General features: G+C 35.7%; 116 protein-coding genes, 1 rRNA gene, 6 riboswitches and 1 other annotated feature (1 of these 124 running past the window's edge). Of the genes, 41 read left to right on the forward strand and 76 right to left on the reverse strand.

Features of this window, described 5'->3' with window-relative positions:
- Nucleotides 1–91: ribosomal RNA gene (locus C7437_RS13230) — 16S ribosomal RNA — on the reverse strand; the annotation flags it as partial.
- Nucleotides 92–457: 366 nt separating this feature from the next.
- Nucleotides 458–1,324, reverse strand: a complete 867-nt coding sequence (locus tag C7437_RS13235) for a nucleotidyltransferase-like protein (RefSeq protein ID WP_111440215.1) — start codon at nt 1,322–1,324, stop codon at nt 458–460.
- Between the two features lie 130 nt (nt 1,325–1,454).
- On the opposite strand from C7437_RS13235, the gene C7437_RS13240 reads away from it, so the two are divergent.
- The 3 genes from C7437_RS13240 (at nt 1,455) to C7437_RS13250 (ending at nt 4,354) form a co-directional block, all read left to right on the forward strand.
- Nucleotides 1,455–1,799 (forward strand): YgzB family protein, encoded by a 345-nt coding sequence (locus C7437_RS13240; protein ID WP_111440216.1) that lies wholly within the window; start codon nt 1,455–1,457, stop codon nt 1,797–1,799.
- A gap of 81 nt (nt 1,800–1,880) precedes the next feature.
- Complete coding sequence (locus C7437_RS13245; RefSeq protein ID WP_111440217.1) at nt 1,881–3,641, forward strand: LytS/YhcK type 5TM receptor domain-containing protein; 1,761 nt, start codon at nt 1,881–1,883, stop codon at nt 3,639–3,641.
- Nucleotides 3,638–4,354 carry a LytR/AlgR family response regulator transcription factor gene (locus tag C7437_RS13250; RefSeq protein WP_111440218.1) on the forward strand — a complete coding sequence of 239 codons (717 nt, stop codon included), beginning with the start codon at nt 3,638–3,640 and terminating at the stop codon, nt 4,352–4,354. Before C7437_RS13245 ends, C7437_RS13250 begins: the two co-directional genes overlap by 4 nt.
- An 89-nt stretch (nt 4,355–4,443) precedes the next feature.
- Here C7437_RS13250 and perR read toward each other — a convergent pair whose 3' ends face one another.
- The 3 genes from perR to bcp all read right to left on the reverse strand — a co-directional run bounded on the left by perR (nt 4,444) and on the right by bcp (nt 6,419).
- Nucleotides 4,444–4,887 (reverse strand): peroxide-responsive transcriptional repressor PerR, encoded by a 444-nt coding sequence (gene perR / locus C7437_RS13255; RefSeq protein ID WP_111440219.1) that lies wholly within the window; start codon nt 4,885–4,887, stop codon nt 4,444–4,446.
- Nucleotides 4,888–4,988: 101 nt separating this feature from the next.
- Complete coding sequence (locus C7437_RS13260; RefSeq protein ID WP_111440220.1) at nt 4,989–5,933, reverse strand: D-2-hydroxyacid dehydrogenase; 945 nt, start codon at nt 5,931–5,933, stop codon at nt 4,989–4,991.
- 3 nt (nt 5,934–5,936) lie between these two features.
- Nucleotides 5,937–6,419, reverse strand: coding sequence for a thioredoxin-dependent thiol peroxidase (gene bcp / locus C7437_RS13265; RefSeq protein ID WP_111440221.1), 483 nt, complete (start codon nt 6,417–6,419; stop codon nt 5,937–5,939).
- 122 nt (nt 6,420–6,541) lie between these two features.
- Between bcp and C7437_RS13270 the strand changes: the two genes are divergently transcribed.
- Both C7437_RS13270 and C7437_RS13275 read left to right on the forward strand, forming a co-directional pair.
- A complete protein-coding gene (locus C7437_RS13270; RefSeq protein WP_111440222.1) occupies nt 6,542–7,837 on the forward strand; it encodes a glutamate-1-semialdehyde 2,1-aminomutase in 1,296 nt (431 codons plus the stop codon).
- A 30-nt stretch (nt 7,838–7,867) separates the two neighbouring features.
- The gene (locus C7437_RS13275) at nt 7,868–8,950 is read left to right on the forward strand and encodes an FUSC family protein (protein ID WP_111440223.1); all 1,083 of its coding nucleotides are present in this window, start codon (nt 7,868–7,870) and stop codon (nt 8,948–8,950) included.
- Between the two features lie 326 nt (nt 8,951–9,276).
- Here the strand turns inward: C7437_RS13275 and C7437_RS13280 are convergent, their stop codons facing one another.
- The 4 genes from C7437_RS13280 to mutY form a co-directional block, all read right to left on the reverse strand.
- Complete coding sequence (locus C7437_RS13280) at nt 9,277–11,028, reverse strand: ABC transporter ATP-binding protein (protein WP_111440224.1); 1,752 nt, start codon at nt 11,026–11,028, stop codon at nt 9,277–9,279.
- Between the two features lie 58 nt (nt 11,029–11,086).
- Nucleotides 11,087–11,626, reverse strand: coding sequence for a nucleoside tri-diphosphate phosphatase (gene ntdP / locus C7437_RS13285; protein ID WP_111440225.1), 540 nt, complete (start codon nt 11,624–11,626; stop codon nt 11,087–11,089).
- A 323-nt stretch (nt 11,627–11,949) separates the two neighbouring features.
- The gene (locus C7437_RS13290; RefSeq protein ID WP_111440226.1) at nt 11,950–12,105 is read right to left on the reverse strand and encodes a gamma-type small acid-soluble spore protein; all 156 of its coding nucleotides are present in this window, start codon (nt 12,103–12,105) and stop codon (nt 11,950–11,952) included.
- A 119-nt stretch (nt 12,106–12,224) separates the two neighbouring features.
- A complete protein-coding gene (gene mutY, locus C7437_RS13295) occupies nt 12,225–13,286 on the reverse strand; it encodes an A/G-specific adenine glycosylase (RefSeq protein ID WP_111440227.1) in 1,062 nt (353 codons plus the stop codon).
- Between the two features lie 126 nt (nt 13,287–13,412).
- Between mutY and C7437_RS13300 the strand changes: the two genes are divergently transcribed.
- Nucleotides 13,413–14,393 carry a metal-dependent hydrolase gene (locus tag C7437_RS13300; protein ID WP_111440228.1) on the forward strand — a complete coding sequence of 327 codons (981 nt, stop codon included), beginning with the start codon at nt 13,413–13,415 and terminating at the stop codon, nt 14,391–14,393.
- Nucleotides 14,394–14,486: 93 nt separating this feature from the next.
- Here the strand turns inward: C7437_RS13300 and C7437_RS13305 are convergent, their stop codons facing one another.
- From C7437_RS13305 to recX, 3 genes are read right to left on the reverse strand one after another with little or no spacing between them, the layout of a single operon-like run.
- Complete coding sequence (locus C7437_RS13305; protein ID WP_111440229.1) at nt 14,487–14,753, reverse strand: YfhJ family protein; 267 nt, start codon at nt 14,751–14,753, stop codon at nt 14,487–14,489.
- A 1-nt stretch (nt 14,754) separates the two neighbouring features.
- Nucleotides 14,755–15,084, reverse strand: coding sequence for a YfhH family protein (locus tag C7437_RS13310; RefSeq protein WP_111440230.1), 330 nt, complete (start codon nt 15,082–15,084; stop codon nt 14,755–14,757).
- Nucleotides 15,077–15,889 (reverse strand): recombination regulator RecX, encoded by an 813-nt coding sequence (gene recX / locus C7437_RS13315; RefSeq protein WP_111440231.1) that lies wholly within the window; start codon nt 15,887–15,889, stop codon nt 15,077–15,079. Before recX ends, C7437_RS13310 begins: the two co-directional genes overlap by 8 nt.
- A gap of 99 nt (nt 15,890–15,988) precedes the next feature.
- Here recX and C7437_RS13320 point away from each other — a divergent pair, with 99 nt between their 5' ends.
- Genes C7437_RS13320 through rlmD (C7437_RS13330) form a run of 3 tightly spaced genes read left to right on the forward strand, consistent with a single transcriptional unit; the run spans nt 15,989 to nt 19,169 of the window.
- Nucleotides 15,989–16,885 (forward strand): TIGR01777 family oxidoreductase, encoded by an 897-nt coding sequence (locus C7437_RS13320; protein ID WP_111440395.1) that lies wholly within the window; start codon nt 15,989–15,991, stop codon nt 16,883–16,885.
- Nucleotides 16,886–16,936: 51 nt separating this feature from the next.
- Complete coding sequence (locus tag C7437_RS13325) at nt 16,937–17,743, forward strand: polysaccharide deacetylase family protein (RefSeq protein WP_111440232.1); 807 nt, start codon at nt 16,937–16,939, stop codon at nt 17,741–17,743.
- A 52-nt stretch (nt 17,744–17,795) separates the two neighbouring features.
- The gene (gene rlmD / locus C7437_RS13330; RefSeq protein WP_111440233.1) at nt 17,796–19,169 is read left to right on the forward strand and encodes a 23S rRNA (uracil(1939)-C(5))-methyltransferase RlmD; all 1,374 of its coding nucleotides are present in this window, start codon (nt 17,796–17,798) and stop codon (nt 19,167–19,169) included.
- A gap of 273 nt (nt 19,170–19,442) precedes the next feature.
- Here rlmD (C7437_RS13330) and C7437_RS13340 read toward each other — a convergent pair whose 3' ends face one another.
- Complete coding sequence (locus C7437_RS13340) at nt 19,443–20,807, reverse strand: dihydrolipoyl dehydrogenase family protein (protein WP_111440235.1); 1,365 nt, start codon at nt 20,805–20,807, stop codon at nt 19,443–19,445.
- Nucleotides 20,808–21,244: 437 nt separating this feature from the next.
- Between C7437_RS13340 and C7437_RS13345 the strand changes: the two genes are divergently transcribed.
- Complete coding sequence (locus C7437_RS13345; protein ID WP_111440236.1) at nt 21,245–21,430, forward strand: SE1561 family protein; 186 nt, start codon at nt 21,245–21,247, stop codon at nt 21,428–21,430.
- Nucleotides 21,431–21,667: 237 nt separating this feature from the next.
- A complete protein-coding gene (locus C7437_RS13350; protein ID WP_111440237.1) occupies nt 21,668–23,572 on the forward strand; it encodes a heavy metal translocating P-type ATPase in 1,905 nt (634 codons plus the stop codon).
- A 32-nt stretch (nt 23,573–23,604) separates the two neighbouring features.
- On the opposite strand, the gene C7437_RS13355 is transcribed toward C7437_RS13350, so the two are convergent.
- The gene (locus tag C7437_RS13355; RefSeq protein ID WP_245909292.1) at nt 23,605–24,552 is read right to left on the reverse strand and encodes a YihY/virulence factor BrkB family protein; all 948 of its coding nucleotides are present in this window, start codon (nt 24,550–24,552) and stop codon (nt 23,605–23,607) included.
- A 26-nt stretch (nt 24,553–24,578) separates the two neighbouring features.
- On the reverse strand, nt 24,579–24,962 hold the full coding sequence (locus C7437_RS13360) for a YtxH domain-containing protein (protein ID WP_111440238.1): 384 nt from the start codon (nt 24,960–24,962) through the stop codon (nt 24,579–24,581).
- Nucleotides 24,963–25,163: 201 nt separating this feature from the next.
- Here C7437_RS13360 and C7437_RS13365 point away from each other — a divergent pair, with 201 nt between their 5' ends.
- The gene (locus tag C7437_RS13365) at nt 25,164–26,531 is read left to right on the forward strand and encodes an alanine/glycine:cation symporter family protein (RefSeq protein WP_111440239.1); all 1,368 of its coding nucleotides are present in this window, start codon (nt 25,164–25,166) and stop codon (nt 26,529–26,531) included.
- A gap of 66 nt (nt 26,532–26,597) precedes the next feature.
- On the forward strand, nt 26,598–26,819 hold the full coding sequence (locus tag C7437_RS13370) for a DUF1128 domain-containing protein (RefSeq protein ID WP_111440240.1): 222 nt from the start codon (nt 26,598–26,600) through the stop codon (nt 26,817–26,819).
- Between the two features lie 296 nt (nt 26,820–27,115).
- On the opposite strand, the gene C7437_RS13375 is transcribed toward C7437_RS13370, so the two are convergent.
- The 4 genes from C7437_RS13375 to C7437_RS13400 form a co-directional block, all read right to left on the reverse strand.
- Nucleotides 27,116–27,577, reverse strand: coding sequence for a DUF2691 family protein (locus C7437_RS13375; protein WP_111440241.1), 462 nt, complete (start codon nt 27,575–27,577; stop codon nt 27,116–27,118).
- A gap of 192 nt (nt 27,578–27,769) precedes the next feature.
- A complete protein-coding gene (locus tag C7437_RS13380; protein WP_111440242.1) occupies nt 27,770–28,483 on the reverse strand; it encodes a ZinT family metal-binding protein in 714 nt (237 codons plus the stop codon).
- Between the two features lie 883 nt (nt 28,484–29,366).
- The gene (locus C7437_RS13395) at nt 29,367–29,855 is read right to left on the reverse strand and encodes a hypothetical protein (RefSeq protein ID WP_146249630.1); all 489 of its coding nucleotides are present in this window, start codon (nt 29,853–29,855) and stop codon (nt 29,367–29,369) included.
- Nucleotides 29,856–30,163: 308 nt separating this feature from the next.
- Nucleotides 30,164–30,565, reverse strand: coding sequence for a hypothetical protein (locus tag C7437_RS13400; protein WP_245909293.1), 402 nt, complete (start codon nt 30,563–30,565; stop codon nt 30,164–30,166).
- A gap of 429 nt (nt 30,566–30,994) precedes the next feature.
- Between C7437_RS13400 and C7437_RS13405 the strand changes: the two genes are divergently transcribed.
- Nucleotides 30,995–31,612: an NAD(P)-dependent oxidoreductase gene (locus C7437_RS13405; protein WP_111440245.1), complete on the forward strand. Its 618-nt coding sequence runs from the start codon at nt 30,995–30,997 to the stop codon at nt 31,610–31,612.
- A gap of 128 nt (nt 31,613–31,740) precedes the next feature.
- On the opposite strand, the gene C7437_RS13410 is transcribed toward C7437_RS13405, so the two are convergent.
- The 4 genes from C7437_RS13410 to motA all read right to left on the reverse strand — a co-directional run bounded on the left by C7437_RS13410 (nt 31,741) and on the right by motA (nt 35,415).
- Nucleotides 31,741–32,652 (reverse strand): pseudouridine-5'-phosphate glycosidase, encoded by a 912-nt coding sequence (locus C7437_RS13410; protein WP_111440246.1) that lies wholly within the window; start codon nt 32,650–32,652, stop codon nt 31,741–31,743.
- On the reverse strand, nt 32,649–33,752 hold the full coding sequence (locus C7437_RS13415; RefSeq protein ID WP_245909294.1) for a PfkB family carbohydrate kinase: 1,104 nt from the start codon (nt 33,750–33,752) through the stop codon (nt 32,649–32,651). Before C7437_RS13415 ends, C7437_RS13410 begins: the two co-directional genes overlap by 4 nt.
- 108 nt (nt 33,753–33,860) lie before the next feature.
- On the reverse strand, nt 33,861–34,628 hold the full coding sequence (gene motB / locus C7437_RS13420) for a flagellar motor protein MotB (RefSeq protein ID WP_111440247.1): 768 nt from the start codon (nt 34,626–34,628) through the stop codon (nt 33,861–33,863).
- Complete coding sequence (gene motA, locus C7437_RS13425; protein ID WP_111440248.1) at nt 34,621–35,415, reverse strand: flagellar motor stator protein MotA; 795 nt, start codon at nt 35,413–35,415, stop codon at nt 34,621–34,623. Before motA ends, motB begins: the two co-directional genes overlap by 8 nt.
- A gap of 187 nt (nt 35,416–35,602) precedes the next feature.
- On the opposite strand from motA, the gene C7437_RS13430 reads away from it, so the two are divergent.
- The 4 genes from C7437_RS13430 (at nt 35,603) to C7437_RS13440 (ending at nt 39,072) form a co-directional block, all read left to right on the forward strand.
- The gene (locus C7437_RS13430) at nt 35,603–36,835 is read left to right on the forward strand and encodes an aminopeptidase (protein ID WP_111440403.1); all 1,233 of its coding nucleotides are present in this window, start codon (nt 35,603–35,605) and stop codon (nt 36,833–36,835) included.
- A gap of 94 nt (nt 36,836–36,929) precedes the next feature.
- Nucleotides 36,930–37,070: a hypothetical protein gene (locus C7437_RS17005; protein ID WP_170122380.1), complete on the forward strand. Its 141-nt coding sequence runs from the start codon at nt 36,930–36,932 to the stop codon at nt 37,068–37,070.
- A 265-nt stretch (nt 37,071–37,335) separates the two neighbouring features.
- Nucleotides 37,336–38,343, forward strand: a complete 1,008-nt coding sequence (gene mreBH / locus C7437_RS13435; RefSeq protein ID WP_111440249.1) for a rod-share determining protein MreBH — start codon at nt 37,336–37,338, stop codon at nt 38,341–38,343.
- Nucleotides 38,344–38,508: 165 nt separating this feature from the next.
- A complete protein-coding gene (locus C7437_RS13440) occupies nt 38,509–39,072 on the forward strand; it encodes a beta-class carbonic anhydrase (RefSeq protein WP_111440250.1) in 564 nt (187 codons plus the stop codon).
- Nucleotides 39,073–39,207: 135 nt separating this feature from the next.
- Here the strand turns inward: C7437_RS13440 and C7437_RS13445 are convergent, their stop codons facing one another.
- Nucleotides 39,208–39,753: a GNAT family N-acetyltransferase gene (locus C7437_RS13445; RefSeq protein WP_111440251.1), complete on the reverse strand. Its 546-nt coding sequence runs from the start codon at nt 39,751–39,753 to the stop codon at nt 39,208–39,210.
- 461 nt (nt 39,754–40,214) lie between these two features.
- Between C7437_RS13445 and C7437_RS13450 the strand changes: the two genes are divergently transcribed.
- A complete protein-coding gene (locus C7437_RS13450) occupies nt 40,215–40,943 on the forward strand; it encodes a tryptophan-rich sensory protein (RefSeq protein WP_111440253.1) in 729 nt (242 codons plus the stop codon).
- Between the two features lie 39 nt (nt 40,944–40,982).
- Here the strand turns inward: C7437_RS13450 and map are convergent, their stop codons facing one another.
- Nucleotides 40,983–41,732: a type I methionyl aminopeptidase gene (gene map, locus C7437_RS13455; protein WP_111440255.1), complete on the reverse strand. Its 750-nt coding sequence runs from the start codon at nt 41,730–41,732 to the stop codon at nt 40,983–40,985.
- A 48-nt stretch (nt 41,733–41,780) separates the two neighbouring features.
- On the reverse strand, nt 41,781–42,362 hold the full coding sequence (thiT, locus tag C7437_RS13460) for an energy-coupled thiamine transporter ThiT (protein WP_111440405.1): 582 nt from the start codon (nt 42,360–42,362) through the stop codon (nt 41,781–41,783).
- Between the two features lie 61 nt (nt 42,363–42,423).
- Nucleotides 42,424–42,515, reverse strand: a riboswitch (TPP riboswitch).
- A 202-nt stretch (nt 42,516–42,717) separates the two neighbouring features.
- On the opposite strand from thiT, the gene C7437_RS13465 reads away from it, so the two are divergent.
- Nucleotides 42,718–43,068 carry a magnetosome magnetite crystal formation protein family gene (locus C7437_RS13465; protein WP_111440256.1) on the forward strand — a complete coding sequence of 117 codons (351 nt, stop codon included), beginning with the start codon at nt 42,718–42,720 and terminating at the stop codon, nt 43,066–43,068.
- A 221-nt stretch (nt 43,069–43,289) separates the two neighbouring features.
- Here C7437_RS13465 and C7437_RS13470 read toward each other — a convergent pair whose 3' ends face one another.
- The 6 genes from C7437_RS13470 to C7437_RS13495 all read right to left on the reverse strand — a co-directional run bounded on the left by C7437_RS13470 (nt 43,290) and on the right by C7437_RS13495 (nt 48,233).
- On the reverse strand, nt 43,290–44,159 hold the full coding sequence (locus tag C7437_RS13470; protein ID WP_170122381.1) for an SGNH/GDSL hydrolase family protein: 870 nt from the start codon (nt 44,157–44,159) through the stop codon (nt 43,290–43,292).
- A 14-nt stretch (nt 44,160–44,173) separates the two neighbouring features.
- Nucleotides 44,174–45,403 (reverse strand): aminopeptidase, encoded by a 1,230-nt coding sequence (locus tag C7437_RS13475; RefSeq protein WP_111440260.1) that lies wholly within the window; start codon nt 45,401–45,403, stop codon nt 44,174–44,176.
- 3 nt (nt 45,404–45,406) lie between these two features.
- The gene (locus C7437_RS13480) at nt 45,407–46,558 is read right to left on the reverse strand and encodes a DEAD/DEAH box helicase (RefSeq protein WP_111440262.1); all 1,152 of its coding nucleotides are present in this window, start codon (nt 46,556–46,558) and stop codon (nt 45,407–45,409) included.
- A gap of 153 nt (nt 46,559–46,711) precedes the next feature.
- Nucleotides 46,712–46,864 (reverse strand): Fur-regulated basic protein FbpA, encoded by a 153-nt coding sequence (locus C7437_RS13485; RefSeq protein ID WP_111440263.1) that lies wholly within the window; start codon nt 46,862–46,864, stop codon nt 46,712–46,714.
- Nucleotides 46,865–46,919: 55 nt separating this feature from the next.
- The gene (locus tag C7437_RS13490) at nt 46,920–47,501 is read right to left on the reverse strand and encodes a VanZ family protein (protein ID WP_111440265.1); all 582 of its coding nucleotides are present in this window, start codon (nt 47,499–47,501) and stop codon (nt 46,920–46,922) included.
- The gene (locus C7437_RS13495; RefSeq protein WP_111440267.1) at nt 47,502–48,233 is read right to left on the reverse strand and encodes an AAA family ATPase; all 732 of its coding nucleotides are present in this window, start codon (nt 48,231–48,233) and stop codon (nt 47,502–47,504) included.
- Between the two features lie 54 nt (nt 48,234–48,287).
- Here C7437_RS13495 and C7437_RS13500 point away from each other — a divergent pair, with 54 nt between their 5' ends.
- The 3 genes from C7437_RS13500 (at nt 48,288) to C7437_RS13510 (ending at nt 50,601) form a co-directional block, all read left to right on the forward strand.
- Nucleotides 48,288–48,896: a DUF3298 and DUF4163 domain-containing protein gene (locus C7437_RS13500; protein ID WP_111440268.1), complete on the forward strand. Its 609-nt coding sequence runs from the start codon at nt 48,288–48,290 to the stop codon at nt 48,894–48,896.
- A gap of 50 nt (nt 48,897–48,946) precedes the next feature.
- Nucleotides 48,947–49,747 (forward strand): DUF2935 domain-containing protein, encoded by an 801-nt coding sequence (locus C7437_RS13505; protein ID WP_281269971.1) that lies wholly within the window; start codon nt 48,947–48,949, stop codon nt 49,745–49,747.
- 74 nt (nt 49,748–49,821) lie between these two features.
- A complete protein-coding gene (locus C7437_RS13510) occupies nt 49,822–50,601 on the forward strand; it encodes an HAD family hydrolase (protein ID WP_111440272.1) in 780 nt (259 codons plus the stop codon).
- Nucleotides 50,602–51,128: 527 nt separating this feature from the next.
- Here the strand turns inward: C7437_RS13510 and serA are convergent.
- Complete coding sequence (serA, locus tag C7437_RS13515; protein WP_111440273.1) at nt 51,129–52,715, reverse strand: phosphoglycerate dehydrogenase; 1,587 nt, start codon at nt 52,713–52,715, stop codon at nt 51,129–51,131.
- A 146-nt stretch (nt 52,716–52,861) separates the two neighbouring features.
- Nucleotides 52,862–53,092, reverse strand: a binding site (T-box leader).
- A gap of 378 nt (nt 53,093–53,470) precedes the next feature.
- On the opposite strand from serA, the gene C7437_RS13520 reads away from it, so the two are divergent.
- Nucleotides 53,471–54,835 (forward strand): aspartate kinase, encoded by a 1,365-nt coding sequence (locus tag C7437_RS13520; protein ID WP_111440274.1) that lies wholly within the window; start codon nt 53,471–53,473, stop codon nt 54,833–54,835.
- Nucleotides 54,836–55,774: 939 nt separating this feature from the next.
- Here C7437_RS13520 and C7437_RS13525 read toward each other — a convergent pair.
- The 4 genes from C7437_RS13525 to C7437_RS13540 all read right to left on the reverse strand — a co-directional run bounded on the left by C7437_RS13525 (nt 55,775) and on the right by C7437_RS13540 (nt 59,374).
- Nucleotides 55,775–57,043, reverse strand: a complete 1,269-nt coding sequence (locus C7437_RS13525; protein WP_111440276.1) for a nucleobase:cation symporter-2 family protein — start codon at nt 57,041–57,043, stop codon at nt 55,775–55,777.
- A complete protein-coding gene (locus tag C7437_RS13530) occupies nt 57,040–57,627 on the reverse strand; it encodes a xanthine phosphoribosyltransferase (protein WP_111440277.1) in 588 nt (195 codons plus the stop codon). The genes C7437_RS13525 and C7437_RS13530 overlap by 4 nt, the downstream gene beginning before the upstream one ends.
- A 148-nt stretch (nt 57,628–57,775) precedes the next feature.
- Nucleotides 57,776–57,877, reverse strand: a riboswitch (purine riboswitch).
- A 47-nt stretch (nt 57,878–57,924) separates the two neighbouring features.
- Complete coding sequence (locus C7437_RS13535; RefSeq protein ID WP_111440279.1) at nt 57,925–58,224, reverse strand: hypothetical protein; 300 nt, start codon at nt 58,222–58,224, stop codon at nt 57,925–57,927.
- A 61-nt stretch (nt 58,225–58,285) separates the two neighbouring features.
- On the reverse strand, nt 58,286–59,374 hold the full coding sequence (locus C7437_RS13540; protein ID WP_111440281.1) for an NAD(P)/FAD-dependent oxidoreductase: 1,089 nt from the start codon (nt 59,372–59,374) through the stop codon (nt 58,286–58,288).
- Between the two features lie 194 nt (nt 59,375–59,568).
- Between C7437_RS13540 and ypfJ the strand changes: the two genes are divergently transcribed.
- The 3 genes from ypfJ (at nt 59,569) to C7437_RS13555 (ending at nt 62,281) form a co-directional block, all read left to right on the forward strand.
- Nucleotides 59,569–60,420 (forward strand): KPN_02809 family neutral zinc metallopeptidase, encoded by an 852-nt coding sequence (gene ypfJ, locus C7437_RS13545; protein WP_111440282.1) that lies wholly within the window; start codon nt 59,569–59,571, stop codon nt 60,418–60,420.
- Between the two features lie 124 nt (nt 60,421–60,544).
- Complete coding sequence (gene dapF / locus C7437_RS13550) at nt 60,545–61,390, forward strand: diaminopimelate epimerase (protein ID WP_111440283.1); 846 nt, start codon at nt 60,545–60,547, stop codon at nt 61,388–61,390.
- 339 nt (nt 61,391–61,729) lie between these two features.
- Entirely contained in the window at nt 61,730–62,281 is a 552-nt protein-coding gene (locus C7437_RS13555) for a 3D domain-containing protein (protein WP_281269972.1), read from the forward strand.
- Between the two features lie 49 nt (nt 62,282–62,330).
- Here the strand turns inward: C7437_RS13555 and C7437_RS13560 are convergent, their stop codons facing one another.
- The 6 genes from C7437_RS13560 to C7437_RS13590 all read right to left on the reverse strand — a co-directional run bounded on the left by C7437_RS13560 (nt 62,331) and on the right by C7437_RS13590 (nt 67,930).
- Nucleotides 62,331–63,341 carry an LLM class flavin-dependent oxidoreductase gene (locus C7437_RS13560; protein ID WP_111440284.1) on the reverse strand — a complete coding sequence of 337 codons (1,011 nt, stop codon included), beginning with the start codon at nt 63,339–63,341 and terminating at the stop codon, nt 62,331–62,333.
- Nucleotides 63,342–63,379: 38 nt separating this feature from the next.
- A complete protein-coding gene (locus C7437_RS13565; RefSeq protein WP_111440285.1) occupies nt 63,380–63,628 on the reverse strand; it encodes a DUF3006 domain-containing protein in 249 nt (82 codons plus the stop codon).
- The gene (locus tag C7437_RS13570) at nt 63,615–64,922 is read right to left on the reverse strand and encodes an MBL fold metallo-hydrolase (protein ID WP_245909296.1); all 1,308 of its coding nucleotides are present in this window, start codon (nt 64,920–64,922) and stop codon (nt 63,615–63,617) included. Before C7437_RS13570 ends, C7437_RS13565 begins: the two co-directional genes overlap by 14 nt.
- An 80-nt stretch (nt 64,923–65,002) precedes the next feature.
- On the reverse strand, nt 65,003–65,980 hold the full coding sequence (locus C7437_RS13580) for a ring-cleaving dioxygenase (RefSeq protein WP_111440290.1): 978 nt from the start codon (nt 65,978–65,980) through the stop codon (nt 65,003–65,005).
- Nucleotides 65,981–66,115: 135 nt separating this feature from the next.
- Entirely contained in the window at nt 66,116–67,000 is an 885-nt protein-coding gene (locus C7437_RS13585; RefSeq protein ID WP_111440292.1) for a DMT family transporter, read from the reverse strand.
- Nucleotides 67,001–67,120: 120 nt separating this feature from the next.
- A complete protein-coding gene (locus C7437_RS13590; RefSeq protein ID WP_111440293.1) occupies nt 67,121–67,930 on the reverse strand; it encodes an alpha/beta hydrolase family protein in 810 nt (269 codons plus the stop codon).
- 169 nt (nt 67,931–68,099) lie between these two features.
- A riboswitch (PreQ1 riboswitch) is annotated at nt 68,100–68,144 on the forward strand.
- Nucleotides 68,145–68,151: 7 nt separating this feature from the next.
- On the opposite strand from C7437_RS13590, the gene C7437_RS13595 reads away from it, so the two are divergent.
- The gene (locus tag C7437_RS13595; protein WP_111440295.1) at nt 68,152–68,634 is read left to right on the forward strand and encodes a QueT transporter family protein; all 483 of its coding nucleotides are present in this window, start codon (nt 68,152–68,154) and stop codon (nt 68,632–68,634) included.
- Between the two features lie 49 nt (nt 68,635–68,683).
- Here C7437_RS13595 and C7437_RS13600 read toward each other — a convergent pair whose 3' ends face one another.
- Nucleotides 68,684–70,279 (reverse strand): long-chain-fatty-acid--CoA ligase, encoded by a 1,596-nt coding sequence (locus tag C7437_RS13600; RefSeq protein WP_111440296.1) that lies wholly within the window; start codon nt 70,277–70,279, stop codon nt 68,684–68,686.
- Between the two features lie 32 nt (nt 70,280–70,311).
- Nucleotides 70,312–71,520 carry a CaiB/BaiF CoA transferase family protein gene (locus C7437_RS13605; protein ID WP_111440298.1) on the reverse strand — a complete coding sequence of 403 codons (1,209 nt, stop codon included), beginning with the start codon at nt 71,518–71,520 and terminating at the stop codon, nt 70,312–70,314.
- Nucleotides 71,521–71,756: 236 nt separating this feature from the next.
- Here C7437_RS13605 and C7437_RS13610 point away from each other — a divergent pair, with 236 nt between their 5' ends.
- A complete protein-coding gene (locus tag C7437_RS13610) occupies nt 71,757–73,211 on the forward strand; it encodes a phospholipase D family protein (RefSeq protein WP_111440299.1) in 1,455 nt (484 codons plus the stop codon).
- 249 nt (nt 73,212–73,460) lie between these two features.
- Here the strand turns inward: C7437_RS13610 and C7437_RS13615 are convergent, their stop codons facing one another.
- Nucleotides 73,461–73,616, reverse strand: coding sequence for a DUF1540 domain-containing protein (locus tag C7437_RS13615; RefSeq protein ID WP_111440300.1), 156 nt, complete (start codon nt 73,614–73,616; stop codon nt 73,461–73,463).
- Between the two features lie 226 nt (nt 73,617–73,842).
- Here C7437_RS13615 and C7437_RS13620 point away from each other — a divergent pair, with 226 nt between their 5' ends.
- Nucleotides 73,843–75,156, forward strand: a complete 1,314-nt coding sequence (locus C7437_RS13620) for an anaerobic C4-dicarboxylate transporter family protein (RefSeq protein WP_111440302.1) — start codon at nt 73,843–73,845, stop codon at nt 75,154–75,156.
- A 404-nt stretch (nt 75,157–75,560) separates the two neighbouring features.
- Here the strand turns inward: C7437_RS13620 and C7437_RS13630 are convergent, their stop codons facing one another.
- The 8 genes from C7437_RS13630 to C7437_RS13665 form a co-directional block, all read right to left on the reverse strand.
- Nucleotides 75,561–76,064: a GNAT family N-acetyltransferase gene (locus C7437_RS13630; RefSeq protein WP_111440304.1), complete on the reverse strand. Its 504-nt coding sequence runs from the start codon at nt 76,062–76,064 to the stop codon at nt 75,561–75,563.
- A 39-nt stretch (nt 76,065–76,103) separates the two neighbouring features.
- A complete protein-coding gene (locus C7437_RS13635) occupies nt 76,104–77,102 on the reverse strand; it encodes a glutathione S-transferase family protein (RefSeq protein WP_111440305.1) in 999 nt (332 codons plus the stop codon).
- Between the two features lie 36 nt (nt 77,103–77,138).
- Nucleotides 77,139–78,152 carry a glutathione S-transferase family protein gene (locus C7437_RS13640; protein WP_111440307.1) on the reverse strand — a complete coding sequence of 338 codons (1,014 nt, stop codon included), beginning with the start codon at nt 78,150–78,152 and terminating at the stop codon, nt 77,139–77,141.
- Between the two features lie 862 nt (nt 78,153–79,014).
- A complete protein-coding gene (gene thiW / locus C7437_RS13645) occupies nt 79,015–79,530 on the reverse strand; it encodes an energy coupling factor transporter S component ThiW (RefSeq protein ID WP_111440308.1) in 516 nt (171 codons plus the stop codon).
- A 21-nt stretch (nt 79,531–79,551) separates the two neighbouring features.
- The gene (locus C7437_RS13650; protein ID WP_111440310.1) at nt 79,552–80,553 is read right to left on the reverse strand and encodes an ABC transporter substrate-binding protein; all 1,002 of its coding nucleotides are present in this window, start codon (nt 80,551–80,553) and stop codon (nt 79,552–79,554) included.
- Between the two features lie 14 nt (nt 80,554–80,567).
- Complete coding sequence (locus tag C7437_RS13655) at nt 80,568–81,338, reverse strand: ABC transporter permease (RefSeq protein WP_111440312.1); 771 nt, start codon at nt 81,336–81,338, stop codon at nt 80,568–80,570.
- Complete coding sequence (locus C7437_RS13660) at nt 81,325–82,062, reverse strand: ABC transporter ATP-binding protein (RefSeq protein ID WP_111440409.1); 738 nt, start codon at nt 82,060–82,062, stop codon at nt 81,325–81,327. The genes C7437_RS13655 and C7437_RS13660 overlap by 14 nt, the downstream gene beginning before the upstream one ends.
- 106 nt (nt 82,063–82,168) lie before the next feature.
- Nucleotides 82,169–82,258, reverse strand: a riboswitch (TPP riboswitch).
- A 69-nt stretch (nt 82,259–82,327) separates the two neighbouring features.
- Nucleotides 82,328–82,434, reverse strand: a riboswitch (TPP riboswitch).
- Nucleotides 82,435–82,595: 161 nt separating this feature from the next.
- Nucleotides 82,596–82,982 (reverse strand): hypothetical protein, encoded by a 387-nt coding sequence (locus tag C7437_RS13665; protein ID WP_111440313.1) that lies wholly within the window; start codon nt 82,980–82,982, stop codon nt 82,596–82,598.
- Nucleotides 82,983–83,365: 383 nt separating this feature from the next.
- Here C7437_RS13665 and C7437_RS13670 point away from each other — a divergent pair, with 383 nt between their 5' ends.
- The 3 genes from C7437_RS13670 to C7437_RS13680 all read left to right on the forward strand — a co-directional run bounded on the left by C7437_RS13670 (nt 83,366) and on the right by C7437_RS13680 (nt 85,672).
- Entirely contained in the window at nt 83,366–84,157 is a 792-nt protein-coding gene (locus C7437_RS13670; RefSeq protein ID WP_111440315.1) for an amino acid ABC transporter substrate-binding protein, read from the forward strand.
- 94 nt (nt 84,158–84,251) lie between these two features.
- The gene (locus C7437_RS13675; protein ID WP_111440316.1) at nt 84,252–84,911 is read left to right on the forward strand and encodes an amino acid ABC transporter permease; all 660 of its coding nucleotides are present in this window, start codon (nt 84,252–84,254) and stop codon (nt 84,909–84,911) included.
- A 14-nt stretch (nt 84,912–84,925) separates the two neighbouring features.
- Nucleotides 84,926–85,672 (forward strand): amino acid ABC transporter ATP-binding protein, encoded by a 747-nt coding sequence (locus C7437_RS13680; RefSeq protein ID WP_111440318.1) that lies wholly within the window; start codon nt 84,926–84,928, stop codon nt 85,670–85,672.
- 454 nt (nt 85,673–86,126) lie between these two features.
- On the opposite strand, the gene C7437_RS13685 is transcribed toward C7437_RS13680, so the two are convergent.
- Nucleotides 86,127–86,510, reverse strand: coding sequence for an iron chaperone (locus C7437_RS13685; RefSeq protein WP_111440320.1), 384 nt, complete (start codon nt 86,508–86,510; stop codon nt 86,127–86,129).
- 25 nt (nt 86,511–86,535) lie between these two features.
- The gene (locus tag C7437_RS13690) at nt 86,536–87,051 is read right to left on the reverse strand and encodes a hypothetical protein (RefSeq protein ID WP_111440322.1); all 516 of its coding nucleotides are present in this window, start codon (nt 87,049–87,051) and stop codon (nt 86,536–86,538) included.
- A 124-nt stretch (nt 87,052–87,175) separates the two neighbouring features.
- Here C7437_RS13690 and C7437_RS13695 point away from each other — a divergent pair, with 124 nt between their 5' ends.
- A complete protein-coding gene (locus C7437_RS13695; RefSeq protein ID WP_111440411.1) occupies nt 87,176–87,670 on the forward strand; it encodes a L,D-transpeptidase family protein in 495 nt (164 codons plus the stop codon).
- 91 nt (nt 87,671–87,761) lie between these two features.
- Here the strand turns inward: C7437_RS13695 and C7437_RS13700 are convergent, their stop codons facing one another.
- Nucleotides 87,762–90,131 (reverse strand): polyprenyl synthetase family protein, encoded by a 2,370-nt coding sequence (locus C7437_RS13700; RefSeq protein ID WP_111440323.1) that lies wholly within the window; start codon nt 90,129–90,131, stop codon nt 87,762–87,764.
- A 261-nt stretch (nt 90,132–90,392) separates the two neighbouring features.
- Entirely contained in the window at nt 90,393–91,451 is a 1,059-nt protein-coding gene (locus tag C7437_RS13705; RefSeq protein ID WP_111440324.1) for an LLM class flavin-dependent oxidoreductase, read from the reverse strand.
- A 306-nt stretch (nt 91,452–91,757) separates the two neighbouring features.
- Nucleotides 91,758–91,937: riboswitch (Lysine riboswitch) on the forward strand.
- A gap of 122 nt (nt 91,938–92,059) precedes the next feature.
- Between C7437_RS13705 and dapA the strand changes: the two genes are divergently transcribed.
- On the forward strand, nt 92,060–92,944 hold the full coding sequence (dapA, locus tag C7437_RS13710) for a 4-hydroxy-tetrahydrodipicolinate synthase (protein WP_111440413.1): 885 nt from the start codon (nt 92,060–92,062) through the stop codon (nt 92,942–92,944).
- A 56-nt stretch (nt 92,945–93,000) separates the two neighbouring features.
- On the opposite strand, the gene C7437_RS13715 is transcribed toward dapA, so the two are convergent.
- The 3 genes from C7437_RS13715 to C7437_RS17220 form a co-directional block, all read right to left on the reverse strand.
- A complete protein-coding gene (locus C7437_RS13715) occupies nt 93,001–93,522 on the reverse strand; it encodes a YehS family protein (protein ID WP_111440325.1) in 522 nt (173 codons plus the stop codon).
- 227 nt (nt 93,523–93,749) lie between these two features.
- Nucleotides 93,750–93,890: a hypothetical protein gene (locus tag C7437_RS17215; protein ID WP_245909299.1), complete on the reverse strand. Its 141-nt coding sequence runs from the start codon at nt 93,888–93,890 to the stop codon at nt 93,750–93,752.
- 44 nt (nt 93,891–93,934) lie between these two features.
- On the reverse strand, nt 93,935–94,108 hold the full coding sequence (locus C7437_RS17220) for a PAS domain-containing protein (RefSeq protein ID WP_245909297.1): 174 nt from the start codon (nt 94,106–94,108) through the stop codon (nt 93,935–93,937).
- A gap of 173 nt (nt 94,109–94,281) precedes the next feature.
- Between C7437_RS17220 and C7437_RS13725 the strand changes: the two genes are divergently transcribed.
- Complete coding sequence (locus C7437_RS13725) at nt 94,282–94,962, forward strand: phosphoribosylaminoimidazolesuccinocarboxamide synthase (protein WP_111440327.1); 681 nt, start codon at nt 94,282–94,284, stop codon at nt 94,960–94,962.
- A 68-nt stretch (nt 94,963–95,030) separates the two neighbouring features.
- On the opposite strand, the gene C7437_RS13730 is transcribed toward C7437_RS13725, so the two are convergent.
- From C7437_RS13730 to C7437_RS13740, 3 genes are all read right to left on the reverse strand, one after another.
- Entirely contained in the window at nt 95,031–95,993 is a 963-nt protein-coding gene (locus C7437_RS13730) for a tRNA dihydrouridine synthase (RefSeq protein WP_111440415.1), read from the reverse strand.
- A gap of 327 nt (nt 95,994–96,320) precedes the next feature.
- Nucleotides 96,321–96,830: a YfiT family bacillithiol transferase gene (locus C7437_RS13735; RefSeq protein WP_111440329.1), complete on the reverse strand. Its 510-nt coding sequence runs from the start codon at nt 96,828–96,830 to the stop codon at nt 96,321–96,323.
- Nucleotides 96,831–96,884: 54 nt separating this feature from the next.
- Nucleotides 96,885–97,736: a DegV family protein gene (locus C7437_RS13740; RefSeq protein ID WP_111440330.1), complete on the reverse strand. Its 852-nt coding sequence runs from the start codon at nt 97,734–97,736 to the stop codon at nt 96,885–96,887.
- Between the two features lie 277 nt (nt 97,737–98,013).
- On the opposite strand from C7437_RS13740, the gene C7437_RS13745 reads away from it, so the two are divergent.
- Nucleotides 98,014–98,355 carry a hypothetical protein gene (locus C7437_RS13745; protein WP_111440332.1) on the forward strand — a complete coding sequence of 114 codons (342 nt, stop codon included), beginning with the start codon at nt 98,014–98,016 and terminating at the stop codon, nt 98,353–98,355.
- On the opposite strand, the gene C7437_RS13750 is transcribed toward C7437_RS13745, so the two are convergent.
- The gene (locus C7437_RS13750; protein ID WP_111440333.1) at nt 98,348–98,683 is read right to left on the reverse strand and encodes a MerR family transcriptional regulator; all 336 of its coding nucleotides are present in this window, start codon (nt 98,681–98,683) and stop codon (nt 98,348–98,350) included. The genes C7437_RS13745 and C7437_RS13750 overlap by 8 nt on opposite strands.
- Before the next feature lie 74 nt (nt 98,684–98,757).
- On the opposite strand from C7437_RS13750, the gene C7437_RS13755 reads away from it, so the two are divergent.
- Nucleotides 98,758–99,444: a type 1 glutamine amidotransferase domain-containing protein gene (locus tag C7437_RS13755; protein WP_111440334.1), complete on the forward strand. Its 687-nt coding sequence runs from the start codon at nt 98,758–98,760 to the stop codon at nt 99,442–99,444.
- 253 nt (nt 99,445–99,697) lie between these two features.
- Here C7437_RS13755 and rlmD (C7437_RS13760) read toward each other — a convergent pair whose 3' ends face one another.
- From rlmD (C7437_RS13760) to C7437_RS13785, 6 genes are all read right to left on the reverse strand, one after another.
- On the reverse strand, nt 99,698–101,062 hold the full coding sequence (rlmD, locus tag C7437_RS13760; RefSeq protein WP_111440336.1) for a 23S rRNA (uracil(1939)-C(5))-methyltransferase RlmD: 1,365 nt from the start codon (nt 101,060–101,062) through the stop codon (nt 99,698–99,700).
- A 119-nt stretch (nt 101,063–101,181) separates the two neighbouring features.
- On the reverse strand, nt 101,182–101,286 hold the full coding sequence (cydS, locus tag C7437_RS17480; protein WP_425450570.1) for a cytochrome bd oxidase small subunit CydS family protein: 105 nt from the start codon (nt 101,284–101,286) through the stop codon (nt 101,182–101,184).
- Nucleotides 101,287–101,298: 12 nt separating this feature from the next.
- Nucleotides 101,299–102,324, reverse strand: coding sequence for a cytochrome d ubiquinol oxidase subunit II (locus C7437_RS13765; protein WP_111440337.1), 1,026 nt, complete (start codon nt 102,322–102,324; stop codon nt 101,299–101,301).
- Nucleotides 102,321–103,667 (reverse strand): cytochrome ubiquinol oxidase subunit I, encoded by a 1,347-nt coding sequence (locus tag C7437_RS13770; protein WP_111440339.1) that lies wholly within the window; start codon nt 103,665–103,667, stop codon nt 102,321–102,323. Before C7437_RS13770 ends, C7437_RS13765 begins: the two co-directional genes overlap by 4 nt.
- 227 nt (nt 103,668–103,894) lie before the next feature.
- Complete coding sequence (locus C7437_RS13780) at nt 103,895–104,806, reverse strand: diacylglycerol kinase (RefSeq protein WP_111440342.1); 912 nt, start codon at nt 104,804–104,806, stop codon at nt 103,895–103,897.
- 87 nt (nt 104,807–104,893) lie between these two features.
- Complete coding sequence (locus C7437_RS13785) at nt 104,894–105,457, reverse strand: thioredoxin family protein (RefSeq protein WP_111440344.1); 564 nt, start codon at nt 105,455–105,457, stop codon at nt 104,894–104,896.
- 318 nt (nt 105,458–105,775) lie between these two features.
- Here C7437_RS13785 and C7437_RS13790 point away from each other — a divergent pair, with 318 nt between their 5' ends.
- From C7437_RS13790 to C7437_RS13800, 3 genes are all read left to right on the forward strand, one after another.
- A complete protein-coding gene (locus C7437_RS13790; protein ID WP_111440345.1) occupies nt 105,776–107,422 on the forward strand; it encodes a sensor domain-containing protein in 1,647 nt (548 codons plus the stop codon).
- 1 nt (nt 107,423) lies between these two features.
- Entirely contained in the window at nt 107,424–108,725 is a 1,302-nt protein-coding gene (locus tag C7437_RS13795; protein WP_111440346.1) for a globin-coupled sensor protein, read from the forward strand.
- A gap of 336 nt (nt 108,726–109,061) precedes the next feature.
- The gene (locus C7437_RS13800; RefSeq protein ID WP_111440348.1) at nt 109,062–110,390 is read left to right on the forward strand and encodes a TrkH family potassium uptake protein; all 1,329 of its coding nucleotides are present in this window, start codon (nt 109,062–109,064) and stop codon (nt 110,388–110,390) included.
- Nucleotides 110,391–110,439: 49 nt separating this feature from the next.
- Here C7437_RS13800 and gatB read toward each other — a convergent pair whose 3' ends face one another.
- From gatB to ligA, 5 genes are all read right to left on the reverse strand, one after another.
- A complete protein-coding gene (gene gatB / locus C7437_RS13805; RefSeq protein ID WP_111440349.1) occupies nt 110,440–111,867 on the reverse strand; it encodes an Asp-tRNA(Asn)/Glu-tRNA(Gln) amidotransferase subunit GatB in 1,428 nt (475 codons plus the stop codon).
- A gap of 1 nt (nt 111,868) precedes the next feature.
- On the reverse strand, nt 111,869–113,332 hold the full coding sequence (gatA, locus tag C7437_RS13810) for an Asp-tRNA(Asn)/Glu-tRNA(Gln) amidotransferase subunit GatA (RefSeq protein WP_111440351.1): 1,464 nt from the start codon (nt 113,330–113,332) through the stop codon (nt 111,869–111,871).
- Nucleotides 113,333–113,350: 18 nt separating this feature from the next.
- A complete protein-coding gene (gene gatC / locus C7437_RS13815) occupies nt 113,351–113,641 on the reverse strand; it encodes an Asp-tRNA(Asn)/Glu-tRNA(Gln) amidotransferase subunit GatC (RefSeq protein ID WP_111440353.1) in 291 nt (96 codons plus the stop codon).
- Nucleotides 113,642–113,723: 82 nt separating this feature from the next.
- Nucleotides 113,724–114,860 carry a CamS family sex pheromone protein gene (locus C7437_RS13820; protein ID WP_111440355.1) on the reverse strand — a complete coding sequence of 379 codons (1,137 nt, stop codon included), beginning with the start codon at nt 114,858–114,860 and terminating at the stop codon, nt 113,724–113,726.
- A 13-nt stretch (nt 114,861–114,873) separates the two neighbouring features.
- Nucleotides 114,874–115,343, reverse strand: the 3' portion of a protein-coding gene (ligA, locus tag C7437_RS13825) for an NAD-dependent DNA ligase LigA (protein ID WP_111440357.1). Its footprint extends 1,531 nt past the window's final position; only the last 470 of its 2,001 coding nucleotides appear in the window; its start codon lies beyond the right edge, outside the window — the gene reads right to left on this strand; it ends in the stop codon at nt 114,874–114,876.

Raw genomic sequence — 115,343 nt, forward strand, 5'->3', positions numbered from 1 at the left:
AAGAAGCAAGCTTCTTCATCATTCGCTCGACTTGCATGTATTAGGCATGCCGCCAGCGTTCGTCCTGAGCCAGGATCAAACTCTCCATAATAGTTGAGTATAAAACTCAACAAATTAGAACTAGTTTAAAAGCTCATTTTGTTTTGCTGGCATCATCATTAAATGATGTCAAAAATGTTTTGCTATCGAGCTAACCGAAGTCAGTCAATAAGCTGTATTTCTTAACGTTTTGCATGTTCAGTTTTCAATGTTCATTTTGTTTTTTTACTAAGTCGTTTTTTGCGACTTCTCTAATTTATCACCTTGTTGGTGAAGAGTCAAGAAGTTTTTTAAAATACTTTTTTAGCATTTATTTTTCGTGTCGTTCTTGACGACGTTTATTATTATAAAACAGTTTCAGTATAAATGTCAACAATAAAAACGAACTTTTTAAAAGTTCGTTTTTATTATTGATCTATTATCGCTCTACTTTATAGTATCTATGCATGATTTCATTACTTTTCGTATGTTTTTTTTCAATAAGAATTAAACCTCTTTCAACAAGAAATTCAATGAAGACTTCTAAATCCACGGAGTAATTTTTAAGCTCTTCTTGCTCATGGATCTCTTGTATCGTCCAAAACTCTTTTGTCGAAAGTACTTCTACAATATGTTGAGCGCCCTCTTTTATTCTCGAATGAATAAGAAATTCACTAGCTAAAAACAAAAGCTCTAATCGTTTCTCCAATGTTTCTTCACTCGAAACAATCTCATCATACAGTTTATATATAGAAGGATCTACTTGTTTTACTTGTTTCCAAACCATTACCTCTGGATGCATTCCATTTTGCAATACCGCCAGTCGCGCTAAATGGTGCAAAGATTCTACAACATGGCTATAAGCGTCTAGATAATTCAATTGTTCAAAAAACAACTTGCCTTCTAAATATCTACGAGTTAGCTTTGAAAATTCAATTCCCATTCTTATTTTTCTTCCATTGACAGGAAAGTCATCCAATTCCTTTTTTAGTTGCTCAATAAATTCATTTCGATCAAATACTACTCTTCCATTTATTAACCAATCTACTAATTTAGGATTCGTACCTAACGTTAACCATTTTCTAAGTTGCTTCTCCGTAATGATATGTAATGCAGCTTTCTTATCATGAAAAGTATAATGTTTTGTAAATACCGGTTGTTCAGCTTCTTTAGTCAGAATAAACAAGATGGAATCAAATGTATCTGTACTTGGGCTTACTTCTGCTCTTTTTTCTACTAATATGATTCCAAGTGTATTTGGTTGACTAGCTCTTTCTTGATAAATAGGTCTCAACAATGCTTCCAAAATTGCGCCTCCTTTACTTCCTCACTATAGACTTTCGACAACTTATTAGTTTTTCCTTCTATAACTATATAAAAATATTACTTCCATTTGAAATATGATATAGTGGATTTAGAAATTAGGAGGTAAAGTAATGAAACCCTATAAAAACAAAATAAATAGAATACGTTCCTTTGCATTAGGACTCATATTCTTCGGATTCATCATTATGTATGGTGCTATCTTCTTTAGAGAAAACGCAATTTTAGTAACTATTTTCATGACACTTGGACTACTATCTATTTTGGCGAGTACTGGTGTATACCTTTGGATTGGTTTACTTTCTACTAAAGCTGTACAAGTTGTTTGTCCGAATTGTGGGAAGCACACAAAAGTATTAGGACGAGTTGATATGTGTATGTATTGTAAAGAACCTTTAACGCTTGATCCTTCACTTGAAGGGCAAGAGTTTGATCAATCATTAAATAGAAAGAGATAACCGGACACCTTGCTTTTAGCAAGGTGTTTTAATTTGTTAAATATTATATACTAGAAAGAAAAATTAGAGGAGGTCGCTTTTGTGTTAATAGTGTCTTTAATAGAGCGACTAGCAATTATTACTACAATCGCCTTTATATTGACTCGCTTTAAGTTTTTTCGTAAACTATTCGACTATCATACAAAGATGTCTACAAAACAGCGAATCACTCTAACTTTAGTTTTTGGATTATTTGGAATTGTGGGGACCTATACAGGTATAGTCATCAATCCACTAGAAGGTTCGGAAGAGAGATGGTCTAGTAGTTTAACTCATGATGAAGCACTTGCAAACTCCAGGGTACTAGGAATTGTAGTTGGCGGATTACTTGGCGGCTTTAGAATTGGATTCGGTGCTGGATTAATCGCAGGTGTTCATCGTTTTTTCCTTGGAGGATTTACCGCTGTAGCTTGTGGATTTGCAACATTAGTTGCTGGATTTATTGCTGGAATAATCGGACACAAACTTCGTAAGCAAACATTTATCTCCCCGTGGATAGCACTAATTGTAGGTATTGTTACAGAGTCTATTCAAATGGGGCTCATCTTACTAATAGCAGATCCATATTCACAATCCTCGGCACTTGTTCAAAATATTATGCTCCCGATGGTAGTGACAAATGGTGTAGGTTCCGCTTTATTTATACTAATTATAAGAAGTGTGCTAAAAGACGATGATCAAACAGAAGCAAATGGTGCCCAAAAAGCATTAAAAATTGCTGAATCGACTTTAGATCATTTGAGAGGCGGACTTTCTTATACATCCGCGCAAAATGTATGCGAAATTATCTATTCAAAAACTTCTACCCTTGCAGTTTCAATGACCAATAAAGACACGATACTTGCACATATTGGAGCTGAAAGTAATCACCATAAAGCTGGCAGTCCTATCCAAACTGAGTCTACAAAGAAAGTTATAAATTCCGGAAAAATGCTAACAATCGGAAAAGAAGAGATATTATGTAGTGAAACGAACTGCTCTCTTGGTGCAGCTATTATGGCACCAATCAAAATCCAAAATGAGACAGTTGCAACTTTAAAGATATATGTACAGAATGAAAATCTAGTGACACCGGCTTTAGTGGAATTAGTACAGGGATTGAGCGGGTTATTTAGTCATCAGTTAGAGTTATCTGAACTTGAACAATTACAAGAACTTGCAAAAGAAGCGGAAATTAAAGCACTTCAAGCACAAGTTAATCCCCACTTCTTATTTAATGCAATGAATACAATTGTTTCCTTAATTAGAACAAACCCTGACCGAGCACGAACGTTACTAGTTTCGCTAGCTAAATTTATTCGTCAAAATGTAGAAAACTCTTCGGATAGCTTAGTACCACTTCATAAGGAAGTAGAACTTATTCGTTATTATTTATTAATAGAAGAAGCGAGATTTGGCGATCGTATTCAAGTAAAATATTCCATTGATCCAAACACGTTAGATATTTCAATCCCGCCTATGGGAATTCTGACATTAGTACAAAATTCATTTAAACATGGCTTGCAAAAAGTAAAAGAGAATGGCGTTATTGAAATTTCTATTAAAGATGAAGGTCATTTCATTACTATTTCTGTACTAGACAATGGGATAGGAATAGATGCTTCAAGAAAGTCATCCCTCCTCCACGATAAAGTCGAATCTGAAGACGGTACTGGTATCGGTCTATATAATTTACATGAAAGACTAAAAAAAATGATTCATCATTCGGATGGTCTTCATATTGAAAGTGATAAAAATGGAACAGTAATTTCTTTCATTATTCCAAAAACAATACATAAATTAGAGGTGAAAGAGTTCTCATGACATACAAAACAATCATTATAGATGACGAACGATATAGCCGGGAAGAGCTAGCCTTTTTACTTTCAAGTTATAAAGAAATAGAAATCATCGGTGAGGCAGATTCAGCAGAAACGGGACTGAAGATTGTAGCGAAAGATGAACCTGATATTGTATTTGTTGATATAGAAATGACTGGGTTAAACGGAATTGAGTTTGCGAAAATTACAAGTCAAATGAAAAAACCGCCGATCATCATCTTTGCAACTGCTTTTCCAAATTATGCACTAGATGCTTTTAATGCAAATGCAACAGATTATTTATTGAAACCATTTGAAGAAAAGCGCTTGAAAGAAACCATTGATCGTATTAAATCACTAACTAAACAACCAATTCAACCGCAAACGACACTGAGGTTAGCCGTTCACGTGGACGAACGAATTATTTATATTGAACCGAGCTCTATTTTATATGTATCGCGGAATGATCGCGATACTGTAATTCGAACATTAAAAGGAGAGTTCATTTCTAAACATACATTAAAAGAATTAGAAGAAAAGTTAACAGGCCATCATTTTTTCCGAACACATAAAAGTTTTTTAGTAAATACACACCAAATTATCGAGGTATCTACATGGAGCTCAAGCATCTATCATGTACGTTTAAATGGTATATCTGAACAAATCCCTTTAAGTCGAAACTATGTAAAAGAGCTTCGAGACATACTAGAAATGTAAGCTAAAAAAAATCGTACACCCTGTTTCAAAGTTGATTAAAATAAAAGTCAATATAAAAAAACCGAGCGTATTCACTACGCTCGGTTTTCTTATTGAACTTTTGTTGCTTGCTCTTTACAAGTTGGGCAAGTCCCGTAAATTTCCATACGGTGTGAAGTAACATCATATCCTGTTAGATGAGAAGCTAAATGCTCTACTTCATCTAGTCCCGGATAGTGGAAATCTACTATTTTACCGCATGCGTTACAGATCATATGATAATGATCATTCGTGATGAAATCGAATCGGCTTGATTTATCGCCATAATTTAGTTCTTTTACAAGACCTGCTTCTCTAAACACACGTAAATTATTATAAACAGTTGCTACACTCATGCTCGGGAATTTACTTTCAAGCGCTTTATATATATCGTCAGCAGTTGGATGTGACATAGTTTGAATAATAAATTCCAATATCGCATGGCGTTGCGGTGTAATTCGGACACCTGTAGACTTTAATGTATCTAAAGCATCTCTTAAATGTACTTCCGTCATCGCAATGCACCTCTTCTCATACTTATTCTTTATTTGTAATTAGTATAAGTAAGAATTGAGCCGACTGTCAAATTTTTAAAGCTTATTTCATTATAAATCCTTTAATAGCCTTTTTCTAAAACGATTATGTTGTCTAATTCTTTATTTCCATTCAACCACAAGGCTAAGTTATTCGAGAAAATTTCAAGAGCTCTTACTAAGTATTGTGAAGAGTGACTGGATATATGAGGTGAAATAATTACATTGTCCATTTCCCAAAATGGGTGATCCTGACCTAATGGTTCATTTTCAAACACATCTAATACTGCATAGGCAATATATTCTTTTTGCATCGCTTGAAGAATATCTGTTTCTTTCACGACATCTCCTCTACCATAATTCATAAAGATAGCGCTTGGTTTCATAGACTTGAAGTGTTCATATGTTAGTAGCCCTTTTGTTTCTTCTGTACTTGGTAGAATAGAGATGACGATATCCGCTAACGGAAGTACATCCGCAATTTGCTCAAAAGATGTCATTTCATCCATATATGGTGCTGCATGGCCACTTCGATTGCAACCAATAGTTTTAACACCAAAAGCCTGCAATATTCTTCCCACTTCTCCGCCAATTGCTCCAGGTCCTATAATTAATGCTGTTGACCCATGTAACTCAAAAGATTGTACTCTTCTAAACCAAACTTTTTGCTTTTGATTTTCTGCTACTAGTGGAAGGCATTTTTTTATGGAAAGAATATGCGCTATTATTGACTCCGCCATTGGTATTTTGTGAATCCCTCGTACATTGGTAACGACAATATCTCTTGCCGCTATTTCTTTTAACGGCATTTTCTCTAGTCCAGCTGATGCCACCATAATCCATTTTAACAGCTTGACTGTTTCAAGATGAGACAATTCGATGTCTTCACCATATGTAACGAAGATATCCGCCGACTTTAACTCGTTCTCGTCTAGTCCTTTATGAAATATAAATTCAACTTCTGGAAACTCTTCTAGTAAATTAGCTTGTTGTTCCGGTTTAGGTAAAAAAGAAAATAATATTTTCATTAGTTAATCCTCATGGTTCGTTAATTTTTTCAATGTTTCAATTGCTTCATCAACATGTCCATCAACTTTCACTTTTCTCCATTCTTTCACAACTGTCCCTGTAGGATCGATTAAGAAAGTAGAACGTTCAATCCCCATATACTCTTTTCCAAACATCTTTTTAAGCTTCCAAACACCGTATTTTTCAGAAACTTCATGCGTTTCATCTACTAATAGTGAAAAAGGCAATCCATGTTTTGTGATAAATTTTGTATGCATTTTTTCATCATCGCCACTTACCCCTAATATCACCGCATTTAACTCATTAAAAGTATCATGGTTATCTCGGAAATCACATGCTTCTGTTGTACATCCTGGAGTGGAATCCTTTGGATAGAAATATAAAACAACATATTTCTTCCCAGCAAAATCTTCTAGTGAAACTAATTCTCCCAATTCGTTTTTTAATGAAAACTTAGGTGCAATCATACCTTCTAGTGTATTCATAAATTACCTCCTCCTTGTATATCTCTATCGTACCGAATAGATACAATAGATACAATTTCTTTCGCCTTTTTATCTTTTTATGTCTACAATAGATATAGATTACACAAGTGGAGGGTTTATAAATGTTACATACAATATCAGAGGAAATACAAAAAGAAGCAATCGAACATATAGTAGGTGGGGTAAACAGTCCATCTCGTTCTTATAAAGCGGTTGGTGGAGGAGCTCCAACAGTTATGGACAGAGCAGAAGGTGCTTACTTTTATGATGTCGACGGAAATAAATACATCGATTACCTAGCAGCTTATGGCCCGATTATTACAGGTCATGCACATCCACATATTACAGAAGCCATTACAAAAGCAGCTCAATCAGGGTTACTATATGGTACTCCAACAAGACATGAAGTAACATTTGCAAAAATGTTAAAAGATGCAATTCCTTCTATGGATAAAGTTCGTTTTGTAAACTCGGGGACAGAAGCTGTTATGACAACAGTTCGTGTTGCTCGTGCCTATACAGGCCGAACAAAAATCATGAAGTTTGCGGGATGTTATCATGGACACTTCGATACAGTATTAGTCGCTGCTGGATCAGGACCCGCTACACTTGGAACACCCGATTCTGCTGGTGTACCTAAAACAATTGCCGAAGAAGTTATTACAATTCCATTCAACAACCCAAAAGCATATGAAGATGCAATGGAAAAATGGGGAGAAGAATTAGCATGTATATTAGTTGAGCCAATCGTAGGTAACTTTGGAATGGTTGAACCAAACGAAGGATTCTTGTCACTTGTTCACAAAATTGCAAAAGACAAAGGTGCTTTAATTATTTACGATGAAGTCATCACAGCATTCCGCTTCCATTATGGTGCTGCATCTACTATGTTAGACCAAACTCCTGACTTAACTGCACTAGGTAAAATTATTGGTGGTGGACTTCCTATTGGAGCATATGGTGGTAAAAAAGAAATCATGGAACAAGTGGCTCCACTAGGTCCTGCATATCAAGCGGGAACCATGGCAGGTAATCCAGCGTCAATGCAAGCAGGGATTGCTTGTTTAGAAGTACTACAACAACCTGGAGTTTATGAAGAACTCGACCGACTAGGAAAAATTCTAGAAGCCGGTATTTTAGAAGCCGCTAAAAGACATAGTATTACAATCACGATAAATCGTATTAAAGGTGCCCTTTCCGTTTATTTCACGGATGTCAAAGTAGAAAACTACGAACAAGCTGAGGCTACGGACGGAGTATTATTCGGTAAATTCTTCAAACTCATGTTAGATCAAGGTATCAATCTTGCTCCCTCTAAGTACGAAGCTTGGTTTATTACCATTGCACATACAGAGCAAGATATACAAGATACACTTACTGTTGTGGATAATGTTTTTGCTCAGTTATATAATGAATAAATTAAAATGCGATGAAAGGACGAAGGTTAATTGAAATTAGGTGCTCGTATTATCAAAACAGGAGTAGCAATCGTTTTCGCACTCTTCATCGCAGATATACTTAGTCTACCGTCTCCAGTGTTTGCTGGAATCGCTGCAATATTTGCAATCCAACCATCTATTTATAGATCTTATTTGACCGTAGTCGAACAAATACAATCCAACATAATTGGAGCGATAATTGCCGTTGCCTTTTCTTTAGTTTTCGGCAACCACTATATTGCTGTAGGTTTTGCAGCAATTGTTGCTATTACTATTATGTTGAAGTTTAAATTGGAAAAAACGATTTCTTTAGCACTTGTAACAGTTATTGCAATCATGGAAGTTCAAGGTGATGAATTTATCACTTTTGCGCTCATCCGATTTGCGACTGTTCTAGTTGGTGTCATTGCTGCATTTGTTGTGAATTTAGTTTTTGTTCCACCAAAATATGAAGCGAAATTATTCAATGCCATTCACTTTACGCAGGATGAAATCATTCGCTGGATACGTATTGCCGTAAGAAATGCCTCTGACCATGGTTCAACTAAGCATGCTATTGATCAAATGAAAGATCGACTTATTCGAATTGATCAATTATATTTGTTCTTTAATGAAGAACGTGGATACACCAAAAAAGCGATTCATATTAAAGGAAGAAAACTTGTTGTATATCGTGAGCTTATATCTGCATCCTATAAAAGTTTAGATACTTTAAAAAGGCTTCATCTTCACGAGAATGAGTTTATACAACTTCCTGATCATTTTAAAATGATGATTAAAGAACGTTTAGATGCTCTCTTAACCTATCATGAACAGCTACATTTAAAGTTCATTGGTAAATTAAAACCCGAGCATACGGAATGGAATGAAAATGAAGCTTTAGTACAGAGACAAGAAGTAATGGATATATTCGTTCATCAAATCACAATCACAAAAGAAGAAGAAGAATTTTCATCTTACCATCTGCTCCACTTATTATCTTCTATTTTAGAGTATGAGGAGCAGCTAGAGCATTTAGAAATGCTAATTACTTCTTATCAAACTTTCCACGGCCAAGAATTAACCGTGGAAATAGAAGAAACACCATTTTGAGAAAAGCGCCTTTTTTCTATATGAACTTTACGGGCCGCTTTGGACAAAATTTATTTTAATAGAATGAACGAGAGGAGCTATGTCACGTAGCTCCTCTCGTTTTCGGTCATCCTATAACGATTGTTTGTCTGTTGCTCCCCTAAAACATTGAAGGAAAAAGGGCAAAAACTTTTGGGAATAAAAGAGGAGTCCCTTTTCTATCTAATGACCAGAAGAGGACAGTACTGAGTTCCACGCAAACCCTCCCAGTTCCACACAAATCCTCTAAAATCACTAAAAAACGTGCCTACCTAAATTTCTAGGTGGCACGTTTTTAAATTACTTTATTATGATCCTAATTGTTGAATTTGAAATAAGTTATAATACGTACCATCTTTTTGCTGCATTAGTTCATGATGTGTTCCCATTTCCTTCAACTTACCATGGTCGATTACAAAGATTTTATCTGCATGTGTAATCGTAGAAAGTCTATGAGCCACTATAATAGTTGTTCGATTTGATGCTAATTTTTCCAGTGAATCTTGTATCAATGATTCACTCTCCAAATCTAATGCTGAAGTTGCTTCATCTAGAACTAAAATTGTAGGGTTCTTTAAAAATACACGTGCAATCGCCACACGCTGCTTTTGACCTCCAGAAAGTTTTACTCCTCTTTCGCCAACTTTTGTATCATACCCTTCAGGTAGTTCCATGATAAATTCATGTGCATTTGCAGCTTTTGCAGCAGCGAATACCTCTTCATCAGTAGCATCAGGATTCCCCATTAATATATTCGATTTCACTGAATCACTAAACAAAATATTATCCTGTAGCACTAAACCAACTTGTTTGCGTAAAGATTCTATTGTTACATCTCTAACATCTTGTCCATCAACTAGAACACTTCCGCCTGTAACATCATAAAACCTTGGAATTAGACTGATGATAGTGGATTTCCCACCACCACTCATCCCTACAAATGCAACGGTCTCTCCTGCATTAATATGGAGGTTCACATTATTTAATATAGTATTCCCATCTTTATCATATTGGAATGAGACATTTGAAAACGTAACATCGCCTTTAGAATTCTCTAATTTCGTAGCCCCTTCTTTATCTACTATGTCATATTCCTCATCCATCAATTCAAATACACGGTCCATAGATGCAAATGACTGTGTAAGTGTCGTAGAAGAGTTCACAAGACGACGCAGTGGACTATACAAACGTTCAATATACGCTACAAATGCAGCCATTGTCCCAACAGATAATCTTCCGTTTATCGCCTCATAACCAGCATATGCAATAACAAGCAATGGAGCAATATCTGTAATTGTATTGACCACTGCAAAAGCTTTCGCATTCCAAATAGTTTGGTCTACCGCTTTATCTAAAAATTCCCCATTTGCTTTATCAAATAATTTCTGTTCATGCTTTTCTAAAGTAAATGTCTTAATAATACTCATACCTTGAACGCGTTCATGTAAATAGCTTTGGACTCCTGCAAGTGCTTGCGATCTTTTTCTTGTTAAATCACGAAGTCTTCCAAAAAAGTACTTCACACTAAATGCATAGAAAGGAAACGCTATGAGCGCTACAATTGTTAGTTTCACATTCAACATTAGCATAATACCAATAGCGATTAAAATAGTCGCTAAATCTAGCCAAACGTTCATAAGCCCAATCATCACGAAGTTTTTCGTTTGTTCCACATCATTGATAACTCGGGAAATTACTTCTCCAGCACGGGAATTCGAATAATACTTTAAACCTAGCTTTTGAAGGTGACTATACATTTTTTGGCGTATGTCAAACAAGATTTTATTGCTCACTAATTGAGCTAAATACTGCCTATAGTACTCAATAGGTGGACGAATAATTAAAAAGACTATTACAGTTCCTCCAAGCCAATAAAATAATTGCTCTATCTTTTGTTCATTTGTTAATGCATCCGCTCCAATAATATCGTCTATAACAATTTTGATCAGTAGCGGGATGAATAACGGGATAGCAAATTTGACAACACCTATAATAATCGTTAAAAATATTTGGAAATTATAAGGCTTTACAAATTGCATATAGCGCTTCATCGAACTCATATAAAAACTTCCTTTCTACAACTGGAAAAACCTGTTGCATATTCAACAGGTTTTCCCTCTACTCATTTAACTGTTTATGAAAATGATACCTGCTTGTCCATGCTTCGATAAAGTCTGGAGCAAATGGACCTCTTCTTTGTTTGATCCAAGAGAGAAGCTTTTCTAAATTATTATTTAGAATAATATCTATTTCATTCGGATAATTCATTTCTTTTTTATGTTGTTCATATTCATCTTCATCTAAAATAGTGTAAGTCATGTCTGGAAAAACCTTCACATCAAGATCATAATCAATATATTTTAGTCTTTGTTTATTATAGAGAAATGGTGAACTCATGTTAATGTAATAATATACACCATCTTCACGAAGCATACAAATAATATTAAACCAATGTTCAGCGTGAAAGTAACAAATAGAAGGTTCTCTTGTAACCCAAGTTCTACCATCAGATTCAGTAACAAGTGTACGTTCATTTGCAGCAATTACAATGTTTTTGGTGCCTTTCAATACCGTTGTTTCTTGCCAGACACGGTGGATTCGGCCATTATGCTTATAACTATGAATTTGAATTATTTCTCCTTCTGTTGGAATCGCCATGATTTAGCCACCTTTTCATCAAGCGTAAAAGTTATATTTTATACTTATTTTATCATTATAACAATTCATGAGAAAAAGTTGTAGTAAAAGAGAACATACGCATGAAAATTTTTTCATGCATCACAGCTTTTCACTCTTTTTTTTACATAGATGTCGTTGGTTGGCTTTAGACAAAACTTATTATAATAGTATAAACGAAAATGGCTGAGAAAGTGTTAGCGTAAGCACTGTCCAAAGCAATCAATAAAATTCTTATGTTTTTTTATTTTGGAAAAAAAAAGCGAAGGCAAAATGCGCCCTCGCTTTTTTTTGGTGAATCCATGTTATTTTGTTTCATTAAAAGAACGATTTGCTTTTGCACCGTTAGCTTGTTGTTTTTTCAACTCTACTTGACGATTTTGTTCTTTTACTTGTTGAATATCAGTTTCTGAAGCAAATTCTTGATTCTTGTTCAGTGGTTTACTGTTATTCTTTTTCATGGATTTCACCCCCGCACATATATATCATGTGCAATTGATACTATTTTATACATTTGCATTACAAAAAAGAAACAGTCTTAATGTCATCCCTTACTAAGGCTTTTTCGTTTGAAGTCATCTTATACTTTTTCTTTCCAAGTATTCCATATTTTCAGCACGGGAACTGGCATAGGTTGTAGTTCTATTTCTTCTTTTGTAAACCATTTGCAATTAGCAGCTAAATTCTTTTCTTCTATTAATAATGCCCCGTAACTTTCCATTTCCCATGTTAAGTGTGAAAAAATATGCTTGAAAGCAATAATTTCTTCTCTTTTACTAATACTAATTCCATAATCAAGTTCGATGATTTCTTCTACTGAATGTTTAAGTGTCGGTAATTCAACCATAGGAAATTGCCACATATTCGCAAGTAATCCTTTAGAAGGTCGCTTCTCAAGTAAAATTTTCCCGTCATTAGCTTGTATGACTACTGATTTAACTTTATGCACTTTTGTTTTTTTAGTAATTGTTTTGATTGGCAAGCCTTCTTGCATTCCTTCAAAAAATGCTGTGCAGTATTCTCTCACCGGACATAGTAAGCATTTTGGCTTTGTTGGTGTACATATGACAGCACCTAACTCCATTAACCCTTGATTGAACGCTGATGGATTGTCCTCATCAATCAGTTCCATCACAGCTTCTTCAAATATCTTTTTCGTTTTCGGTTTGGCTATATCTTCTTTTATCAATAAAAGGCGAGAAAGCACTCGCATTACATTGCCATCTACTGCATGTTCTGGAACTCCATATGCGATACTTAGTACTGCACCAGCTGTATATGGTCCGACACCTTTTAACTTAGAAATCTCATGTCTTGTAGAAGGGACAATACTTTGATATTCTTCTACTACCTCTTTTACTCCAGCTTGTAAGTTTCTTGCACGAGAATAATACCCTAAACCTTCCCATTGTTTCAGTAATTCTTCTTCTGGTGCAGTTGCAAGAGACTCAAGGGAAGGATATTTTGAGATAAATCTTTCATAATAAGGAATAACCGTATCTACTTTTGTTTGTTGTAACATTACTTCTGAAACCCAAATTTTATATGGATCTGTTGTTTTTCTCCAAGGCAAATCTCTTTTTTCTTCTTGAAACCAAGTGACTAAAGCATTTCTAACTTGTTTTTTATATAATTCGTTCAAAGTAAAATCCTTCCTTGCGATTATTGACATAAAAAATGGGTATATAATATAAGTAAGTACTTTGTTATTTCCCGATTTTAACTTATGATAAAGTTAACTAGTTATCCAAAAAGGAGCAGATGTAGCATGGATACAGGTACACATATTGTAATGGGTATTGCTCTAGGTGGCTTAGCACTCGCTGACCCAGTCGTAGCAAGCCATTCAATCACAACTACTGCTGTTATTGCAGGTACAATTATCGGTTCCCAAGCACCTGATATAGATACAGTATTAAAACTTAGAAATAATGCTGTTTACATTAGACATCATCGTGGAATTACACATTCCATTCCTGCTGTCATACTATGGCCGCTCCTGATTTCAGGAGTATTGTGGTTAATAATGCCGGATGCAAATTGGTTGCACTTATGGCTATGGACATTTTTAGCTGTGTTTGTGCATGTCTTTGTAGATATTTTCAATTCCTATGGAACCCAAGCATTACGACCATTTTCTAGGAAATGGGTTGCGCTTGGTGTTATAAATACATTTGATCCAATTATTTTTGGTTTTCACGTAGTTGGTTTATTATTTTGGATGCTTGGTGCAAATCCAGTACCTACATTTTTAATTATGTACATCATCATGGTAGGTTATTATATATTACGATTTGCTGTCCAGAAAGCTGTGAAAAATTCAGTGCTTCATACGATTCCCGATGCTGATGAAATTATCGTTGCTCCAACGATGAAATTTTTCGAGTGGCGAGTAGCTGCAATTTCTAAATCACATCATTATGTTGGACGTGCTTATGGCCGTTCTATTACCGTATATGATAAATTTGATCGTGTTTCTATACCAGATTCAGATTTAGTTACAGCTGCATTGAAAGATAAAAACTTGAGTGCATTCATTTCTTTCTCACCTATTTATAGATGGGAAATTACAGAGCACGATCAAATATTCGAAGTTCGTTTAATCGATTTACGGTATCGTAGCAATGACTATTATCCATTTGTAGCAGTGGCTCATTTAAACGAAGATTTAGAAGTGGTCAATTCCTATACTGGTTGGATTTTCAGTGAGGATAAGCTTCACAAAAAACTCGACTTCACTCCACTTTGAAATGTAGAATTACCCTAGAAACTAAGACAAGATACGCTTCTTCCATCTAAATATTTAAACGCTAGGATTTATTGGTCCTAGCGTTTTTTTATATTAATTTTCAAAGTCGTCTACTTCTAGTAAATGTTTGTATTTTTCATTTGAGTTGGCAAATTCATGAAGTTGATGTCCGTATCCTTCAATCCATTTTCGTATAACCATTTCTGTTACAGCGGCACCTTTATAATCATAACCCGCGCGAGCATAAGAAGATTCAAAATCTGACCATAATAGTTCAATCCACGTTCTTGCTTTAGCAGCCGATAATTGTTCGTTTTTTTCCAGTAATACATTTGTTAACTCTGTTATTTTATCATTCATATTATTTACCTTCCTTTATTGGTTCGAGTAATGAAATCGGTAATGCTTCTTCATATTTGTCTCCACCTAATCGGTATCCCCAAGCAAATCTTCCCTTTATATATTCTACTTGAAAGAACATTCCTGGGTCACTGGAAATACGATACATATTACCAGGTTTTATATTTGATGGGTCTATTAAGTATGATTGTGCCATCGTTGCTTTTCTTTCATAAACTGCATATTCATTAATAATGCCTAATGATTCCGCTTTACGTGATTTTTCTTTCAAGTTTGCTATTTCCGTTCTAAGTTCTTGTTCCGACATTTCTCCATATTTCTTTTCACTCATCTTGTAATTCAAACTCCTTTTTCTCTATATAAATGTCAATCTGTTCACCAGGAAAGCCTTTGAGATATAGCGCTTGTTTCACTCGTTTTTTCAAATCAAATCCTGAATATTTTGATGAATACTTTCTCCAAACCTTATCTCCTTGTGTAGCAATAATATCAACCCACTCATCTTGTTCTTTTTCCAAATCGAACTGGGCAAGTGCTTGAGAGATAATCGAAAAATTATATCCTTTTCGTTGCAATGTGTCTTGAACTTTTTGTTTTACTTGTCTTGGCGTCTTATCTTGACTTTGATTGATTATTTTTTCTGTTAACGTACTGGCAATTGTTACTTGTTCATCTTCTGTGTATGTCGCTAACACTTCTTCTTGAAGTCCTTTTTCAATTCCCTTTTTCTTTAAATCCTGTCGAATAGCTGTAGGTCCTTTTTTGCTGTTTTTCTTTTGAGTAGCTACTAATGCTTTTGTAAAGCTTTCATCATTAAGAAAACCATGTTCATACAGTTTTCGAATTGCTTCTAAAATAACTGCTTCTCCAAATTCGCTCATTTGTAGTTTTTTCTTTACTTCATGTTCACTTCGCATGCGATAACTTAAAAAGGTAATCGCTTTATTATAAGCTTTCCTTACTTCATCATCAAAAACGATTTCATCTAGTGCAAAGCCTTCCATTACTTTTCCTTTTGAAAGTTGATATTTGATCAGAACGGCTTCATCCACACTAAAAGCATACACTTCATCTAAGTATAAATTATATCGCTCCTTATTGTTCTTTTGACGACCTATCCTAGTTATTACTGGCATAAGTAAACCTCTCCATTCATCTTTCCTCATTATAACGTATATGTTCGTAGGAGATAAGCTTTCGACATGCTAAAATGGGCTAAAGGGGGCATGGAAAATATGAAAATAGCAATTACTGGCGGTACTGGATTTGTAGGTAGAGAATTGACAAAACTACTTTTACAAAAAGGGCATGAAGTATATATTTTGTCCCGTTCTGACAATAAAAAGATAAAAGATGTTACGTCTATTCAATGGCTAACAGATGGCGCTACTCCCGAGCAAGAATTAGAAGGAATCGATGCATTTATTAATCTAGCTGGTGAATCGATTAATAATGGTAGATGGACAACTGAGCAAAAAGAAAAAATTTACAACAGTAGAATGCAAGCAACTGATGAATTACTTCGTATATGCAAGTCTCTAAATAACAAACCTAAAGTACTCGTTAATGCAAGTGCAATAGGTATTTATCCCGCCTCAAATGATAAAATATATACAGAGAAGTCTACAGACCTGAGTTCTGATTTTTTAGCTAAAACAGTACAAGACTGGGAACAAAAAGCTATAACAGCAGAGCAATTTGGTATTCGAGTAGCTTGTGGAAGGTTTGGCATTATTTTAGGAAAAAACGATGGTGCACTTCCACTAATGGCACTTCCCTACAAGCTGTTTGTTGGAGGGAAAATCGGCTCAGGAAAAAATTGGATGTCCTGGATTCATGTTAAAGATGTTGCAAATGCACTACTTTTTGCAGTTGAACACGATATCCACGGTGCTTTTAATGTTACTGCTCCGAACGCAAAAAGAATGAATGATTTTGGAAAAACATTAGCAACTGTTTTAAATCGTCCACACTATTTTCCTGTTCCCGCATTTGCATTAAAACTTGCATTAGGTGAAAAAAGTCAACTTGTTATAGAAGGACAAAACGTTTATCCAGAAAAGTTAATTGAAAATGGATTTATGTTTGAATTTCCTGATTTATCAAAAGCATTATATCATATTTACTCATGAATAAATAAATGATAAAAACGCAACCTACTAAAAAAGAAAGGTTGCGTTTTTATGTGGAAACAGCATTTTTGGGGAATCGTAATAGCAGCTACAATTCTTAGTATGGGAATATTCTATCAGCCATTTTCTGCACAGGCAGGAGAAATTCATTGGGGATTAAAGAAAGCAACAGGGGAAAAGCAAGCGGAAGCTGGAGCAGAGCTTGATGCAATCCTTGAAAAGCACGGAGCCGTTTATAAAGGTACTGCTGATAAAAAGATAATTTATTTTACATTTGATAATGGCTATGAAAACGGCTATACAGAGAGTATTTTAGATACACTGAAAACAGAAAAAATTAGTGCTACTTTCTTTTTAACAGGGCATTATTTAGAGAGTGCTACTCCTCTTGTTAAGCGAATGATTGAAGATGGACACCAAATAGGTAACCATTCTTATGGACACCCCAATTTAGCACGACTTTCTAAAGAAGGAATAAAAAAAGAGCTAGAGAAATTTGATAACCGTTTAAAAGAACTTACTTCATTAGAAAGAACGACTGTTACTAGACCACCTGAAGGCATATTTAATGAACAAGTTTTAGAAGCAGCCAATGAACTTGGCTATCAGCATATATTTTGGTCTGTTGCTTTTATTGATTGGCATAAAGATCAGAGAAAAGGCGGAAAGTATGCATATGACCAATTAATGGCTCAAATTCATCCTGGAGCAATCATATTAATGCATACCGTTTCCCCTGATAATGCAGAGGGTCTTCCTATGTTCATCAAAGAAGCTAGAAAAATGGGGTACACATTTGGATCCCTCAATGAACTTAACATGAATAATCTGGATATTCCGCTTTCTTTTCTTCCTTGAGCTTGTCCTTTATAATAGAAACAAGATGATAAAGGTAAAAGGACGTGACGGAATGATAGAACAAGAAACGATACAAGTGGGACAACAATTCCCACTAACGATTAAGAGATTAGGCATTAACGGAGAAGGTGTTGGCTTTTTCAAACGTACTGCTATATTCGTAAAGGGTGCTTTACCCGGTGAAGTAATTACTGCAGAAGTAACTGTAACTAAATCAAAATATGCACAAGCGATTATTAAAACAATACGAGAAGCATCTCCTGACCGAGTAACCCCTCCGTGTTCTATATACGGCGTATGCGGTGGTTGTCAATTGCAACATATGTCTTACGACAGACAACTTATTGAGAAAAGAGACTTGGTTATTCAAGCACTTGAACGTTATGTGAAAGATTTAGCCCAAACAATTGAAGTACGAGACACAATTGGTATGGATAATCCATGGCATTACCGAAACAAGAGTCAGTTCCAAGTAAGAGAAGATGGCGATCAAGTAATCGCGGGATTGTATGCGGAAGAATCTAACACGTTAATAGACATTAACGAATGTGCCGTACAACATCCAGTTACTACGCATATTACAAACGAAATTAAAAAACAGTTAGAAGAACTAAATATTTCTATTTACGATGGTAGAATTTCTAAAGGAATTGTCCGCACAATTGTTGTTAGAACTGGTATAAAGACTGGCCAAATTCAAGTTACACTCGTTACGACTCAAAAGAAAATGCCACGTAAAGAAGAGTTAGTTCAGAAAATACGTGAAATAGACCCGAATATTGTATCCATCAGTCAAAATATAAATGCAGAAGACACATCGCTAATTTTCGGGGATACTACATTTAACTTACTTGGAAAAGAAACGATTCAAGAAAAACTTGGCGGACTTGCTTTCGATTTATCGGCTAGAGCATTTTTCCAACTAAATCCAGAACAAACGGTATACTTATACAATGAAATTGAAAAAGCTGCAGCATTAACAGGAGAAGAAACGGTAGTAGATGCTTACTGTGGTGTTGGAACAATTGGACTTTGGCTTGCAAAAAATGCAAAAGAAGTTCGTGGGATGGATATCGTGGAGGAGTCCATTAAAGATGCCAAAAGAAATGCAAAACGTAATGGTTTCAGTAATACGACATTTGTAAATGGTACTGCGAAGCACTGGTTACAAAAATGGAAAAATGAAGGTTTCGTTCCTGATGTACTAACAGTCGATCCACCTCGTTCTGGTTTAGATGATGAATTACTAACATCCATTTTAGAGATAAAGCCACAACGCTTTGTCTATACATCTTGTAATCCTTCTACACTTGCAAAAGATTTAGAAGCTTTAACAGAAATTTATGACGTTAAATACATTCAACCAGTAGACATGTTCCCTCAGACATCTCATGTTGAAGCTGTTACATTACTTGAATTAAAATAATATAGTTGAAAAAACGGTTGTACAATATATGACATTGGTGAAATAAAATCCCCTTCTCGATCAAACAGGAGAAAGGGATGGAATTTCACTAGTGTCATTTTTTTATCAATATCTATGAAAAAAAATCCGGATCCGCTCAGATTTTGTTGCGAGCGGCCGCTTTCCGTGGGGCGTGCGGTGAGCCTCCTCGTCGCGAAAACCGCGCTCTGAAGTGCCCCCCAAAAAAAGGCTAACCCATCCATCGGAGTTAGCCTTTTGCCTATGCTCTATCCCTTAACGCATCACAATTTCTCTACCTTCCAGCGCACTTGCCGCTCTATTAAATACAGCACTTGCTGCTTCTCCAATATGCTCTGACACAGTTGGGTGTGGGAAAATGACATGTGTCAATTGCTCCGCTGTTCCTCCTGTTACTTTAGTTGCCAATATGGAATTCAAAATTTCAGTTGCACCGTCACTGACAACACATGCTCCTATAATACTTGCATCCACAGTAGAGGCAATTAATTTCACAAAGCCCGTACGATTGCCTTCTATAAGTGCCTTCGGATTTGTATCTAATGGTAATGTAACGATTGTATGATCTTCTCCTACTTGGTAATCTAACAAGCCAAATGTCGCAATTTCAGGTTGCGAATATACGCAACGTGGAATCAACATCTGATCGATAACATCCGGATTTTTCCCTAAAAGAGTATCAACCACATGTTTTCCTTCAGCACTTGCAGCATGGGCAAGTTGGAAACCTCCAACTAAATCACCAATCGCATACACATGTGGCAAGCTCGTTTCACAGTGCCCAGTGACCCCTATTAAACGACCATCGAATTCTAAACCAAGTGATTTAGCAATTTCTACATTTGGACGACGCCCTGTTGCAAACAGCAAATTTTCATATGTAAAAATACCTTTTGACGTATGTATTTGATTGCCATCAAAATAATCAAAATCAAAGTCTAATACCAGATCAATACCAAGTTGCTTCATTTTCTTGCGAATAAGCGGTCTTGCTTCTGGCTCTTCTGTTTGCAATATGTCCTTACTATGATTCAACATTGTCACCTTTGTACCAAGCGCTGCTAAACTAAATGCCAGTTCAACCGCAATGACACCACCACCAACAATGGTTAACTGCTTAGGAAGCTCTGTCAAATCAAAGAAAGTATCTGTCGTAAGATACGTAGTCGTTTCAAGTCCTTTAAAAGTAGGAACAAACGGCTTACTACCTGTTGCTAAAATAATGTCCCGCGCTTTAAAGGCCCGATTGGTCACAGTCACTGTTAAATCCTTAGATACATTCGCTTCTCCACGATAAAACATAATATCACTCTCACGAATATACCCTTCCATATTGTACAATAATTCATCCACCACAGAATCTTTACGCTTCATTAACTTCGGGAAATTAACGCGAATTTCATCGGCCTCAATTCCCCACTCTTGAGCTCGTCTAAATTCCTGTAACAACTTACTATGCTCGAGCATAATTTTCGATGGTACACAGCCGTTATTGTAACAAGCGCCACCTACTCGATCTCTTTCAACTAACGCTACCTTCATGCCACTTTTCGCCGCATGAACCGCTGCTGCGTAACCTCCTGCACCTGCACCTATCACCGCTAAATCAAATTGTTCCAAACTTTCTCACCTCGCCACTACGTTACCATGTAGGCAAGTTTAGAACAATGCCCTAGAAAGAAAAAAACAACAGTTTAACAATTTTACATAAACGTTGAACTATTTACTGGATAAATAATTGCACAACAAAAGGCTCAATCAATATCTACATGAGATAGACTGAGCCTTTTATATATAACTATTATCATCTTTTTTAATCATAACTGCATTTTTCGACGTATCGTCGGTGAAATGTCTATCCACCCTCTTTCTAAGTAAGTAACTGTTTTCAACTATTCACTCCGTCCCCCCTTCTATGTATGCCTTAAAGTTACTTTAACATATAAACAGAAAATTGTAAACATTCAAAACAAATAATTTTTAAAAACATTTCCTTAGAACTATCTTTTCTTTCCATTTTGTACTATTCTTATACATATAAAGTGAGGTGTTTTTCTGTGGGTAAACAAATATCAAATCCAGAACAACAAGTATCTTATCTAAAAAATCGTCTAGAAATGTTTTTAGAAGTTTTAGATTCAATTGAACCCGAAACAACTGAACTAGAAGATATAGACCGTCTTATCCAAATGATGGATGACTTAGAATTAAAAATGGAACAGTTTAAAAATAGTAAAGAGTAGCTTCTAGCTGCTCTTTTTTTCATGCTTTTGCGGAGATTCATGATGAATAAAGTTAAAAAGTACATACTTATAATTAGCCTATTTATAACTAATACAATTTGATTGACGAGAATCACACACTAGATTATAATTATTATAAATAAGCAATGAATGTAAAATGGATTTCTACATAGAAATCCATTTTCGTCTTTTTATAAACAAACTAATATTGAAATTCATTATCAAGGAGGTTATCTCATGTCAATAATCGAAGAAAACGAAAAATCGCTATTCAAATCGCTACTTTCTAATATTGAGTTAGTCGCAGCCCTTTCCTCGGGTGTATTAATTCTAATAGCTTGGTCACTTGACAAATCTGACTACGAAACAGCTTCCGTTGTTTTTTATCTACTAGCATTTGTTATTGGAGGATTTGCCAAAGCAAAAGAAGGACTACAAGAAACAATTAAACACAAACAGCTAAATGTAGAACTACTAATGATTTTAGCCGCAATTGGATCTGCAATTATCGGATACTGGACGGAGGGCGCTATTCTGATTTTCATCTTTGCTCTTAGTGGTGCAATGGAAACATATACAATGAATAAGAGTAGAAAAGAAATCTCTTCCCTTATGAAGCTTCAACCAGAAGAAGCATGGAGACTGCAAGACGATGGTTCTACAATTCGTGTATCGGTAAGTGAATTAGTTCTAGGTGATCGATTAGTCGTGAGACCGGGTGAAAGAATTCCGGCTGATGGAGTAATCATTAGTGGGTCCACTGCAATAGATGAAGCTGCAATTAGTGGAGAATCAATTCCTGTTTCAAAATTTGATGGAGATGAGCTATTCGCTGGTACAGTAAATATTAGTGGTGCCATCACGATGGAAATGACGAAAGCAAACGAAGACTCCCTTTTCCAAAAAATTATTGATCTTGTTCAAACTGCTCAAAATGAAAAATCACCTGCTCAACAATTTATCGAAAGATTTGAAAGCACGTATGTAAAAGTAGTGCTCTTATCGGTTGTCGTTATGATGTTCCTTCCTCATTATTTACTCGGATGGGACTGGACTACAACTTTCTACCGTGCAATGGTTCTACTAGTTGTAGCTTCTCCATGTGCACTCGTCGCTGCAGTTATGCCAGCAACTCTTGCAGCTATTTCTAACGGTGCCAAAAACGGGATTTTGTTTAAAGGTGGCGTACATTTAGAAAATGTAAGTGAAATGAAAGCAATCGCGTTAGATAAAACTGGAACATTGACACAAGGTAAACCTATCGTAACAGACTTTTTTGTACGTGAAGACTTAGATCGCTTAGCTACACTTACATTACTTGCAACCATTGAAAGTCAATCGAACCACCCACTCGCACAATCGATCACTTCCTTTGCAAAGTCAGAAGGTATTACACAATTTCCAATTATCCACATTGAAGATGTACCTGGATTTGGGTTAAAAGCTAACATAGATGGGGAAGAAATTCTTGTTGGAAAACCAGCCTTTGTCAATAAAGAGGATGCATTCGCCTTCCAAAATGGTGTTGCTATATCTCTAGCAGATGAAGGTAAAACTGTAATCTTTTTAAGAGATGGAAAAGGAATAGCGGCTGCAGCAGCATTAAAAGATACTGTACGAGAAGAAGCAAAAGAAGCGATTAAACTCTTGAAATCATTAGGCATCAAGACAATAATGCTAACAGGTGACAATGAAAAAACAGCTAGTGTTATTGCAAAAGAAGCCGGAATAGATCAATACATCGCGGAATGTTTACCTGAAACAAAGGTAAAACACATGAAAGATTTATTGAAAGAACATGAATTTGTGGGAATGGTCGGAGATGGCATTAATGATGCTCCAGCTCTTGCAACAGCTACGACAGGCTTTGCAATGGGCGAAGGAACAGATGTAGCATTAGAAACTGCTGATGTCATCTTGATGAAAAATGATTTATCTAAAATCGCATATGCCGTGAGGATGTCGCGTAAAATGCAGCGTATCGTAAAACAAAATATTGTATTTTCTATTACTGTGATTGCTATTTTAATCATTTCAAACTTCCTACAAATAGTGAATCTGCCTTTAGGTGTTATTGGCCATGAAGGAAGTACAATTTTAGTAATTTTAAACGGATTAAGAATGCTTAATAGAAATATATAAAGATCAGAGGGATCAAATGATCCCTCCGATCTTTATTTTTTTAAAGCTATTTTTCTTTCTTGCATGACTGCGTTTATTTGCCCACCAACTAATAAGATTATGCCAGTAATGTACAACCAAAGCATAAGAACGATTATTCCCCCGATGCTTCCATATGTTGAAGAATAATTTCCAAAGTTAGTAACGTAGTAAGAGAAACCTAGAGATACAGAAATCCAGCCTATGGTCGCAAAAGCTGCTCCTGGCAAAACACTTTTCAAAAATAACTTTTGGTTAGGTACAATCCAATACAATGCCACTAAAACAACAAACATAATAAGTGGAGTAATTGTCCACCTTAAATTATTCCATAGTTTTATAAAACTCTCTTCAAAGCCAAAATATGAAAACAGAATAGATCCAATTTGTTGTCCAAACACTGGTAATATTAGTGCGATGATGAACAATACAATCATCAATAATGTAAAGACAACCGATAATCCCCTAACGATAAAAAAGGGCCTAGTCTCTTCAATTTCATACGAACTATTTAATGATTTTACAATTGCATTCATCCCATTAGAAGCAGACCAAATCGTACCAATTATCCCGATTGATAAGAGTCCACCATTTCGATTAAGTAAAATATCGGATAAAGTTCCTTCAATAAGAATATATACCTCTGCTGGAGCATAATTTTCTATAAATCGAAATACTTGTGCTTCGTCCAAGTTCAAATAGGGCAATAGTGTAACAATAAAAATAAGTAATGGAAATAGTGATAACAAGAAAAAGTATGCTAATTGGGCTGCTAAACCTGTAATATCTGCTCTTTGGATATGTTCAAGAAGATTTTTAAAATATCCAGACCACGTAGTCAAATCTTGTTCTGTATTGCTGCCTTTCTTTGCTTTCATGTTTAAAAACTTTAATTTATTAAACCAGTTAGAAGAGGATGTTTGTTTATTTGAAGAATGATTATCTATACTTTCTCTTTTCAATACATCCTCGCCTTTCTTTTCAAGTATTACTTTTTTTCTTCAAAAATACTCGTTGGCTCAGGGTCTGGTACAACAATCGATTTGTATTCATCTTTTGACTGTGTAAATGCATCTTTTGTATCTGTTATTAATGTTTTAACTTGCGGAGTCATTTCTTTTACTTCTCCCACTTTTTGCGATAAATACGTCGCATCAGCAGCAAATTGATTATAAACTGAAGTCCATTTTGTTATTTGACTATCAACTGTATTTTTCAATTCAGCTCTATTATTACTATAATAACGTATTTCATTTCTAACATATCTTGTTTTATTTACCACAGAGTCTCTTGTCTTTCTATCTAATAACGTTAAAGTTCCTCCTACAATTGCACCGTAAATGATACCTTTAACTAATTTATTTTCACTCATAATATTGCCTCCATTTTTACTATATATGCTTTTAATTATACCCTTGCTTTAAACGATTAAAACAAATAATTTACTTTTCCACAAAAATAGTCTTGACTTAATCGTTAAATTTTATGAACATTGTAAATAAGGGAGGCGTACATAGAAAAGAAAGCGGTTCACGTGATAAAAAAGACTATTAGAAAATGGGGGCATGGATAGATGGAAAAATTGAATGAATTTTTAGGTCATGTTTCGTCCTTTTTATGGGGGATTCCACTATTAATATTAATCGTAGGGACAGGAATCTATTTAACAATCCGAGTAGGTTTTTTACAGGTAAGACTTTTACCTACTGCTTTAAAACTAGTATTCTCTAAAAATCATGATAAGTCAGCTGAAGGAGATATTACTCAATTCCAAGCACTGACGACTGCACTTGCAGCAACAGTTGGTACTGGTAATATCGTAGGCGTTGCTACTGCAGTAGTACTTGGTGGACCAGGTGCGATATTCTGGATGTGGTTATCTGCATTCTTCGGGATGGCAACAAAATATAGTGAAGCTATATTAGCAGTAAGATTTCGTGTAAAAGATGCAAACGGTCAAATGGCTGGTGGTCCAATGTACTATTTAGAACATGGATTAAAGCAAAAATGGTTAGCTGTTCTATTTGCAATCTTTGGTGCAATCGCAGCATTTGGTATCGGAAATGGAACACAATCCAATTCTGTAGCCGGTGCAGTCAAATCAACATTCGGATTAGATACTTGGATTACAGGAATTATACTTACTATATTTACTGCACTTGTTATTCTTGGGGGTATTAAATCTATCGGTAATGTTACCGCAATATTCGTACCGGTTATGGCCTTATTTTATTTATTAGCAGGATTAATCGTTATGATAACAAACATAACTGCGGTTCCTGACGCTTTTGCTACAATTTTCAAAATGGCATTTTCAGGTGAAGCTGCTGCTGGTGGCGCTATTGGTGCTGCTATTCGTTATGGTATCGCACGTGGTGTATTCTCCAATGAAGCTGGTTTGGGATCCGCTCCTATCGCTGCAGCTGCAGCAAAAACGGATCTTCCTGGACGACAAGCACTGGTATCAATGACTCAAGTATTCATTGATACATTCATTATCTGTTCCATTACAGGTGTGACAATTGTAATGTCTGGACTATACAAAGATCCTAATCTTCCAGCTAACGAATTAACCTCCGCTGCATTTGGACATTTCCTTGGGGACTGGGGACCAATTGTTGTAGCAATAGGATTAATTTTCTTTGCATCATCAACTATTTTTGGTTGGGCTTATTACGGAGAAAAATGTTTCCAATACTTATTCAAGAGTCCTTCATTATTAATCGTATACCGCATTGCATTCGTAATCATGGTATTCATCGGTTCTGTCGTTTCTCTAGATTTAATCTGGACGTTCTCTGATATTACTAACGCTTTAATGGCGATACCAAACTTAATAGGTCTTCTTGGTCTATCTGGAGTAGTAGTGTATGAAACAAAACGTATTCAAGATAAATTAAAAGAAGAGAAGCTTGCTAAACAAGCTGGTAAATCTATTTAGTATTTGACAATCGTTGCTTAGAATGAAATGATTACATTCTAGTGTATGAAAGGTAGGTACGAATATATGAATTTATCACAGCCTTCTGTTGAAAACGTGACGTTTATGATTGAGACGATCAAAGATAAACTTCGCATGGCAAATGGGGACGCAATGAAGCCAGAGAACTTTAATGCAACTCAATACGAAGATCTTGTTTATCTATATGAAATGGTTAAAAAGAGAGATACTTTTAGCCCAAGCGAAATGCAAGCAATTGCATCTGAGTTAGGAAACTTGCGTAAATAAGAAAATTCCCGAGATTTTACTCTCGGGAATTTTTTTATATTTATTCCCGTGTTGCAAATAACTGATGAGCAATCTCCTAAAAACTGTGATATCAACAAATGAGCAAAATCGATATACGACATATTTTAAAATAAGTACAAATATAAGAGAAAAGTCTCTTTTTTGCACTTATTTACGGATATGTCGTATACTCATTTTGTTCATTTTTAAAATGTGCTAAAATATTTTACTAGTGAAATGTCCCTGTGTTAGAAACATTCACGTTTGTTTCTAACACAGGAACAAAAAATAATGTATTAAAAAGCTATCAACGTGGTTCTTGTATCATTTTCATCTGTAATATACTCTATATTTTTGTAACCAGCAGTTACTGCCCTAGAGAATATATTCTTAATATTTATTTGGTCTTTTGAATAAATCGTTACATATGAGGAATCGACCAGTAGGAGTACAAATTTACATTCACTTTCAACAAATTCTTGATAAGTTGCAATTTCTCTCACATCTGAATTTTTCGTAAATTCCTTTAAATCAACAAATATAAGGTAATAATCTTCTTTTGAAATTTCCTTATGCAGCCCTTCCCCATTTATTATGCAATTTGTTGGGAATAGTGGGTTTCCTAAAGTATTATTGTCAATAAAGTATGATTCTCCTCCGCCAATTTTCCAAGTTAATCCTTTTATATTGATACCATCTAATATCTCAAACAAATACTTCCCGTAGGCGTTTGGAATTTCAAAAGATATACCTCTCACTCGTAATCCCCATTTCTCTTTTAAAATTAATCTGCACCTTCAGTGAAAAAGCGTCTCTACTTAATGTAGAAACGCACGACGTTTGTTTAATAATAAAAACAACTAAGTATTCCTCTCTAAGCTACTAACATGCCACCCATAATTTTAGTTAAATTTACTATTTCAAAGTAAAAAGATTATTGCTCTTAAAATTTAATGCTCCATCATTTCGTGTGCAATATCATGTCCATCCATTTCTGATGGGTAGTAGGTAGGCCAGTTTGTTACTTCATCTAGTAAAGCCTTACGGTCGTCACCCCAATACAAATGATAGTGGTCAGATTCATTCTGTTTGATACTATGATCACTAAATTGAATAAATTGAGGAAGCCCTTCGATTTTTTCTACTAGTTTAAATATGTATCTTACCCCTCTATTTCCCGCATCATATGTTAGGATTTCGTATCCATCATAGATATACTCACCTGAATTTTCTTTTCCATTTTTGAAGAACGTTACATTATCACCTTGAATCATGATTCGGTCAGCATCTGTTTGATACCCTATATTATAATACTCCTTATACTCTTCAGATGTCATGGCATCATCCTGTTCTGCTTTATACGCAAATACCTCATCAAGTGTACCATCCTGTAGGTATGGATCTACTGATTGCCAGTCTCCTTCCCAATCCAAAAGTGAACGATCCCTCACTTGGCTATCTTCAAAAAAGCCGTCATAAATTTGTTTTGTTTCTTCATCATTTGCATGGCTATGTTCTTGTGCATGTTCACTTACATGTGTGTGACTTTCGGATATTTTCTCTTGTGTTTCAGTAGAGCCTTCAGCTAGTTCTGAAGTCTGACACCCTACTAGTAGTGAACTAATAGCTAATACACTTAGCCCTGTTGCAAATGAAATTTTCATAAATAACACTCCTTTTTCTAAATCGTAATAATTACTATTTAGAATTATATACATACCCAATTTGAACGTCAAGTAAAAATTTAACGATTCAAAGTGAAATATCCCTGTGTTAGAAACAAACATGAATATTTAAACTTTCATGTTTGTTTCTAACACAGGGACAAAAAATGATATTTAAAAAGGAACAGCAATAAAATGAACTGTTCCTTTGTGCATGTTGATTGTTAATTATAATGGTAAATCTTTTTCTTGAAATATACGTATTCCTATCGCATAAAGTACAATGCCAACCAATGCCAGGATAACAAATTGAACCATATAACCATCACCTTTTAAAATTGCATCTGTGTCAAAAAGAGAATTTAGTGAGATGTATTTGATTCCTTCAAGACTTTCACTTACTTGCCCCATCAGCTGGAACAAGAAGAAAGCAAGTGGTATTCCAGCACCGAAAGCTAAAGAGTTTTTAGATAAATTGAATACACAAGAAAATAGTGAAATGTCCCTGCGTTAGAAACATTCAGGTTTATTTAAACAAACGTGAATATTTAAACTTTCGCGTTTGTTTCTAACACAGGGACAAAAAAATGCAGTCCAAAAAATTACAACGGAAGTAATAGGCTCAGTTCCATATATTAGTGAATAAATATAGTTTATAAAAAATAGCAGCATATAGATGTAAAAACCAAGGATTGCTCCTTTTTTCCAATTAATTAACTCTATTTTAGACATACCTCTGAAGAATTTCATTTTAGCCCTCCACATATAAGCTTACCCTTGCTGTTCCAGTAATACCTTTTAGTCATTCCATTATATTTGAACTAATACATTACTTTTACCATAAAAAATTATTATGCCTTCCTATGCTAACCGGTTAGATGATTTAATCTTTTACTGTTTCAACTTCCTTTATCGCACTTGTTAAAGCCAAGGTGTTTTCACTTATCGTATGTCCCTCTACAAGCGAGATATCATATTCTCCATTAGAGAAATGTATGTAATTCGCATCTTCTTTGTTCTTTTCAAAAAATATAGTGTACTCATTCTTATTCATTGTATTTAGTTCCCAACTTGCACCTATTGTCATTTCAACATTGTCCGATATTCTCTTAGCGTAATATCCCTCCTTGTCCTCCACTAGTTCACCGACGAAATATATATTTCCACTTGACTGTATTACTAATAAACTTTCATCATTTGTCGTTGTAATTAAATCAATATTTCCTTTAATATTTTCATTCTGAACAAAATGTTCCAAAGTTTCTTCTTTAGAAGAGAAATGGGCAATATTATCCTTTTCACTACAAGCAGATATAAAGAAAATAGCTATAACCATTAAAATAACCATAAATTGTCTAATAATAATCTCCACCTTCACATACTTTATTAACGTTTTAACATAAATACCTATTTTAGGTTGAAATAATTTAATATATAGTTAAATATCCCCACGTTAGATACATTCATGTTTGTTTCTAACGCAGCGACAAAAAACTAATTTTATAGTCCCTACAGGTCCAGAAAATAGAAATTTATATGACCAAATAAAAAAAGAGTAGCAAAAGCTACCCTAGTTAGTAAATTTTTAAAATTAAAGTTCCTCACTAGCCCAACAATTACAGTCATTTTTTCTTACCTATTTTTATAATCATTTCCAAAATACCAAGCATAAATTTAAGGTCAATTTTCTCTTTCTTCTTCTTCTTCTTCTTCTTCTTCTTCTTCATTTAAATCGTGTTCGCCAATATAAATAAGGCCGATTGCATGATCAATTCTGGTTGGCCAATCATACGGAACGGATAACCTTCTGGATATACCTCTCCAAAATTTACTCGAATCAGTTTCAAAATCTTGAAAATCTTTTAATAGTTCTTTATAAGACACACCATCAAATTGTATATTCATTTCCTGCAATCTCATGAAAGCCATATGTCTAATTTCAAGCTCTGCTGCCTTTTCCATTTCTTCTTCAGTTGCCTCTCCTATAATGGTTCCTGACGGGGGTAAGATAGCGTAAATATTATCTACTTCTTCTTCCATTTCTTGTGCAGGAATCAATTTTTTACGGATCCGATTAAGCATAAAATCAACTCCCAATGGTTTTTCTCAATTATATATAAGTCTAATAGATTAGTAAACTAATTACTCTTAATATTCAACCAAATATACCTATCATTGAAAAAAGATGTATTCAATCGATTTGGTAAAAACCCTTTAATTTCATCCATGTTTCATACCAAATTTTTTTTATTTTAAAGGTTTTTCTATTTCCTCTCCATTTTTTATTATATACACTCCATTATCTTTAATTTTTATCTTATCTCCAAAATTAAAAACAATGTTAAAACAGTCCTTTTAGTGAAATATCCCTGTGTTAGAAACATTTACGTTTATTTAAACAAACGTGAATATTTAAACTTTCATGTTTGTTTCTAACACAGGGACAAAAAACGATGGTATCTTAGAATAAGAGTTAAGTACTGGTAAACCAATTCAACTTGGAGGGAACTTATGAAAATAATAATTTTTGGCGCATCAGGAAAAACAGGGAAGTTACTTGTTACGCAAGCGCTTTCTGACAACCATACGGTCACAGCATTCGTAAGAAACCCAAGTAACTTTAACATTTCCGATCCAAACCTTTTGATTGTTCAGGGAGATGTAACAGATGCATCTGCTGTAAAGAAAGCCATTCTTGGGCATGACGCAGTTATTTCAACACTTGGAACGAATACTGGATTACGAAAAACAACAATCCTTCATGAAATGACGCAAAATATCGTTCAGGGTATGAAGGAACAGCGGGTGTCGCGAATTGCTTACATGACTTCAGCGGGAATTGACAAAGAAATACCAGGTGTTTTTGGGAAACTTACAATGAAATTGCTTGGAAATGTCCTAGACGATCATCACAATGCAGTGGCTGTGATAAAGGATAATGATTTACAATGGACGATTGCAAGACCCTTAGGACTAAACGACAAACCGTTTACAGGGAAATATCGTAAAGATACGATTGGAGTTCCTAAAGGCGGCCGTACAATTTCTCGAGCGGATGTCGCCGACTTCTTATTACAGGCAATTTTGAATGAAGAATTTATCCACCAGTCTGTTGCCTTGAGTGACTAGTAGTGAAATATCCCTGCGTTAGAAATATTCACGTTTTTTTAAACAAACGTGAATATTTAAACTTTCGTGATTGTTTCTAACACAGGGACAAAAAAATTTCCCGAGAGAATATCTCAGGAAATTTTTTATTATAGATTATTCAATTCAACTGCAATTTTAGCTCCAACTGTTGCATTGTTGTAGACTAATGCAATGTTTGATTCTAAACTCTTGCCTTCTGTTAGTTCTTTTACTTTCCCTAATAAGAAAGGTGTTACGTCTTTTCCTTTAACTCCATTTTCCGTCGCTTCGTTTAAAGCTGTTGTAATAATGCTGTCAATATATTCTTCTGCTAGAGAATCTTCTGCTGGAATTGGATTTGCAATAATTGCTCCACCTATTAACCCTAAGTCCCATTTCACTTTGAGCATTCTTGCTACTTGAATTGGTTCATCTAATCTAAAATTGGAATCAAATTCACTTGTTGCCGTATAGAATGCTGGGAATTTATCCGTTTGGAACCCAACTACTGGAACACCTTTCGTTTCTAAGTATTCAAGAGTCAATCCGATATCTAAAATAGATTTTACTCCCGCACATACTACCGCAACATTTGTAGAAGCTAGTTCTTCTAAGTCAGCCGAAATGTCCATTGTTTCTTCTGCACCTCTATGAACGCCGCCAATACCTCCAGTTACAAACACTTTAATACCCGCTAGCTCTGCACAAATCATTGTTGATGCAACTGTTGTTGCTCCAATTTCTTTAGATGCAACTACATAAGCTAGATCTCTTCTAGATGTTTTTCTAGCATTTTTACTTGTACCAAGTGTTTCTAGTTCTTCTTCTGAAAGACCAATTTTAATTTTTCCATCCATTATAGCAATAGTCGCTGGAACTGCTCCGTTATCACGAATAATTTGCTCCACTTTTCTTGCCATTTCCACATTTTGTGGGTAAGGCATGCCGTGTGAAATGATTGTTGATTCTAATGCAACAATCGCTTTCCCTGCAGCCATTCCTTCTTCTACTTCTTTTGAATACGTTAAAAATTCTCTCATGATAAATATTCCTCCAATTCATTATTTAAAGTTACTTTAGAAAGCGTTGTTCGAACTGTCTCCGTTGCTTGTAAGGTTTTACTCGCATTTATCACTCCTGCAAATAGAGCCTCTTTCATCTGAACGCCTTCTAACCATGCGTGAATTGTTCCGGAGACAAAAGCATCCCCTGCTCCGGTAACATCAACTATATGGTCCACATGTATCGCTGGGATGAATAAACTATTGTTGGTCTCACTAGCATACATAATACCTTTGCTACCATTCGTTATTACAACATGTTTGACTCCCTTTTGTACAAATATAGAAGCTGCACTTCCCCATGAATCTTCATCCTCAATTTGCAGTTGCAAATATGTCTCTGCCTCGTCTTTATTCAGAATAAGTAATTCAATTCCTTTTAAATCTTCAGGCATTCTTTCCATTTTAGGAGAAGAAACTGGAACGATAACAAAGGGGATCTCTTTTGCTATAGCTAGAGCTTTCAAATATTCCAATACATCATTTGGACAATTCATATCTGCTACTAATAATTGAGCATTCGCTAAATGCGTTTCTTGTTTTTTCATATACTCCACAGATAGCTGTTCGTATATTTCCATATTCGCTAATGCCAAGATCATTTCACCATTAGTATCCAATATGGCAGAATATGTTCCTGTTTCAAAGTTAGAAAGCTTCTCTACCGAAAATAGATTCATCCAAGGACTAGATGCTCCTTCTATGATTTGATATTCTATATCATTCCCAACAACGGTTAATAAACGAACATCATGTCCAAGTCTCCCTAAATTTTCTCCAATATTTCTTGCTACTCCACCCACACTTTGTACGCTAGTAGCGGGATTGGAAGTACCCATTTGCACTTTGTTTTTCACTGAAAATTTGCGGTCTACATTTGCACCACCTATGCAAATGACTTCTTTGCTTTCAGGAAGTATATAAGCTCTTCCGGTAATTTTCCCGTTTTTTATGAGTTGTGAAATTATGTTCGCTATCGCGGGTCTAGACATACTTAAACTGTTTGCAATTTCTAACTGTGAAGCATATGGATTTTTTGTTAGATATTGCAGTATTTGCATTTCCTTCGATTCCAACATATGATCCTCCACTCTTTTGAACTTTTGTTCCAATTATAAACTTTTGTTTAATAAAAGTCAAAATAAAAACTGATAACTAAGTTATATAGTTATCAGTTCACTTATCTTTTATTCAGGTTGTTCATTTAACGTACCATCCTCTAGAACAAGAGGCTGGATTAATACTTCAACACGTCTATTTTTGGCACGACCTTCAACCGTATCATTAGAAGCGACGGGTTTAAATTCTCCATAGCCTTTTGCACTAAAATAAAGAGGATCAATTGTATTTTTATCAACTAAAATTTTGAGGAAATTGACAGATCGCATAACACTAAGCTCCCAGTTAGAAGAGTATTTACTACCAGATATAGGAATATTATCTGTATGTCCAGTAATAACTACATTTCGAGGTGGATCAAATACTAAAAGATCTGAGATATCTTCTGCAAGATTGATATACTCTGGATTCACTTGGGATTCTCCTGTTTCAAACAAAATGCTATCTCGAATTGTTACAAGAAGTCCCTCTTCTGTTAATTTAGTTGCAAACTGCTTTTCCAAAACATTAACTGCAATATATTCATCTACACTATTTTGAATTTCAGCTAGGGCTTGTTGATCTTCAATATAAGCAGAACTTTCACTATCTTTGTTTGTATTATTTGGTTGGATCGGTACATCAATTGGTGAAGGTTGTTCTAATAATCCAGTTCCACCATCAAATACCTGATTAAACACTTGTGACATCTGTTCTAGTTTTTTTGCGTCTACCGTACTTGATGCAAATAAGACGATAAACAGTGCTAATAGTAGGGTTAATATATCTGCATAGGGAAGAAGCCATGATTCTCCCATCTCTTCTTCCTCATGATGTTTTTTACGTTTCTTAGCCAAGTCCAGCCTCCCCACTTTCGCTTAATACTTTTTTACGGTCTGATATAGATAAGTAGGAAGCTAGCTTTTGTTCAATAACACGAGGGGCATCTCCTTCTAAAACTGAAAGAATTCCTTCTAACATCATTGTTTTTTGGCGAACCTCTTGTTTAGATTTCCGTTTTAGCTTATTTGCAAATGGGTGCCATAGCACATACCCTGTAAAAATCCCAAGTAATGTCGCAACGAAAGCTGCGGAAATGGCATGGCCTAGTTTTTCGATATCATTCATGTCACCTAAAGCTGCTATTAAGCCTACTACCGCTCCAAGCACCCCTAGTGTCGGGGCATATGTACCAGCTTGTGTGAAAATTAGTGCACCGCCTGAATGTCTATCTTCTAAAGCGTCTATTTCTTCTGTCAATACATCTCGAATATAGTCAGCATTTTGACCATCAATTGCTAAAGCTAACCCATTTTTCAAAAATGGATCCTCTACTTCGTCTGTCTTTCCTTCCAGTGCTAGTAACCCTTCTCTGCGAGCCAAATCTGCCCAGCTCGAGAACATTTTGATAACTTCATGATCTGGTACAAGTTTAGTCTCTTTAAAGATTACTCCAAAAAGACTTGGTACTCTTTTTAGCTCATTCATTGGAAAACCGATAACAATTGTCGCTATTGTACCAAAAATAATTATTAATATAGCAGCTGGATTTAATAGCGCAACTAATGCAACACCTTTTAAAACCATCCCCACTATTAAAGCAACAAATCCTATAATAAGACCAATTACAGTAGACTTATCCATTCATTAACCCCCACATTCTATTCCTTTACTTTATTTCGGCTGATTTAGTCATATTTTAATAAAAACATCGAAATCTCGATTAATAACTCAGCAATTATGAACAAATCTTGACTTTCATTAACCAAGTTGTTTGAAAAATCTATATCGAAGGGCTATTATGAAAGAAAATACAGAAAGGAAGTATGAAATGACAACATTTATAAATAAACTAGAAAAATACGCTGGACTCGCTGTAGAAGTAGGAGTGAACATTCAACCTGGACAGAATTTATATATTGCTTCCTCTATTGACAGTGTTGAGCTTGTTCGATTAATTACTAAAAAAGCATATGAAGTTGGAGCAAAACAAGTTTTTGTTGATTTTTCAGATGATCAAATCACTCGTTTACGCTATGACTTAGCTCCTGCTGATTCTTTCAGCTTCTTCCCTTCTTGGAAAGCAAAAGAAAAAGAAATACTGGCAGAAGATGGTGCTGCATTCATGAGTATCATAAGCCAAAGCCCTGATTTATTAAAAGGAATAGATTCATCCAAAATTTCAGCATTCCAAAAAGCTGCTGGACAAGCATTGAGTAAATATCGTCAGTTTGTTCAATCAGACAAAATCAGCTGGACAGTTATAGCTTCCCCTTCTAAAGATTGGGCTAAAAAAGTGTTCCCTGAGTTAGCAGAAGAACTTCAAGTTTCTGCCCTATGGGATGCTATTTTTAAAGCAGTCCGTGCAGATCTATTAGACCCAGTTGCAGCGTGGAAAGAACATGATGCACTTTTACACACAAAAGTAGATTACTTGAATGATAAAAACTATAAAAAACTTCACTATACAGCACCAGGGACAGATTTGACTATTGAACTTCCAGCGGGACATCTATGGTGTGGAGCAGGTAGTGTAAACGAAAAAGGGCACGAATTCATGGCTAATATGCCAACTGAAGAAGTATTTACCTTACCTCTGAAAACTGGAGTGGATGGATACGTTGCAAGCTCAAAACCTCTTAGCTATGGCGGTAACATTATCGATGAGTTTACAATTACATTTGAACAAGGGCGCATTGTCCAAGTAATTGCAAAACAAGGCCAAGACGTCCTTGAAAATTTAGTTGCTACGGATGAAGGTTCTCATTACTTAGGAGAAGTTGCACTTGTCCCTCATGATTCTCCAATCTCTAACTCTAATTTGTTATTCTATAACACACTTTTTGATGAAAATGCTTCCAACCACTTAGCTATCGGCAGTGCTTATGCTTTTTGTCTAAAAGGTGGTAAGAACATGAGTCGTGAAGAACTTAATCAAAATGGTGTGAACGAAAGTATTACCCATGTTGACTTTATGATTGGTTCGGACAAAATGGATATTGATGGCATCAAAGAAGACGGAACAACTGAAGCTATCTTTCGGAATGGAAATTGGGCATTTTAACTGAATTTATATGTATTTCTATATAATTCTACTTACTTATTAACTTGATATAAGCTATAATAATATTATTAACATAACTAGTGAGGTGTTATTAATGGGCTTATTCATAGTTACAGTTCTTGGTTTCGTAAGTATCATGGGGATTACAGGTTATGCAATTTTGCATTTCTTCTCTCAAAGCATGAATTCTCACGATGCAGAAGTTGTAGATCCAAAACCAACAGTTAGATACTAATTTATGACAATCGCAATTATTGCGATTGTTTTTTTATTTCTTGAAAAAAATACCATGTTACTTGTTCACATTTACCTTTCATTTGCGCGACAAAGTTGTAACAGAATAATTACAAACTGGTCCTTTTTAATCATTTTCATTTTTCCCGCTATGCCTTTACGACTAATTTCCAATGAAATATATGAAAACATCCATTATATAACAAATGTTAAGTCGTCAATTATCCATTATACTTATTAAGTATGATTTGATTGGAGGAAGTCTAATGTTTTCAAATGCACATATTGGAATAGATTTAGGAACAGCTAATACATTAGTTTATACTAAAAATAAAGGTTTACTAATAGATGAACCAACTGTTGTTGCAATAAATACTAAAACAAAAGAAATCATTGCTTTTGGAGAAGAAGCAAAAAAAATGATTGGTAAAACACCGCCTTCTATAGAAATTATTAAACCTTTAAAAGACGGCGTTATTGCCGATTTTGATATTACTACACAGTTATTAAAATTGATCATGCAAAAAGCAAGCAAGAAGTTAGGAGCAACCCTAAGAAAACCGACTGTTGTTGTTTGCACTCCTTCTGGTGCTACCTCTGTTGAACGTAGAGCAATACAAGATGCAGTTCGACAAAGTGGAGCAAAAGAAGTACAACTCATGGAAGAACCCGTTGCAGCAGCGATTGGAGCAGGATTACCAGTAAGTGAACCTGTTGCAAGTATGATTGTGGATATCGGTGGCGGGACAACTGAAGTAGGTATCATCTCTTTTGGCGGCGTTGTAGCCTCTAACACTGTAAAATCTGCAGGTGATAAAATGGATGAAGCAATTATACACTACGTAAGAAAAGAGTATAATGTATTAATTGGCGAGCCAACTGCAGAAGAAATTAAGAAAACAATTGGTTATGCATTATTACCACATACGATAGAATTTATGGATATAAGAGGAAGAGACGTAGTAACCGGGCTACCACTTACGATAAACCTATCTTCAAATCAAATTCAAGGAGTTTTAAGAGAATCACTAGAAACAATATTAGAAGCGATTCGTGCAACTCTTGAAATTTGTCCACCCGAACTATCAGGTGATATTGTCGATCATGGCGTAATTTTAACAGGCGGTGGCTCTCTTCTAAAGGGCTTAACCGAGTGGCTTTCAAGTGTCATAGAAGTTCCTGTAAATTTAGCTCCTGAGCCGTTACAATCTGTTGCAATTGGAACCGGTAAAGCATATTTCATCTCTGAGAGAAAACAAAAAATAGCAAAATAACGTTCAGCCACTCCCGATAATTTATGTGAGTGGCTGACTTTTTACATATTAGGAACACTGAGCATAATAGGAGTTAGACGTGTCACATAAATTTATTAATCAAATTAGAAGTTTTTTTTGCTTTTTTCATATAAAATAAATAGTGAGAAAAGAAGGAGGAGTTTTATGACTAGTTTACAAGATATATTAGTTTATAACGGCACTTTTGTGCAGGAAAAATTATACGAACCTTACTTAACAACTAAGTTTCCAGATAAAAAAATTGTTATATTAACTTGCATGGACACACGTTTGGTTGAAATGCTACCTAAATCCATGAATTTAAAAAATGGCGATGTAAAAATCGTAAAAAGTGCTGGAGCTATTATTAACCATCCATTTGGCGGAATCATGCGTAGCTTAATCGTAGCAGTCTATGAACTTCATGCAGATGAAATTTATGTCATTGGACATTACGATTGTGGTATGAGCGCAATCAAAACCGATCAAATTATTGAAAAAATGACTAAAAGGGGTGTAGATCCCAAAGTTATTGAAATTTTGAAAAACTCAGGTGTAAATGTGGAAGAATGGTTAGAAGGTTTTTCTGATGTGAAAGAAAGTGTGTTACATAGTGTAGATATGATTCGTAATCATCCATTAATGCTAAAAGATGTCCCTGTACACGGTCTAATAATCGATCCAAATACGGGTAGACTAGACATAGTTTCTGATGGTTCTGCAGAATGATATTCCTTTAATATATAAATACACAATTCAACAATTTCTCTGTTATTTCCTGGGAAATTGACAAAGGGTGGCTATTCATTCGAATAGCCACCCTTTCATTTGAGCATTCAATCTTTTGAATATATTCTTACCCTTTCAAAACTCATCACTAATAGATGCATACATATAATGATCTTCCCACTTCCCATTAATAAAAAGAAGTTTTCTTAACAAACCTTCTCTTTGGAATTGGTTATTTTCTAGCACTTTAATAGACCCTAAATTTTTGGGAGATACATACGCCTCTATCCGATTTAAATTTACATGTTCAAAAGCAAAATGCCTAACTAGTTTTACGGATGCAGATGCAATTCCTTTTCCGATGAATTCTTCGTCAATTGAATAACCAATGAGGCCACTAGAAAAAGGCATTCTTTTTAGACTATACAATGAAATATGTCCAATCACTTGGTCAGTTTCAGGTAAAAACACACCAAAACTAAATTCTCTTTTTTCTTTCAACAACATTTGTGATTCTCGAATTTTTTCTCGCTGCACTACCGTTGTATAATACTCATCACGATGTAATGGCTCATAAATGGACCAGAAACGTTTATTTCGATACACTAGATTCGCTAAACTCGGCGCATCATTTATATTTAAAGTACGCAAATAGCACGTTTTTCCTTCTAAATAGATCAAGCATCTTCACCCTTTTACATTAGTTAATTGGACAAACTCATGTACAACTTGTATGAAAAGATTAATACCATTCATCCAAAATGCTTTTTTTCTTAGCTTTCTCTATATATTTCATAGCAACCCCTTCTACTGTCATGACAGCCAGTAAACGGGTCCTATAGTATATGAATAAGATACATGTCCTAATTCATGGGATTCATTCTTCCCCTAGCATCGTCTATTTTACATTTAAATATTCGATGGATAGAAATTTTCCTTCAAAGAATATATCCAAACATCTTACTTCTGGCTTTATTTTTCAATCATTTCATATTCCTCCAATTTTTGATACCCATTTTAAAATAGTATACCATGTTTTTTATTATCCAATTATTCCGTTTTTTGTCACGAAACATTCATAAATACGATTTGTAGTCGCTTTGTTTCAAAGGTATACTTATTTAATAGAAGGAGGGGAATGAATGTTCAAACTATTCCTTTTGATTTTCAGTTTTATTGCAACTGTAGCCACTAATACTCTAGCTAATACGCTTCCGATTAATAATCAAACAACTGCAGAAATTTCAAATAGACTCCCAGCATTATTTACACCAGCTGGTTTTGTTTTTAGTATTTGGGGTGTTATCTATGTGCTTTTAGCTTATTGGATTTGGAATATGCTAAAAGAATATCGTCAGACAAAAACTCTTCCTATGTCCCGAGTATTATTATTTGTAATTTCATCCATTTTCAATATTAGTTGGATTTTTTCGTGGCATTATGAATATTTTAATTATTCATTAATTGCTATGTTTGGATTGCTTGTTACATTATTTTTACTTTATATGACATACTCAAGTGAAAGACAACTTTTTAAACAAAGATTGCCTATATCTATTTATCTAGGTTGGATTTTTGTTGCTCTATTTGCAAATTTAGATTATGTATTAACATATTATGAATTCAGTGGATTCGGAATGACTAAACCACTTTGGACCGTTATCTACCTTACTATTGCGACTGCAATCGCTCTTCATTTCCGTTATCATTATAATGATCGTGCAATAGTACTCGTTTTCATTTGGGCTTTCTTTGGAATTATGGTCCGCCATAAACTGGATGTATTATTCATCTCTTCCGTTTCTTTATTTTTAATTTGTGTACTCATAGTAGGAATACTATATATCAAAAAAACGCCTTCGAAAAGTTAATTTCGAAGGCGTTTTTTCTATTTTACCTATTTTACCTAATTAATCTAATTTAGTTATCAATAATGGTCCTTCTTTTGTCACGATAACTGTATGCTCAATTTGGGCAACTAACGATTTATCTGGTGTTACAAAAGTCCAGCCATCGCCTGATTCCACAATGTTCTCTGCTTTTTCAGAAATAAACGGTTCTACTGCAAGGACCATTCCTTCTTTTAATATAATCGGGTCCCATGCGTCGTAATAATTAAGTACGTGTTGAGGAGCTTCGTGAAGTGATTTACCAATACCATGACCAGTTAAGTTCTTGATGACATGTAAACCATTATCCTGCGCTTCTCTAGCAACAGCTTTACCGAGTTGGTTCAATCGAGCGCCAACTTTTACTTTTAGCATCGCGCTATTAAATGCACTTTCAGCTACTGCACATAATTTTTCTTTTTCAGGATAACCTTCTCCAATAACAAAAGAAATTCCAGTATCTGCAAAATATCCATCATAAGAACCTGAAACGTCAATATTCACTATGTCTCCGTCTTTGATAACGCGAGAACCTGGAATACCATGGGCAACTTCTTCATTTACACTAATACATGTGTACCCTGGGAAATCATACTCTCCCATTGGACCTGAAATAGCTCCATGTTCTTTAAAAAGTTTGCCACCTATTTCATCTATTTCTTTCGTTGTCATACCTGGTTTCGTTGCAGCTACCATCGTATCTCTAATTTCCGCTACAATTTTCCCAATCTTTTTTAAAGCTTCTAATTCTTCATTTGTTTGTACAATCATATTTACAAGATCCCTTCTCTTTCTAACTGTACAATAATCATATCATATTTATACTTTATGCGGCAGTAAAAGACGTGGCGCTTTTACGAATAAAATCACACAGATGAATGCTGCCAGTAAAAATACCGGAATCATATACGTTGAATTATAGACCATTGAATAGATGATGACGTTCTGATCTCCAGCAAATTCTCCAAAAAATAGAATACCTGAAAGGACATGAGCAAGGTATCGAAGGAACGCTGCAATGAATACCCCCATAATAACGGATAATGCCATTTTCATCTTATCCTTTTGTTCATATGCTTTCATAAACGCTGGTCGTAATAATCCTGCGAATCCTGCCACCATAAATGCTATAAAGTAATCAATTCCAACTTGTAGGATAACAATCTCAAAAGAAAGTGGTACTGCATAAAAACGACCTGTAACTACTTGTAGTAATCCAATTAGTAGTCCAGTAACTAAACCTGCCACTATTCCTCGGCGAAACGCGATTAATATAACAGGGACAAGTACAAAGGTAACAGTACCCCCTTGTGGCATTCCAAATCCAATCATATCTAATATATATCCAAGAGCTGCAAAAATAGCGATTTCTACTAATAACAATACACGTTGATTTTTCATTGTAATCTCCTTTTTTGACCACAAAAAAAACGACCCAGGGATAGACCCAGACATCGCGATTGTCAGTTTCCATCCACATCCCTACGCAAGCATTAACTTACAGGTTCGAAGGGTACAATCTCAGTCGCTTAAACGACGCCCCTTGTGGTTATGAATTATTTAGTTCGAATTCATTGTAATCTATTAAAAAAAGGAATGCAACCTCGTAAGCTTAATTGTTATACTAATAGAAATACTTTATGAAAGTGAGTTTTTTGATTATCCTTCACTGAACTTGGCAAAAATAGATGCAAGAGAAATATTTCGAATGTATTAGTCGTTATGATATTCGACAAATATGCATAGGAGAAAGGAGATGATTTTAATTCATTTTGAAAATAATAAAGTGCTAGCTTCCCTTTCTTATTTTAGTGTATTATTCGCTCCTTTTATACTTCCAATTATCGTTTATTTCATTTCACAAGATTCTCATGTGAAACAACATGCAAAACGAGCTCTTGTTTCACATATTATTCCTGTCGTATTAATGATTGTTTTATTTATTACTATTTTCGCGAGTTTTGTTCCATTCTCTATGAATACTACTTATGAGGAACCATCTTTATTCATGACATCTACACCGCTGTTATTTGTGCTTGTGTATATGTTAATTTACGCGATTATTTTTATTTGGAACATTATCCAAGGCATTAAAGTGTTAAGATAAGGTTTAGGAATTTTTAATACGGGAACATATGCAGTAATTATTATTTCAATTAGGAGTGATTCATATGAGTCTGAAAAGTTTAGTCAAAACTGCAGTGAAGTTTGCACCAATTGTCATTCCAATCGTTCAAAAAGCATTAAAAGCTAAAAAAAATGTAAAGAAATGAAAAGAGCAAAATCTTGAGTCCGACATAGACTCAAGATTTTGCTCTTTTTTTAAGATTATATAAATGCTTTAAACTCTGTTAGTGACAAGTACTGATCAAAGCCTTCTATTCTTGAAACAGGCTGAGTAGAATTATCTGATTGTCTTTTAATAATTTCTTCAAACGACAAAGGATTTGGAGCAGGTAACTCTAGTGGATATACTTGTACCCAAGAATGATACTGTTTTAAAAATGCATTTGCCATCAATCGATATCCTTCCATTGTTGGATGAACATCGGCTTGGTTCGGTATTAACTCTTTTGCATTTTCCACGAATGATTCTTCTACAGATACATACATTGCACCATTTGCTAATGCTTCTGTTTTTAAAATGGTATGTAATGTAGTTAATTCTTTGCTAATTCCTTGTTTCTGCGTATCTTGAATATGTGGATAAGCAAAATAATATCCCATCACATAGATTTTAGCTTTCGGAGCAGCTAGTTTTACTTCTTGAATAATCGAAGTAATATTTTTTCGGACATTATTTAAAGCTAAGTCTGTTGGAATTTGTTGATAGGCAATTGATCCATTTGCTGGGTTCACTTGAACGAGTTGCAACAGATCATTCGCACCAGCAGAAATTGTAACAACTGTTGCACTTTTCAATAATCCCTGTGCTTCTTTTGTTTGAACTGTATGCAATACTTCACCTGTTGTATAACCCGGAAAAGCTAATGCTTTAGAATAAAAACCTAGCTTGCCCAACCGTTGTAATTCCTGTGCTATTAAATCTGTATAGCCAGTATCAATTTGTCGATAAGGCGTTTGGCCAGCCGCTAAAGAATCTCCTATAGCGATATAAACTTCAGATCCTTTTGCTTCCACAGGTAGGGAAACAAATGATAGGAACAAAACTATGCATGTAACAATCCATCTTTTCATGTAAAATCGACTCCTTAGAATGCCCATGTCCCTTTTATAAAAATAGGTTCATTTGTGCTATCTTCCAGTTCTCCCATAATATCCATGTCTCCGCTACCAATCATAAAGTCTTCATGCACGATTGACGTATTTATGCCGAGGCTTTCCAGTTCACTATGTGATAATCCACGTGCTCCCTCGATACAAGTGGGATACGCTTCACCTATAGCAAAATGATTAGACGCATTCTCATCAAATAATGTATTGAAAAACAATACATTGGATGCCGAGATTGGCGATTCATGTGGAACTAAAGCAATTTCTCCTAGATATTTTGCACCTTCGTCAGTTTGTACTAGGTCTTTTAAAAGTTCTTCTCCAGTAGATGCTTGAACTTTCGTAATCGCGCCATTTTCAAATATTAAGGTAAACCCATCAATAACGTTTCCTTTAAATACGAATGGCTTTGTATTTGTCACATATCCATTCACACCTGTTTTTAGAGGAGCAGTAAATACTTCCTCCGTCGGCATATTTGCTATAAACGAAACTGCTTGAGCATTTTTACTAGATCCACTTTGCCAAATATGGCCTGTTGGAAGTTCTACTTGAATATCAGTCCCTGGAGCCTTATAGTGCAGTTTTTTATATTTCTTTTCATTTAAAAGTGCTGCACGACTTTCTAAGTTTTCAATATGCTGCTTCCACTTTTCAACTGCTGTTCCTTCACCAACTCTGACTACTTGGAAAATAACATCCCACAACGCTTGCATTTGAAATGCTGGGTCAAGATGAGGAAATACCTTTGCTGCCCATTTCTCAGAAGGCATAGCAACTATCGACCATGTGATCACGTCGTTCATCACTGCTTTTCTATAGTTTGCTAATGCTTTTCCACTTGCTTTTTGGAAATTAGAAATCCGATCAATCGAAACTCCTTCAAGCATATCTGGATTATCAGCATCAATCCATAAGAGTGCACCTTTGTTTTCAATTAGTTCATCACGTTGTAACGTAGCCCATTTCGGAAACTCATGAAATGCTTCGTCTGGAGCTAAATCATAAAATGCACGTGCATTCACTTCATCCGAATAATTAACATCTACACGCTTTGCACCAGCTTCATACGCTTTTTTAACGATAAGTCTAGTGAACTCAATTGTATTTGTAGTTGTATTAATAAGTAGAGGTTGGTTTTTTTGAATGTTCAATCCAACTTTAACAACAAGCTCTGCATATTCTTCTAATTTCTCCGAGAAGTTCATGACTTATCTTCCTTTCTTTTCAATCGTTTTAGACGATCCTTCAATTAGTTCTCCGCGATACCAAACTTTTTGTACCGGTTTACTTGGAAGCTCTTTTGTCCACTTTTTATATGTTTTTTCATCTGTATATGTTAACAAAGTTAATACTTCGCCATCTTCTCCTGCACGCCCTGTTCGTCCAGAACGGTGTAAATATTGTTCAATTGATTGTGGAACATCTACATGAATCACATGTGTCACTCCAGAAATATCTAATCCTCTTGCAGCAACATCCGTCGCGATTAATATATGTGCTTTTCCATTTTTAAAATCGTCTAGTGCTTTCTTACGCTCTTCTTTGTTCAAATCAGCGTGAAGTGACACAATTGGGGCATTTCGGTAAGATAATTTAGATTCCTTCATAACAAGCTGGTCCAGACTATTAACGAAAGCAAGCCCTCTCATTCCCTCTTGATGAGAAAGTCTACGTAAAAAATCTGTTTTATCACGTGGTTCTGTTTTGACAAAACTATGAATAACCTCACCTTGTGATGGTAGTTCTTCTGCAGTAACTTGAATGCGTACTGGATTTTTCATCAATTGTTCTACAACTATTTCGATTTCATCTGTTATCGTTGCAGAAGTTACAACTAATTGTCTCTCCTGTGTTCCATCGATTATTCCTTTTACAATACTGCGATGCTCTCTGCTTAACAGTTGGTCACCTTCATCTAATACAATCATCTTCACTTCATGAATTTTGAGCTTTTTCGTTCTGATCAGTTCCTGTAAGCGTCCTGGAGTTCCTACGACAATTTGTGGTTTCTTTTTAAGTTTCTCAATTTGTCTGTTTATATTGGCTCCACCGATTAATTGTGCAACTGAAATATCCGTCCCAGCTGTCCACTCACGAAATACTTCTACAATTTGCATTCCTAGTTCTTGAGAAGGAACCATTACTAAAGCTTGCGTTTGTTTTTTTGTAGTATCCACTTTTTGTAATAATGGAATGACGTATGCGAGTGTTTTACCTGTACCCGTCGGAGATTCTGCTACTATATCTGAACCATCAAGCATATGTGGGATTAGTTGAGATTGTATAGGCATTTCAAATGCAAAGTTAGATTTAGCCCATTTTTCTTGTAATGTTTCGTTTAAATTTTGTAAAAAAGTCAATTTGTTCTCCACCTCATCTGTGTTTGTGTCAAGTGTACCATATTTTTCTTATAGATAATTAGCCATAAGAATAGATTGAAAAAACTATTTTTAATAATTAATTGAGCTAATCTTTATACATAAAAAAAGCACCACGTCTATGTGGCACTTCCATTACTGTTGTTCTGTTGTATACTCTTTCATTAGCTCATATAAGTTCAATTCATATAGCTGTTTTCCATCAATTTTAAATACGCCATTTTTCACAAATTCTTCTATTATATCTTCTCTTTTTTGTTCCATTTTAGAATCTGTTTTTACTATCATTTTGGATAACTCCTTGCTCTTTTTATTCCTATATAGTTTAACCCTTTTTGTACTGTTATAAACCTCTATCATTTAGTTTCTTAAACACTCGAGTGACGAAAGAAAATTTCCTTCTAAACACTAGATACACCAAATATCCTAAAAGTGCACCCAGCGTATTCAACCAAAGATCATCGACATCGCTGCTCCTATTTTGAGGAAGCTGCATTATTTCGATGAATAATGAGATACAAAGTCCAACTATCACAGTAAAAGGGAGAAACTCCATTCTTTTAAAAAGCAATGGCAATAAAAATCCAATAGGAATAAAAAGAATAATATTCCCAAGAAAATTAATATAAAAAGGTTGCCAAAACCCTAAATATCGAATGGCATTATACGTTTCTTTAAGAACACGAAATAACTCTAAATTCACACCTGTTCCATACGTTTGTATTGCTCCAAATTTAGGAATAATTGTTTGAGAAAACAATCCTACTAGAACAGAAACGAGGAGTAGCAATCCAATCTCATGCAAACTCTCTTTTAACTCAAAACCTCTCCTCTTCCAACGGAAAAATCTCCAAATAATTACTACAGGTAAAGTCATGCAGATGAAAAAAAACATATCGTCTAAGTAATCAATAATAATCGTCATCTATTCATCTTCTAATAGTTCTTTTAAGAACTTCTCTCGATGATCAAGAAAGTATTTTGTTAGTTGATAATGTGCGGTCATTTCATATTCTATCCCTTCAATTTTCCCATCATCAAAACTTAGGATTGACGCCTCCGGATATCCTAAAATAATTGGTGAATGCGTAGCTATTATAAACTGGCAATCCTCTTCTGTTACTAAATCATGCATAACGCGTAAAAAAGCTAACTGTCTTTGCGGAGAAAGTGCAGCTTCCGGCTCATCCAATAGATAGATGGCTCTTCCATTAAATCGATTTAAAAATAAAGACATAAACGATTCGCCGTGCGATTGTTCGTGGAGTGATTTCCCGCCATAACTATCTAAAACAACCGGATATTCTCTTGCCTGTTGATCAATATGAGATGCAAATTGATAAAATGATTCTGCACGTAAAAAGAAACCATTCGTCACTTTAGGCATCCAAGAAAGTCGAAGGTATTTTCCAAGTGCACTTTCTGCAGCATCTACTTCATACATATTATTTCTATTTCCACCTGCAGTATTAAATCCACAATTGTCTGCAATTCCTTCTAGCAATGTAGACTTCCCTGTCCCATTTTCACCAACTAAAAATGTTACGTTATGTGTAAACTCTAACTCAGTTAAAGTTTTAATCGTCGGTATTGTAAAAGGATATTGTTCCTCTATGTCTGGTTCATTCCTAAGTATCGTTACTTTTTTTAAAAACATAACCATCGCCCCCGAATCATATAAGTTACTATCTAACGAGAAAGGTCGTGGAACTTGGATCTACCTGTCCAAATTGTCACTAAGCATGTATATCATAATTTTCCAAGTGTGAAAATCTATTTTCCTGTTGTTACTAGCTTACCTCTTCCACCCATACAAAAAAAGATAAATAGGCATATTCTTAAGCAGCTTAACACGATTTTAATCGACCAAGGCTTTTACAATAAGAATTTAGTAGAGATGGTTGGCAACTATGAAATTAAAACAAATGAACGAGGTTTCCTTAGTTTATCATTAACCGTCTACTCATTCACAGGTGGAGCACATGGATTGACCATTACAAGGTCTTTAACATTTGATGTAACGACTGGAAAGCAATACGCACTAGAGGATTTGTTTAAACCAACTAGCGATTATGTTAGAGTCCTATCCCAGATCATTGAAAAGAAATTTATCGAGTGGGAAGTTCCTTTATTGGAAGAGTTTGAAGGTATTCGTCCCGATCAAGATTTTTATGTTGCGGACCATAGCCTAGTTATTTACTTTCAAGTATATGAATTGACACCTTATGTATATGGGTTTCCTTATGTGCCAATCGCCATTAAAGACATCGAAGAGATTATTCTCCCGAATGGAATTCTCGATAAATTACTCTCGTTCTAGTAATTTCTTTTCATATTAAATTATCAGATAGAATAACCTGTTATGAAGGAGTGGTTTCAGTCAGTTTATTTGTTACAAGATCATTGGATGAAGTTCGGTTTTGGTCAAGGATTATGAAAGAACATGCTTTATTTTTAAGCCTTGGTTTTAGTGTTGATGATAAAAAACTCATCCAAGAAGCTCAGAGTTTCATTTCATTGTTTGAAAAAATCGAACAACAGCTTAATAATTATTCTGCCATTTCAGATCCTGAGGAAATAAAAAGATTCAATATTCAAGTGTACCAAGCTGCCGCTTCCATTTGGGCTTATAAAAGAAAAGTGCTAGGACTTATTTTACGTTGTGAAATAGTGTCTAATAACTATGCACTCTTAGTAGATCATACAAGTAGGGAAGCCGCCTATTTTGTGAATCGTTTAAAAGAGTTAAATGCAGGAAAGCTCGAACCACAAGCTGATGATATTATTAGAGAAAATGTTTTCTTCCTTAAAATTATGGCAGACCATTCAAAATTTATCGGTCATTTATTAGACCCTTCTGAAAGAAAATTAGTTGATCAAGCACGTGAGTTCAGTCATGACTTTGACCAACTCCTCTTTCAAGCACAAGATTTAGAATCCATGCGTCCTCAATCGGAAACTGCACCCATTTTGGATCAATTTCTCGATCAAAACCGAGTGTCTGTTGTGTCGCTGAGAGACTTTAAAAAAACTGCCAGAGATTTAATAGATGCTTGCCGTATTAAGAGCAATATTCATCCACTTCTCGCTGATCATGTATTCCGTGAAGCAGACCGCTTCATTCATATTATTGACATGTATGAAGCAACGTTATTATCAAATAATCCATAAATGCATTAGCTCTAGTGACATCCCCCCTTCATTACGGTAAAGTATTAATTAAGTAATTGAAGGGAGTTTTTATAATGAAAGAAGCTATTTTTTTCGATCTAGATGATACATTGCTATGGGATAACAAAAGTGTAGCTACAGCATTTCAAAAGACATGTACATATGCAGCGGCAAAAGTGAACGTTGACCCAAACGAGCTAGAACAGGCAGTACGTGCTGAAGCTAGCACTTTGTACGATACATATGAAACACGTCCATTTACACAAATGATCGGTATTAACCCATTCGAAGGAATGTGGGGAACGTTCGATGATCCTGGTGAAGATTTTCAAAAGATGAAAGAAATTATTGCAAATTACCAAAGAGAAGCTTGGACGCGTGGATTAAGTAAATTGGGCATTGATGATGAAGCGCTTGGAACTGAACTTGCACTGTACTTCCCAAAAATGCGTAAAGAAAGCCCTTTTGTTTACGAGGAAACATTTGAAGTGCTCGATCAATTAAAAGGCAAATATACGCTTCTATTAATGACGAATGGTTCTCCTAGCCTTCAAAATATAAAGCTAGAAATCACGCCTGAAATCGCTCCATATTTCGATCATATTATTATTTCAGGTGCATTCGGTAAAGGAAAACCAGACCCATCTATTTTTGAACATGCCCTTGATGTAGTCGGTTTACATGCAGATGAAGTACTAATGGTTGGAGATAATTTAATGACAGACATACTTGGCTCCTCAAGAGCTGGCATTCAATCTGTTTGGATTAACCGAGAAGAGAAGCCGGTAAGTGAAGAAGTAATTCCTACTTATACAATTAATAATTTGCGTGAACTATTTGATATTATTGAATAAACAAAATGCTGTCCAAAGTCACTTTGACTCTGGGCAGTATTTTTTTATGGGTATTGTCGCGTTCGTGCTTGGTATTGTCTCACTTAGGATTATTTTCCTAAGAAAATCGCTAACTATATGGACTTTAACGGTTCGCTTTGAACGAAACTTATCGCAACAGGGATGAGGAGCCTCTCAGTTCCACACAAAGCCTCTCCACTTCCACACAAAACACTCTCAGTTCCACACAAGCCTCTCACTTCCACGCAAAAACACTCTCACTTCCACGCAAATCCTCTCAGTTCCACACAAAGCCTCTCCACTTCCACACAAAACATTCTCTAGTTCCACACAAGCCTCTAGAGTTCCACATAAACACTATGAGTTCCACAATCCCCCTCTAAAATCACAAAAAAAGCTGCGAAGAATTTCCTTCGCGGCTTTTAACTATATTATGAAGATGCATGATCTGCATCCTGTGTTCCTAGTAGATGAAGTTCTTATTCTTCAAAATAAAAGGCCCCCATAAAGGAGGCCTTTCTTCTATATTATAGATCGATCGGAGTTGCGTCGTAAATATCTTCTAGACCTTTTAGAAGTTCAACACCTGAATCTTCTACATGCTTGTCAATTGAAAGCATCATAATCGCGTCTCCGCCTGCTTCAGAACGTCCAACTTGCATCGCTGCAATATTGATGCCTTCTGTAGCAAGAAGTGTTCCTACGCGACCGATTGCTCCTGGTTGGTCCTTATGACGGATGAACAATAGGTATCCAGCAGGCACAACATCTACGATGAAATCATCTACGCGTACAATACGTCCACCTAATCCATTTAATAGCGTACCAGCAACTTTTCTTGTTTCTGTTGCTGTTTTCACTTCAACAACGATTAAGCTAGTAAATCCTTTTGATTTCGTAGTTTTATTTTCATTTACAGTAATACCAAGACGATCTGCAAGGAATTTTGCATTTACATCATTTACAGATTCTCCTAATTTACTTTTTAGAAGTCCTTTTACAGCATTACGTGACAATGGACGAGTATCTAAATTTGCAAGTTCTCCAGAATACGTGATATTTATTTCTTCTGGTACTCCGTTTGCTAAATCACTAACGAATGAACCTAATTGCTCTACTAAATTAAAGTATGGTTCAATTTTAGCTAATACATCTTTCGGTACAGATGAAAGGTTAACTGGATTTTTTACTACTCCAGTTTGTAAGAAGCTAACTACATCATAAGAAACATCGATTGCTACAATTTCTTGTGCTTCTACTGTACTAGCACCTAAATGAGGTGTAGCAATAACTTGTGGCAATGTCAGTAATTTATGCTCAATAAATGGCTCTTCTTCAAATACGTCAAGTGCTGCTCCTGCAACTTTACCAGAAACAATTGCATCATATAGTGCATCTTCATCGATAATTCCACCACGTGCACAGTTGACAATTTGAACGCCATCTTTCATTTTTTCAAAAGCTTCTTTATTAATTAAATGACGAGTTTCTTTTAGTAATGGTGTATGTAAAGTGATAAAGTCCGCTGCTTTGATCACGTCTTCAACACTACCAAATTGAACGCCTAATTTTTCAGCTTTTTCTGCCGTTAAGAATGGATCGTATGCAATAACATTCATACGTTGTCCTTTTGCACGAGCTGCAACTTCTTGTCCAATTCGTCCAAACCCTACAACACCCAATGTTTTGTTCTTAACTTCTACACCAATAAATGTTTTGCGATCCCAAATTTTGTTTTTTAACGCATGGAAAGCTTGAGGGATATTACGAGCAAGTGACATTAACATTGCCATTGTATGCTCTGCAGCAGAGTTTGTATTTCCGTCTGGAGCATTTACAACAATAATTCCGCGTTCTGTTGCAGCAGTTAAATCAATATTATCTACCCCAACTCCTGCACGACCAATAATTTTTAAGTTCGTTCCTTTTTCGATAATTTCGCGCGTTACTTGTGTTTGACTACGAACTAGCAATGCATCAAATTCACCAATTTTTTCTCCAAGTTGTTCCGGAGTAAGTGTTGTGTCAATTACGATATTAAATCCTTCTGCTTGTCTTAGTGGGAAAATACCATCTTCGCTTAGTGGGTCACTGATTAAAATATTGAATGTCATGTTCTATTCTCTCCTTTAGTTAAATAAAAGTTGTTTTGTAGCTTTCACTAGTCTATTATACTTCACCGGCAATTGTTTGAACTTAAAGAATATGTATTCTCCTCCTTATTATAAAAACAAAAAAGCCCTCCGCTCCCTACAAATATGTAAGGGGCGAAGAGCTTGTAAATAACTCACGCGGTACCACCCAAATTTACTGTAATCTAACTACAGCCTCTTAGTTTAACTGCTTAACGCGCATCATACGGATGAACCTACTCTTTTTCAATTCATCAATTCAAGAGTGCTACTCTACAATAGAAACCACTGATTTGCACCATCCATCAGCTCTCTTTAGATTTCCAACTTGTAAAACTTATCTCTATCTCAATTGTTATGTGTTATTGAATTAAACTTATCATACTAACTGTTATTTTAATTGTCAATATAGTTCAATAACTTGTAAACGCTATCATTTTATTTCAATGAAGATAAAGCTTGATTTTAAGCAGTTTCCAGAACTAAAAAAAATATTAATTTTTTTATTCATTCGTGTTTTATGGTATATTATCAATATAAACAATTAACATTTGCTGTAATACCCTCTCTTCACGAACTTTAATTAGAAAATCAATATATTTATTCGTATACTGCATAAAAAACATCTATTTCATCACAAATATATTGACTTAGCTCAGTAAAGTTTGTACACTGTATAAAATCATTTGTTTTTTCTAGAAATACAACACCAACTAAATATGTAAGGATATGATGACATGAAAGTGTGTAAATTCGGAGGTACTTCGGTAGCAAGTGCAGAACAGATCAAAAAAGTTGCTGCAATCATTAAGGCAGATCCATCTAGAAAATTTGTAGTTGTTTCAGCACCTGGGAAACGTTTTGATACAGATACGAAAGTAACTGACTTATTAATAGAATTATCAAATGCAGCCCTTCAAAAAAAAGATATAAATGAAAAGCTACAGCTTGTAGTAAATCGCTATAAAGAAATCGCAATCGGACTTAATATGGATGGAAAAATTTGTAAAGTAATTGAAGACGATTTGCGCCTACGTATTTCACAAGACCAAACAGAGGTAGAATTATTCGTAGACAACATTAAGGCTAGTGGTGAAGATAATAATGCAAAACTTATTGCCACTTACTTTACAAGTATAGGTCTACGCTCACAATATATAGATCCAAAAAGTGCAGGACTAGTTGTTAACGACTTACCTGAGCGTGCTCAAGAGTTACCTGAAGCATACGATAATCTAAGTACTCTTAAAAATCTTTCTGAGATTGTTGTATTCCCTGGATTTTTCGGTTATACAAAAGAAGGTGTATTGCGAACGTTTGACCGTGGTGGATCCGATATTACAGGATCTATTTTAGCTGCAGCAGTTCGTGCAGATTTGTATGAAAACTTTACTGATGTGGACTCTGTTTTTACAGCAAATCCAAGAGTTATAAATAGCCCTGTTGAAATAGAAGAAATTACGTATCGTGAAATGCGTGAACTTTCATACGCTGGTTTTTCCGTTTTTCATGATGAAGCATTAAGACCAGTATTCAAACTCGGAATTCCTGTTTGCATTAAAAACACTAATAATCCATCTGCTCCTGGTACAAGAATAGTTTCTGAACGCAAAAAAACAAAACGTCCAGTCACTGGTATTACAGCAGATAGTGGTTTTTCTATTTTATATGTAAGTAAGTATTTGATGAATAGAGAAATTGGGTTTGGACGTAAACTACTTCAAATTCTTGAAGAAGAAGATATTTCATATGAGCATACGCCATCAGGACTCGATGATATCTCTGTTATTTTGCGTAGTTATCAACTAACACCTGAAAAAGAAGAACGCATTATTAATCGCGTGCTAAATGAATTACACGCCGAGGATGCCCATTTCAGACATGATTTCTCAATGATTGTGATTGTCGGTGAAGGCATGAACAATAGTACAGGCTTAGCAGCACGTGCTGCAACTGCGATCTCTAGAACAGGTGCTAATATTGAAATGATTAACCAAGGTTCTTCCGAAGTCAGTCTTTCTTTTGGTGTGCATAAAAGCAATGAAAATATGATACTCCGAGAGTTATATAAAGAATTTTTTTCGGCAGTAGCAGTGGGATAAACGATAAATTGAGGAGGAGCTACGTGACTGCGTCACGTAGCTCCTCTATTGTTTTCTGGTAATCCTATTACGATTTCCGTTTTTTACTGACACCTACCACTTTTCTATTTAATTTATAAATCATGATTACTAAAATATAGCAAAATCGATATACGACTTATCCGAAAATAAGTGCAAAGAGAGACTTTTCTCATATGTTTGCACTTATTTTAAAATATGTCGTGTGTAGATTTTGGGCATTTTTGAAGTTTTGGAATATTTTTTTGGCATGTTTGTTTGTATGGCGCTCTCTTTTGTTAGCCACATATGAAATGAACTCCCCACTCTTTACTAATTGGCAGATTTCACCTATCGTTCCCCACTTAGCATCCGTAACTTAAGTATGTATCATAATTCCATTGTGTTGACAATACTTATTTTATATGAGATAATGATATCTGTTGACAATTTGGTAACACATAAATTTAGAAATTTGGCATTCTGCTTTATGTTTTTGATAATACTTATTCACACTGGCGCGACTACAGGGTCGCAAGGACGTAAAAGAAGGTAGGGTTTACGTTGCTTAGGTTAGAAGGCAACCAGTGGAACAATTTACCGCGGCATTGAAAGATGAACCTTTCATGGAAATTATTCCCCGATTATTCGGGATGATATTTTATAATTCAAAAGTTATGTTTTACCTATATTAAAATCAAGGGGTGTTCTCATTATGAGAGCACCCCTTGTCCAATTCTTCAACTAATTCTCTTTTAAAAAACTCAAATTAATATGAAGCGCTTCTCCACTCACAATTCCATGGTACTCTTCAATCGTATTTGTTGTTGTCACTAACATAAACATTACTCACTTCTTTGGATAACTCTTCTTGCAACATTAGTTTACAAAAAAATCAGAAAAAAACACGAAAGAATTTCTCTCTCGTGTTTAAAAGTATGCTTATTTTCTAGTTGGAATCATATTAAATATAATATTCAATACGATTGCGGTAAGACTACCAGCAACAATTCCGTTACTCGTTAAGATTTGGAAGCTTTCTGGAAGAGATAGAAACAAGTCTGGAACAACTGTAACTCCTAAGCCCATTCCAATCGAACAAGCAATAATCATCGAATTATCAACGGATTCATCGACAACTTTGCTAAGCATTTTAATCCCTTGCGCTACAATCATTCCAAACATCGCAAGCATGGCTCCACCTAGAACAGAAGAAGGAATAACCGTAGTAACCGCAGCAATTTTAGGAATGAAGCCTAATAAGATTAACATACCACCAGCTATGTAAATAACTTTTTTCGTTTTCACACCAGATAGTTGTATAAGCCCTACATTTTGTGAAAAAGTTGTGTATGGGAACGAATTGAAAATACCGCCAAGTAAAACGGCAATCCCTTCTGCACGATATCCTTTTGTTAAATCTTCTTTTTTAATTTTCTTATCAAGAATATCTCCTAAAGCAAAGTACACACCTGTAGATTCTACTAGTGATACAATCGCAACTAAAGTCATCGTGATAATTGGTGACCATTCAAAAGTAGGTGTCCCAAAGTAAAAAGGAGTTACCATATGGAAATAATCTGCGTTTTGTACATTCGTAAAATCAACTTTCCCCATTAATATTCCCGCAATAGTTCCTGCAACAATACCAAGTAGGATCGAAATAGATTTTATAAAACCAGTAGAAAAACGATAAAGTAAAACAATAAAAAATAATGTTCCAAATGCTAATGAAATATTGGAAGCTGAACCAAAGTCACTAGCACCTTGTCCACCACCCATATTATTAATGGCAACTGGAATTAGTGTAACCCCAATAATCGTTACGACAGAACCTGTAACTACTGGAGGGAAAAATTTTACCAATCTCCCAAATAGACCACTGATTAATATGACAACAATTCCAGATACAATGATAGCTCCATAAATAGACGAAACTCCGTACTCTCCACCAATAGCTATCATTGGACCAACTGCAGTAAATGTACATCCTAATACAACTGGAAGACCAATACCAAAAAAACGATTGCTCATTACTTGTAAAATTGTTGCAACCCCACACATTAATATATCAATAGCTACTAAATATGTTAGTTGTTCAGAATTTAAACCAATCGCTCCACCAACAATTAGTGGTACGAGAATCGCTCCAGCATACATAGCGAGAACATGTTGAAAACCAAGGGCTGTATTTTTTAAGATATCATTCATATAGATGGAGACTCCTCAACAAATTCTACTTTCCCATCTGCTAAAGATTTAATAATTGCTAACGATTCAACACGAATACCTTTTTCACGAACCATGCTTCCACCAGTTTGGAATCCTTTTTCAATGACAATCCCAACACCTGAAGTTTTTGCATTTGCTTGTTCTACAATATCAAGTAATCCAAGAACTGCTTGTCCATTCGCTAAGAAATCATCGATGATTAATACAATATCTTCACTACCGATAAAGTCTTTCGAAACAGAAATGTCATTCGTTTCACCTTTTGTAAAAGAATGCACTTTAGAAGAATATAAGTTTCCTGATAATGTTAATGATTTACGTTTTCTTGCAAAAATAACTGGAACACCTAGATTTATACCAGCAAACATAGAAGGTGCAATTCCTGAAGATTCTATCGTTAATATTTTTGTAATACCTGCATCTTTATAACGATTTGCAAATTCCTCTCCAATAGCTTGCATTAATAATGGATCTATTTGGTGATTCAAGAATGTGTCTACTTTCAAAACATTCTCTGACAACACTTTTCCTTCACTGACAATTTTCTCTTTTAATAATCTCATCTTTCCTAATTCCCTTCTACTTCTGATTAATGGAAAACAAAAAAAGCCCGATAACAATGTATCCACTCATAGTAAGAGTGGAGCAATGTCATTCGAACTTGTAATATCGAAAAGAAATAAAAAAACTCCGTAAAAATCACCAGAATTTAGTTACTTCATCGCCACTCATAGTCGGTTTATTTAAGGTAAACCGGTAGAAACTTGCAGGCCATATCCCTGCTATTATACGAGTAAATGCTATTAGAATATTTCCCATTATAGCACTATGGGTCCTAATTACAATGGCTTATAAAATGTTCAATGATTCATAAAATTCTGTTTCATGTTCTTATAAACATCAACAAAAAATGTAGGGTTTACGTTGATTTTATAAGTAAAAACACCTTGATTGGTATGAAGATAGAGGAATCCCCCTCCAAAAGAAAATGGTTTAAAAGACATATCATGAACATGCTGAAGTAAAAAACTATGATTTGCAGAACGAATGGTTTCAGTTGTCATAACCAATTCCAATTGCTTTTCTGTTTGCTGCATTTGATAATAAAAGTCAATCGTTCGCTCTACTTCTATATAAATAATAGATGTATATTCAGTCAAAAGGTGCACCTCCCAAGCTTCCATTAAGTGTATCATTTGTTTTGTCTTATACGCTATTCACTCACATCGGTGCATAATCAGCCAAATTCAAAACGGTATTTTTTCCTAATACTAAATTCGCTAGCTCAGCTCCAACGAATGGACCTGCAGTTAATCCAGAAGCACCAAGGCCATTAGCGAAATAGACGTGCTCAAACCCAGGAACTTTCCCTATTGTAGGTAGAAAATCTGGTGTATAAGGACGGAATCCAACGCGAACTTCATCTATTCGTGCGTTCTCTAATGACTTAGCAACCCCACTAGCTTTTTCTAGTAGTTCTTGTTTCCCTTCTTCTGTTACTCGAATATCATAGCCAGTATTTTCTTCAAACGTAGATCCAGCTACAACTTTTCCATCACTGAAAGTAAGTAAATACTGATTAGTCGGAGGCAACACAACTGGCCACTCCCCCGTATTTACGTTATCTATGTGAAAATGCATAATTTGTGCTTTTTGAAAAGTAACATTCATGTTAACTCCTAGATTGTCCGGAATTTCATTTCCCCATGCACCAGTAGTTAAAATAATCTTATCTGCAGTTAGCTTTGTCCCTTCTATTAAAACACAACCATTTACCACTTCTGCATTTCCAACAATTACTTTAGCTCCTAGTTTTTCAGCGGCACGCGTCAAAGCATCTCGCATAGAACGGCCATCTACTCGTGCTGCTCCTTCTACATACAAAGAAGTAAAGTCCTCAGAAATCAGTGGAAAGAGTTTTCTAGTCTCTTCCGGATTAAGTATTTTTAACTCCCCAATTTCGGGTGCATCCTTTCTTTTTTCAACAGCACGTTCTAACATTTTCTGTAATTTTTTTTCGTCATTTTGGAGTGCAATCGCCCCAACTTGTTTGTAACCTGTCGCATTTTCTCCTAATTCTTCTAGTTCAAATACAAGTTGTTTGTAATACTTTGCTCCATTTTTTACGAGTTCATACCATTTTTTGTTTCGTCTTTGTGAGATCCATGGACAAATTATTCCAGCTGCGGCAGCTGATGCTTGTCCTAAATCTTGCCGATCAATTAGAGTGACATCTACCTTATTTTTCGCGAGATGATACGCAGTTGATGCTCCTAAAATACCTCCACCTATAACAATATAAGAAGTCATTAACTCTTCACTCCACTTTCTAAACTATTTGATAGTACTTTCGGTTTTATAAGCATGTTGTTTCTCCTTCTTACAGATAGTATCTTTTTCTAATTATAATGGAGATTTTCGTTAACAGCCTGTCTAATATCTTTTATTATGGGTATAAAGATATTACAGCACTGTAAACATTGTATGTAAAGGGAGTGAAATAGATGAAATGGCAAGGTAGAAAGACTAGCTCAAACGTGGAAGATCGACGTGGTAAAGGTGGCGGAAAAGCAATTGCTGGAGTCGGTGGCGGACTTGGACTAATAATTGTAATCATCATCACATTACTTGGTGGAAATCCAGAAGATTTAATGGGAAACTTAGGAACAACAGATCAACAATCAAGCTCGGTACCGTATGAAGAAACTACGGAAGAAAAAGAACTTGCAGAATTCGTCTCTGTTGTTTTAGCTGATACGGAAATAGTTTGGGCAGAAATTTTCAAAGAAAACGGAATGACTTATTCTAATCCAACGCTTGTTTTATATTCAGGAAGCGTTGACTCTGCTTGTGGGACTGCCGGTTCTTCCGTAGGACCCTTCTATTGTCCAGGAGATTATAAATTGTATATTGATTTGAGTTTCTATCAAGAATTACAAAATAACTTCAACGCTCCAGGGGATTTTGCTATGGCTTATGTCATTGCGCATGAAGTTGGACATCATGTACAAACATTACTAGGTACGTCGGAAAAAATAATGCCACTTCGTCAAAAATTGAGTGAAGAAGAGTTCAATAAATACTTAGTTCGATTTGAACTTCAAGCCGACTACTTTTCAGGTGTATGGGCACATCACGCCCAAGGAATGGGATATTTAGAAGAAGGCGATTTGGATGAAGCACTAACCGCAGCAAGTGCTGTAGGTGATGACACACTACAAAAAAAAGCACAAGGATATGTTGTTCCTGAGAGTTTTACACATGGTACATCGGAGCAACGGAAAAGCTGGTTCTACAAAGGATATGATAACGGAACAATTCGGGGTGGGGACACATTTAATACAACTAATCCTTAAATAGGAACACAGATGAGAAGGGATTCCTCTTTTTATCTGTGTTTTTTATTTTATTGACCACTTGTTCATCAAAAACTTATAATGAAACAAATCCGACCTTTATATAGAAGAAGGAGTTGTTAAAATGAACTTACCTTTTACAAAAATGCATGGATGTGGCAATGATTATATTTACATAAATTGTTTTGAACATTCCGTTGAAAATCCCGAAGAACTCAGCCGTGTTATTTCAGATAGACATTTCGGAATTGGTGGAGATGGAATTGTTCTGATTTGTCCTTCCAATGTGGCTGATGCAAAAATGCGCATGTTCAACATTGATGGTAGTGAAGGGAAAATGTGTGGAAACGCTATCCGTTGTGTAGCAAAATATGTATATGATAATAATATCGCTACAAAAGAAACACTTCAAATCGATACACTGAGCGGTATTAAAACAATTGAATTGCAAACGACAAATGGCCAAATGACTTCGGCCACTGTCGATATGGGAAAAGCCATTTTAGAACCAATGAATATTCCGGTTAATATTCAAGAAAATGCTCCACTTATTAACTTTCCAATCCTGATTGAAGATGAGCCTTATTCCATTACAACTGTTTCTATGGGAAATCCACATTGCGTTATATTTTGTGAAGATGTTCACTCCATTGACCTTGCTAAAATAGGTCCGAAATTTGAGTCTCATCCAATGTTTCCCGAGAGCGTAAACACTGAATTTATTCAAGTTGAAGACCGCAATACAATACGTATGCGAGTATGGGAACGTGGAAGTGGTGAAACACTTGCATGTGGAACTGGAGCTTGCGCAGCAGTTGTGGCAGCTGTATTAAATGGCCATTGCGACAAAAACACAGACGTAGTTGTCAAACTACTCGGTGGCGATCTTATTATTCGATATACGGACGACACTGTATTTATGACAGGCCCTGCAACGAAAGTATTTGACGGTGAAATTAGCTTTACCTAGCGAACATTTATGATATTGAAGTAGTGGAATTCTATTTTAAATAGAAGCCACTACTTTTTCTATGAATCAGTTCGATTAACCTCAATTTTATTTATTCACCCTCGTTCAGCCCTTCTTTTCACTCAAAACATTACCATTAACCCCAGAAAATCCTCACTATTACAAATGGAATTCCCTCTATTAACGCGTTATTTGTCACATTTACCTCTATCCTATACTTGAATCCATCTTTGTAATATAATTTTTCAATTTGTAACACGATTGGAAGTTTACCGTAACATTCCTGTAATACAAGACTGCTATGATGTGTTTAGCCTAAAGAAGCAAGGAGTAGAGTATTTGAGAAAATTTCTTGGAACACTCATTATCGTAATTGCATTATTGGTTGGCGGAGCCACTTCAAGTATGGCCGCATCTTCAACTTACACTGTAAAAAAAGGGGATTCATTATCTAAAATAGCTAATATGCATAATGTTTCTGTCTCTAAATTAAAGTCAATGAACAACCTAAAGTCAAATGTGATCCATCCGAAGCAAAAACTAAAAGTTACCGGTACTGCTAAGTCATCAACACCATCTCGTTCAAATACTGATAGTGTAGCAAAAGAGTTTTACGTTTCTGCGAGTGCTTATACCGCAAACTGTAGCGGGTGCTCAGGTATTACAAAAACAGGTCTGAATTTAAAAAAGAATCCTAATCTAAAAGTTATTGCTGTCGATCCTAATGTGATCAAACTCGGTTCAAAAGTTCATGTAGAAGGTTATGGATATGCAGTCGCAGCAGATACCGGCGGAGCTATTAAAGGAAATAAAATTGATGTATTCTTCCCATCTAAAAGCACTGCCTATGGTTGGGGAAGAAAAACAGTAAAAATTAAAGTATTAAACTAAATAAAAAACCAACTTTCTTTACCAGAAAGTTGGTTTTTTGTATTTCCAATTATTTTTTTGAAATATTAGCAACGATCTCATATGACTTTAATCTTTCTTGATGATCGAAAATTGGGGAATTGATCATCAATTCATTCACTTGGTTAGTTGACACAAACTCTTCTAGCTTAGCTTTTACCGTTTCTGGAGAACCTACAACTCGCGCCCGTAGTGACTGATTTACCCCGATCTTCTCTTGCTCTGTCCAAAGTTCTTCTATGTTTCTAGGTGGCTGCATTTTCCCTCGTTTACCACGAACCATTCCAAGAAATTGTTGCAGCAAAGAACTAGATAGATACTCTGCATGTTCATCTGTTTCAGCAGCGATAACATTTAAGCCTGCCATTACATACGGCTCTTCTAAATACTTAGACGGTTGGAAATAAGTTCTGTACATTTGAATTGCTTGCTCCAAATAATCTGGTGAAAAATGACTTGCAAAGGAATACGGCAAACCCATTATTCCAGCTAATTTGGCACTATACGTACTAGATCCTAACAACCAAATTGGCACTTCTAACCCTTGACCTGGAACTGCCATGACTGCTCGAGTAGACCCCTCTTCAATCGGTTCAAAATAAGATTGAAGTTCATTTACTAGTTCTGGGAAATTATCTGCTCCACTAAAATCTCTACGCAATGCACGAGCAGTCAACATATCCGTTCCTGGAGCTCTTCCTAAACCTAGATCGATTCTCCCTGGATAAATTGACTCCAATGTACCAAACTGTTCTGCAATCACGAGTGGAGAATGATTTGGCAACATAATTCCTCCTGCTCCAATGCGTAATGTACTTGTACCGCTGGCTAAATATCCGATCAATACGGAGGTTGCTGAACTTGCAACCCCCTCCATATTATGATGTTCTGCTACCCAATGACGTTTATACCCTAATTTTTCTGCGTGTTGTGCAAGCTCCATACTATTTTGAAATGCATTTCGAACAGTAGAACCTTCTGTCACTGACGATAAATCTAATACGGACAAAGGGATATTTGTTAATGTTTTTATTTGATTCATCTTATACTCTCCTCCAATTAATCAATATAACTACTCGTTTATTTGTTATTCTTCTTTAACAGCTCGATCAAGTTCTGAACTCTCTCCCGAGTGGTTTTTATCTCATCTTCTAAAACTTCAATATGATACGTTCCATTATATTGTGTTATTTCTACGATGTCCCCTTCTTGAAGGGATACAGTCATTAGGTTACGATCAATCAAAAGCTGTTCCACTTCCTCAGGAAATTTCAAAAACACGGCAATATCCTTTTCAAATCGGTCTAGTGTGTATTTATTTGAGTTCACTCACTATCTCTCCTTTATCATTCAGAAGTCTTGCTGCGTCCCCATCATTTAACCACATTTGTCCGTTTGTCCATTTTATATTCCCTTGCCCTTCTGCTGCATCTGGACCACTTGTTATATAAATTGTTTTCCCTGCTGCAAGAGATATATTTGGAAACTTGAATGTTTGATTACCACTGACTGATACCAATTGCCAACCTTTTAAGTTTATGGAAGATTCCCCATCATTCGTGATGCCGACAATTTCTTCTCGAAGATCTTTACTCGTAATTGCGATAGTTGATTCTGACGTAACTAGTACAGAAGTACTTTCTTCTGGCAAATTTTCTGTTGTTACACGATAATCTATTCCATTTGTTTTCACAGTAATATTCCCAACTTCAGCAGTTGCATAAACATCCGCCCCTATTTCTTGGAATTGGTTAACGACTGATGCATTTGGATGTCCATAGGAATTATCTAATCCATAACTCAAAATAGCTACTTTAGGATTTACTACTCGAATAAAATCTTCCGAACTACTCGTATCCGAACCGTGATGACCGGCTTTCAAAATAGTAGACTCCAAATCATATACTTGAAGCATGCTCCGCTCAATACCAATATCAGCATCTCCAGTTAGCAAAAAGGATACTTCTCCATATTGTACTTTTAACACAATAGATGCTTCATTATTATCAGCAGCATCCTCTCCTGCATTCATCACGGTAACTTTAAGACCGGGATCCAGTGCAATTTGCTCCCCTTTAGACGGTACAATGTATGATATTTTTTTATCTAGAATGAGTTGCAACATTTCTTCATATGTCTGAGAAGTATGCGTTTTCCCAGAATCGACAAAATTGTTTATTGTAATAGAGTTTAGCACCGTTATTAATCCACCGATATGGTCAGAATCAGGATGTGTGGCAACAACGTAATCTAGATTTTCAACGCCCTGTTTACGCAAATAAGATACGACTTGCTTACCAGCACCCTTTTTTCCACCATCAATAAGCATATTTTTCCCTTTAGGTGACTGAATAAGAATGGAATCTCCCTGTCCCACATCGATAAAGTGGACGGCCATTTCTACACTTGGTTTTATAGGTATTGCAGTTGTTTCTACTTGTTCTACTTGTTCTACTTGTTCTACTTGTTCTACTTGTTCTACTTGTTGTTCTTGTTGTTCTTGTTGTTCTTTTTGTTCTTTTTGTTCTTCTTGTTCTACTACTGGTTCCTTTGATGATTCTTCTAATGTACAACCTACTAATAACAATAGTAGTGTAAGCATCATGAGAAATTTGTATTTCATTTAATTCCTTCTCTCTATAAAAGAAAAAGAGCCGTAGCATATACGACTCTTTCTTAGTATTAATTATACCATATTTTTTACTATTCTTTTACAAACTCAATTGTACTTCTAATAGTATCAATTGGACGAACTAAACCTTCAATATGTTCACGTTTAGACTCTAAGAAAGGAGGTAATGATAGTTTTTCTCCAAGTGTTTCGTATGGTTCGTCTCCCATGAATCCTGGACCATCTGTTGCGAACTCAAACAAGATCCCTTGTGCCACTCGTGCGTATAATGATTGGAAGAAGAAGCGATCCACAAAACCAGAAGTTTGGAAACCAAAGCTTGCCAAACGTTCTGTCCATTCATCTAGAACAGCACGGTCTTCTACGCGGAACGCTGCATGGTGAACAGTTCCAAATCCTTGGCGACCAGGAGGTAAAATGATATTTTTTTCCACAATCACTTGTGCCCCGTTTCCACCTTCACCAACTTCAAATAAGTGGAATGATCCTTCTTGTGCAATTTCTTTAAATAACATAACTTTTTCTAATACTTCTTTCATATAGTCAAATTGAGCAATACGAATAGTAATTGGGCCAAGTCCAGTAATTGCATACTCTAATGGAACCGGTCCATTTTGCCATGGAATTCCTGAAGCAACTCCCTCATTATTTTCATCTGAAATCAATTGGTATTGTTGATCATCAAAGTCCACAAATGAAAGAACTTTCGTACCGAATTGTTCTTGAATACCTGTATGTTTTACATCTAGACGATCAAAGCGTTTTACCCAGTAATCTAAAGCTGCGTCAGTTGGTACACGGAAAGCTGTTTTATAAATTTCATCTGTTCCATGAGTACCTTTTGGAATATTAGGGAAATCAAAGAATGTCATATCCGTACCTGCTCCACCAACATCATCTGCAAAGAATAGGTGATATGTTTGAATATCATCTTGGTTAACTGTTTTCTTTACTAAACGCATACCTAATACATACGTGAAAAATTTATAATTTTCTTCTGCGCTACTAGTAATCGCTGTTACATGGTGCATACCTTTTAAATGGTTCATCTATTATTCCTCCTAAGGAAATCAGTTATCTTTAATTTAAGTATCTCTAATTCGAAGTAATTTTAACATGTATAAAATAAGAAGTCAAACCAAATGAATACACACTCTTCTCATTAAAAAAATACCAAGACCCACTCAGGTGAGATCTTGGTATTTTTTATTTATTTTTAAAAAGTTAAACTTTGTTTCTGAAACTATAATGGCGATCAGTATAATTACTGCACCAATCCCCATTTTTACTGTCAGCACTTCACTTAAAATCATGACTGAAAAAGCCATGCCCCAGAAAGATTCGGTTGACAGAATGATAGCTGCCTTTGTTTCAGTAATGTATTTTTGAGCAACTGTTTGTAATAAATAAGCAATGGTTGTAGAAAAGACACCCAAGTATAGTAGGTTTAATACTCCTTCTGTTTCGAAACTAAAGGACGTTTCCCCCTGAATAAATACCATAGTCCACGCCAATATTGCCGCTACGAGCATTTGAATAATCGTTAACTGAATTGGGTCTTCCTCTTTTACAAACTTCGCTGTATAAAATATATGGAACGCAAACCCAACAGCACAACCGAGGGTCAGCATATCGCCAATATTTAACGAAGATGATAGTTTTAGCGACAATACCGCCACACCGATTAAAGCAAGTAACGCACCGCTCAACTCATAAATATCCATTTTGCGTTTATAAAAGAAATAGCCGATAAATGGAACAATTACGACATTGACTGCTGTTAAAAACGCATTTTTAGATGGAGTCGTGTATTGCAACCCTATTGTTTGAAGTGCAAAAGCTGCGTATAAAAATATCCCTAAAACTGTCCCTTTCAAAAGGGTACTTTTCTTTATGTTCTTTAGTTTTTTATAAAAAATTAGACTTAATAAAATGACGCCTATTAAAAATCTTCCAGCCAATATTTGATAGGGCGTATAATACTCTAACGATACTGCACTAGCTACAAATCCACTTCCCCAAATAATTGCTGTAATCACTAAACCTATTTCTCCAAGATATTGTCGCATGTAATCCCTCGCTATTTTTAAAGTATCCTTATTATAGCGCGAGAAAATTGTTTATGCATTACTTCATAATAAAAATACACACCTAGCAATATAATAATTACCAAGTGCGCATCCTTCTTACTAGAGAGCTATTCTTGTTGAAAAAGCAGTGAAATTCTCTATCCATTTAAAGGATTTTGAAAATAATTCTTCTTCAAATGCATAGCTGGAAAAAGTATGATCTGCATGATCTATAAAATGCTTATCTACTTCTTTTTTACAGCCTCTTTGGTCAAGTGCCTCAAAGTACCGATTCGCATGCTCTTTCGGCACATCTTCATCCTCTTTTGCATGAATGATAAATGCCTCATCTTTGTAGGAGCAAATTGCTTCTAGTGGCTGATGATTTTTCAAGTCTTCTAAAAATTTGTGACTAACATAAAATCCATTGTAATCCACTTTTCCTTTAGATTTTGCAGTTGCAACATTAACTTCACCTAATATTCCTGTAATATCTTCAAACGGTTTACCAACTGGAGACCATAAGATTAGTTTACTAATTCTTTTATCTCTGGCTGCGGTAATGGAAGCAACTGCACCACCCAGACTATGGCCAATTAAAATAATATTTTCTGCATCTACTTTTTTATTAGTAGACAAATAGTTCAATACTGATTGAACTTCATTTAACTGATTTGTAACGGTCACATCCGCATAATCGCCGTCACTCTCTCCACACCCACTAAAATCGAAACGGAAAACTCCATACCCTTTTTCAACGAAATATCGAGAAGCTTTCACAAATAAACGATGTTCCCCTACCTTACTTCCAACAAATCCATGTAGGAAAACAATAAGCGGTACTTGCGTATAACTGCTATTTAAAGGAAGTTCTAAAACTCCAGAAAGATTTAATTTATTGGAAACAATATTAATTGATTGATTGATCATATAAAACACCCCTTCAATTCGCTTACTGACTAAACAAACCTATTTACTAGGTATTATAAATTAAATTTATCCATTAGTCAATAACTCTGAATAAATAGATATTTTAATAAATCGGATATCCTCTTGACACACCCGGCTTGAAAGCATATCATTACTACTTGCGCTAAACAAATACGTGGTTCGTAAACCTCCCACGGAAAAAAACTAAGGAGAAATGAATAATGAAAACTAAAACAATTGCAATAAGCGGTATTATTGCAGCACTATATGTTGCGGTATCACTAATGGTGGCGCCTTTTGGATTTACTGCAGTTCAATTCCGTGTATCCGAAATGTTTAATCACCTGATCGTGTTCAACAAAAAATACTTTTTTGGTATTGTACTCGGTGTATTCGTAACCAATATGTTTTCTCCACTCGGTTTATATGATCTTACTTTTGGGGTTGCACATTCGATTATCACATTATCGCTTACGATACTCGCTTCTAAATATATAAAAGGAAGTCTAGGACGAATGATTTTTAACACGATAATGTTTACATTTACAATGTTTATTATTGCATTCGAATTAAATTTGGCTCTTGATTTTCCATTCTTCTACACATGGTTAACAGTAGCAGCAGGTGAATTTGTTGTCCTTGCAGTAGGTATTCCTATTATACTAGCTTTAAATAAACGATTGAATTTTAAAACATTAATTTAATGATAAAAATAAACTCCCTCTGGTGAAACCACCTGAGGGAGTTTATTTGTTAATTTACTTTTTTAGGGCCATTCCAGTACAGTTCACGTAAACGGAATTTTTGTAGTTTTCCTGTTGCTGTTTTTGGAAGTGCCTCTACAAATTCAATTGATTTTGGTGCTTTGAAATGAGACATATTCGAGCGGCAGTAGTCTATTATTTCTTTTTCTGTAACTATTTTTCCTTCATGAAGCACGATAATTGCCTTTGGAACTTCTCCCCATTTTTCATCAGGAATTGCAATAACTGCAGCCTCTAAAATATCGGGATGTTTATATAGTACACCTTCAATTTCTGTGGAAGAAATATTTTCTCCTCCAGAAATAATCATATCTTTTATTCTATCTTGAATTTCGATATAACCATCAGGATACGTTACGGCCAAATCTCCTGTATAGAACCAACCGTCTTTAATCGCTTCGGCAGTTCTTTCGGGATCTTTGTAATAACCATCCATGACTACATTTCCTCGAGTGACAATTTCACCAAGTTCTTTCCCATTCCACGCAACTTCTTGTCCATCTTCTTGGTTTACTACTTTTGTTTCTCCGTTGAAAGCAAGTTCAATTCCTTGTCTCGCTTTAATCGTAGCCTGTTCATCAGGTGATTTCTCATCAAATTCGTTTTTCCATTCATTATATAAAATGAATGGTGAAGTTTCAGTCAATCCATACACGTGAATCATATTTAACCCTAGAATTGCTTGTGCTTTCGCAATAAGCGCAGCTGCTGGAGGGGCTCCTGCAATTGCCATTCGCGGATTTGTAGTAATTTTTATTTCTTTTGCCAATGGTTCATTTACCAACATATTTACCACTGTCGGTGCACCACATAATAAGGATATTTGATGTTCTGCAAATAAATTCAAAATAAGCGGTGGATCAACTTTTCTTAAACATACATGCGTTGCACCAGCCGCTGTTATTGCCCATACTCCACCCCAACCATTAGCGTGGAACATTGGTAAAGTGTGCAGATACACATCATCATGTTTTACACTCAAATGATACAAGAAATTGGCCGCATTCATATAGTTTCCACGATGCGTTAACATAACACCTTTAGGTTTAGATGTAGTTCCACTCGTATAATTTAATGTAAGGAGCTGATTTTCATCAATTTCTGTTTTTGGTAAAGTAAAATCTTCGAAGTCTTGTTCAATAAATGCTTCAAAATCTACCCCATTCAATGAATTCGTTTCCCCTTCTATAGAAACAACGATAACTTGGTCGAAAGGCAAACGATTTCCAATTTCCTCAATAGGACTAGTAAATTCTTCATCTACTATAAGCATTTTGGAGTCACTATGCTTAATGATATACTCCAAGTCCTCTGCATTCAGTCGGTAATTCAGAGGTACAAGTACAGCACCTATTTGGCAAATTCCATAAAAGCTTTCTAGCATATAATGAGTGTTTGGTAACATGACTGCGACATGATCGCCTTTTTTAATACCAGCTTTTAATAGCGCCGCAGATAATTTGTCTGCACGTTGTCCAAATTCTTTATATGTAAACTGTTTATCGCCGTCAATAACTGCTACTTTTTTTGGATAATATTTTATCGCTCTTCTTTTCCAATCTAATGGTGTTAATGCAGCAAACATTCTATCCAACTCCCCTTTTGTAAATGAATTTTTTATATAGAGCTTTCTATTTGTTTAATCGAACCGAAAACCCCTTTTTCTTTAAGTGATTTAATCGTCTCACTATTTATGCCCAGTTCTTCCAAAACTTCATGAGTATGTGTTCCTGTTTGCACCCCAGCAAACCGGTACTCGGCTGGTTGTGTTGAAAACTTAATAGGAAAAGCAATTTGCTTTTGTGAGCCTTCATCATATTTTGGTACAGAAACTACTAGTTCTCTTGCCTTTATATGTGGATGTTCTACAGCTTCTGAAAAATTTAATACTGGCTCCACACAACCATTAAATCCATTTTCAAGAATGGTATTCCATTCATCCAATGTCTTTTCTTTAAAGGTTTTTTTGAGCTTATCTTTAAACGCTAATTGATCTGCTCGGTTCTCACTACTACTAAGTTTAAACAAACCAGGATCCCCAACTAATTCACAAAGCATTATTTGAAACTGAGGCTCTAGGCTTCCTACTGATATATATCGATTGTCTCTTGTTTCATAATAATCATAAAAAGAGCCACCGTTTAACAGTAAAGATTCAGCAGTCGGCTCTATTCCTCCAACTAAAAAACTAGGTCCATACATCGCATTTAACGAAAACGATACATCCGTCAAACTAATATCAATATGCTGGCCTTCCTCGTTTTTTTGTCTATGATACACTGCAGCTAATATTCCAATAATAGCTGGCATTGAACCTCCTGCTAGATCCGCTACTTGTACGCCAGCTGGTATAGGAGCCTGACCTTTTCTAGAAGAATAACTGGAAACACCCGCTAAAGATAAATAGTTAATATCATGACCTGCCTGGTTACGAAGTGGACCAGTTTGCCCATATCCCGTGATAGAGCAGAATATAATAGCTGGATTTATTTCTTTTAACTTTTCATATCCAATTCCCAGTTTTTCCATGACACCCGGTCGAAATTGTTCTACGACAATATCGTATTCCTTTATTAATTGGTAGACAATTTCTTGTGCTTCTGGCTTCTTTAGATCTAATGCGAATGAACGTTTAGAACGATTTAAGTGTGCAAAAGTAGCAGATACTTCTCCATCCATTGGACCTTCATATTTTATTAAATCCTCTCGATTTGGAGCTTCTATTTTCAACACATCTGCTCCCATATCAGCGAGCATCATCGTAGCAAACGGTCCAGGCACCAAAGTCGAGAAATCTAATATTTTCAAACCACTTAAGATCCCCATGTTTCATCCCCTTCGTTCGTAATATTCTAAATATTCCGCCATGTGTTCTATTGTAATATTAAAACCTTACACATACAATGAAATATTCTGAAGAATAAAAGGATAAAGTGTCGAATCGTAAAAGAATAAATTAGAAATTGGTGTCATTAAAAGTAATTGTAATGATTCTTTGGTTTGTATTTTATTACTACCGGGAATAACACAGTAAAAACAAGTTTTTGCTGGGGGTAATACAAGTGACGAAAAAGACTAGTAAGTCATGGAGTAAGAGAAAGCGTATAATCCTGGGTTCAATTGGTATGTTTGCACTTATTTTTTTAGCTGTTATTTTGTGGCATACATTTAAACCGCTCCCTGAAGGGATTTCATATGCAGGAGAGCTTCATAAAACGGACAAGGTCGAATTTTTAACAGATTTGACTTATGCTCAAGATCAAGATGGAACAGGTATGGTGCATGAAAATAATATATTTGAGGAAGTATATACAATGATTGACGAAGCAGAAGAATTTGTCGTTGTCGATTTTTTCATGTTTGATGGATACTATGATGGAGAAAAAGATTTCCCGAAGATAGCAGATACACTTTCTACTAATTTAGTAAACAAAAAGGCAGAAAACCCTGACATGCCTATCGTATTTATAACAGACCCGATTAATCGCGGATATGGTTCGTATGAAAATGAATGGTTTAAAAAAATGCGGGAATCTGGTGTAGAAATAGTGTACACAGATTTAAATCAATTACGTGATTCCGTTCCAATATATTCTGGTATTTACCGAATATTTTTTCAGTGGTTTAATATAGGTGGAGAAGGTTGGATAGGAAATGCTATGGCAAGTAAAGCGCCAAAAATGACCATTGCTTCTTATATGGAATTACTTAATATAAAAGCAAATCACCGTAAAGCAGTCGTTACGGATAAAGAAGCCATGATTACCTCGTCCAATTCGCATGATGCAAGTGGATTCCATGGCAATATTGCACTAAAAGTTACAGGCCCTGTATTGAATGACATATTAGAAGCAGAAGAAGCTGTTTCACTATTTTCAGGAGGTCCAGAGCTCCCTCGTGTGGACATAAAGAAAATAGATGGTCAATACGAAGTGCAATATGTAACGGAAAGTAAAATACTAGACGCTCTACTAGCTGATTTAGCAGAAACTAAAAAAGGGGATAAAATTTGGCTTGGTATGTTTTTTGTAGCAAAACGTGATATTATCAATGCATTAATTGATGCTTCAAATCGCGGAGTAGATGTAAACATCATCCTTGACCCTAATGAAAACTCGTTTGGCCAAGAAAAGTCAGGACTTCCCAATCGCCCAGTAGTGCAAGAAATGGTGGAAGATACGGATGGAAAAATGAAAGTTCGTTGGTACAATACCGTAATTGGTCAATATCATACGAAAGCAATTTGGATTCAAACAAATGAACATTCGATTATTTCAAGTGGCTCGGCTAACTATACAGAACGAACATTAGATGATTACAATTTAGAAGCGAACTTACGCGTTATTGCACCAAACGATAGTGAGCTTGCAACAGAGATGGAATCCTATTTTGAACGTATTTGGAATAATGAAGATGCTATGTACACAGTTGACCTTGAAGAGTTTCAAGATAGCTATACTTGGTGGCAACGATGGATATATACACTTCAGAAATTTATGAAAGTTACTACTTATTAATGAGAAAAGCGGAAGCGCCTATCTCTGTCCCGACAGGCAAATGGGGAATTGCGAGGAGGCAGCTCCTCAGCCACCGCAGTAATTACCCATTTGACCCCGAGGGGCAAGGCGCTGGAGCTAGACATATTATGCAGAATTTTTATAGAATTTCTTATATTTTAGAAAAGCGAAAGACCCGAATCTATGGTTTATACCTAGATTCGGGTTTTTTTAACAAGCACGTGGCACATGAACTAGGTAAAATAAATATTATGCTTCTGGTTCAAATGTTTTGCAATCTGTTTCTTCACTCGTAGATGCATGATTACCTTTTTTACTTACCACATAAATTGCTTTTGCATTACACTTGTTCCCTGAATCCCAATACGTACAGTTGTTTACTTCACACATAACGTCTTTAGCCATTTGTACTCCACCTCCTCATTTATTAGCATGAACAAATGGAGGAAGAATAATACTTATAAACATGGAGATCTATGTATGCATTTTTACTAATATTAACGATCATATAAAGTGGATTGTCTAAATTCATAAAATGTTAACTTTTATGTTGGTTTTTAAGTACTAATTTGTTATAGAATTAATTTAGTAAGTTTTTTACAATCTATGTCTTTATTTGGGAGTGAAAATTATGTTTTGGATAGAATTATTAATACTGCTTAGCTGCATCATAATAGGTGCCCGTCTAGGTGGATTAGGACTTGGGGTTATGGGTGGAGTTGGATTAGCCATTTTCGTATTTGTATTTGGTTTACAGCCTACTTCTGCACCAATAGATGTCATGCTGATGATCTTATCCGTTATCACAGCAGCTGGTGCGCTTCAAGCAGCTGGTGGATTGGAATACCTTGTATTTCTCGCTGAAAAGGCATTACGAAAAAATCCGAAATATATTACGTATATCGCTCCTCTTGTTACATATATATTTACTTTCTGTGCAGGAACAGGACATGTAGCCTATTCTGTTTTACCAGTCATTGCAGAAGTTTCTCGTGAATCTGGAGTAAGACCTGAAAGACCGATGTCCATCGCGGTTATTGCTTCACAACAAGCAATCACTGCAAGTCCGATCTCAGCAGCAACTGTTGCACTTCTAGCTATATTGACAGACTTTGATGTTACACTGCTAGATATTTTAATGATTAGTGTACCTTCTACTTTTATCGCGTGTATGATTGCTGCTTTTGTGTCTAGTAAAATGGGGAAAGAGCTTTCTGAGGATCCTATCTATTTACAGCGTCTAGAAGAAGGACTAGCTCCAATTAAGAAAGATAAAAAAGTGTATATTGCAACTAGAGGTTCAAAATTATCCGTTGTTATTTTCCTTTTAGCTGCTATATCAATCGTTTTCTTTGGTTCAATTGAAGACTTAAGACCTGGTTGGGTAATAGAAGGAGAATTTACTCGCATGGCTATGCCGGTAGCCATTGAAATCATCATGCTTACTGCTGCTGCAGTGATTATTATTTTCTGTAAAGCAAATGTAGATGAAATTGTGGGAGGAAGTATATTTAAAGCAGGTGCATCTGCTGTTGTCGCTATTTTTGGTATTGCTTGGATGGGAGACACATTCTTTACTGGGAATGCTGAATTCATTACTAATAATATTTCAAATTTAGTAACTACAGCACCATGGTTATTTGCCTTAGCGTTGTTCGTTCTGTCGATTCTTTTATATAGCCAAGCTGCAACTGTTCGAACTCTTATGCCACTTGGTTTAACACTTGGAATAAGTCCAGCACTATTAATCGCAATGTTCCCAGCTGTTAATGGCTATTTCTTCATGCCGAACTACCCAACTGTTGTTGCAGCTATTAACTTTGACCAAACTGGAACAACTCGAATTGGAAAATATATTTTAAATCACAGTTTTATGATTCCAGGATTGATCGCAACAATAGTAAGTGTTGGAATTGGGATATTGCTTAGTATGATTTTGTTATAGGAATATTGTAAGTAAAAAAAGAGGTTGTATAATATATGATGTTGGTGAAATAACATCCTGATCCGCGCTGATTTTCGTTACGAGCGGACGCTTTCCGTGGGGCGTGCGGTGAGCCTCCTCGTCGCGAAAACCGCGCTCCTGTGGGGTCTCACCTGTCACGCTAATCCCACTGGAGTCGCCGCTCGGAACGAAAATCAGTAAAGTGAATATTGGAAACATAAGTTCGAATGGATAAAGAGAATAAGTGAGATTCCCTGTAGAATAAAAAGCGAACAAAAAAATACGCTCAAAAGCGCATAATCCTACTTGTAAGCATTTCACCGAATCAGAAAGCAACAGGATACTTGAAAAACTAAAAAAGAGGCTGACCCAAAAGTACAAACTTTGGGTAGCCTCTTTTGTTGTTATAACGATATCCGAAATGCTTTTACGATTATTCCATCATTTGTTGGTTCAAAGTCAAATTGAGGTAATCTTTCAAAGCCTAGGTGTTCATATAATTTTATCGCATCTTCCATAAAATCTGCGGTATGTAACCCCATAGCTGGGAAACCTTTTTCTTTCGCTCGCGAAATACATTCGTTTATGAGCGCTGTTGCTACCCCTTTACCTCTAGCTTTGGACGAAATAGCGAGCATCCGTAGTTCTGGATAATCAAGTTCGTCTTCCAGTAAACCTTCATATGCTTTTATATCAGGAGAAAATAATGCAACACTTCCCACTATTTCACCATCTATTACTGCTACAATTCTTTCAATACCAGGCTTTAAATCCGCATCTGAAAGGATAGATTTTTTTAAGACATTCCAGTGGTCTGCAGGAATTTTTTGTGCATGTTCCTCATACGCATGTAATCTAATTTCTCGAATAAAAGCTAATTCATGTTCTAAAGCATCACGTAAAATCAATGTAACTCATCTCCTTCTCTTATCTTTACTAACACTTACTTACTTGTGAATAAGAAATTTCTCTTCTTTGTTGCTCAAAGCTTCTCGGTTATGCGGAGTCGTAAAGATAGAAACATCTGGACCCTTTGGTAGAATATTTCTCCCTTTTTGATCATCACTCGCAATATGATTAGATAAATGGTAATGGATTTTAATCGCTTCAAAGTTCGTTGTATCTCCAAATCCAGGTGTTTGATACAAGTCACGTAAATATCCCCATAAGTTTTGGAAATCTACAATTAGATTGCGATTTGTTTTAAAAGCGGAATAATAAGCAACATCAAAACGTGCAAGTGTAGCATATAGGCGAACATCTGAATCTGTAATATAGTCACCAAACAAAAAGCGTTGCGTCGATAAGCGTTGCTCTAATGCATCTAATCGATCAAACAATATATCATACGCCTCTTCATATGCTTCTTGAGAACGAGCAAAACCACATTTATATACGCCATTATTTACTTCATGAAATATAACATCACTTAAAGCATCAATTTCTTCGCGTAAATGTTCTGGATATAAATCCGGGGCATTTTCTTTATGAAACGGTGCCCAAGCTGTTTCCAAATGATTTGTTAATCGGAAATAGTCATTATTCACTGCTTTTTGTTCTTTCACATCCACAATAACTGGCACTGTCGGTCTGCCTTCGTAATCAGGATCTGCTTTTTTATAAACTTCACTTATATATTGGATCCCTAAAACCGGATCTACTCCATTTTCATCTGTAGAAAACTCCCAGTCTACTCGTGGGATATTTGGACGCATTGGACTAGCAGTACCTAAACTTATCACGTCTTCTAAACCTAGTACACTTCGCACAATGACAGAACGATGTGCCCATGGACAAACCGGGGACCACAACAGTCGATATCTTCCTGCTTCAACTGGTAGTTCACCTGGTTTATCTCCAAACAGTGTTGCAAACTGATTTTTTTGGCGAATAAATCTCCCTTTTTCATCAACTTCTACTGGTACTTCTTTTTTTGTCTCTCCCACTTTTCCTCATCCTTTTCTAGGTTAATGACTCATCCATTATTTTTTTACGCTTAAACGTTCACGGTTATGAGGGGTGTTCCATCCAGAAACATCTGGTCCCTTAGGTACAATTTTTAATGGATTTTCAATGACATTTGCAGAAGCAAAATACCCTTTTTTAATGGATTCAAAGTCTGTTGTATCTCCAAATCCTGGCGTTTGATATAAATCACGTGCATAAGCCCACAAATTTGGGAAGTCAACGATTCTATTTCTATTTGCTTTAAATGCAGTATGATAAGCAACATCAAAACGTGCTAACGTAACATATAGTCGTATATCTGAATCCGTCATAACATCTCCAAACAGGTAACGCTGATTAGATAAACGTTCTTCCAATTCATCTAACCTTGCAAATAAGGTATTATACGCTTGCTCATAAGCTTCTTGCGAATGAGCAAATCCACATTTATATACGCCATTATTTACTTCATGAAAGATGATGTCATTTAAAGCATCGATCTCTGCATATAAATGTTCCGGATATAGATCTGGCGCATCCTCTTTATGAAACGGTGCCCAAGACGTCTCCAAATAATTTGTTAATCTAAAGTAATCATTATTTACTACTTTCTTTGTTTTAATATCCACTATAGATGGTACTGTCGCGCGTCCACTATAATCTGGATCTGTTGCCTCATATACTTCTTTTAAATAGCGGATTCCTAAAACAGGATCTATTCCACCTTCATCTAAAGAAAATTCCCATCCTTCTTCCGTTCGAACTGGATTAGCTGTTCCTAAACTTATAACATCTTCTAATCCAAGAAGTTTGCGAACAATCACTGCTCTGTGTGCCCAAGGACAAATAGGAGCCCATAATAGTCTATAGCGACCACTTTCTACTGGTAACTCTCCTTCATTATTTCCAAAAGGAATAGAAAATCTGTTTTTTTGACGATCAAATGAACCGTCTTCTTTTATCTCGTGTGTAGCTTCTGCCGTTGCAATTTTGTTTTCTTTTTTATTAAAGTCTATATTGCAAAATGCTTGTTGTTCATTCTCTGACATCTCATACACCCCTTCTTTTTATAAAGCATACTCATCTTGTTGGTTTAATTCATTTTATTTGTTTATTATCTTGAAGTCAAGATATAAACCCTGTGCTGTATAGTTATTTTCATTTATTTGATAAAGATAAAGACGGATGCTTTAATGAGGTCATGTAATATTTTCGAATAACTAGTTTGATTGGAATCAATTCCTTTCACCAATTATTTCCTTTCCCATTTTCCTTAATTATACATCTTACAATGTTAACTAACTGTTAATTCTATCGTCTTTGTACCCTTTGTCAGAAAACCACAACGCAGGAACGAAACACTAACTTGAGTGGCTAGCAACCAAAACGAAACTGTGTCCTGTCCCTCACAAGAAAAACACGTACAGCGACCAGAAGTTCCTAAACGTGAACCAAAAAACTTCACCTACATTATTACACGTTTAATATTCCTATTTAAATTATTTTTCGTGATTTTTAAAATATAGAAAAATGACTATACGACTTATCCAAAAATAAGTGCACCCAAGAGACTTTTCTCCTGTTTTTGCACTTATTTTCGGATAAGTCGTGTGTGGTTTTTATGCATTTTTGAAGGTGGGTAGGTTTTGTTAGATGGAGTGGTTTTGAAGAGCGCTTTCTTGTTTTATCCATAAATTGTAGGCCGGTTGATTCTGACAAAGGGTCTCGGCAGGGGATTTTGGGCAACATCTTCTTCCTATATAAAATAACTAGAAGAAAATATTATTCTGTTTTAAAATTGTCTCTAAAAAAGATAGGACCATTCATCAAATAAAAGATGAAATTCTTATACTTTAAAAAACCAACTACAACGACATTTAAGTCATTGTAGTTGGTTTAGTTAATTCGATACTATTTTTTCCCCATGCTAACATGAGTTAGTATTCCACCAAATGCTTTGTTTTTCAGCATCACTTTGAGCAAGCCATACCCCATGAGAGCTCCCACAAATGAGCTCATAGTAAACGCAGGTATAAATCCAAACAGTGCTGCTTCTTGGCCTAAAAATAAAATTGCAATCGGATAAGTGGCCATAGCACCAAGTATGCCAGTTCCAATAACTTCACCTAGCGCAGCATACTCGATCTTTTTTGTTTTTGAAAATAGGAGAGCTGCTAAAAGAGCTCCAATCACGCTTCCTGGATAAGCAAATAAACTACCTGTTCCCATCATATTTCGCAATGTAGACGTAAGTAATGCTTGTAAAACGGCATACCATGGGCCAAGTAATACGGCCGATAACACATTGGCAAAGTGCTGAATCGGAAATACCTTCGCAAAACCTAATGGAATATAAACAAAGCTACTACAAATAGTTGTAATAGCGGCAATAATCGCCGTATAAGTAAGTTTTCTCGTTTTATCCAACTCTGTCATCCCCCTTAATCTTTATTTTGAAACAATATTTTGCACAATATCTTTCGGATCCACTTGTGTCTCGATTACACCCATTTCATATAACCAGTCAGCCACTTCTTGCCAGCTTTCTTCTTCCTGATAGCCAAACGGCACACCGTCGTCCTCCATAAGCGGAAGGAGAATTTCTAGACTCGCTGTTTCTACTTCTTTATCTAATGCAGAGTCGTCATTTTCATTGGCTAGTAATACTTGTAATCCCTCTTCAGGATTAGTCTTTACAAATTCATGCCCCTTTTCAATAGCTTGCCAAAACTTTTTAATCGTCTCTTTCTTCTTATTAAATGTGTCTTCTCCTGCAACAATAACCAATTCATAATTGTCTGGTACACCGTAATCACTTAATTTCAATAAGTTCATATCATATCCTTCTTTGTTCAATAGAACATATTCATGATTGATATATCCTCCACCAATCGCATCCACATTACCTGTAGCAATCGCAGGCATCAAATCCCATCCTACATCTGTCATCGTGACTTTCTCAAAATCGCCGCCATCTGCTTCTACCATAGTTTGAATAACCGCTTCCGTAATAACGGTTGATGGATAACCAACATTTTTTCCTTCTAAATCCTTTGGAGACTCAATTCCTACTTCTTTTTTCATCATAATCGAATCGAGTGAATGTCTCACATATGCAGCAACTGACACAACTGGAATGCCTTCTGCTCTTGATAAAATCACTTGATTTTGATAGCTAATAGCTAAATCTACTTTGCTTGTAGCGGCTAGCTTCAATGGATCATTTGCATCTGCAGGCATTTCAATTTTTACATCCAGCCCTTGCTCTTCAAAATATCCTTTTTCTTCTGCAACATAGATTGCCGAATGCACAGCGTTTGGATACCAATCTAGCATAATACTTATTTCCTCTAGCTCTTTTTCATTAGAGTCAGTTTGTTCCGTTTCACTACACCCAACAAGAATTGCTACGATCATTACCGCTAAAATTCCAGACATCCATTTTTTCATTTTCTCTCCATCTCCTAATCTGTATCTTTCCATTTATATATCGTTCTTTTTTCTAACCATGAAGCAAGGGCAAATAATAGAATACCTAAAATGGTTAATATCGTAATCGCCGCAAAAACACCTTCTGCATTTAAATTGCCAGACATTCTGCGACTGTAATAACCTAGCCCTTTACTAGCTCCAAGCCATTCTCCAATCGTTGCTCCTACTAAAGCAAACACAATTGCTAACTTAAATCCTGAGAAAAAGGAAGGAAGAGCCATTGGGATATGTAACTTCTTGAATATTTGAAAACGCGTGGCACCCATCGAATGTAATAATTCGACGTACTCTTTGTCGCACGACTTCAACCCATCATACGTACTGACGACAATTGGGAAAAAGGAAATAAGGACTGTGACGGCAACCTTACTCCAAATTGAATAGCCAAACCACATCACAAATATTGGGGACAGCGCAATAATCGGAATCATTTGCGAAATAACTACAGCTGGATAAACTATTTTTTCGACTATCTTTGAAAAAAACATGCTAACAGCTAGCGCTATACCGCCGATGACCGTAATAGCAAACCCAATTAAAAACTCCAACATCGTTACACTTAAATGCTCTAAAAGTAGAGGTTTCCAGTTTTCAACAATCGTCCTCACTACTCCAGTTGGCGCTGGAATAATAAAGTTCGGCACAATTCCCTTTCGAACAAGCACTTCCACAATTACTAATAAAATGATTGTAAATAAGCAAAATAAACTATATGTTTGCAACCATTTTTTAATCTGTTTCATTTGAAATCCTCTTTTCCAATTCCAACCGTAATGCCATCATCTTTTCAGAATGGAATATGTCAGGATCACGTGGCCTTGGCAAATCTACTACTATTTCTTCTACTTTTTTGTTGCGATGTAATAAAAATATGCGATCACTTAAATACACAGCCTCTTCTAAATCATGCGTAATGAATATTATCGTCTTGTTTAAATCTTGCCAAATGGATAATAACCAAGATTGCATCTCTTTTTTCGTAAGCGCATCAAGTGCTCCAAATGGTTCGTCAAGTAACAACACATCTTTTCCTGTCAGCAGTGTACGCAAAAATGCTACCCTTTGCTTCATACCTCCAGATAATTGTTTAGGAAGAGCACTTTCATATTCTTTTAAGCCAACACGCTCCAACCACTTTCTTGCCTCTTCCTTTGTCAGCTGTAAATCCTTTTGAATTTCAGATGCCATCATTATATTGTCAAGAACAGTTCGCCATGGGAGCAACAAATCTTTCTGTGGCATATATCCTACATCACCAAGTGCAATTTCTTTATTTCTAAGTAAAATTTCTCCTTCATCTTGTTTAAGTAGTCCTGTTAGTAATCTTAAGATTGTACTTTTCCCTGTTCCACTTTTGCCGATTAACGACACAAACTCACCTTGTCGAACTTCCATATTTAAATTAGAAATCACACTCTCTCCATTTTTTTCGAAAGCGTATGAAACATTCTTCACAACAACTGTCATTTCCCCACCTACTTCCATCGCTTTATTTGTATAAAATTCGCAACAAAAAAAATAACCACTTTCTAATATAGAAAGTGGTTTCGTAGCCTGGCACATTACAAATGTATGTCAGTCGAAACTACTTTCCTACGCTAGTATTACCTAGATCAGGTCCAAAGGGTTCATCTCAGCCAAATCGGCGCCCCTAGTAGATTCAATATTAAGTTTTCTTATCCCATAAAAAAATCCCCATCAAAAATCGAGTGGGGTATGTTTGACAGCATCATTTAAACATTCCGCACTTTCCTCCGCTAGCGTAAACTAGATCAGGTTCAAAGGGTTTAGAACTATTGTTCATTCTCAGTCTGTTACCAGACACCCCTAGTGAGTTATTTTATTTTCATAGTTAGCATAACATTCCTACCCAATTATGCAAGTTCTTCTACTAATTTTTCCCGTGTAAAATACGTTGTAAGTTTTCTAGCACTCATGGATGCGCGAAAGAAGAAATGATAAAGACTACCCATTTTCTATTTATTAAATTAAACTTCACCCTAAGTTAATGTTGGATAATATACGTCTTTTCTCAGACACACATCTCGGTGACGTAAATCTTCCTCCCCTTTGAAACGGAGCCACATTTCATCATCTGCCATGACACCATGCGTTTTATGCACAATTCCCCAGCGATTATACGCATTTAGACCGAGCGCAGCTAGTAGTTCTTTTGCATTCTCGCGACTTTTAGGAAATGTACGCCACTTCAGCCAACTTTCAAGTTCATCTAGTGAAATATGACCTTCCATGTTTGGCGAAAACTGTTTATTAAACCCTGAAATATAATTTTTCACATAGGGTGTAGACCCATTTTCTGGTTTCAATTGTACATTTGCGATAACGTCATCAAACAACATAACATCAAATACCATATAATCAATCATCTTAATCACCTTCTATCAGTAATTTTTGATACGCAGGATGGTCTAGTTGCATCACTACATCTAATCATGTCTAAGTTTCTTCTATTATACAATGCTCTATTCGTTTATAGATACATAAGTAGTCCATCAGGTATCTTTATCTGCTGCTTCCGTCATACATTTGTTTTCTTCTCCATTTTAATGTATTCAATTGTGCGAATAAAATAATTACGGAAAATTCTATTTAATAAGTAATATTGTATTGAAAGCATACTAGGGAAGAATACTTATTATGTTCACTAAAAGTCTATTGTCATACACATTAGTACTTGTTATAATTGGTTGGTCAATTAGTGTGCTAACACACTAAAGTAAAATAGAATAGTAAAGGTAGGCGTTGACATATGAAACGTTTTGCAATGATAACAATGCTACTTGTAGCCGTTTTTGGACTTTTGGCTGCATGTTCTGATTCATCTTCAAAAACAGGCGAAAAAGCAGAAGAGAAAGAAACATTGGTAATTGGTATAGATGATAAATTTGCACCAATGGGATTCCGCGATGAAAATAACGAAATTGTTGGATTTGACATTGATCTTGCAAAAGCAGCAGCTGAAAAAATGGCTGTTGAAATAGAATTCCAACCAATCGATTGGAAAACAAAAGAAGCAGAACTAAATAGTGGTCGAATAGATTTAATTTGGAACGGTTATACAGTTACGGATGAGCGTAAAGAGAAAGTTCTATTTACAAAACCATATTTAGCAAATGCTCAAGTGGTCGTAACATTAGCTGACTCAGAACTTAGTAAATTAGATGATTTAGCTGGTAAAGTAGTAGGGTTACAATCACTTTCTTCTGCATCAGATGCATTAGCTGGAAACCCAATCAGTGAAGACATCAAAACTGTAACAGAGTTCTCTGACAACGTAACTGCCCTAAGTGACTTAAAAAGTGGTCGTCTAGATGCAGTAGTTATCGACGAAATTGTTATTAACTACTATATGACTACACAAAAAGATACTTTCAAAATTCTAGAAGAAGAACTTGCTCCTGAAGAATATGCTGTAGGTATTAAAAAAGGAAATGAAGAATTACAAAACAAAGTACAAACTGCACTTGATGAAATGAATACCGACGGCACTGCTGAAGAAATTTCAATCAAATGGCTTGGCGAAGATAAAGTATTAAAATAAAATCGATAGAATACAAAACAGGATTTCCAGTGGAAACCCTGTTTTGCATTTTAATGAAGCAATTGAACAATCTTTCTTAAGGAGGAACAACACGATGACTTGGGATTATTTTATAAGCATTCTGATACCTATGCTTGAAGGTTCTAAAATGACGATTTTGCTGTTTTTAATCGCTATTGTGCTGTCAATTCCACTAGGCTTTTTATTGACACTTGCTGTAAAAAGTAGCTTTAAAACACTATCTTGGCTAGCACAAATATATATTTACGTGATGCGTGGTACTCCACTTTTACTACAATTATTAATCATTTGCTTCGGTTTACCAATGATTCCGGGTATCGGTCAATATCTAGTACTAGACCGATTTGTTGCAGCTTGTCTCGGCTTCGTCTTAAACTATGCTGCTTATTTTGCTGAAATTTTCCGTGGTGGTCTATTGGCAATTGATAAGGGCCAATATGAAGCAGCGAAAGTACTTGGCTTGAACAAATGGCAAACGATGACACGCATTGTTGTACCGCAAATGTTCCGCATAGCATTGCCATCTTTAGCAAATGAATCGGTGACGCTAGTGAAGGATACAGCTCTATTGTATGCAGTTGCTGTACCAGAGCTATTGCACTTTGCTCAAACAGCGGTAAACCGCGACTTTACAATTATGCCTTTCTTTGTTGCTGGTGCTATTTACTTAGTCATGACATTACTATTAACGTTATTCTTTAAGTGGATTGAGCGTCGCTACACATTTGAATAAGGAGGAGAAACACTATGGCAATTATTGAAATATCAAAACTCAAAAAATCATTTGGCAGTCTGGATGTATTAAAACAAATTACATTTGATGTGAATAAAAATGATGTAGTGGCGGTTATTGGCCCCTCTGGATCAGGTAAAAGTACGATGCTCCGCAGCTTAGTTCATCTAGAAACAATCGAAGGCGGTAGTATTTCCGTTGATGGTGACTATCTAGTGAAAGATGGTGTCTATCCAAAGCAACAAGACATAAAACAAATTACCTCTAAAATGGGCATGGTTTTTCAACACTTTAATTTATTTCCGCATCTTACAGTCAAGGAGAATCTTGAAGTAGCACCTCGGTTGTTAAAGAGAGAATCTTTGGCAGTAATTAGTAAGCGTAGTGATGAACTTTTAGAAAAAATAGGACTAGCTAATTTTTCTAACACGCATCCTGCAAAACTGTCAGGTGGTCAAAAACAACGCGTTGCCATTGCTCGTGCTTTAATGTTAAATCCAGAAATTTTATTGTTCGATGAACCAACATCTGCACTTGACCCTGAATTAACAGGGGAAGTTTTGCAAGTAATGAAAGACCTCGCAGAAGAACATATGACAATGATTGTCGTAACCCACGAAATGGGCTTTGCCAAAGAAGTGGCAAATCGCGTAGTCTTCATGGACAATGGCGAAATCGTTGAATCTGGATCACCAACTGAGTTTTTTGAAAACCCACAGTTCGACCGAACAAAAGCATTCCTCCGTCGTAATTTGAAGTAAGTAACGAATAAACTAGCCTAGCACCCAGTGACAGATTCAAATAGTCCTCTATTTGGGTTCTCTATTAAATGTCGTTGGTGAAGAATTTTAGTCGGCTATAATTGATTTATTTATTTGTCGCGGGACTGTCCAGAAAGTCAGTAAAACTGATTTTTGAGGCAGTCTTTTTATGTGGTTTTTCAAGGCTTGTTTTCTAGATCTATTTGAACTTAAGTTTCCTATATTCTCTTTGCTGATTTCGTTCCGAGCGGCGACTCCGGTGGGATTAGCGTGACAGGTGAGACCCCACAGGAGCGCGGTTTTCGCGACGAGGAGGCTCACCGCACGCCCCACGGAAAGCGTCCGCTCGTAACGAAATCAGCGTGGATCAGGATTTTTTTCACCAGCGTCATATATTGTACAACCTCTATTTGTTACTATCACTGGGGTGCTATTTTAAACTATTTCTTCTTTTTCACTTTTTCACTTTTTCTTCTGCTTGCTTAATATTCTCAGTAACTCTAAATGTAACAATCTCACTTATTAACTCGGAAGGAATTGGCTTGCCTATAGGAAACTGAACGGATCCTTTTGCATGTTTATACGCAGATAGTTTATGTTGAAAAGAAGCGATTCCGCTAGCACCTGGGTAAAATCCGATATGATTTTTAAAAGCAGCGAAATGTACCAAATTTCCATGTAACGCGAAAGTGGGCATTTGATAGCTTATCTTTTCTATTGCATCTGGTGCAGACTCTTTTATTACTTGCCTTAATGTTTGTAATATTTCCTGGACCTCTGGAGGAAATGTTGAAATATATTCATCTATTGATTGAAAACTAGTTTTATTTCCTTCCATAATAGCTCCTTTCATTAACCTTTATCTATATTTCATTTAATACTTCCAATGTTCCTAATACATGATCAAGAAAATCTGCAATTTCATCTATATTTTCTTCATTAATTTTAGGTTTAATTGCCACTTCAATAATGTCTAAGTAACTTGATGCTTCTTGTTTATACACAAAGCTCAGTGTTTGAGTGACCTGGATGTCAGATTCCCATATTCCGTTTAGTGCTTGCTCGATTTCATCGCACTGCTTGGGTATATTTTGAACATGTTTGTAAAAACGTAATAACAAGGAACAACCAGGGAATTTACCAGACTCCTCCAATATTTCCGCTGCTAGATCTTCTAAAGAAGCTTCTAAAACAATTTCTGCTGTTACATCTGGCTGCTCCACTAGCTTAAATTGAATGGCAAAATCCTTTTTAAGGATGGAAAAATCCATTCGATCAACTCGGTTAGTAATATTAATTTTGTGATCTAAATTATCTAGATCATACACATGATTTTCAAATGCTACTTTCAAATTATCATAAATTGTTGGATCATACATATAAATCCCTCCAGATTAAGTCATTACCTACCGGTAGTATATCGAAAAATGCATGATGATGAAACTCTATTTTCATTTAACATATAATGCATTAGTGAAGCTTACACGAACGGAGGTGTTTACACTGATTCATACTGTTCAACAAGGGGAAACACTGAGTCAAATAGCAAGAGATTATCGTACACCTCTATCTGCAATCATTAACGCTAACCCATCCATCACTCCAAATGTACTTTATATTGGGCAATCCATCGTAATTCCAGGATTCCCTGATCCTAATACGCTCCCATATCAAATCGAAATTTCTATCAACAATCGATGGCTACGATTACTAAGAGACGGCGTTTTGCAAAAACAATACCCTATTGCGGTTGGAAGAATGTTATACAATACACCTATTGGAGATTTTATCATTATTAATAAAGCACCTAATCCAGGTGGACCATTTGGAACAATGTGGATGAGTTTGTCAAAAGAACATTATGGGATTCACGGAACGAATGATCCAAGTTCCATTGGTAAAGCAGTATCACATGGTTGTATCCGCATGTACAATAAAGATGTAGAGGAATTAGCTCGAACTATTCCAATAGGAACGCCGGTTTTTATACACCCATGAATTAGAAAAGACTACCCTTAAAAGTCATTTAAACCTGACTTTTTTTGGGTAGTCTCTTTTGAACACATTCAAGTTTTGTATAACCATTTACTTAATGGTCCCGATTTATAATGTAATTCAAAAAATGCTTCAAGAAAGTAGTAGTACGTGGAATATCTTTTAATGTTTCCATTGCACTACAGTAGTTTTCCCACATCTCTTTTTTGGCAGCTTCCTCCCCTAATATTGATACAAAAGTGGAGTTATTATTTTCCGCATCCTTGCCAGTGAGTTTTCCGAGTAAAGTTGGATCTCCTTCAACATCAAGCAAGTCATCCTTAATTTGAAATGCAATGCCTGCATGACGAGCAAACTTTTTCAAAGCTTCCATTTCTGAATCCTTCGCATTTGCAAGAAATGCTGGCATTAAAAGAGAAGCTTCGAATCCTAGTCCAGTTTTATAAAAGCACATCATATTTAACTGTTCTAATGTCATGTGTTTCCCTCGGGAATCTAAATCCATCGCTTGCCCTCTACACATATCGGCTGTTACTTGAGCTGAATACTGGATCAATTTAAGTACCGTCTTCGAATCGAATTGATCTAGAGCCGTTTGTTCACTGATAGCCTTCTGAGTCAGATAAAGACCAGTTAATTCTGATATGGCTACGTTATACACCTCATGGAGAGTTGGACGCCCCCTACGAGTGGATGCATTATCCTGGGATGGTAAATCATCAATTATGAGAGATGCAGTATGCATATATTCCAATGACTTTAGTAGTGGCTCGATTGCTGAACTTTTCAATCCATATACATTTACACCCATGAACCAACTCACGATCGGTCTCAACCGCTTTCCGTCACCTTCAAGAATGTAATTTGCAGCATCAATTATCGGATCGTACACAAAAGATAGATTCTCAGTCTTGGGGATATTTAATATGTTATTGATCTGATTGCGTACGGTCTTGATTGTATTGGAAAAGTCCTCCTGCTCCTTCCGTTCATTTTTTAAAGTGGTAATCATATGATCTCGAAGTAGTTTATCAAAGAAATCTACATCATCTGCTTTTCGAACCATGTCTTGGAGCAGTCGATTGAATTTAGGATTACCAGAAGCAAATAGGTGCATAACTTCCTTGTATTTTTCATTACCTACTCGTTCTTTAAATCTTTTCAGCCCGTTTATAGCCCGGTCCAAAATCACCTCACGAGTTTTAGCGTCTGAGTCATACACGTTATGAATCAGATTCGAGATTACTGTCCAGTACAATTCAAAAGGGTTTATGAGATCCTTACGTTTATCGTGATATTTTAAATAGTAAGTATAAGGTGTTACCGCACCATCCTTCATGTCATCAAACATATCTGCAAAATCATCCGCCAACTGATTGTATATGCCATAAAAAAATGTTCGATTGTCAAATTCCTTATCCTCAGAAGCACCGATTACAGAACGAACAATCAATCGAGAAGAAGCAGATTTTAAAATGATCGGTATATAAAGTTCTTCATTCGTGTAATTTGCATTTGATAGATCCTTTACACGGTCCACTTCCTGCGAATTAAAAAACACATAAGATTGCTCGAAAAAGTGTTGTCTTGTCTCTTGTCGTTGATGGTCCTTAATATACTCAAAAGCATCTCGGAGCTCCGAATGAATATATCTGATCAGATCCTCATTTTCTCCAACCCACTCTGTAAGTTCCGGTACAGCACCAGTAACAAGTGTAGTTCGTATCAATTCGGAATATAGTTTTTCCTCTTCAGTGGATAAAATTTTGGCATCTAGAAGATCGTCAATAAATGGATAAGTCAAGCCATAAGAATAGCCAAGCCTAATCGCTTTATCGAGTTTTTGCGTACGTTCTTCAGGAGATATGTCACCTTTCATCTCTTCAATCTCTTGCATGATTACCCCAGCAATGATTTTAATGAGTTTTCGCTTTGCTTGCTCAGCATCCATTTCCTTTGGAAGATTAGAGGATACAGTTTTTAGTTTGTTCATCAACCAGATTAGACTCAATTCAACGCCTTCCTTCTGGGCAGTCCGGTACAAACCCGCCATACTAAACGTCTCTTCTTTTTCCTCTCGATTTGTCAGATGAATTTTCAAACTATCAACTACAGAACGAATTCTTTCCTGTGTGTCAGGTGAGTTCAATGCTTTCCCTAGATCCCTCATAAAAATATAGGACATACTTCGATCTAGGTAATTATCTAGTTTCCCTGTATAATCTAGCCAGCTTATATACTTGTGATACCCACTAGAATCAGGTTTTCTCTTCCCGCGTGAAAAAAGGGATAATATTGAATATTGATGTATGTGATTATGTTTCCACAATTGTATATCGTCTGTTAAGGTCTGGACATAATTCTTTTGCATGACTTGCATATTCAGTGTCTTAAAATAATGAGCAGCCTTTTGCTCAGCTTTCTGATAGCATTCATCGGCATTTATTATAAACTTATCGTTCATTCCATAACTCACCTTCACTTAATATATCCATTTTGAGATCAATAGGGATAATACTTCACTACCCCTCTTTAATGCCTTAATTTCTGTATTGTTCCACGTTTTTTTCTTTCTGTATAATTCTATGAGTAGACCAGTAGCTTCATAATCAAATAAAATAAAAAAGAGGATAGAAATAAGTATACAGGTAAACATAAAAACGGGTCACAGATTTATGTATATCTGTGACCCATTAAACCTAGTTAATTTTGTTTATTATATTTATTACTCTCTTTCACCATTTGCTTCCCACCTATCTATTTCTTCTCGAACCATAGGCGCTACTTCTTTACCTAGTAGTTCGATTGCTTTCATCACGTCTCTATGAGGCATCGACCCTACTGGTGTGTGAAGCATAAAGCGTGTGATGCCCACATTTTTACGAAGGAAGATTACTTTTTCAGCGACCGTTTTCGAATCACCTACATATAAAGCTCCTTCTAGGCTACGTGCAGCATCAAAGGTTCCACGAGTATATGGACCCCATCCACGCTCCCGGCCCAAGACATTCATAGACGCTTGAGTAGGTGGGAAAAATTTGTCCACTGCAATATCGGTACTTTCGGCAACGAATCCATGAGAATGCGATGCAACTGTCAATTTAGATACGTCATGTCCAGCCTGTTTAGCTGCTTTCTTATAAAGTTCCACGAGTGGTGCAAACTGAAGTGGGCTACCTCCAATAATCGCTAATACTAATGGTAATCCAAGAACACCTGCACGAACAACAGATTCCGGAGTTCCACCACTAGCAATCCATACAGGTAGTGGATTTTGAACAGGGCGTGGATAAACACCCCGATTTTGAATAGATGGGCGATGCTTTCCACTCCATGTAACCATTTCAGATTCCCTTATTTTTAATAACAAATCTAACTTCTCTTCGTACAATTCATCATAGTCTTTTAGGTCATAGCCAAATAGAGGAAAAGACTCGATAAAAGAACCTCTACCCGCCATAATTTCTGCTCGGCCATTTGAAATCGCATCTAGCGTAGAGAATTCCTGAAATACTCGCACTGGATCGTCAGATGATAACACCGAAACCGCACTTGTCAGTCTGATCTGCTTTGTTTGAGACGCAGCTGCGGCTAGTAGAACCGCTGGCGCTGAACATGCATAATCTTTCCGGTGATGTTCTCCCACACCAAAAACATCTAATCCTACCTGATCTGCTAATACAATTTCTTCTATAACTTCACGGATTCGCTCAGCATGACTAATTACCTTACCTGTTTCTACATCTGGCGTTGTTTCTACAAACGTTGTCAAACCAATCTCCATTATTATTGCCTCCTCTTTCTATTTCCGGTGAAATTTTGTTCATGGTATTATTTAAAATTGTTATGTCCATAGTTATCATACATTATCATCCTATTTATTTTCAATTTTGAGGTTATTTAAAGACAAACGCGGGTCATGATGTTTCCCCTTTCTCCACTTCAAACATAGTATGACTTTATAGAAGAAAATTATTGACAGTAACTACTTAATTTAATTGAATATTTAAACAAGTAAACTATTGCAATTCTATTAGAAAACAGGTATGATTCTAATCATTATATATTCTCTTATTTCAAGAACTTTTGAAGTAAGGATAGAGGCGCAAAGACCATCAGTACACATTTGGAGGATATTGAGATCCTATGACAATTGTGGAAAGGGGAATTTGCCGAAGTGGAAGGAATCTCAATTTTCTCGACGCTGGTTCTGTTGTTGAACAAACACAGAATTGTCATATAGGAAACTATATGGAGGGCTATCTTACGCACAGAAATAATTTATTATTTCTACTGCAACAACGAGCCCTCGTTGTTGCTTTTTTGCGTAAATTTACTTACTGCCCTTCTCCCTCTAATGTTAAAAATAAAAATACAGGATGTGGAGAAGTAATGAATTTCGGACAAATTTTAACTGCTATGGTGACTCCTTTTGATGAAAATGGTGACATTGATTTTCAAGCTACAAAAAATTTAATTAATTATTTACTATCAAACGGAACGGACGGATTAGTGGTATCCGGTACAACAGGAGAATCTCCAACATTAACAGATGAAGAAAAGGTCCAGTTATTCAAATTTACTGTAGAAGTTGTAAGTGGAAGGGTTCCAGTAATTGCTGGTACTGGATCGTACAATACTAAAGCATCGATCGAACTAACAAAACTTGCAGAAGATGCAGGTGTCGATGGCATTATGCTCGTAGCCCCATACTATAACAAACCATCCCAAGAAGGTTTATATCAGCACTTTAAGACAATTGCAGAGGTAACATCTTTGCCGGTAATGCTATACAATGTTCCCGGACGCAGTGTTACCAACATATCTGTGGAAACAGTTATTCGCCTTTCAAAAGTTCCAAATATCGTTACTATTAAAGAGGCAAGTGGTGATTTAGATGCCATGTCCGAAATAATAAATAATACATCTGATGATTTTTCATTGTATAGCGGTGATGATGGTTTAACGATTCCAGTGTTATCGATTGGTGGAGTAGGTGTCATTTCTGTAGCGTCCCATGTTATTGGGAATGAAATGCAAATTATGGTCACAAATTTCAAAAATGCCAATATCCAAGAGGCAGCTAGGGATCATCGTAGACTATTACCTATTATGAAATCACTATTTACTGCTCCAAATCCATCACCTGTAAAAGCAGCTTTAAATTTAACAGGTATCCCTGTCGGTGGCGTTCGTTTACCTATGATTCCTTTAAATCCTGAGGAGCTAATTACTTTACAACAAGCTCTTAATTTACAGGAAAAAGTAACATTATAATTAAATATTTTAATAAAAAGAGCAAATTCCATGTTAACTTGGAATTTGCTCTTTTTTTATGACCTATATTTCACAGCTAACCCTTTTAGGAATTTTCGTGCAAAATTATCCCCGCACTCTTTATAATTACGATGCCCTGATTTTCTTAAAATAGCACCTAATTCTCCTTTTGATACAACAATACCGCCATCATGCAAAATATCTAGCATATCTTCCGTTGTTAATTGGAGAGCTACTTTAAGTTTCTTCAGCAACATATTATTCACGTGGTCCTTATGCTGTTCTACAGGCTCCGCATTTGCAGGTTGTTCTTGTTCTGGTTTTGGATCCTGTTTGCCTCTTTTATGCGTGATGAAACCATTCAAAAAAGATTCTAACATTTTATTATTACATTTTATATGATTTTCATCTTCCACTACTTCTTCATCATCGTCATACTCATCTTTTGATTTGGTTAATATTTTTAATACGTCTTCTTTTGAAACTTCTACGCCACCTAGTTTAAAAATTTCTACCATGTCTTTATTTTTTATATCTAGTGCATATCTCAATCTGATTAATATATCATTATTCTCCATCTATAAACCTCCATTAAAATTACCTCTGTTGTCATAATATAAAGATACATCTTTTACATACAAAGCATTGCGAATACAATCATGATTAAGTGGCTTTCCCCAAAATATAATAGGAATAAGGTGTAAGTAGCAAGTAAAATAGGTAAAAAGAGCAGGACTTCATTTTAACACCGGTTGAGTTGATAACAAAGGTTTATTATTACAATAACAAACGAATATGGCAAAAATCAAATTTCCGCGAAATCTTGTATAGCTAAATGAATTTGTTCATGTGTTTCTTCTACATTTTGAGATACACGTGTAATGTTCTCGGTCACTTGTTCAATTTCTCTAACAATGCCTTCAATATTTTCTTTTACTTCAGAAATGGAATGCTCTACTTGAACAGAGAGTTTTCTTACTTCCTTTGCAACTACATCAAACCTGCTGACATTTGTTTCAAATCATCCGCTACTTGTTCAATTGAATTTTGACGATTGGTAATATCGGTCGCTATTTTTAAAACCCCAATGACTTTACTACTTCCCTCTGCAAAGACAGGCATATATGTAGCTTCCAACCAAACCTGATTTCCTGAAGCATCCATTCTTTCTACCCTTTGTAAAACCTTGACCTGCACAAGCCACTCCAACCGTCACTCTATGTGATGTTGCGCGAAGTTTCTCAATGGGCATATTTTACTCATATACTTGTACAACTATATTTTTTGATTTATTATAATATAAAGACTAATTTCTAAAATCATAAAGGAGATCTGACATGAAGCATATTTATACAGGAAAAACAAAAGATGTATATGAATTAGAAGGTGGCAACTATCTCCTACAATTTAAAGATGATGTTACAGGTGTTGACGGTGTATTCGATCCAGGTGCCAATACGGTTGGTTTGTCAATCGAAGGTGCTGGACGAGCAGGATTAAAACTTACAAAATACTTTTTTGAAGTATTGAAAGAAAAAGGAATTCCAACTCATTATGTTGATGCTGATATCGAAAAGGCGACAATGACTGTAAAGCCTGCTGAAGTTTTCGGAAAAGGGCTTGAAGTCATTTGCCGCTACCGTGCAGTAGGAAGCTTTTTACGTAGATACGGATTATACGCTGAAGAAGGGCAAGCATTAGATGCTTTCGTCGAAGTAACACTTAAGGACGATGAACGCGAAGACCCGCCAATTAGTGAAGATGCTTTAGATATGCTCGGAGTCTTAACAAAAGATGAATATAAAGTATTAAAAGAATTAACAAAACAAATCGGAAATGTCGTTAAAGAAGAACTAGCTAAAAAAGACATTGAGTTATACGATATTAAATTTGAATTTGGCCGTACAGGTCTAGATAAACAAATTGTTTTGATTGATGAAATCTCTGGTGGTAACATGCGTGCTTATAAAGATGGAAAATATATCGAACCATTAGTATTAGAAAAACTGTTCTTATAAGTAACTACAATTTAATGAAGTGTTAATTAATGCCCACCTGAAATACCAGGTGGGCATTAATTTGACGCTTACATTTCTTCTCTAAAGTTATCGAGCAATGCACGTACTTCATCCGTTGACTTTGTGTTCATCATTTGATTTCTTAATTCACCTGCCCCACGGAATCCTTTGACATATATTTTGAAGAAGCGATGCAGTGCTGTGATTGAACGTGGCAATTCTTCTGAATATTGATCTTGAAGATCGAGTTGCAGTCTTAGAAGATCAAGATATTCCTCCGTGCTATGCTCTTTCGGCTCTTTTTCGAATGCAAATGGATTTTTAAAAATACCACGCCCAATCATAACCCCATCTACGCCATATTGTTCTACGAGCTTCAGTCCAGTTTCGCGGTCAGGAATGTCCCCGTTAATAGTTAATAGCGTATTCGGTGCGAGACTATCACGTAATTTTTTAATTTCTGGAATCAGCTCCCAATGCGCATCTACTTGGCTCAATTCCTTTCTAGTACGAAGGTGGATAGAAAGATTTGCGATGTCTTGTTTCAAAATATGTGTAAGCCACTCCTGCCACTCCTCTAAATCCGTGTAGCCAAGCCTAGTCTTCACACTGACAGGCAATCCTCCCGCTTTTGCTGCTTGAATTATCTCTGCAGAAACATCTGTGCGAAGGATAAGGCCGCTTCCTTTCCCTCTCGTTGCTACATTCGGTACAGGACAGCCCATATTAATATCTATGCCTTTAAAGCCTAGTTCTGCCATGCCAATACTCATTTGACGGAAATGATCTGGCTTATCTCCCCATATATGTGCAACCATTGGCTGTTCGTCTTCTGTAAAAATCAATCGTCCACGGACACTTTTCTGTCCCTCTGGATGACAATAGCTCTCCGTATTAGTAAACTCTGTAAAAAACACATCCGGTTTACCTGCTTTACTTACGACATGACGAAAAACAACATCCGTCACATCTTCCATTGGTGCAAGTACAAAAAATGGTCGCGGTAAATCACGCCAAAAATTTTCTGTCATATTCAAATTCAAATCCTCTCATCATACATTATGGGGTACACTGACAAACTCTCATCCCATAAATTAATAGCAAAAATATCCCTACTTTTTTACACTTATGCATGTTTAATCTATTTGAATTTAAGAGATGTCGATGGGTTAAAGTAATTAAGTCATTTTATAGTATAACCTAGCTTTTTTATTTTATCTTCACACAAGTTTCCTATTCAATTAGATTTTCATTTTGGAAATTGAGAAGTAAAAGCAGACGGCCAATTAGAGGTGCATGATCGCACTTCTAAACCGTCTGCTTTTTATGTTTTATTGAATATTAAATTATATATTGTATCATTTTGATAATGCAATTTTAATATGAGCTAAGTGATGCTCTTCATGCCAAGCTAGTTTTGCAACTTTTGTTGCCACTGTTATTTTGCCGTTTACTTGGTGAGTAAATGCTCGTTCTAATTGCTCTTCAGTTAAACTTTTTGCTAAAGATACGATACGCTCATTTATACCTTCCAACATTTTAATAGAACTTTCTACAGGAAGCTCTGTATCTGGTTGAATAGCCCACTTATCCTGATCAAAAGTTGGTACTGTTGGGTTGTCATCTGTTAAGGCAAGCTTCAAACGTTGATACATGTTCAACTGAGAATCTGCAATGTGATGAACAAGTTTACGAACTGTCCAGCTACCTTCATGATAAGTTTTGCTTAATTCCTCATCACTTAATGAAGTCACAGTTTCTCTTAGTCGAATCGTGTACGTCTCGATTTCTTTTGACCATTCTTGAACATGTTCAATTTTTACTTTTTCAGGAACTTGTAATTTTCCAATTGGGTATTTTACATCCATTTTTAAACCCCTTTTCCCTATACTCTTATTTTTCAATAACTCCAACTAAGATTTTTAATGTTCTATTCCTGCAATCCCAAAACCTCCAGGTCCAGCATGGGTAGAAATCATTGCACCAGCTTGCATCCATGTTACATTTTGGAAACCTGTTTCCTTTGCGATTTCATCCATTCGTCTCTTAATACTTTCATCAAGTCCGATAGAATAGATCAAATACAGCTGTTTTCTATCAATATCGTATTGCTTTAAGTAATCTCGCATGAGCTTTTCCGCAACTATGCTCATATTCCCACGATATTTTCTAGTTGAAACAAGCTTTCCTTCTTTTAGTTCGATGCAAGGCTTTATTTTTAGCAAGGACCCTCCAATATAAGCAATGTTACTTACCCGCCCACCCGCTCTTAGAAAGTCTAAACTGCCGGGAATGAATGCCAGCATTGTTTTAGGAACAACGGATTCTATTTTTTCTATTAAGTGAACATGACTAATAGAAGGTTCTTCCTCAAGCATAGTTGCCGCATACATCACGATTGCACCTAATCCACCAGTAACATTCAGCGTATCAATTAGGAAAAGATCTTCAAAATCTTCGGCTGCAATCAAGGCACTTTGAAAGGAAGCAGATGCTTTTGACGTATATCCAATGTGAATAATAATGCTATCAGGAAAATTCATTCTAATTTTCGTAAACAATTCATGATACTCATGTACATTCGTTGCTGTTGTAGATGGTATTTTTTTAGTGTGACTATGATAATCAAAAACTTTCTCTACAGATAGCTCACCATCTAAATAATCCTTCCCATCCATGATGATATGCATCGGTACTACTTGAATTTGATGTTTTTCAACCAGGTCTTTCGGTAAATCTGCGCCACTCTCAGTCGATAAAATAATCCTTCTCATTTTACATTCCTTTCTACTAACGCACCCATTCCTGCGTACTTATTTATTTTATTTATCCTAAATATACACTAGAAGTGGAAATTATTCATTTAAGTAGTCAGAAATTTCTATAAGTAATTGAATGTCAACACTAAATAACAAGGTCTATTAAGCTTCTCGATAATATAAAAGCAGATGGTTTAGAAATGCATCATTGCACTTCTAAACCATCTGCTTATTTGCTTTACTTAATTAAACTAATTCCAACCACGCAACAGCCTCACAATGTGTGGAGTGTATGTGGCAACACATTGGTGCTGGTGGGTTTAATTATATAGGCTCGGTTCCTATTTTAGTGGAATCGAGCCTTTTTCTTATTCGTCTTCAACTGTTGCTAATTGAACTAAAGCAACTATTTGTTGAAGAAGAAAATATTCTTTATGGTGTTCGATTAACGAACAGTCTCGAAGTTGAAATTGAAGTTAGTGATGTACTAAGCATAGGTAACTCAGTAAGCTGTCTAATCTGTTTCACAATTTTTGATATCCCATTGCTAGATTCCCTATTACATTTATATCCAATCCATTCCAAGTTATCAATTGTCCGTCCAATCCGAACAGGTAATCCTCTATTTAAGTAACTATTTTCCCATCGATTTCATGAATATAAGAATTTAATACCTCAATTTGCTCTTCTAATTTTTTCTTATGCTGAACTAATATAGCTTGCGTATTAATCTCTTCCTGTTCTAAATTCAGAGTTGAAATATTTTCTCGTATATCCTCAATCGACATGCCCAGATTTCGAAAACATTTGATTAATTTTAGGAGTTCGATATCTTGATCATCAAATATTCGATAATCTTGTGTATTTCTTTTTATTGGTGGAATTAAATCTATTTTTTCATAGTATCGAATTGAGCTTGCTGGAATTTCAACTAAGAGACTAGCTTGTTGAATTGTATACACGAGGCATCCTCCTTGACTTAAAGTATGGTTGAACCTTTAAGGTTGATAGTATCAAATCAAAAGGAGAATGTATAATGAAAAAGATTTTAGTAGTAGTAACGAATATTTCTAAATATCCAAATTTAGAACGCGCAACAGGATTATGGTTAGGGGAAGCTGTTCACTTTGCAGCTGAAATGGAAAAGGAAGGCTATCAAATTGATTATGTAAGCCCTAAAGGTGGTCACACGCCACTTGACCCACACAGCCTACAAGCTGATCAAATGACGGAATTGGATTGGCAATATTATACAAATAATGATTTCTTAAATAAGCTAAGTACTACTTTATCGGCTGACGCTATTAACCCAAATGATTATGATGCTATCTATTATGCAGGTGGTCACGGTGTTATGTGGGATTTCCCAGAAGATGAAAACCTACAAAGCATTGCGAGCAAAATTCACGCAAATGGCGGCGTTGTATCAGCTGTTTGTCACGGGGCTGTTGCGTTATTAAATATTAAAAATGCAGAAGGTAATTATTTAATCGCAGATACTAAAGTGACTGGCTTTGCCAATACGGAAGAAATTGCCGTTGGGTTAGATAAAGTCGTACCATTTTTAACTGAGGCTGAACTTGTTCGTAGAGGGGCTAATTACGTAAAAGGCGAAGACTGGGCAGTGTTTGCTGTAGCTGATAATCGCATCGTTACTGGACAAAATCCAGCATCAGGTGGTGCAGTGGCCAAAGAGGTAATTCAATTATTAAAATCAATGTAAAGCTTTCCTATGTAAGGTTAGGTTGAAAACATCTATTTTTTCCTCAATAAAATTCTAAACAACCACTTACAGAGCTGACACCAACAATCTCAGCTCGCTTAATTCATAAACTAACAAGTAAAAGCAGACGGTTTAGAAGTGCATTATCGCACTTCTAAACCGTCTGCTTTTTATGTTTCCAACAATATTAAATTAGCTATACCAAAGACTGAGCCCAACAAAGCGTGCGTTGAAAAGCACGCTTAATGTAGGATTAGTCAGCTAGTTCAAGCCAAGCGACAGCTTCGCAATGTGTCGTCTGAGGGAACATATCAACCGGCTGTACTTCCTGTGTTTTATAACCACCATCTTCTAAAATACGAAGATCCCGTGCCAGTGTTGCTGGGTTACAAGATACATATACTACCCTTTTTGGACGTTGTTCAATAATTGTCGTCAGTAGTGCTTCGTCACATCCTTTTCTTGGTGGATCGACTACTAGTACATCTGCTGTTTTTCCCTCTTTGAACCATTTTGGAATGATTTCTTCTGCAGGTCCTGCTTCAAAGTATGTGTTTGTGAAGCCATTCAATTCGGCATTTCGTTTTGCATCTTCAATTGCTTGTGGAACGATTTCTACGCCAAGCACTTGTTTTGCCTTTTGTGCAAGGAATAGAGAAATGGACCCGATTCCACAATAAGCATCAATCACTGTTTCATCTCCCGAAAGCTGTGCGTAATCCAATGCTTGTTTATAAAGTACTTCTGTTTGTTCCGGATTTACTTGATAAAACGAACGAGCTGAAATTTCAAACCGTACATCTCCGATTAGATCTTCAATAACTGATTTACCCCAAAGTACATTCGTTTCATCGCCAAAGATCACATTTGTATTTTGATTGTTCACGTTTTGCATAATCGAAGTTACATTCGGTTCTACTGATTTGATAAACTCAATAATTGCATCCTTTTTCGATAACTTTGGATACTTTGTTACTAACACAACCATCACTTCTCCAGTTGCATTTGCCTTACGTACGACCAGATGGCGCAGTTGACCTTTTTTCGTTTCTTCATTATAAGGTACTAAATCTAACTCAATTGCTTTTTCTTTCACAGCTCGTAATAAACGATCCGCTTCATCTGATTGGATCAAACATGTATTTGTATCTGCAATGCGATGCGATTTGGACTGATAAAAGCCTGCAACTACTTGTCCATTTTCTAAGTCGAATGGAATTTGTGATTTATTGCGGTATTCCCATGGTTTTTCCATTCCTTTTATCGGAAGCACAGGCACGTCAATTTTACCAATACGTTGCATGACATTACGGACCATATTTTCTTTCCATGTAAGCTGACCTTCGTATGTCATATGCTGTAATTGACAGCCTCCACATTCTGAGAATACAGGACATGGTGCTTCTACGCGAAATGGAGACGGCTCGACTATATTTACTAATTTTGCAAAGCCATAATTTTTTAAGGTTTTTAACACATGGATTTCTGCCGTTTCATTTGGCAATCCACCTGGGATAAACAGTGGATATCCATCTACTTTCGCTACTCCTGCTCCGTCATGCGTCAAATCTTCTATATGAACTGTTAGTTGGTCATTCTTTTTTACTGGTGTATTCACTATATTTCTCCGTTCTTATTATGATTGTTTCATTATACCAAAAATCAACAACATTTTGCGCTCAATGGTGTTTCCCAATACGAAAGAAAAAGACCTCGATTTCTCGAGGCCAAGGTGGACTATTCTTCTTTAACTGCTCCATCTTTAGAAGCTACCCAAAATGCAACAACTATTGCAGCGATTAGCACGATAAATGGTGCGTAAAATATGAGAAAGTTAGTCATGTTCGCTCCTCCTTATGCGTGATTGTCTTTGTTCCCACGTACATAGTCTTTATTGAACAAGAATAGGCGTAGCAATAAATACAGAGATGGTATTAATAACGCAAGCCCTGCGATAAATGCGACAATCAAGGCAATAGCCATTGCTTCATTCGTAAAGCTATCATAGATTGTTAAATACGGATACAACAGATATGGAAGATGTGCAAACCCATACGCGAAGAACGCGATTAAAAACTGGCCACCAAGCATCCAAAATGCCATTCCGTAATTTTTCTTTTTAAATAAGAGCCAGACCGTTCCTATAAATAATAAGAACGATATTCCAAATGCCCACCAAATATCGAGCATATTATTATAATGCTCTGGATTATGTGAGCTTAACTCTACCATAATTCCGATTGCAGTAATAATCGTTGGAAATGCCCAAATGAGTGCATATTTCCGCATCAAATTCGTTGCTTCTCTATCTCCTGATGTATTCGCATACCATGTTAAAAATACTGCCGAAATATAAAGAACCGATGATAAACTAAGTACAACAATCGCCCAAGTTAAAGGGCTAGAGAAAAGCGCATCATAATCTAATGAAGGTGCATCGTTTACCACATTGATGAAACCACCTTCAGAAATCGTCAGTACAGTAGAAAGCGCAGCTGGAATAAACAATCCTGCTATACCGTACATAAACGAATAGCCTTTATGTCCCCTCGAACCATATGTTTCAAATGCATAATATGACCCTCGAATAGCCAGTAATATCAATGCGATGCTTGCTGGTACAAGTAAAGTCGTGCCATAGTAAAATGCTGTTTTTGGAAAAAACCCGATAATTCCTACAAAGAAAAATACAAAAAATACATTCGTTACTTCCCAAACAGGCGATAAATAACGTTGAATGATATTCGTCAATATACGTTGTCGTCCAGTAAGTAAACTATATGCATTAAAAAAACCTGCTCCAAAATCAATAGATGCCACAATCAAGTAACCAAACAAAAATGTCCATAACACAGTAATCCCAATGATTTCTAATGTCATAAAATATCCCCGCCTTTTTCAGCATGACGATCTTTTAGCTCTTGTTCCACTGGATTTTTTTTGAACATACGAGTTAATACAACAATGCTTCCAATTCCGAGAACAATATAAAGTCCTGCAAATAAGTACAACATGATATCTACATCTCCACTTGTTGTTGCAGCATCTTCCACACGCATCAGCCCTCTAAGAATCCAAGGTTGTCTTCCTACTTCTGCAAACCACCAACCCGCTTCAATTGCGATGATAGATGCAGGACCACCTAACACAATAAGCCAGCGGAACAATTTCGAGTCCACAAATGCCCATTTCAATCGTTTTCCTAGCCAGTACAAAGCAGAAAGAGTGACCATACTCATTCCAATTGTCACCATTAAATCAAACAAATAATGAATATACAATGGTGGAATTTCATCCTCAGGGAACTCTTCTAAACCAAGTACTTCAGCGGTAGGATCTGCATGTGCCAAAATACTTAAAGCAAATGGAATCTTAATAGCATATTTCACTTCTCCATCATCAAGTACACCATACAAGACTAAGGGTGCATTCCCTTCAGTTTCAAAATGCCATTCTGCAGCTGCTAGTTTTTCAGGTTGATACTCTGCTAAGTACTTACCTGAGAAGTCCCCAATAATAGCTGTTGCAATAGCAAAAACAAGCCCTACCTTCATTGTTAAGTACAGTGCTTTTTTATGATAAATATGATTCGATCCTTTTAATAATCGGAAAGCTGCAATAGATGCTAAAACAAATGCAGAAGTCATATAAGCTGTGACAACCACATGTGCTACTTTTGTTGGCATAGCCGGATTGAACATCGCTAGAAGTGGACTAATATTGACTAGCTCACCATCTACAAGATCAAACCCTTGTGGTGCATTCATAAATGCGTTCACAATAGTTATAAAAACCGCTGAAAAAGAAGCGCCAACTGCTACTGGTATTAATAATAATAAATGTTTTTTCTGATTCTCAAAACGGTCCCATGTATATAAATAAATACCAAGGAAAATTGCTTCAAAAAAGAATGCAAATGTTTCCATAAATAACGGCAATGCAATTATATTTCCTGCTAGCTCCATAAAGTTCGGCCAAAGTAAGGAAAGTTGCATCCCAATAGCTGTCCCTGTAACAACTCCAACTGCTACCGTAATAACAAATCCTCTTGCCCAACGTCTTGCAAGTAAAATATAGTGTTCATCATTTTTCTTAATTCCTACCCATTGGGCAATCATAATCATTAATGGAATACCAACACCAATGGTTGCGTAAATAATATGAAAAGATAACGTCATTTCGGTCAGTAAGCGACTAAAAAATACAGATTCTTCATTTCCCATTTAGCAAACCTCCCCTAACTTCCAACTATTTTACCCAAAAAAGATAGCAGCATAATCCCCGCAACGACAAAAGCAAGCCACATTAAGTATTTTTCTTGTTTTTTATACATGCGCATCACCTCTTTTTTTTTTATTATACACCCAAATACGAATATTCTAAAAACTACACATGTATTTATAGTGACAAACAAAAAACCCAGCAATCACTGTTGTGTGCTGGGTTTTCTTCAAGGTCTGTCTTGTTCACGGATTTCATCGATTGGTACAAACACTTCAATATGTCGATATAGATTTTGGAAAGTTGCAGGAATTACCCCACCATACTCCCCGTCCAGATTCAATAAAACTTTCTCATCAGACGTTACTTTAATATGTTTCGCTTTTTTAGAAATAACATGGGAATCATTTAAATGTTCTCCTCGAATCGCTAATGATGCTAAACGAATGAATTCTGCAATATTACACTTTTTTAAAATTAATAAAGTAAAGTTCCCATCATTAATACTGGAATTTGGTGCAAGTTTTTCAAACCCGCCTACCGAATTTGTTAAACCAACTAAAAACATCATCGTTTCATCTTCATATACTTCATCATCGTACTCAATTCTTAGTTTTGTCGCGTTGATAGAAGGGAGCATTTCAATTCCTTTTAAGTAATATGCAAGTTGACCAAGCATTGTTTTTAACTTACTAGGTACTTCATATGTAAGTTCCGTTATACGACCGCCACCCGCAATATTGATAAAATGTCGATCATTCACAAGACCAACATCTACTGGAATTGAATCTCCTTTTACAATAATCTCCACTGCTTTTTTTAGATCTCTAGGAATATGAACAGCTCTCGCAAAGTCATTGGTTGTTCCCATTGGAATAAGACCAATCTTTGGTCTGTTTTCAAAGGTACTAACTCCTGCAACTACCTCGTTTAATGTACCATCTCCACCCGCAGCAATGATTATATCAAAACCATTTTCCACAGCTCTCGCCGCTGCTGCAGTAGCATCACCTTCACCAGTTGTTGCATGGCAAGACGTTTCATATCCAGCTACTTCTAACATTTCCAACACTTCTGGCAAATTTTTTTTAAACAGTTCTCTCCCAGAAGTTGGATTATAAATAATTCTTGCACGTTTCATAAGCTTTTCCTTTCTATTTTACATTGTTACATCATTTCGAAAAGAGCCGACAAATGCCGGCTCTTCCCTTATGTTATTAACTAAGTATTATTTTTGAAGTGCTTGTAACCAGCTGTTGCGAATATCTTCATATACTGCTAAATGGAAATCTTTATTTCCCTCAAACTCTTTAGCTACATCAGCATAAAATGCTTTTTGAACTTCTTCAAAAGTTGGATCTTCTTTTGGTGGGAACTTTTCTCTATTTTCAGTAACATATTGTTGTACTTTTTCTGCACGTGGACCCCATTTAGAAATAACTTCACCCTTTTTATTTAACAAAAGGTATACTGGAATAGAACGACCACCATTTGTTAAATACTGATCCATTAACTCAAGACTTTCATCACGATAAACAGCACGAATTTGGATATCTGCTGCTTCTGCAATACGACGGATGATTGCATTATTCATCATCGCATCTCCGCACCAATCTTCTGTTATTACTAGAATATGTGGTGCTTTTTCTTTTAATAAAACTATAAATTCATCATCGGCTGGTATGTCAAATTGGTTATAAATATTAAATGACTCTTCTTTTTTGGTTGTCATATCATCCATGTACTGTGTAAGCGGCTTTGCGTTTTCAAAATACTGTTGTTCTGTAGGCATTTTTAATAATCCCCCTTTTTTTTAAGTATACTTCGTTCTTTTCGCTTATTCAAATAAGTTCGCTATGACATCATATTGAACAAGCACATTAGAATGAGTATCATTGTTCAAAAATATTTAATTTTTACAAAAATAGATATTAATACACATAATATAAGCTGTTTTTTGTAATATAAATATGATAATACTTTATTTCCCTTAGCGTTAATAATATTTTTTAAAGATAAAATAGTTGCTTTATGGTACTATAGTCTATATATTAATTTAACTTTTCAAATAAGTAAATGTTTCGTAAAGTTTTTTCAGGAGGTCAAGGTAATGATCCAAAAAGAGTTAACTGATATACATACTGGCCTTAACTCTACTACTATAATAGCAACAACAGATGTATCTGGTAAAATTATTTTTGTGAATGAAAATTTTTGTAATATCTCTCAATATTCTTCCGATGAGCTACTTGGAAAAACGCATAAAATAGTCAATTCCTGTTATCATGATAAATCTTTCTTTCAAGATATGTGGAAAACAATTTCCTCCGGAAAAACATGGCATGGTGAAATTCAGAACAGAGCAAAAGATGGCTCTTTTTACTGGGTTGACACATCTATTGTTCCATCCTTAGATGTGTTTGGAAAACCTTATCAATATGTTGCGATACGACATGATATTACACAAAGAAAACTTCTAGAAGTACAACTACAAAAACAAATCGTAGAGGATTCCTTAACGGGGCTTCCTAACGCTATCTTTTTTGAACAAGAAGTAAAAAAAAGATTAACTAATAAAGAATGTTTTTTTATATTAGTCATTAATTTAGATGATTTTAAAAACATCAATGAAAGTTTAGGGCTTCTTCATGCTAACCAAATTTTAAATGAAATTGGAAAGCGTTTATCTGATGCTCTAGATGGTCGCAACTGTATATTATCGAGAGTCTTTAATGATGAATTTTCTATTATATCTAATGCGTCCGAAGAGGAAGTTAGAAAGTTAATCCAAACTTTAATGCACCTTTTTAAAAATCCCATCTCATACATAGAAATTGATTATTACATTACATTTAGTATAGGTGTATCAAAAATATCTATTTTATCAGATAGTTTTGAAGACATCCTACAAAGTGCATTTCATGCAGTAAACGTTTCAAAAGCAAATGGCAAGAACACATTTACATTCTTTGATAACAGCATGAATATTGATACAAATCGAATATTAGCAATAAAAAATGCAATGCATGAAGCGATTCAAGAAAAGAGATTTCAGATGTATTACCAGCCGCAGTATAATGCTAACATGGAGCTTACTAGTTTTGAATCACTTGTTAGATGGAATGATCCTATATTAGGTTCCATATCTCCTGGAGAATTTATTCCATTAGCAGAGCGAACTGGTTTAATCATTCCACTAGGCTATTTATTATTTGAGCTTATTTTACAAGACTTACCGAAATTACAAGAAGCAGTTGGCAAACAAGTGAAAGTCGCATTCAATTTATCGCTCAAACAATTTTTCGATTCAAACCTTGTTTCGAAATTAAAAAAACTATGTAATGACTATAATCGAAATCCAGATTTCATAAAAATTGAAATTACAGAAGGGATTTCCACTACAAGAACAGAATATGTTATATCCGTTATAGAGCAATTACGAAATCTTAGAATGGAAGTAGAATTAGATGATTTTGGGACTGGATTTTCTAGTTTAAAACATTTAAAAGACTTTCCGATCAACTGTATTAAAATTGATCAAAGCTTTGTAATGAACTCATTAACCTGCAGAAAAAGCAAAGCAATTATTAACGGGACAATCCATTTAGCACATGAACTTGGATTTACGGTATTTGCAGAAGGAATTGAAGTCCAAGAACAGCTAGATTATTTAAAAGGGAAAGGCTGTGACGGTTTTCAAGGATACCTGCTTGGAAAACCTCAGCCACTTAGCTACTATCAAAAGGAGAATATATAACATGGCTTTCTTTTTCAACAAAAAAAACGCTATAAATACAATTGATTTTACACAACCTATTCCCGTTACATTAGATGTCACAAATCATTCTGAAGTGCAAAAACAAATTGCATTAATCCACTTAGCTAAAAATGATTTAGCTATACTTCATCATTTACAACCACATATCGAAAAAATATTGAATAGCACGGTTGATTCCTTCTATAAATCTTTAGAAGCAGAACCTTCACTTATGAAAATCATTGCCAATAATAGCAGCGTGGAACGACTGAAAAAAACATTGTATTATCATATAAACGAAATGTTCGGAGGAGTAATTGACTCCAATTACTTGTCTCAACGAAAAAAAATTGCACAAGTTCATGTGAAAATTGGTCTAGAACCAAAATGGTATATGGGAGCATTTGAAACTTTACAATACGAATTTTCTCGTTGCATTATTGAATTACCACTATCCACTAATGATCGACGTAATGCCATAGCTGCTATGAACAAAATATTAAATTTAGAACAACAACTAGTATTAGAAGCGTATGAATTAGAAAATACTAAAATTCGCGAAGAAGTGAGAGCCCTTCAACAAACTATTAAGCACAACATTTATAACACTGCTCAAGAACTTGCAGCAGTTAGTGAACAAACAAGTGCCTCTGTTGAACAATTAGCTTCTCAAGCAAAATCGATCGAAGAATATACTATGCAAAGTCTGTCCTTTGTTACAGATACAGAAGAAAAATCGATTGACGGGCAACTTCTGTTAACTAAACAAACAAATCAAATGCAATTAATCAACGAAAGCATCGGTACATTAGAAAATAAAATGGAACAGCTCCAAGTTTCTTCTAATAGAATTAGAGAAATTGTTGATTTAGTTACTGCTATTGCCAACCAAACAAACCTTCTAGCACTTAATGCTGCAATCGAAGCAGCTCGTGCAGGTGAACACGGTGCAGGTTTTGCAGTAGTAGCATCTGAGGTTAGAAAACTTTCAGAAGAAACCAAAAAGGCTATTAATAGTGTTACTTCACTAATTCAAGATACTGATGATGGAATTTTAGATATGACTAAATCCGTGTCGAATATGAATTTTTTGATAAATGATAGTACTGAAACGTATAATCATGTTTCTACTTCCTTCAATGAGATCGTAGCTGCGATGTCTGGTATTAAACTGCAAAGCCAACGATCTAATGAAGAAATAACTACTATTTCACAAATTTTAAGTGAATTAAATCAAGCAGTTGAAATGATTGCTAATTCTTCAGATGGCTTAATTGATACGATTAATGATTTGGAAGCTTAAGAAAAGTGCAATCGCCCTTTTTCACATGAACGTTACTGGTTCGCTTTGCACGAAACTTGTGGTAACAAGATAAACGATAAAGGCAATAGAGGAGGAGCTTAAGAAAGTGACGCAGTCATTTTCTTAAGCTCCTCTTTTTCTTTTAAGTTAAAGTATAAACTAAGAGACTGTCCAAAGCGATCTAAAAAATCGTACATATTCCGTTCCAGTCGATTAACTTCTTATACTTTCTTATTCTTTTTTAAAAAATCATTAATAAAAATCTAATTGACATATTGCCAACATAAGCATACAGTATGTATTATTTCATACACATCAGTTTGAGGAAGTGCTCATATGCGGAAACGTAAAATTAAAAAACATCCCTTTTCTGCCCCACTAATAATTGCTGGTAGTTTTTTTAGTTTAATAGTATTGGGTACCATTTTGTTGAAGCTTCCCTTTGCTACAACAACACCTATTTCATGGGTAGACTCGCTCTTTGTTGCTACATCAGCAACGACAGTTACCGGGTTAAGTGTATTTGATCCTGGTACGACATTAACTTTGTTTGGTGAACTAGTATTACTCGTCCTCATTCAATGTGGGGGAATTGGTTTAATGACCTTTGCTGTTGCTATACTCATATTATTAGGGAAAAAAATTGGTTTACAAAATCGGATTTATTTGCAAGAGTCATTTAGCCAAGGATCTATTGGTGGTGTCGTTAAGCTTACGAAGCTTATTTTAATTTTTGTTTTAACTGTTGAAAGTATAGCAACTATATTGTTAACCTTACACTGGTTACCAACCTATGAGTTAGCTGATGCCTTTTACTATAGTTTATTTCACGTGGTTTCTGCTTTTAATAACGCTGGATTTTCTTTATTTCCAGATAATTTAATGAGCTTCACGTATGATCCAATCGTTAATTTCACCTTATCTAGCTTATTTATTATTGGAGGGATTGGATTTGTAGTAATCGTCGACATATATCAAAAAAAATCCTTTCGAACTTGGCAACTTCATACGAAAATGATGGTAGTTGGGACAATTTTTTTGAATATCTTTGCAACGATTATTCTGTTCATTTTAGAATTCTATAATAATAGTACTATTGGAAAAATGAATCTTGCTGAAAAAATCTTAACTTCTTATTTTAATGCAGTTACACCACGTACCGCAGGGTTTAATATGATTGACTATGGGCAAATGGAGGATTCCTCCGTATTATTCACGATGCTATTAATGTTTATCGGGGGAGGAAGTGCTTCCACCGCTTCAGGGATTAAGCTAACAACTTTTATAGTGAATATCTTTGCAACTATTGCCTATTTCCGTTCAATTGAAGAACCTTATTTATTTGGACGGACTATCCGAAAAGAAGTAATTAGCCGTTCCTTAGCTATTTCAACGGTCAGCTTATCAATTATATTTGTGTTTGCTTTTGCTTTAACAATTACTGAAAATATTCCCTTTTTACCACTTATTTTTGAAGTGTTCTCTGCATTTGGGACAGTTGGTTTAACTATGGGTATTACAAATCAGTTAAGTGATATAGGTGAAATCTTAATCAGCATCATTATGTTCCTTGGCCGTATTGGTCCACTTACATTATTTTTCATCTTAACTAGACCGAAGAAAGTAAATTACCGTTACCCTTATGATCAAGTATTTACAGGTTAATTAAAAAGCTGACTCCACGTTTATAAACGTAGAGTCAGCTTTTTATATTTTAGCGTTTTACAATTTCTTCTTGTAGGATTTTGTTTACAAGAGGTGGATTCGCTTGTCCTTTTGTTGCTTTCATAATTTGACCAACTAGGAATCCGATTGCGCGGTCTTTCCCGTTTTTAAAGTCTTCAATCGATTGTGGATTCGCATCCAAAGTCGTAGCAACGATTTCACGAAGTGCACCTTCGTCCGAAATTTGTACTAAGCCCTTAGCTTTTACAATCTCTTCTGCAGTACCACCATTTTCGATTAACTCTTTAAATACTTTTTTAGCTATTTTAGAAGAAATAGTTCCATCTTCAATTAGTTTAATCATTCCCGCAAGTCCGACTGGAGTTAGAGGAGTTGCTGATAACTCTTTTTGCTCAGCATTTAGATAAGCAGAAACTTCACCCATTAACCAGTTAGCAGAAAGTTTTGCATCTGCTCCGTCCGTAGTTGTTGCTTCAAAGAAATCAGCCATTTCTTTTGATAAAGTTAATACATGTGCATCATATGAAGATAAACCAAGCTCTTCAACATAACGTTGTTTACGAGCATCTGGAAGCTCAGGAATTTCAGCACGTACGCGCTCTAACCAAGCATCATCAATAACAATATCTACTAAATCCGGTTCCGGGAAGTAACGATAATCATCCGTACCCTCTTTAATACGCATAAGAAGTGTTTTACCTGTTTTCTCATCGTACCGACGAGTTTCTTGCTCAATTATTCCACCAGAAGAAAGTACATCGGCTTGACGAATTTCTTCATACTCAAGTCCTCTACGTACAAAGTTAAACGAGTTTAAGTTTTTCAACTCCGTTTTTGTACCAAATTCTTCTTGGCCATATGGACGAATCGAAATGTTAGCATCACAACGCAGTGATCCTTCTTCCATTTTACAGTCTGAAACATCTGTATATTGGATAATAGCTTTTACTTTTTCAAGGTAAGCATAAGCTTCTTCAGGAGTACGAATATCCGGTTCTGAAACGATCTCCACTAATGGAGTACCTTGACGGTTAAAGTCTACTAAAGAGTAGCCATCCGCATGCGATAATTTACCTGCATCTTCTTCCATATGAAGACGAGTAATACCGATACGTTTTGTCTCTCCGTTCACTTCAATATCAACCCAACCATTTTTACCAATTGGCTTATCGAATTGTGAAATTTGATATGCTTTTGGATTGTCAGGATAGAAATAGTTTTTACGGTCAAATTTTGTGTGTTGTTCAATTTCCATATTTAATGCAAGAGCTGCACGCATAGCAAAATCTACTACATTTTTGTTTAATACAGGTAGTACACCTGGATATCCAAGATCTACTACTGTTGTATTCGTATTTGGTTCTGCACCAAAGTGGTTAGGCGCTGCTGAGAAGATTTTAGAGTTTGTTTTTAACTCAACGTGTACTTCTAATCCAATAACTGTTTCAAAGTTCATGTTATTTTCCCTCCCAAATTTGAGGAGTTTCTTTATGGAAATCTGTCGCTTGTTCATAAGCATGAGCTACGCGATAAATTGTCGACTCGTCAAAGTAATTTCCGATAATTTGTAAGCCTAGTGGCAAGCCATTTTCAAATCCACATGGAATCGAAATTGCTGGTACCCCTGCTAGGTTAATCGGAATTGTTAAAATATCATTTGCATACATCGTCAATGGATCTTCTACGTTTTCACCAATTTTAAATGCTGGTGTTGGTGCAGTAGGTCCTACAATAACATCATAGTCTGCTAACACTTTATCGTAGTCTTCTTTAATCAATGTACGAACTTGTTGTGCTTTTTTATAGTAAGCATCATATGTACCTGCGCTTAAAGAATAAGTTCCAAGCATGATACGACGTTTTACTTCATCCCCAAATCCTTGAGAACGCGTTTCTTTGTATAATTCCATTAAGTTTTGTACATTTTCTGCACGGAAACCATAACGAATACCATCGAAACGAGAAAGGTTTGATGAAGCTTCTGATGAAGAAAGAATATAGTATGTTGCTAAAGCATATTTAGAATGTGGTAGTGAAACCTCTTCCCAAGTTGCCCCTAGATTTTCTAATACTTTCAATGCATCTAGTACCGATTGGCGAACTGCTTCACTAACCCCTTCCCCTAAATACTCTTTAGGCACAGCGATTCGAAGACCTTTTACATCACCAGTTAAAGCTGCTGCAAAGTTTGGTACTTCTACGTCTGCTGAAGTAGAGTCATGCGGATCAAGACCAGAAATTGCTTCTAGTAATAATGCATTATCTGTTACATTGCGCGTAATTGGTCCGATTTGGTCAAGAGAAGATGCGAATGCAACTAAACCAAAGCGAGATACACGACCATAGGTAGGTTTCATCCCTACTACACCACAATATGATGCTGGTTGACGGATTGAACCACCCGTATCAGAACCTAATGAAAACGGAACTTCTCCTGCCGCAACTGCTGCTGCAGATGCACCTGAAGAACCACCTGGTACTCGGTCTAATGCCCACGGATTCTTTGTTGTTTTGTATGCTGAGTTTTCATTTGAAGAACCCATTGCAAATTCATCCATGTTCAATTTACCAATAGTGACCATACCTGCTTCGCGTAATTTGTTTACTACTGTTGCATCATAAATTGGATTAAATCCTTGTAAGATTTTACTAGCACAAGTAGTTTCTAAACCTTCAGTTACGATATTGTCTTTTACTCCGATTGGTAAACCAAATAATGGTCCACGCTCTTCAAAAGGGACTTTATCTAATTCTGCCGCTGTTGCAGTTGCTTTTTCTTTATTTAAAGCTAAGAAAGCTTGTACATCATCATCTAACTTGTCTACTCGGTCATATGCCTCTTTCGTTAAATCAGCAATTGTAATTTCTTTGCTATGTAAAAGAGCTTGTAATTCTTTCGCTGAACGTTCAAATAACGTCATTATTTTCCCTCCTCACAATTATTCCATAATAGATGGTACTTTTACTTGTCCTGCTTCTTGTTCTTTAACGTTTAGCATCATTACTTCACGGTCTAAACCTTTGATCGCTTCATCTTTACGCAAAACGTTTACTAAAGGTAAAACATGTGTTGTTGGTACTACATTAGTAGTGTCTAACTCTTTTAGTTGCTCTGCAAAATCAGTAATTGCTGCAAGTTGAAGAGCAAATTTTTCTGCTTCTTCTTCCGTTATTGCAAGACGAGCTAAATGCGCTACATGTTTCACTTCTTCTTTTGTTAATTCCGCCATTATTTACACCTCCGAATTAGATAACCATAGGAAATATCATATCATTTTTCACTCTACTTGAATAGAGTATCAGTTTTTTTAGTTACTGTCCGTAAATATGTACAAACGGTTCCTTGTCTCCTGGTTTTTTTATCAATAATGCTTCTGCTCCATTTAACGAAGTTACGTTAACTTCAACATCTACATCCTCACTAAAGTGATCCATTAATAACCCAGCCAGATGCTGTGTAAACCCAATAATCTCTGTAGTTCCATAAAACTGGATAGGGATTGAAATATTCAGTTTTTGAAGTTGCTGATCTTTATAATATCCTGTTCCAATAACACCTGTGTAATTGGAGAAATAAGTTTCTATATCTTGCTTGAAATTACGGAAATTCGTATCTATCTCTCGATGTTTCTCTTTTGATTCTGTTGTTGGAAATAACATGAATTCTTCATCAATCGAGTTCCATTTCCCCAAATCCCCACCATCTACAGCGACAGTAGATGTAAAGTATGTGCCAGGTACGACTGCATTTCTACTATTTTGTTTGAATAAACCTACAGCAATTGGGACATTTTCAAGCCCTTCAATTAGGCGCATTCTTGTCACAACTTCTTGAGCAATACGCTTACCGTTTTCCTCAATTTGTTTTTGTGTAAGTACTTGTTCAAATGTTTCACCATATGCTTCTTTTTGATAAAAATAAACCGAGTTTAAAGCAATCCCCACAGAAACACCTGCAAGACTAACTTTTTCCCCTTCTTTTATCAAATAGTTTTGCTCTACAATATGTGTAATATATACAGGTGCATTTTTTGCTTTTTCCTCGCCAGTTAACCCTTCATCACTAGGATTTAATCCATCTTTTGTTTGGTTACTTCTAGCCAACCAAGAACTGATCGTATCTTTTTCTAAGTATTGCCCTTCTTGAAATAAATACGTATCTGTAGGAAATTCTTTTTGGGAAATACGTAAAAGACCGGTTTCAACTTCCTTCATATCATATTTCGTTGCTAAGTTAGATACAACTAGCCCTCTACTACTGCTTTCTGCGTATGGCAATAATGTTTGATAGTATGTTTCATCCAACTGTAAACTGGGAATCACTACTGTTTTCTTTGCTTCTTGCTCTGTATCTTGTATGACCTCTGTTTCTTTTTCAAAAGCAGGAGCGCACCCAGAAACAATTAGCAATAACATTAGCGTAGACATACCTATTACTTTTTTTGCCATGTTCTTTACTCCTTTACTCCGTTAATTGGTCTAATAGCTTTTGTTCATTCCAGATCTCAATTCCAAGGCTTGTTGCTTTTTCAAGCTTAGACCCGGCTTCTTCTCCAGCGATGACTAAATCGGTTTTTTTACTCACACTTCCAGCTATTTTCCCACCAAGTGCTTCAATTTTCTCTTTTGCTTCATTTCGTGTTAATTGTGTTAACTTCCCTGTTAAAACAACCGTTTTCCCTGCAAAGAAACTATTTTCTAATGTAGAAAAATCTATTATTTTCCCAGTATATCGAAGTGTTAGCCCAGCTTCTTTTAATCGATCTACTAATCGCTGCACTTCTTCTTGTTCAAAATAAGTCACAAGAGAGTCTGCCATTTTGTCTCCGATTTCAAAAACTGCTATTAACTCTTCTCTAGTCGCTAACATAAGTGTATCAAAACTATGGAACGTTTCTGACAAAACTTTAGCAGCTTTTTCTCCAATATGTC

The organism is Psychrobacillus insolitus (assembly GCF_003254155.1).
In the GTDB taxonomy this organism is placed as follows: domain Bacteria; phylum Bacillota; class Bacilli; order Bacillales_A; family Planococcaceae; genus Psychrobacillus; species Psychrobacillus insolitus.

Bases quoted from the DNA above. Each gene is read 5' to 3' on its own strand.
- C7437_RS17220 (WP_245909297.1), bottom strand. From the start codon at position 94,108: ATGGATGCTTCAGGAAATCAGGTTTGGTTGGAAGCTACATATATGCCT.
- C7437_RS13685 (WP_111440320.1), bottom strand. From the start codon at position 86,510: ATGGAAGGAAATAAAACTAGTTTTCAATCAATAGATGAATATATTTCA.
- C7437_RS13570 (WP_245909296.1), bottom strand. From the start codon at position 64,922: ATGAAATACAAATTTCTCATGATGCTTACACTACTATTGTTATTAGTA.
- C7437_RS13325 (WP_111440232.1), top strand. From the start codon at position 16,937: ATGTGGAAACAGCATTTTTGGGGAATCGTAATAGCAGCTACAATTCTT.
- C7437_RS13735 (WP_111440329.1), bottom strand. From the start codon at position 96,830: ATGGATGTAAAATACCCAATTGGAAAATTACAAGTTCCTGAAAAAGTA.
- C7437_RS13410 (WP_111440246.1), bottom strand. From the start codon at position 32,652: ATGAGAGAATTTTTAACGTATTCAAAAGAAGTAGAAGAAGGAATGGCT.
- C7437_RS13725 (WP_111440327.1), top strand. From the start codon at position 94,282: ATGAAGCATATTTATACAGGAAAAACAAAAGATGTATATGAATTAGAA.
- dapA (WP_111440413.1), top strand. From the start codon at position 92,060: ATGAATTTCGGACAAATTTTAACTGCTATGGTGACTCCTTTTGATGAA.
- C7437_RS13680 (WP_111440318.1), top strand. From the start codon at position 84,926: ATGGCAATTATTGAAATATCAAAACTCAAAAAATCATTTGGCAGTCTG.
- map (WP_111440255.1), bottom strand. From the start codon at position 41,732: ATGATTGTACAAACAAATGAAGAATTAGAAGCTTTAAAAAAGATTGGG.
- thiT (WP_111440405.1), bottom strand. From the start codon at position 42,362: ATGAAAAATCAACGTGTATTGTTATTAGTAGAAATCGCTATTTTTGCA.
- C7437_RS13290 (WP_111440226.1), bottom strand. From the start codon at position 12,105: ATGAAAAAGAATAACAGTAAACCACTGAACAAGAATCAAGAATTTGCT.
- C7437_RS13615 (WP_111440300.1), bottom strand. From the start codon at position 73,616: ATGGCTAAAGACGTTATGTGTGAAGTAAACAACTGTACGTATTGGGAT.
- C7437_RS13350 (WP_111440237.1), top strand. From the start codon at position 21,668: ATGTCAATAATCGAAGAAAACGAAAAATCGCTATTCAAATCGCTACTT.
- C7437_RS13520 (WP_111440274.1), top strand. From the start codon at position 53,471: ATGAAAGTGTGTAAATTCGGAGGTACTTCGGTAGCAAGTGCAGAACAG.
- C7437_RS13650 (WP_111440310.1), bottom strand. From the start codon at position 80,553: ATGAAAAAATGGATGTCTGGAATTTTAGCGGTAATGATCGTAGCAATT.
- C7437_RS13310 (WP_111440230.1), bottom strand. From the start codon at position 15,084: ATGAGTGAAAAGAAATATGGAGAAATGTCGGAACAAGAACTTAGAACG.
- C7437_RS13790 (WP_111440345.1), top strand. From the start codon at position 105,776: ATGATCCAAAAAGAGTTAACTGATATACATACTGGCCTTAACTCTACT.
- C7437_RS13305 (WP_111440229.1), bottom strand. From the start codon at position 14,753: ATGAATGATAAAATAACAGAGTTAACAAATGTATTACTGGAAAAAAAC.
- C7437_RS13380 (WP_111440242.1), bottom strand. From the start codon at position 28,483: ATGAAAATTTCATTTGCAACAGGGCTAAGTGTATTAGCTATTAGTTCA.
- C7437_RS13465 (WP_111440256.1), top strand. From the start codon at position 42,718: ATGATTTTAATTCATTTTGAAAATAATAAAGTGCTAGCTTCCCTTTCT.
- C7437_RS13705 (WP_111440324.1), bottom strand. From the start codon at position 91,451: ATGGAGATTGGTTTGACAACGTTTGTAGAAACAACGCCAGATGTAGAA.
- perR (WP_111440219.1), bottom strand. From the start codon at position 4,887: ATGACGGAAGTACATTTAAGAGATGCTTTAGATACATTAAAGTCTACA.
- C7437_RS13405 (WP_111440245.1), top strand. From the start codon at position 30,995: ATGAAAATAATAATTTTTGGCGCATCAGGAAAAACAGGGAAGTTACTT.
- C7437_RS13490 (WP_111440265.1), bottom strand. From the start codon at position 47,501: ATGACGATTATTATTGATTACTTAGACGATATGTTTTTTTTCATCTGC.
- recX (WP_111440231.1), bottom strand. From the start codon at position 15,889: ATGCCAGTAATAACTAGGATAGGTCGTCAAAAGAACAATAAGGAGCGA.
- C7437_RS13240 (WP_111440216.1), top strand. From the start codon at position 1,455: ATGAAACCCTATAAAAACAAAATAAATAGAATACGTTCCTTTGCATTA.
- C7437_RS13660 (WP_111440409.1), bottom strand. From the start codon at position 82,062: ATGACAGTTGTTGTGAAGAATGTTTCATACGCTTTCGAAAAAAATGGA.
- C7437_RS13580 (WP_111440290.1), bottom strand. From the start codon at position 65,980: ATGAACCATTTAAAAGGTATGCACCATGTAACAGCGATTACTAGTAGC.
- ntdP (WP_111440225.1), bottom strand. From the start codon at position 11,626: ATGGCGATTCCAACAGAAGGAGAAATAATTCAAATTCATAGTTATAAG.
- C7437_RS13525 (WP_111440276.1), bottom strand. From the start codon at position 57,043: ATGAATGATATCTTAAAAAATACAGCCCTTGGTTTTCAACATGTTCTC.
- C7437_RS13585 (WP_111440292.1), bottom strand. From the start codon at position 67,000: ATGCGACAATATCTTGGAGAAATAGGTTTAGTGATTACAGCAATTATT.
- C7437_RS13530 (WP_111440277.1), bottom strand. From the start codon at position 57,627: ATGAGATTATTAAAAGAGAAAATTGTCAGTGAAGGAAAAGTGTTGTCA.
- C7437_RS13730 (WP_111440415.1), bottom strand. From the start codon at position 95,993: ATGACAGAAAATTTTTGGCGTGATTTACCGCGACCATTTTTTGTACTT.
- C7437_RS13360 (WP_111440238.1), bottom strand. From the start codon at position 24,962: ATGAGTGAAAATAAATTAGTTAAAGGTATCATTTACGGTGCAATTGTA.
- bcp (WP_111440221.1), bottom strand. From the start codon at position 6,419: ATGAATACACTAGAAGGTATGATTGCACCTAAGTTTTCATTAAAAAAC.
- C7437_RS13655 (WP_111440312.1), bottom strand. From the start codon at position 81,338: ATGAAACAGATTAAAAAATGGTTGCAAACATATAGTTTATTTTGCTTA.
- motA (WP_111440248.1), bottom strand. From the start codon at position 35,415: ATGGATAAGTCTACTGTAATTGGTCTTATTATAGGATTTGTTGCTTTA.
- C7437_RS13400 (WP_245909293.1), bottom strand. From the start codon at position 30,565: ATGCTTAATCGGATCCGTAAAAAATTGATTCCTGCACAAGAAATGGAA.
- C7437_RS13470 (WP_170122381.1), bottom strand. From the start codon at position 44,159: ATGAAAAGATGGATTGTTACATGCATAGTTTTGTTCCTATCATTTGTT.
- C7437_RS13430 (WP_111440403.1), top strand. From the start codon at position 35,603: ATGACAACATTTATAAATAAACTAGAAAAATACGCTGGACTCGCTGTA.
- C7437_RS13690 (WP_111440322.1), bottom strand. From the start codon at position 87,051: ATGTATGATCCAACAATTTATGATAATTTGAAAGTAGCATTTGAAAAT.
- C7437_RS13785 (WP_111440344.1), bottom strand. From the start codon at position 105,457: ATGCCTACAGAACAACAGTATTTTGAAAACGCAAAGCCGCTTACACAG.
- C7437_RS13415 (WP_245909294.1), bottom strand. From the start codon at position 33,752: ATGTTGGAATCGAAGGAAATGCAAATACTGCAATATCTAACAAAAAAT.
- C7437_RS13665 (WP_111440313.1), bottom strand. From the start codon at position 82,982: ATGATTGATTATATGGTATTTGATGTTATGTTGTTTGATGACGTTATC.
- C7437_RS13755 (WP_111440334.1), top strand. From the start codon at position 98,758: ATGAAAAAGATTTTAGTAGTAGTAACGAATATTTCTAAATATCCAAAT.
- cydS (WP_425450570.1), bottom strand. From the start codon at position 101,286: ATGACTAACTTTCTCATATTTTACGCACCATTTATCGTGCTAATCGCT.
- C7437_RS13365 (WP_111440239.1), top strand. From the start codon at position 25,164: ATGGAAAAATTGAATGAATTTTTAGGTCATGTTTCGTCCTTTTTATGG.
- C7437_RS13370 (WP_111440240.1), top strand. From the start codon at position 26,598: ATGAATTTATCACAGCCTTCTGTTGAAAACGTGACGTTTATGATTGAG.
- C7437_RS13475 (WP_111440260.1), bottom strand. From the start codon at position 45,403: ATGAACTTCTCGGAGAAATTAGAAGAATATGCAGAGCTTGTTGTTAAA.
- C7437_RS13675 (WP_111440316.1), top strand. From the start codon at position 84,252: ATGACTTGGGATTATTTTATAAGCATTCTGATACCTATGCTTGAAGGT.
- C7437_RS13745 (WP_111440332.1), top strand. From the start codon at position 98,014: ATGTGGCAACACATTGGTGCTGGTGGGTTTAATTATATAGGCTCGGTT.
- rlmD (WP_111440233.1), top strand. From the start codon at position 17,796: ATGATAGAACAAGAAACGATACAAGTGGGACAACAATTCCCACTAACG.
- C7437_RS13270 (WP_111440222.1), top strand. From the start codon at position 6,542: ATGTTACATACAATATCAGAGGAAATACAAAAAGAAGCAATCGAACAT.
- C7437_RS13820 (WP_111440355.1), bottom strand. From the start codon at position 114,860: ATGGCAAAAAAAGTAATAGGTATGTCTACGCTAATGTTATTGCTAATT.
- C7437_RS13320 (WP_111440395.1), top strand. From the start codon at position 15,989: ATGAAAATAGCAATTACTGGCGGTACTGGATTTGTAGGTAGAGAATTG.
- C7437_RS13495 (WP_111440267.1), bottom strand. From the start codon at position 48,233: ATGTTTTTAAAAAAAGTAACGATACTTAGGAATGAACCAGACATAGAG.
- C7437_RS13780 (WP_111440342.1), bottom strand. From the start codon at position 104,806: ATGAAACGTGCAAGAATTATTTATAATCCAACTTCTGGGAGAGAACTG.
- C7437_RS13600 (WP_111440296.1), bottom strand. From the start codon at position 70,279: ATGTTTGCTGCATTAACACCATTAGATTGGAAAAGAAGAGCGATAAAA.
- gatC (WP_111440353.1), bottom strand. From the start codon at position 113,641: ATGGCGGAATTAACAAAAGAAGAAGTGAAACATGTAGCGCATTTAGCT.
- C7437_RS13800 (WP_111440348.1), top strand. From the start codon at position 109,062: ATGCGGAAACGTAAAATTAAAAAACATCCCTTTTCTGCCCCACTAATA.
- ypfJ (WP_111440282.1), top strand. From the start codon at position 59,569: ATGAAATGGCAAGGTAGAAAGACTAGCTCAAACGTGGAAGATCGACGT.
- C7437_RS13640 (WP_111440307.1), bottom strand. From the start codon at position 78,152: ATGTCAGAGAATGAACAACAAGCATTTTGCAATATAGACTTTAATAAA.
- C7437_RS13450 (WP_111440253.1), top strand. From the start codon at position 40,215: ATGTTCAAACTATTCCTTTTGATTTTCAGTTTTATTGCAACTGTAGCC.
- C7437_RS13700 (WP_111440323.1), bottom strand. From the start codon at position 90,131: ATGAACGATAAGTTTATAATAAATGCCGATGAATGCTATCAGAAAGCT.
- C7437_RS13300 (WP_111440228.1), top strand. From the start codon at position 13,413: ATGGATACAGGTACACATATTGTAATGGGTATTGCTCTAGGTGGCTTA.
- C7437_RS13260 (WP_111440220.1), bottom strand. From the start codon at position 5,933: ATGAAAATATTATTTTCTTTTTTACCTAAACCGGAACAACAAGCTAAT.
- C7437_RS13250 (WP_111440218.1), top strand. From the start codon at position 3,638: ATGACATACAAAACAATCATTATAGATGACGAACGATATAGCCGGGAA.
- mreBH (WP_111440249.1), top strand. From the start codon at position 37,336: ATGTTTTCAAATGCACATATTGGAATAGATTTAGGAACAGCTAATACA.
- C7437_RS17005 (WP_170122380.1), top strand. From the start codon at position 36,930: ATGGGCTTATTCATAGTTACAGTTCTTGGTTTCGTAAGTATCATGGGG.
- C7437_RS13595 (WP_111440295.1), top strand. From the start codon at position 68,152: ATGAAAACTAAAACAATTGCAATAAGCGGTATTATTGCAGCACTATAT.
- gatA (WP_111440351.1), bottom strand. From the start codon at position 113,332: ATGACGTTATTTGAACGTTCAGCGAAAGAATTACAAGCTCTTTTACAT.
- C7437_RS13795 (WP_111440346.1), top strand. From the start codon at position 107,424: ATGGCTTTCTTTTTCAACAAAAAAAACGCTATAAATACAATTGATTTT.
- C7437_RS13485 (WP_111440263.1), bottom strand. From the start codon at position 46,864: ATGATAGTAAAAACAGATTCTAAAATGGAACAAAAAAGAGAAGATATA.
- C7437_RS13560 (WP_111440284.1), bottom strand. From the start codon at position 63,341: ATGAATCAAATAAAAACATTAACAAATATCCCTTTGTCCGTATTAGAT.
- C7437_RS13670 (WP_111440315.1), top strand. From the start codon at position 83,366: ATGAAACGTTTTGCAATGATAACAATGCTACTTGTAGCCGTTTTTGGA.
- C7437_RS13440 (WP_111440250.1), top strand. From the start codon at position 38,509: ATGACTAGTTTACAAGATATATTAGTTTATAACGGCACTTTTGTGCAG.
- gatB (WP_111440349.1), bottom strand. From the start codon at position 111,867: ATGAACTTTGAAACAGTTATTGGATTAGAAGTACACGTTGAGTTAAAA.
- C7437_RS13605 (WP_111440298.1), bottom strand. From the start codon at position 71,520: ATGGGGATCTTAAGTGGTTTGAAAATATTAGATTTCTCGACTTTGGTG.
- C7437_RS13280 (WP_111440224.1), bottom strand. From the start codon at position 11,028: ATGAGTTCGATGAAGCGCTATATGCAATTTGTAAAGCCTTATAATTTC.
- C7437_RS13715 (WP_111440325.1), bottom strand. From the start codon at position 93,522: ATGGAGAATAATGATATATTAATCAGATTGAGATATGCACTAGATATA.
- serA (WP_111440273.1), bottom strand. From the start codon at position 52,715: ATGACATTCAATATTTTAATCAGTGACCCACTAAGCGAAGATGGTATT.
- C7437_RS13620 (WP_111440302.1), top strand. From the start codon at position 73,843: ATGTTTTGGATAGAATTATTAATACTGCTTAGCTGCATCATAATAGGT.
- C7437_RS13510 (WP_111440272.1), top strand. From the start codon at position 49,822: ATGAAAGAAGCTATTTTTTTCGATCTAGATGATACATTGCTATGGGAT.
- C7437_RS13770 (WP_111440339.1), bottom strand. From the start codon at position 103,667: ATGGGAAATGAAGAATCTGTATTTTTTAGTCGCTTACTGACCGAAATG.
- C7437_RS13590 (WP_111440293.1), bottom strand. From the start codon at position 67,930: ATGATCAATCAATCAATTAATATTGTTTCCAATAAATTAAATCTTTCT.
- C7437_RS13540 (WP_111440281.1), bottom strand. From the start codon at position 59,374: ATGACTTCTTATATTGTTATAGGTGGAGGTATTTTAGGAGCATCAACT.
- dapF (WP_111440283.1), top strand. From the start codon at position 60,545: ATGAACTTACCTTTTACAAAAATGCATGGATGTGGCAATGATTATATT.
- C7437_RS13765 (WP_111440337.1), bottom strand. From the start codon at position 102,324: ATGACATTAGAAATCATTGGGATTACTGTGTTATGGACATTTTTGTTT.
- C7437_RS13740 (WP_111440330.1), bottom strand. From the start codon at position 97,736: ATGAGAAGGATTATTTTATCGACTGAGAGTGGCGCAGATTTACCGAAA.